This window comes from Micromonospora sp. NPDC085948 (assembly GCF_040686315.1).
GTDB lineage: Bacteria > Actinomycetota > Actinomycetes > Mycobacteriales > Micromonosporaceae > Micromonospora.
Window position 1 is genome coordinate 57,672 of the sequence record NZ_JBFBJW010000004.1, and the last position, 112,621, is coordinate 170,292.

The window sequence follows — 112,621 nt, forward strand, 5'->3', positions numbered from 1 at the left end:
CGGGCATCGCCCTCGCGAGGTGGCTCGAACGGCTCGCCGCGTTCGTCGTGACCAAACGCGGGTTCGCCGCGGCGCTGCATTCCGGCGATCCGGCGTTCGACGGCCTTTCCGGCTACCTGATGGAGAAGCTGGGACCAGCGCTGGGGTCGTTGCTCGACGCCGCGACCGCGGCCGACGAAATCCGGGCCGTGGTCAGCTCGCAGGACCTTCTCTACGCGGTCGCGAAACTGTGCGCACCCCTACCGGACGAGGAGCCGGACTACGGCCGCCGCATGGTCGCGCTCCTCGTCGATGGACTACGGTCCATCGACACCCAGCGCTGACCTAACTCGTCATAAGGCATGGCGGATCCGGAGCCGCGGCCGGACACAGTGCCCAGCCGCCCACCCGACTCCCGATGGTTGAGCCGCTTACGGACCGGCATTGCGTGCAGTGTTGTGCGTTCACTCCCGCAGGCGGTCGCAATCGCCCTCAACTCGGCATGAGCGAACGTTTCGTCGGCGGCTAACCTGCCGCCCCCCAGAACGGGTCGAGGGCGAACAGGTCGCTGCGGTCCGGTCAACCATCGCCAACCGGCCGCCTTTGACCACTCCGTCACGATCAACCAGCGTCAGTGGAGGCGCACGCGCCCATAGGCACGCGCAAAATACCCCTCCGTCGATGGACGGAGGGGTATTTCCCTGCTCAACTACTGTGCGCCCGAAGGGACTCGAACCCCTAACCTTCTGATCCGTAGTCAGATGCTCTATCCATTGAGCTACGGGCGCTCGTGCTCAGCCAGTCTACACAACCAACTTTCGCGCGGAGACTCCGGGATTCGAACCCGGGAGGGGCTTTAAGACCCCAACCGCATTAGCAGTGCGGCGCCATAGACCAGACTAGGCGAAGTCTCCCCGGTGATCCGCAGACCACCGCGCCCGAGGATACAGGTCGCCACCCGCCGGGAGCAAAACGACTTCCGGGGTACGCCGACCAGGGCTACCCCGCCTCCGTGTTTCAGCGGTGTGCGGCGGCGTGATCGGGACTACGCTCCATCGATATGCAGGAGCAGCCGCCCAGCGAGTCGACCCGTCGAGAGCCTGCTGAAAGAGCGCGCCGGCGCCCCCCGCGGCCGACCTTCACACCGCCGACCGCCTCCGAGCAGCCCGGGGAGACGGTGCCACCGCCGGCAGCCGCGCCGGTGAGTCCGCGTCCTCGACGGGCCAAGGCCGCTCCGGCGGTGCTCTTCCAGCCTCCGGAGCCGGACCGCCCCCTGCCTCGGCAGGCACTCCGCTCGTCCCCCGCACCGAGCGCCCCGCCCGAGGACGCCGCACCCGCCAGCGACCTGACCGCCCCACCCGCGAAGGCCCGGCCCACCCCGGACCAGGCCAGCCCGCCCGACAAAGCGGCACCAGCCGCCGGCCAGGCCGGCCCACCCGAGCCCGCAGCGGCCGCTGACCAGGCCAACCCACCTGCGCGCGGCCGGCAATCATCCGCCGGAGCGTCGGCACGCACGCCGACGGCTCGCGCCACCCCCCGTAAGACCACCGCCCTAAAGGCCACGAAGCCGACCCCCGCAGCCCCGGCCGTACCCGCTGAGGCCGGCACGACGGACAGCCCAACCAGCCAGGCGCCAACCCCGGCCACGACGACCGCGCCGCCGCAGAAAGCCACCCCGGCCGGCCCAACCAGGAAAGCCCCGGCCAGCAAGACGGCCGCGTCACCCAGGAAAGCCACGCCCAGTAAGGCGGCCAGCCCGACCACCCAACCCGCCACCCCGACCACCCCCGCCAGACGAGCCGCCTCGCCGACCAAGCGAGCGGCGACCCCACCCCAGAGCGCCCCACCCACCGAGGCCACCCCAGCACCGCAGCCCACGGCGAGCCCACCCCAGAGCGCCCCACCCACCGAGGCCACCCCGGCACCGCAGCCCACGGCGACCCCGGCGCTGGTCGGTGACCTGGTGCCGGCCCTGGGGCGTACCCCCGAATCAGAGCTGCGGGCGGTCGCCGCGCGTGTGCTCGATCACCCGGGCTTCGCGCCGGAGCTGTTGGCGCTGGCCGCGGTGCGGTCGCTCGGACCCGGCGCGGGCGAGTGGGCCGCGCGGCTGCGGGACAGGTATCCGGACGCTCCGACGGACGGCCTGGCCCGGCTGGTGACCCGGCGATACGTGCGGGCGGCGGGCGCGGGTGGGGCGACCGCGGCGCTGGCTGGCTTCTTCGCGCCGCTCGCCGAGTTGGCCTCGGTGCTGTGGACGCAGGCCAACCTGGTGTTGCACCTGGCGGCGGTGTACGGCAGGGATCCGGCGCATCCCGACCGGGCCGTCGAGCTGCTGGTGCTGACTCAGGTACACCCGGACGAGGCGAGCGCGCGGCAGGCCCTGACTGCCGCGCAGACGGCGGGCGACCCGGTCGAGGGGGCCTGGCCACGGGCGGCGGAGGCGGCCTGGCGGCTGGCCGCGCCGCTCACCGCGCAGGCCGGCGGTTGGGTGGCGTTGCGGCTGGTGGCCCGGCTGCTGCCCGGGGCGGCGGTGCTGGCGGCGGCGCTGGGGGACGCGGCGGCGGCCGACCGGCTCGCCGCGCGAACGGTGGCCGTCTACCGGCGCTGATCAGAGCCAGTCGAACCACTCGCGGGGCAGCGACGCGTAGCCGACGAAGGCGACCACGTCGAGCAGGGTGTGGGCGATGATCAGCGGCAGTACCCGCCGGGTCCGCAGGTAGAAGAGGCTGAAGATCACGCCCATCACCGCGTTGCCGACGAACGCGCCGAAGCCCTGGTAGAGGTGGTACGAGCCGCGGAGCAGCGCACTGGCCGCGATGATCGCGGCGAGCCGCCACTGGAGCTGCCGCAGCCGGGTGACCAGGTAGCCGACCACGATCACCTCTTCCAGCACGGCGTTCTGCACGGCGGCGAGGATCAGCACGGGGATCGCCCACCAGACCGGCGGCAGCGCGGCCGGCACCAGCGTGGCGTTGAGGCCGAGTTGGGCCGCGACGAAGAACAGGGCCAGTCCGGGCAGGCCGATCAGCGCGGCCAGACCGGCACCGCGGGCCAGGTCCTGGCCGGGCCGCCGGGCGTCCACGCCGAGGGTCCGCGCCGGGTCGCCGGGGTCACGGCTGAGCAGGTGTACGGCGAGCAGCACCGGCAGCAGCGCGAAGACGATGCCGAGCAACTGGTAGGTGAGGTCCAGCCACGGCCGGGTCGACGCCGAGGTGTTCAGCGAGGCGGTCTGTTTCGAGAGCGGACCCTCGGCGGTCAGCTTGGCGATGATCGAGACCACCGCGTAGACCGCCGACTGGCCGAGGGACAGGCCGAGGACCAGCAACGTTTCGGTGCCCAGCAGGCGGCGGGACACCGGGCGGGTCAGCTCAACGGTCACCGCACCACTCTGCCCGACGGGCGGCACCGGCGGCACGGCCGACCGGTCAGCGTGAGCCGATCGCACATTCTGTGCGACCAGTAGACACTCTCCGTGGAGATTCTATGGGCGCCCGATCCGCTGCCGACTGGAGGAGGAGCGCCCCGTGGACAACCTCGCACGGTTGCTGAAGGAGAGCTGGACCTTGGTCGAGGACGATCGGGCCCGCCTGACCGAGCACTTCTACGCCCGGGTGTTCCTGCTCGACCCCGCCCTGCGGCACCTCTTCCCGGTGCAGATGACCGGCCAGGGCGACCGGCTGCTGGAAGCGATCATCAGGGCGATCCACACGGTCGACGATCCGGAGAGTTTCGCCGAGTTCCTCCGGGGTTTGGGTCGCGACCATCGGAAGTACCACGTCGACGAGAGGCACTACGCGACGATGGGCACCGCACTGCTGGACTCGCTGCGCCGGATCGCCGGCGACGGCTGGAACCTGGAGTACGACCAGGCGTGGCGGGAGGCGTACGAGGCGGTCGCCGCCCTGATGGTCGCCGGGGCGGCGGATGACGACGGGCCGCCGTTCTGGCACGCCGAGGTGCTGACCCACAAGCGCTACGGTCCGGACACCGCGGTGTTGACCTGCCAGGCGTTGCAGCATCCACTGCGTTGGCAGGCTGGGCAGTACGTCAGCCTGGAGGTGCCGCGCCACCACCCCCGGGAGTGGCGGAACTACTCGGTGGCGAACGCGCCCAACGACGACAGCGTGCTGGAATTCCACGTGCGGTCGCCGGGAGCCGGTTGGGTGTCCGGCGCGTTGGTGCGTCGGGTGCGGCCGGGCGACCTGCTCCGCCTGGCGGCGCCGATGGGGTCGATGACCCTGGACCGCACCTCGGAACGGGACATCCTCTGTGTGGCCGGCGGGGTCGGCCTGGCGCCGATCAAGGCGCTCGTGGAGGATCTCGCCACCTTCAACCGCACCCGGTGGGTGCACGTCTTCTACGGCGCCCAGCAGGCAGCGGACCTGTACGGCCTGGCCGGGTTGCAGGAGTTGGTCGCCGTACACCCGTGGTTGTCGGTGACCGCGGCGTGCAGCGACGACCCGGACTTCGACGGTGAGCTGGGTGACATCCCGGAGGTGGTGGCCCGGTACGGCCCGTGGACCGCGCACGACTGTTATGTCTCCGGCTCGGCCCGGATGGTCCGGTCCACGCTGCGGGTGCTCGCCGCGGACGAGGTGCCGCCGCCGCGCATCCGCTACGACACCTTCGGTGACCTCTAGACGTTCCTCCCCCCACACCGGGGCGCGTGCCCCTGCCCCCTGGGGCACGCGCCCCGGTCCCCTCGTTCGTCAGTAACGCCAGGGGTGCCCGGTCTCGCGGTATTCCTCGACCGGCACCAGCGGCACGCCGGGTGCCATCCGGTCGACGTAGAGCCGGCCCTCCAGGTGGTCGATCTCGTGGGCCACCAGCCGGGCCATGCCGAACTCGAACGAGGTGATGATCCGGCTGCCGTCCCACTGGGCGTGTTCCACGTCCAGGCGCAGCGGCCGGGGCACCAGACCTCGGTGATCGAAGAAGGACAGGCAGCCCTCGTACTGCTCGTCGGTCTCCGGGTCGGCGTCGACCACCCGGGGGTTGAGCAACACGACCGGCTCCGCCGACCGGTCGGGGGGCCGCACCACGGCAGCCGCGCGGCCGATGCCGAACTGCGGCGCGGCGACGCCCACTCCCTTGCTGAACGGGTGCAGTTCGTCGAGCCGGGCCAGGGCCGTGGTGAGCCGGTCGACCACATCCCGGGCGACGTGTTCCTCGCCGGGCAGGTCGAACGGGCGGGCGCGCTGCCGGAGCAGGTCGTCTCCGCGCTGCACGATGCCGAGGCCGCGCATCCGGTCGCTGGGTCGGATCCGGGTGCCACCGGGGCCGATGTCCGGTTCGGTGTCCGGGCGGGCGCGGAACCGCCACTGCATCCGGTAGCGCGCGTTCAGCGGAGGGTCGTCGGTCTGCCAGTCGTAGATCGCCCGGTCGCCCTCGTCGTGGCGTTGCGGCGCCGTCCGCAGCGGGCCCTCCTCCGCGCTGAGCGAGGTCTCCACCCCCCAGACCTGCGGGTCGAGCGCCGCGGGCAGATCCAGGCGTACGGCGAGCTGCCGGGTGGGCAGTCGGACGGCTCGTTGGAACCAGGGACCCCACTTCTCGTGCCCGACGCTGTAGGCGTACTCGATGGTGGCCCGGTCGCCCGGGTAGAGGGGGAAGCGTCGCTCCCCGTTCTCGAAGAGCAGCCAGATCTCCTTGAACGCGTCCCGATCGTGCTTGGCTCGCCAGTGCATCGGCTCCGGGTCGCCGCCGCCGTCGTCTCGGCGGGCCTGTAGCTGAAGCTCGGCGAAGGTGAGCGGGTGTTCCCGGTGGTGCCGGTTGGAGCGGCCGGGGTCGTTCGGGAAGCGGTCGACGGCGACCCGGACCAGGTAGCGGGTGACCGGCTCGGTGCCGGCGTTGTACAACTCACGGTGGATGACGCACCGGTAGTCGTCGTCGGTGTGGGTGAGGGTGGCCAGCTCCCGTTCCACGACCAGGCCGGTGCCGGGTGGCAGCCACTGGCCGGGCGGGTGCGACTCGCGGTATGGCTGACCCGACCGGGCGTGCCGCAGGTCGTCGTACTCCCGGAAGCGCTGCCAGATCGCGCCGCTGGCCTCCAGGACGGCCTCCGCGCGGCGGGCGAAGTCCTCGGTCGGGCGGTGTCGGCGCCCCTCGACGTGGCTCACGTAGGACGGGTCGAACCCCATCAGGACGGCCAGTTGCTTCTTGGACAGCCCGCGCCCGGTCCGTTGCCTGGCGAGTTCGGCCGCGAAGGAGTCGGCAGCCCGTTCGAGGGGTGAGGTCGTCATCGGCTTCCTCGTGGCCGGGGCTATAAGTTTCACGTTCCGTGCCCGAGTACACACGCAACTGGCATCTTTTCGACACACTGCTTGACAATCCACCGATGACCATCGATTGTGCGGCGGCGTTTCCCAGCACTGACTCCGGGTAGTACGCGAAGCGCTACTCCCGTCGGATACGGAGTGACCTGGGCGTCTGGGATGTGACCAAGGTGAGCCTTCCCTTACGGTCCGGGGCTTGGTTAGGCTAGCCTTAGCTCAGGACGGCACTGGTCCGTCCGCCGGGGCGCACTCCTCGGTCACACAGACAGGGGACGACTCAGGTGACAGCGGTGATGCCACGGCGCGAGGTCTCCACCACGCCGCTCGCCCCCGTCACCGCAGCGCTCCGGGCCATGTTCGGCACCGACGACGTTCCCGGGCTCGCCCGGGGCCTTGTCGTCGACGACGAGTTCGGCTGGGCGCCCGCCACCACCCTGATCGACGGCAGTCGGCTGCCGGAGTTGCTGCGCGGCGCCGCCGTCCGCTGGGGTGGCACCCCGCACGCGTGCGCGGCGCTGGCCTGGAAGTCGTACAGCTACTGGACGGCGCTGCCGGTCGTGCTCGGTTGGGCCTCCGCCCGCCGGGTGCCGCTCGTCGATCCGGCCGACGTGCTGATCCACTTCGAGGACCACCGGCAGCTGCTCACCATGGGTCTGCGTCGGGGGACCACCGTCGCGGTGCTGCCGAACGACCCGTTGGCTCTCGCCGGCCTGCCGGAGGTGCGGGTCGTCGCCGACGAGACGGAGCTGCTGGCCGCGCTGCGCGCGTCACTGCTCGACGCGCACCTCGCACCGCTCATCACGGCGATCCAGTCGGAGGTTCGGGTGGGCACCCGGACGCTGCTCGGCTCGGTCGCCTCCGGCATCGCCCACGGCATCCTGCGGGCCGCCGACGGGCTGCCCGGCTCGACGGTGCAGAGCATCGACACGCTGCTCGGCGCGCTCGACCTGGCCGACCTGATCGAGCTGGTGCCGGGGCCGACCGGCGAGCCGACCGTGCAACGCCGCACCTGCTGCCTCGCCTTCACCCTGCCCCGGCCGAAGGTCTGCCAGGGCTGCTGCGTCCGCTAGGCCGGGCTGGGCGGCACTGCTCAGTCGGTCAGCGACCGGACGTCCCACACCCACACATCCCCGGTGCGGGCCGGCTGGATCCCGGTCAGCTCGGTCATCCCCCGACGCAGCGCGGTCTCGTGCTCGTGCGGCCCGAGGATGACCACCCCGGCCCGCCAGAAGCGCAGATCGTCGACCGCTCGGACCCGTGCCTGCGGGGTGATCGGCGGCACCGCCCCGGTACGCCTGATGGTGGCGAAGAAGCTGCTGGTGGGGCGGGGCGGGGCACCGAACAACGCGACGCGCGGGGGATCGGCGCTCGGGCGGGTGTCCGGACCGAGGAAGTAACCACGGGCCAAGGGCAGGTCCAGCCGGGTCTCCGCAGCCCATCGCAGCGGCTCCGCGTAGGTGCTGTCCGGCAACGGCAGGGTCACCACGCTGCGCCCACCTGTCACGTACGGACGCCAGGCCCCACTTGTCACGAACGTGGGAACCGGGTCGAGGTGGGTCACGGGCAGCGGAGTGGGGACGATCGGCAACAGGGCCATCGTGAGCACTGTTGCGGTGACGAAACGGACCTGCCCCCTGGCGGCCGGGTGCGAGCCGGCCAGCTCGCGGGCACGCTCGGCGCCGTAGGCGAGGAGCAGCCCGATGATCGGGGTGATCGCCAACGCCCACCGGGTCGGCACCACCGAGTGCAGGATCGGCAGGTTCTCCAGCGCCGCCCAGGGTCCCGGCACCCCCGTACCCCGGTTGTCGAAGCGGACCTCCCGGCCCAGCGAGAGCACCGCGAAGAGCAGCCCGAGCGCGGCGAGCGCGAGCACCACGACCGAGCGCCGCAACCACCAGACCAGGGCGATCACCAGCACCAGCAACGCCCAGCCGAAGAAGCTGTTCTCCTCGGTCGGGTTCTTGGCCAGACCGGCGGCGGTGCGCGGGCTGCCGGCGAGCGCCTCCCGGGAGTACGCGACGAACGACGCCAGGTCGCTGGAGTAGCCGCGGATCAGCCGGGACAGCCCGGAGTACGCGTCCGGTCCGAAGAACTGCACGTACAGGGGGTACGCCAGCAGCAGCGCGGCGAGCCCGGCCGCGACGGCGAGGCCGGCGAGGAAGGACCGGATACGCGAGCGTAGTTCGGCGCGACCGAGGGCGAGTACGCCGATGACCAGGCCCAGCCCGATCGCGGTCATCAGCAGGATCTCCAGGTTGAGGAAGGCCTGCCAGACGATCACGAGCGCGAGGAGGAGCCCGTTGCGGAGCCAGCGGCCCGGTTCGCCGAGTCGCAGGGTCCGCCAGATGATCAACGGGACGACGAACTGGGACACGATGTTCGGGTGCCCGTTGGCGTGCGACACCATGGCCGGCGCGAACGCACAGAAGCCACCGCCCAGCCACGCCGGCCCGCGGCTGCCGATCAGGACCCGGGAGAGCAGGAAATACCAGGCGGTGGCGGTGGCAATCATGCCGACGGTGAGAAAGACCAGGAATGCCACTCTCGGCCCCAGCAGCAGGGTGACCGGCGTCAGTGGGAGCGAAACGGATAAGACGGACGTATTGGCCATCAGATTCACGCCGTCCGGGACGTTCATCTGATTGGAATGGAACGGATACGCAAAGTGCGTGACGACTCGCGCACCGTGGGCCATCATCCATTCGAACTGTGACTGATCGGACTGGTTGTCCCGTACACCACTACCTGGGTCCAACCAGAGCCGGGCGGTCACCCACAGGCCGAGCACCACGAAGCTCAGCACGGCGACCAGATCGGACCACTTACCCCTGCGGGGAGGCCGGACGCGACCCGACTCCCCCTGCACCGACGGCACCACGGCCGGACCGTCGCTGTCGCTGGGCGAGTCCGGCTCAGGAGTAGTCATGACAATTCCCAGAGTAGTCAGGGCATGGCGCTGCCGTGACATGTTTCGGGGTACTGCCGTACTATGTGCCGGGTTCGCCGACCGCCGATCACGAACCCACCCCCGACCATAATTCGGCCACCCCCGATGCCCCGATTCTTCTGCCGTCCCAGCGGATGATTCACTCTGTCGGTCCAGGCACGGGTCGAGTTCATATCGTGAGGAATCGACGCATGGCAGAAATCACTGGGGATCAGCGCGTTCAGTCCGAGGTGTTGGAAGGCCTGGCGACCGCTGTCAACCACCGTCGCTGGTTCATCGAACTGGCCCTGCCGTACCTCGGCGACGACCCGATCGAGATCGGCAGCGGCCTCGGTGACTACGCGCTGGAGTGGTCCGAGTTGCTGCCCCGGTTCACCGCGACCGAGGCCGACCCGGATCGGCTGGTGCAGCTCAAGGAGCGTCTCGCCGACCGGCCCAACATCGACGTCCGGCAGATGCTGCTGCCCCACAACGACCGGGGCGACTACAGTGCCGCGGTCTCGTACAACGTCCTGGAGCACATCGAGGACCACGTGGGCGCGCTGAGCAGCATGCGCGACCTGGTCCGACCCGGCGGTGCCGTGATCATCATCGTGCCGGCGTTCCAGTTCGCGATGGGTCCGGCCGACATCGCCACCGGACACGTCCGCCGCTACACGAAGAAGACGCTCGGCGCGGCGATGACCGAGGCCGGGCTGACCATCGAGAAGATGCACTACGCCAACGCGCTGGGGCTGATCGGCTACTTCATGGCCACCAAGGTCTTCCGGCTGATGCCGAAGGAGGGCCCGATGGTCAAGGTGTACGACACCCTCGTCCTGCCCGCCACCAAGGCCGCCGAGCAGCTCGTCCGCCCCCCGTTCGGCCAGTCGGTCTTCGCCGTGGCCCGCGTCCCAGCCTAACCCCGGCCCCGTAGCAGGCCCGCCCGGTCGATCATGGAGTTGTGGTGCCTGATTTGGCGCTTGCCAGGCTTTTTGTCGCCCACCACAACTCCATGATCGACGAGACTGGGCGGCGTTGCCCACCCTCCCGGGTTAGTCCTTGATCTGGTACGTGGGGCGGATTACCGCCCTCGCCAGGGTGTGGAACGTCAGGTTGAAGCCTACGTAGGCGGGGCTGGCTTCTGGGGTCAGGTCCAAGCGGTCGACGTCTACCGCGTGCACCGCGAAGACGTACCGGTGCGGGCGGTCGCCGGCCGGCGGGGCCGCACCGCCGTAACCCTGCTCGCCGTAGTCGTTGCGGACCGCGAACGCCCCACCGAGGTCGGTGCCGGCCGCGCCACCGGCGCCGCTGGGCAACTGCGTGACCTCGACCGGCACGTTCACGAGCACCCAGTGCCAGAAACCGCTGCCGGTCGGCGCGTCGGGGTCGTAGCAGGTCACCGCGAAGCTCTTCGTCTCGGCCGGGAAATCCGACCAGGCGAGCTGCGGCGAGACGTTGTCACCCCCGGTGCTGCCATGCGCGTGCCGGGCATCCATCGGCTCACCGTTCTGCACGTCGTCACTTGTCAGCGTGAACGAGGGCAGCGTCGGCAGCAGCTCGTACGGGTCCGGGGCGATCGGTCGTTCCAGGGTCATCAGAACGCGTCCTTCCGGTGTGCGGAGATATCAGCCCCTTCTTACCCCGTTCCAGGGCCGCCAACGACCGGTTGGGGCACTGTCGGGACCACCCGCGCGGATACGATCATCGCCGCAACGTCCACGGGGGAACTTCTTGAGCATCTGGCGTGACTTCCTGGTCGCCGTCGTGACCGCGCTCCGCAAGCCGGACGAGCAGTCGCTCGCCCGGGAACGCCGGCGCGCGATCGAACGACTGGCCGACGAGACCATCCGCGCGGATCGACGGCCTGCCGACCCGCCGGAGTGACGGACCTGTCTGCGCTCGGTATCCAGGAAACCGCGCATCCGTACGGCCCGAACACCCCGGCATCCCGAAAGCCCTGTTACAGGTTGCGCTCGGCGTAAACGTGCATCGCATCGCGGATCAGCGTCACGGTGCCGGCGGTGTTCTCGGCGTTGTCGAACGCCGCCGTGTAGCGCGGGTCGGACACGTACAGCTCGCCGAGCCCGGTGAAGTACTCCTTGGTCGGGGTCGTCGAACTCCCCGACAGCCAGTCGTACAGCCGCTGGGTGATCGCCTGCACCTGGTCGCTGTCGGCCGCCGCCCCGGCGCGGTGCGCCGCGCCGAAGTCCCGCCCGATCTCGATCTGGCGCTGCTGGAACGCCAGCTTCTCAGCCGGGCTGAGTGAGCGCCACCACCGGTCACCCTTCGCGTAGGCCTCTCGGCCCCACCGTTCGGTGACCTCCCGCTCGTATTGCGTGTGGTCGAAACCGTCGAACATCTCCTCAGGCATGAGTGGTTCACCTCCTTCCGTCTTGCGCAGGGTCGTCTTCACCGACTCGATCTGCCTCCCGATCCGCTCACGCTCCTGCTCGAGCAGTTTCAGGTGGGTGCGCAGCGCTTCGACTGGGTGCTGGCTCCCGTCGAGCACCTCGGCGATCGCGGGCAGCCCGAGGCCGAGCTCCCGCAACAGCAGAATCCTCTGCAACCGGAGCAGCTTCTCCTGGTCGTAGTACCGGTACCCGTTGCGGCCGAGCCGGCTCGGCCGAAGCAGACCGACGTCGCCATAGTGGCGCAGGGTGCGACTGGTCGTTCCGACCATGCGCGCGAGGTCTTGGATCGACCAATCCACCTCACTCACCCCTTCAACTCGTCGGTGTGAAATGAAGGTTAGAGGTTGACGTAACGTCAAAGTCAACCATGCCGAACATCCGCAAGAGCGGCGCCAGCGAGGGCACTTGCCGCTGTCGGCACAGGTTTCCCTGGGCAGGGTCTACGCCTCATGCGTCGACGGACAGGACGAGGCCGCGCGGAAGTGGATCGAGGGCCGGACTCACCGCACACAGACACGCCCCTCGACCAGCTTTGCGCTGGTCAAAGGGCGTTTTTGCTGTCCAGATGGGCGGAGGGTGTGGGATTCGAACCCACGAAGACATCGCTGCCTTACCGGTTTTCAAGACCAGCGCCATCGGCCACTAGGCGAACCCTCCTGGGCCGCCACCCGCGGGCGTACGGCCACGCACAGTCTGCCACGGCTTCCGCCGGGCGGCCCGACGTCCCTCCCCGAACGCGGTGACCAGCCCGTCCGGGCCGTCCACTGTGGCCTTGCGGTTGCGCCTGCGGCACCCGGGAAGATCGGGAAGACTGGGCGCATGCGAGCCATCACCATTCCGCAGCCCGGTGGACCCGACGCGCTGATCTGGGCCGAGGTGCCCGACCCGGAGCCGGGCCCCGACGAGGTGATCGTGGATGTGCGAGCCAGCGGGGTCAACCGCGCTGACCTGCTGCAACGGCAGGGGCACTACCCGCCGCCGGCGGGCGCGTCCGCGTACCCCGGGTTGGAATGCTCCGGGGTGATCACGGAGGTCGGGTCGGAGGTCGCCGGGTGGGCGGTCGGGCAGCAGGTGTGCGCGCTGCTGGCCGGCGGCGGGTACGCCGAGCGGGTCGCGGTTCCCGCCGGGCAGTTGCTGCCGGTGCCGGCCTGCGACCCGGTGGACGCCGGGGCGCTGCCGGAGGTGGCCTGCACGGTCTGGTCGAACCTGATCCAGGTGGGTCGGCTCGGCGCGGGTGACACGCTGCTGGTGCACGGCGGGGGCAGCGGGATCGGCACCTTCGCGGTCCAGTTCGGGGCGGCCCTCGGCGCGACGGTCCTGACCACCGCCCGGGAGGCCAAGCACTCCCGGCTGCGGGAGCTGGGCGCGTCCCACACGATCGACTACCGGGAGCAGGACTTCGTCGAGGAGGTCCGGCAGGCGACTGCCGGTCGGGGCGCGGACGTCATCCTGGACATCATGGGCGCGTCCTACCTGGGCCGAAACGTCTCCGCGCTGGCCACCGGCGGCCGGCTGGTGGTGATCGGGATGCAGGGTGGGCGCAAGGGCGAGTTGGATCTCGGCGCGCTGGTGGCGAAGCGGGCCAGTGTCACCGCGACGTCGCTGCGCTCCCGACCGCCTGCCGAGAAGGCGGAGATCGTCCAGGGCGTACGGGACGAGGTGTGGCCGTTGATCGAGGCCGGCACGGTCCGACCGATCGTGGACCGGCGGGTGCCGATGAGCGAGGCGGCGACGGCGCACCGGCTCGTCGAGTCGAACGACCACTTCGGCAAGGTGCTCCTCACGCGCGGGTGAGGGGCGTCAGACGAGCGTGTCGTCAGTCGGTCGGGGCAGCATCAGGCGGGCGCCGGGCCCCTCGCCGGCCAGCGCGTCACCCGGGTTGTTGAGCGTGCAGCGTTGCAGGGACAGGCAGCCACAGCCGATGCAGCCGTCCAGGTCGTCGCGGAGGTTGGTGAGCAGGCGGATCTTCTCGTCCAACCGGCCCCGCCAGCTCGCGGAGAGCCGCGCCCAGTCCTGCGGGCTGGGCGTGCGGGCCTCGGGGAGCGACTCCAACGCCGCCCGGATCTCGTCGAGCGAGACGCCGACCTGTTGGGAGATCCGGATGAAGGCGACCCGGCGCAGCTCGGCGCGGGCGTACCGGCGCTGGTTGCCGCCGGTACGGTCGGCGCGGATCAGCCCGAGCCGCTCGTAGTAGCGCAGCGCCGAGGGCGCTACGCCGGAGCGGGCGGACAACTCGCCGATCGTCAGCAGATCCTGCATCACCAGGTCCTTGAGTTGAAGTGCACTTCAAGTCACACAGTAGTGGCATGACCACCACACTGCCCACCGACACCGGGTCCCGGCTCCCCGGGCTCATCCGACGACTGACCGGCGACGAGAAGCACGCACCCAGTGCGCACTCCACCATCGACGTGCTCCAGGTGCTCTACGACCAGGTGCTGCGGGTCACCCCGGACACCGTCGACGACCCGGAGCGGGACCGGTTCCTGCTCTCCAAGGGACACGGGCCGGCCGCCTACTACGCGGTGCTCGCCGCGCACGGCTTTCTCCCGGAGGCCTGGCTCGACGACCTCGCCGGGCCACACAGTCGGCTCGGCCACCACCCGGACCGGCTGCTGGTGCCCGGGGTCGAGATCGGCTCCGGCTCGCTCGGCCACGGCCTCGGGCTGGCCGTCGGCACCGCCCTCGGCCTGCGGGCCCAGGGGCTGCACACCCCCCGGGTGTACGTGCTGCTCGGCGACGCCGAACTGGACGAGGGATCCAACCACGAGGCGATCGCGTACGCCGGGGCGACCGGCCTGGAGAGCCTCACCGCGATCGTGGTCGACAACTCGTCGTCCACCCACGGCTGGTCGGGTGGCATCGCCAGCCGTTTCACGGTCAACGGCTGGACCGCCGACACCGTCGACGGCCGGGACCACACCGCCCTGTACCGGGCGCTGACCGGGCACCGCCCACAACGGCCACACCTGGTGGTCGCCCGCATCGAGAGCAAGGGGTGACCGCCATGCGTGCGGCCTTCATCGACAGCACCGCCACGCTCCTCGACGAGGATCCGCGTACCGCGCTCGTCGTGGCCGACATCTCGGCCAGTCAGTTCGCTCCGGCCGCTCGACGGCACCCGGATCGGGTGCTCAACGTCGGCATCCGGGAGCAACTCATGATCGGTGTGGCCGGCGGGCTCGCCCTGACCGGGCTCCGCCCGATCGTGCACTCGTACGCGACGTTCCTGGTGGACCGGGCGTACGAGCAGATCAAGTTGGATCTGGACCACCAGGGGGTGGGCGCGGTCCTGGTCAGCATCGGCGCGTCGTACGACGGGTCGGCCGAAGGCCGGACCCACCAGTCACCGGGGGACGTGGCCCTCTTCGACTCTCTCGGCGACAGCTGGACGGTGCGGGTGCCCGGCCACCCGGACGAGGTCGCGCCGCTGCTCCGGCACGCCGCGGCCAGCGACGACCCGGTCTACCTGCGGCTCAGTGAGCAGCGCAACGCCGAGGCGCACCCGAACGCGGACCGGCTACGGATGCTGCGGCAGGGCGGGACGAACGCGCCGCTGGTGGTGGCCGTCGGGCCGATGCTCGATGCCACGTTGGCGGCGACCGAGGGAATGGACGTGACAGTCGCGTACACCCACACGCCCCGACCGTTCGACACCGCGGGGCTGCGGGCGCTCGCCGGGACCGACGTGGTGCTTGTCGAGCCGTACCTGGCGGGCACGTCGAGCGCGATCGTCAGCCGGGCGATGGCGGACGTGCCGCACCGGCTGCTCACGCTCGGGGTGGGTCAGACCGACCTACGGCGCTACGGAAGCCCGGCCGACCACATCCGGTGGCACGGCCTGGACGCCGCCGGTCTCCGGCGCTCGATCAGCGCGTTCCTGGGCTCAACGCGCGGCTGAGGTGGCGGGACGGCGGCGTGCGCGCTCGCGACCGAGGATCCAGATCGCCTCGACGCCGTCCTTCCAGGTGATCTTCTTGCCCTCTTCCCGGCCACGTGCCCGGTAGCTGATCGGCACCTCGTACGGCCGGATCCGCTGGCGCAGCAGCTTGCCGGTCACCTCGGCCTCCATGCCGAAGCCGCGCGAGCGCACCTGCAGCGACCGGTAGAGCGCCACCGGCATCAGCTTGAAGCAGGTCTCCAGGTCACCGATGTACGAGTTGAACAGCACGTTGGCCGCCATCGTGACGCCCTTGTTGCCCATCACGTACCAGAAGCTGTAGGCGCTGTGGCTGCCGAAGGTGCGGTTGCCGTAGACCACCTCGGCCCGCCCGTCGAGCACCGGGGCGAGCAGCTTGGGGATGTCCTGCGGGTCGTACTCCAGGTCGGCGTCGAGGATGACCATGTAGTCGCCCTCCGCGCTGTCGACGGCCGTCTTGATGGCGGCACCCTTGCCGGCGTTGCGCTGGTGGGTGATGACCCGCAGGCGTGCGTCGTCGGCGCGACCGAGGACCTCACCGGTGCCGTCCCGGCTCCCGTCGTCGACGACGACCAGCTCGATCTCGCACGGATAGTCAACTGCCAATGCCTGCTTGAGGGCGTCCGCGATGCGCTCTTCCTCGTTGAAGACCGGCATGAGGATTGAAAGCTTCACGGGAATCTCCACGGTGGCGACGACACGTCGGGGATAGCCTAGCCTGACTGGTCAGCGCGACGTGTGCCCCCACCGGCGGGCAGTCGACGTGGCGGTCCCAGGCCGATGGTGTTTACTTCCGGCCATGTCGGCTGCCGGCTCCCTGCTCGCGGTGGTGCCCGCCGCCGCGATGCTCCTGCTCACCGTCGCGACGAGGCCGCGCCGGGCCGCCGCGGTGGCGCCGCTACGGCTCGCGGTGATGCGCGCCGCCCTGGTCAGCGGGGCGTACGCGGTGCTCGTTGTCGAGCTGTTCGGCGCGGCGCACGTGCTGAACCGGCCGGCGTTCGCCGCCGCCTGGCTACTTTTTCTGCTCGTCTGCGCGGCGGCGGCGGGGCTGCGTTGGCGCCGCCGGGAGGCCATTCCCGCGCACCAGCCCGCCGCGGCGCTCCGGCCGGTACCGGTCGGGGCGGCGGTGTCCGCCGGCGCCGGCCCGGAGCTGCCCGCGCCGATCGCCGACGGCGGCCGGCCCGGACCCGACCACCGGCCGGTCCAGGTCGATCGGGTACGCGGCGGCCTGCTCGCCAGGGCTGTCGACACCTGGCGGACGGCGGGTCGGGGGGAACGCCTGCTCGCCGGCACGGTCGGCGGCCTGGTCCTGGTGGAGTTGCTCGTCGCGCTGCTGGCCGAGCCGAACAACTTCGACTCGCAGACGTACCACCTGCCGAAGGTGGAGCACTGGGTGGCCCAGGGCGATCTGGACTTCTGGCCGACAGCGATCCACCGGCAGGTGACCATCCCGCCCGGAGCCGAGTACCTGCTCCTGCACCTGCGCCTGCTGACCGGCGGGGACCACCTGTACAACCTGGTGCAGTGGGTCGCCGGAGTGCTCTGCCTGCTGGTGGCCGCACGGATCACGGCGCAACTCGGCGGTGGCCGCCGGGCTCAGTTGATCACCGCGTTCGTACTGGCGACCACGCCGATGGTGGTGCTCCAGGCGACGAGCACCCAGACCGATCTGGTCTGTGCGGCATGGGTGGCGTGCGCGGCGACGCTGGTGCTGGACGGGCTGCGTCGGCGTACCGGCTGGGGCACCCTGCTCGGGTTGGGTGCGGCCGCCGGGCTGACCGCGGTGACGAAGACCAGCGGCCTGATCGCGGTGGGTCCGTTGCTGGTGCTCTGGGGGTTGGCGCAGCTCCGACTGGCCCTGGCCACCCGGGCACCGGCCGCCGGGGCGTCGACTGCTGGCGCGGTGCCGGCCTCCCGCCCGGTCGCTGGCGCGGCGCGTGTCGTGTGTGGTTCGGTGCTGATCGTGCTGGTGGCGGCCGTGGTCGTCGGCCCGTTCCTGGCTCGGGTGACTGCCGAGTTCGGGCATCCGCTGGGTCCGCCCCGGTTGCGGGAGTCGATCCCGATGGAGCGCCACGATCCACCGTCGATCCTGATCAACGCGTTGCGGATCGGGCACACGGCGTTCGACACGCCACTGGCACCGCTGCGTCAGCTCGGCGGGAAGGCGATCATCGGCGGGGCGGACGCGATCGGCGTCGACCCCCAGGACCGGGCGATCACCTTCGGCCGGGAGAGCTTCCCGGAGCCCGCCTGGTACCCGGACGAGGACCGGGTGGCGTTCCCGGTCGCCGGGGCGTTGGCGTTGATCGGCGCGGTGGTCGCGCTGGCCCGGCCGCGCCGGATCGACAGTGGGCAGGTCGGGCCGCTGCGCGCGTACGCGGTGGTGGTGCTGGCCACCGTCCTGCTGCACACCTCGATGATCAAGTGGCAGCCGTGGGGCAACCGGCTGCTGCTCTACGCGCTGGTGCTCGCCGTGCCGCTGGCCGGGCTGTGGTTGGACGCGTTGCTGCGCCGCCGGGCCAGCCGCGCAACCGGCACGGCCAGCGGTCGGCAGCGTTCGGTGGCCACTCTTGCGGTGGCCGTCGTGTTGGCCACCTCCGCGCTGGCCGGGGTGCTCGCCCTGTCGTACGGCTTCCCGCGCCGACTCGTCGGCTCCGGCTCGGTCTTCACCACCTCGGACTGGGACACCCGGTTCCTGCGCCGCCCGCAGTGGGCCGACGAGTTCCGTTGGGCCGCGGCGGCGGTTCGCGACAGCGGTGCCCGGCGGATCGGGCTGGTGGAGCAGAACGACAACTGGGAGTACCCGTGGTGGTTGGTGCTGCGCCAACCCGACGGCCGCTCGCCGGAGCTGGTGTCGTTGCAGTCGGTCCTGCCCGAACGGCCGCCGGCCGAGCCCACCTCGGTGGACGCGATCGTCTGCACCGGCAGTCGGCCGGCCTGCGCCAAGCTGGTTCCGGCCGGTTGGCGGTTGGAGTTTCGCGACTACGTCGGCTACGCGCTGCCACCCGGCCGGTGACCGAGCGCCCGGATCGTCCGATCCGGGCGGTTCGGCAGCCCGCGCGCAAGGATCCGAGGCGCATTCACATCCGTTGATCCGCACGTTACCGTCTGGTAACTCAGTCGACGTCCCGCGGCTGAGCCGAAAGGAGTGCGTCGATGCCTGCAATCCCCGCCAGGCCCGAACGCGCGACCCGACGACGGGCCAGCACCATCGCCGTCGCCGTCGCCGCTCTCGTCCTACCGATGCTCGCCGGACCGGCCACCCCCGCCACCGCCGCCGACCGGCCCGCCGTCCAGCCGCTCCCCGCCAACCTCGAAGCCGTCCGGGCCGCCGAAGCCACAGCCCTCTACGGCAGCCCCGCGATCCGTCCGATCGAGCAACGTCGCACCGCGCTGATCACCATGGGCGACAGTGAGATCTCCGGTGAGGGCGTCGGCAACTACGTCCCCGGCACCCACCAGGACGGCAACTGGTGCGACCGCTCGTACGACCAGGCGGTCTTCCGCACCGGCATCCCGTCGGACACGCAGTACAACATCGCCTGTTCCGGTGCCACCCCGTGGAACCTCATCGCCGGCGGACCGACCCAGCACAACGAGCTGAACCAGGGCGACCACCTGGGCATCAAGGCGCGCAACACGCACGTGAAGCTGATCTGGGTGGTGGTCGGCGCGAACGGTGACGGCACCATCCAGTTCGGCCCGGTCGCCACCGACTGCGCCGTCCGTCGGGTCCTCTTCCAGGGGCCCTGCTATCCCACCTACACCGACCAGTGGACGATCCGCACCGACGGCAGTCGGCAGGCCGTGACCGACGCGCTCACCGACATCCGGCAGACCATGACCGACGCCGGCTACCTGCGCTCGGACTACGAGCTGGTGCTCATGTCGTACCCGAGCCCGGGTAGCCCGGACGTGGAGGACAACCCGAACTTCCCCGGCTGGTACTCCGGTGGCTGCCTGCTCTACCTGGCCGACGCGGCGTTCGCCCGGAACAAGGCCGTGCCGCTGTTCGAGTCGGCGCTGCGGGCAGCCGCCGCGAACACCGGCACCCGCTACCTGGACGCCAGCCGACTCTTCCACGGCCACGAGGTGTGCACCGACAACACCTCGGTCCGCGGCCTCTTCATCGAGGTCGGGATCTGGAACGAGAACGCCGCCCGGCAGTCGTTCCACCCCAACGCCCGGGGGCACGGCATGTTCGCCCAGTGCATCACCCAGTTCTGGAACTCCGGCCAGGATCGGGCGAGCTGCGTCGACCCGGCCAGCACCGGCGGCGGCGTGCTCTACCCCGGGCTGCTGGAGTTCGGGCAACTGCGCAACCTGGCCACCGGCACCTGCGTCGACGGCAGGGGGTACGACTCCCGCAACGGCACCGTGCAGCAGCCGCACGCCTGTCACGGTGGCCGTAACCAGGGCTTCTGGTACGACTCGGCCCGACGGTCACTGCACTCGGAGCTGTCTCACGACCGTTGCCTGGACGTCTCGAACAGCTCGATGACCTCGGGCACGGCGGTCAACATCTACGACTGCAACGGCACCGGCGCCCAGCAGTTCGTCTTCGTCGGCAACCAGCTCCGGCCGGCAGCGGCGAGCAACCTCTGCGTGGCGTTCGACAACCCGTTGCTGGGCAGCTCCCGCCTGCGGTTGGCGAGTTGTTCCAGCAGCACCCGACAGCAGTGGTCGCTCGAGGCCCGCACCGCCGCCAACCCGGTCGGCTACGGTCACGACGACTTCATCGGCTCCCGCGTCTACTGAGGGAAGGGGCCTCGGCTGAGGCCCCTTCCGCTCACTTGGCGCCGGGGATGAGGATCAGCCGGGCCACTCCCTTGTCGCCGTCCTTGGCACCGGCGACGCCGACCGTCGCGCCGACCTTCACCTCGCTCGGCTGCACGGTGGCGCGGCGCTCGACGACCCGCAGATCGTCGCCGAAGCTCCAGGTCAGGGTGAAGCCGTCGGTGGACTTGACGGTCATCGAGTCGCCGTTGATCGCGGTCACCTCGCCGCGCTGCACGGTGACGGTCTGCGTACCGCCGTCCTTCGCCTTCACCACCGCCTCACCGTGCAGGGTGTTCCTGCGCAACAGCACGCGGGCCTGGTGGCGCTTGCGCCACTCCTCGCCGCGCTTGTCCCGGGCCTTGTCCTTGGCCGTGGGGGAGGCACCCGGCGTCGGGGTGGCCGGCGCGGCGACGGTCCGCACGTCCAACTCGTCGGGGTCGAAGCCCATCGCGGTCAGCGCCTGACCCTCCACCCCCAGGGCGGCGGCGACGTCGACGGCGGCGTCCCGGGCGGGCTGGCTGGCCACCTCGGCCGCACCGCAGCCGGTGACGCCCAGTGCGACCGCCGCGAGCAGTGCCGTGGTGCCGGTGGCGAATCCCCAACGTGGCATGACGTTCCCTCTCGTCCGTGGAGTCCTCAGCATTCCCGCCGAGGACGAGCGGAGCGTCAGGCCGATGTTCGAGTCAGGTAAGGATCACCGGGTAGCCGGACCGTGAAGGCCGCGCCGCCCTCCGGCGCGTGACCCGCGGCGATCTCCCCGCCCAGCCGACGGACCAGGCCGGCGGCCAGCGCCAACCCCAGCCCGCTGCCCACCTTGCGCACCCCCCGGTACCGCTCGTGCAGCGCACCGCGTTCGAACGCCACCGCCAGGTCGTCGTCGGTGAAGCCGGGTCCGCCGTCCCGGACCTCCAGCTCACCGCCGGAGGCCGGGTCCGCGGCCGGCCGGACCGCGAGCACCACCGGCGACCCCGGGGGTACGACCCGCAGCGCGTTCTCCAACAACCCGTCCAGCACCTGCCGGATCCGCCCCGGATCGGTGTACGCGGGCACCGGCCGACCGGGCGTCTCCAACCGGAACGGCACCCCCACCGCCGCGCACCGACCGGCCCAGGTCGGCTCCGCGTGCACGGCCAGCTTGGTCAGGTCCACCGGCACCGGTTCCAGCGGGAAGTCGGCGGCCTCCAGTCGGGCCAGCGCCAGCAGGTCCCCGATCAGCCGGTCCAGGTGTTGGGCCTCGGTCAGCATCGTCTGACCGGTGTCCACCGTGTCGTCCGCGCCGAGCACCCCGTCGGCGAGCGCCTCGGCGTACCCCCGGATCGCGGTCAGCGGGGTACGCAGCTCGTGCGAGACGGACAGCAGGAACTCCCGCTGCCGGCCCTCGCTGGTGGCCAGCGCGCCGGCCAGACCGTTCAAGGCCTCGGCCAGGTCGGCGACCTCGTCCGGTGACTCGACAGGTATCCGCACGGCGCGGTCGCCGGCGCGTAGCCGGGCGGCGGCGGTGGCCGCCACCCGGATCGGTCGAGCCAACCGGCGGGCCAGCAGCAGCCCGGCGACCACACCGGCGGCCAACCCGGCCAGCAGCGGCAACCAGAGGCTCAGCAGCACCTGTGCCCACAACCCGGGTGACGCCGCACGGGAGAGCACCACCCCGTTGCCGTTGGGTAGCGCCCGGCCCTCGACCAGGGCACGCTCCCCGTTGACGACGCGCCGCACCGACACGTTGCGGCCCTGTTCGATCCGCTGCACCACCCTGGGTGGCAGGCCCGGCCGGTCGACCGCCCCGCGCCGGATCAGGTACGCGTCGATGCCCTGGTTGCGGAGCTGCTGGATGAGCCGCTCCTCGTCGGCGCTGCGACCCCGGTCCAGGCGGGTCCGCAGCACCTCGGCGGCCAGCCGGGCCTGGGCGGCGAGCGCTTCCTGATCGCGTCGCTCCGCGCCACGGATCGCCAACGGCACCGCGACGATGGCGGTGACCAGCACCGACACCAGCGCCACCGCGCAGGTGACGAGCACCGCGCGGGCGGTCAGCGTACGGCCGAGTCGGCCTCGTCGAGGTGCGGCGGGCGGGCCGGCGCCGACCACCGGCAGGGTCATGGTCGGCGACCCGACGCGCCCGGAGTGGTCAGGCATCGACCGCGTACCCGACGCCACGGTGGGTCTTGATGACGCTGGCCGGGCCGAGTTTCGCCCGCACCTGGGCGACGTGCACGTCGACCGTGCGGGTGCCGGCGTGCGCCGCGTAACCCCAGACCCCGGCCAGCAGCTCCTCCCGGGTGAAGACCCGACCGGGCCGGGCCATCAGGTGCGCCAGCAGGTCGAACTCGGTGGAGGTGAGCTGCACCGGCGCGCCCGCGGCGGTGACCGTGCGCCGCGCCGGGTCGAGCGTCACCGGGCCGACGACCCGCGGCCGGTCCGCGCCCTCCGGGCCACCGGCGGAGCGCCGCAGCACCGCGCGCACCCGGGCGACCAACTCCCGGGGGCTGAACGGCTTGGTGACGTAGTCGTCGGCGCCCAACTCCAGGCCGACGATCCGATCCACCTCGTCGTCCCGGGCGGTGAGGAAGATGACCGGGGTCCAGTCGCCCGCCTCGCGCAGCCGGCGGCAGATCTCGGTGCCGGGCAGGCCCGGTAGCGCGATGTCCAGGACGCAGGCCACCGGGCGTAACCGGCGAGCCGCGTGCAGACCGGCCTCACCGTCGCGTTCCAGGTGGACGCCGAATCCGTCCCGGGCGAGGTAGAGCCGGACCAGGTCGGCGATGGCCGGCTCGTCCTCGACCACGAGGACGAGCCCGCGGTGCGGCGGTTCGACGGTCACCGGCCCATGATTGCCGACGGCGGGGCTCGGCGCGATCGGCGCGTGTTCGAGTTCGGTAAAGGCGTCGCGGAGGTCGGGTGTCAGCTCACCAGGACGGAGCGAACATGCCGGGCCGCGAGTCGGCCGGGGCGTCACCGATGCTGGCGACGACCCGGGCGCCGGGCGGCCGCAGGCGGGTCCGGAACGCCTGGTTGAGCAGCGCGTCGAGCTGCCAGACCTGCTTGGGGTGGCTGGTGCGGATCAGGAACCGCTCACGGATCCCGTCGATCGCGGTGGCCGCCATCTCGACCGAGTGCAGTCGGGGGTCCGGGCTCCAGGTCACGTTGCTCAGCTCGCGCAGCTCGGTGTTGAGGTGCAGGCGCAGCCGGTGCAGGAGACGGGTCTGTTGGGTCACCACCAGCCGACGGTGCGTGAGCAGTAGGAGGTAGTCGCCGGTGACCGGGCGGTCGGGGCGGCTGCAACGGGTGACCAGGATGGTGGCGTCACCGGAGCCGACGCAGCGCCGGAAGACCGGCATGTGCCGGCTCACCGTCTGCACGGCCAGGCCAGCCTCGGAGGCGGCCGGGAGGAACGTTCGGGAGAAGACGTCCATGACCTGCCCAACGACGCCACCAGCGGGGTGACGTGGGTCACGCCGTTTTTTTGGAAGTTCCACGCCGCGTGTCGCACTGCCTGTCCGACTTCCGACTCGGACGGATCATGGTCAGGAGTTGGGCCGAATCGGGCTGGCGGCGAACAGCTCCGACAACCAACCGGGGACCGCGGCGGCGTACTCGGACCGCGACTCCTCGGTGGTGTCCAGGGCTCGACGCCAGGAGAGCGACCGGCTCACCGGCCCCAGGGTGATCGCCAGGTCGGCGGCCTCCAGGAGGGTCCGCCGGTCGTACCGGTCGGTCCACGCCTCCAGGTAGGCGTCCCGCAACCGGGCCAGCCCGGCGTCGTCGACCGCCAGCTCGTCGGCGTACCGGATGGAACGCAGGGTCACCAGCAGCGTGCCGAACGGGTGCGCCACCGAGGCGTCCCCCCAGTCGAAGTAGCGGTACCCGTCCGGACCGGCGAAGACATTGTCGTCGTGCAGGTCGTCGTGCTGCACCGTGGCCGGGATGCCGAACTCGGCGAGCCGACGGCACCGCTCGGCGTACGACGGCACCTCCGCCCGCAGCCGGTCGTACATCTCGGGGTCGAGCCCCTCCTCCGCACCGAGCAACAGCGACGCGCGGTCGTCGAGCAGCTCGACGAAGAGGTCGGCGAGCACCTCGGGCCGATGGTCCGGTACGCCGGAGGCGACCAGCTCGTCGGCCTGCGCCGCGGTGGCCAGTTGGAGGGCGGCGTACCCGGGCAGCGCCCGCTCCCAGTGCGTCAGGTCCGGGTCGCGGCCCAGCAGGCCGCGCAGTGACTCGCCGCCGTCGGGCAGCAACGACCAGCCCCGCTCCGGGTCCACCGCGATCGGGGTGAGCACCCGTTCCGGCGTGAGCCGGGCCAGTCTCGCGATCAGGGCGGCCTCGTGCGCCGTGCCCCGATTGTTGGCCTTGAACCAGACCGGACCACCGTCGGTGGGCACCCGCCACACCAGCGACCACGGACGGACCCGCGGCTCCACCGGCCCGGTCACCCGCCGACCCGCGCGGGTCAACTGCTCGTCGACCCAGGACCGGGCCTGCGTCCGCCACTGCTCTCCGGACCAGTCCGGGGCACGCTCGATCGTCGTCACGCTGGGCACCCTAGGCCGTCGTCCGGGAGTTGGGGACCCCTTTTCCGCACCGCCCGGACGTGTGGGCGGAGGTGTCCTCAGATCAGCTCGACGATCGTGGCGTTGGCCATGCCGCCACCCTCGCACATGGTCTGTAGGCCGTAGCGGATCCCGTTGTCCCGCATGTGCTGGAGCATGGTGGTCATGATCCGGGCGCCGGAACCACCGAGCGGGTGACCGAGGGCGATCGCCCCGCCGCGCGGGTTGAGCCGCTCCGGGTCGGCCTCGGTCTCCGCCAGCCACGCCAGCGGGACCGGGGCGAACGCCTCGTTCACCTCGTACACCCCGATCTCCTCGATGCCCAGCCCCGCGCGGCGCAGCGCCTTCGCGGTGGCCGGGATGGGTGCGGTGAGCATGGTGACCGGGTCGTCGGCGGCGACCACGGCGGTGTGGATCCGAGCAAGCGGACGCAGGCCGTGCCGGCTGGCCCAGTCGGAGGTGGTCACGGCGAGCGCCGCCGCGCCGTCGGAGATCTGGGACGCGGAACCGGCGGTCACCACACCGTCGGCGCGGAACGGCGTGGCCAGTTCGCCCAGCTTCTCCAGGGAGGTCTCCCGGCGGATGCCCTCGTCGGCGGCGAACTTGCCCCCATCGCCCAGCGGCACCGGGGTCAGCTCCGGATCGAACGCCCCGGCGTCCTGTGCGGCGGCTGCCTTCTCGTGGCTGGCCAACGCGAACTCGTCCAACTGGGTGCGCGAGAGGCGCCACCGCTGGGCGATCAGTTCGGCCCCGACCCCCTGGTTGAACGGCAGCGGCGCGTCGTCGGCGAAGCCCTCGACGCCTCGGTAGCGGGCGCGCAACTGGTCGCTGAACGGCATCCCACCGGCCACGCTGGAGCCCATCGGTACCCGGGTCATCGACTCGACACCGCCGGCCACAACCAGGTCGGCCTGGCCGGAGAGCACGGTCGCGGCGGCGAAGTGCAGGGCCTGCTGGCTGGAGCCGCACTGCCGGTCCAGGGTCGTGCCGGGCACCGTCTCGGGCCAGCCGGCGGCGAGCACGCCGTTGCGGGCGATGTTCCACGATTGCTCGCCGACCTGGGACACGCAGCCCCAGAGGACGTCGTCGACCTGCTCCGGGTCGATCCCGGTGCGCTCGGCGAGGGCGCGCAGCACGTGCGCCGAGAGATCTACCGGGTGGACGTCGGCGAGGCTGCCCCGCCGCCGTCCGACCGGGGTGCGCACCGCGCCGACGATGACCGCGTCACTCATGTTTACTCCCCGGTAACCTGGGCTGCCCCGATCCTACGTCCTCCCTGGAGCGGCTGGCTGCCCCCGGGCTGCTCTCCCTCCACCGGCACGCCGGTGCGCCCGAGCCGGTCGGGCACGAGCGCGGGCCGGGCGGGCATTCGCGGGCCGGGCGGGCATTCGCGGGCCGGGCGGGCATTCGCGGGCCGGGCGGGCATTCGCGGGCCGGGCGGGCATTCGCGGGCCGGGCGGGCACTGCCGGGAGCCGGCAGCCGCTGGCATGCTGAGCGGGTGGATGAAATCTCCCCGGTCCGGCAGTGGCGAGTGCCGGCGAGCCTACCGGCGGCGAAGCTGGCCGGTGGGGTCCTGCTGGTCGCGCTCGGGCTGCTCTTCGCCGACGGCGACCCGGTGCGGTTGGTGCTGGCCGTCCTGGCCGCCGCCGCGCTGGCCGTCTGGGCGGTACGCGACCTGATCGCACCGGTCCGATTGGCGGCGGATCCGGCCGGACTGACCGTCATTCGCGGGTTCGCTGGTCGCCGACTGCTGCCCTGGCCGGCGATCGAGGCGATCACCGTGGACCGGCGACCGCGACTGGGGCTCACGTCCGAGGTCCTGGAGATCGACGCGGGCGAGTCACTGCACCTCTTCGGCCGATACGACCTGGGCGCCACCCCGGAAGAGGTCGCCGCCGCGCTACGCGCCGCCCGCCGCTCCTGACACCCGGAGATCTTGGAAGGAAACCGCCCCTCCGGGGGCACCTTCCTTCCAAGATCTCGATCGAGAGGTCAACCGAGCAGGGCGGCGGTGCGGAAGAGGACCAGGCCCAGCAGGATCAGCAGGATGATCGCCCCGCCGGCGACCTGCACCAACGTGCGTCGACCACGCGGCGCGTACGCGAGCACCAGCGCCATCAGCGCGCCGACCACCAGGCCACCCAGGTGCCCGGGGATCGAGATGCCCGGAACGGCGAGCGTGAACACCAGGTTGATCACCAGGATCGGGATGATCTGGGAGATGTCCCGACCCATCTTGCGCTCGATGATGAGCAGTGCGGCGAAGAGCCCGAAGATCGAGGTCGACGCCCCGGCGGTGGCCGAGTTCTGGGCGCTGAACAGGTACGCGGCCACGTTGCCGCCGAGGCCCGCGATCAGGTAGAGCGCGGCGAACCGCACCCGGCCGAGGCTGGCCTCCAGGGATCGGCCGAGCACCCACAGAGCCCACATGTTGAGCAGCAGATGGACCACGCCGTAGTGCAGGAACATCGCGGTGACCAGCCGGTACCACTGGCCCTCGGCGATCCCGCCGAGCGTGCCGTCGGGCAGGACCGCCAGCCCGAGCACCGACCCCCAGTTGGTCAGCGGCGTGCCGCCGCCCATCAGACCGCCGAAGCCGGAACCGCCCACCGCCGCGTCCCCACCTCGGTCGGAGGCGATGGACAGCAGCATGAGCAGCACGTTCAGCGCGATGAGCGCCTTGGTGACATAGCCGTGCCGGCCGGCGGCACCGCCACCGAAGGCGGTACGCGCCGGCCGGACACTGCGACGTCCCTCGTTGACGCACTCCGGGCACTGGTGCCCGACGGACGCCTCCCGCATGCAGTCCGGGCAGATCGGCCGGTCGCAGCGGGTGCACCGGACGTAGGTCTCCCGGCCGGGGTGCCGGTAGCAGACCGGGGTGGTCGGCGGAGACTCGCTCACCGGGCCGACCCTCCGTCCACCGCCGCGCGATCCACCGACTCCGGCCGGTGCGGTGCTCCGGAGCGCTCAATCATGCGAGCAAAGGTACCTCGCGAATCGGTCAGGAAGCAGACCGCTCGATCTCGACCCGCTCGATGACGACGTCCTGGAGGGGACGGTCGCTCGGGCCGGTCGGGGTGCTGGCGATCGAGTCGACGACCTTCACCGACTGCTCGTCGGCAACCTGGCCGAAGATCGTGTGCCGGTTGTTGAGGTGCGGCGTCGGGGACACGGTGATGAAGAACTGCGAACCGTTGGTGCCCGGTCCGGCGTTCGCCATCGCCAGCAGGTAGGGACGGTCGAACCGCAGCTCCGGGTGGAACTCGTCGGCGAACTTGTAGCCCGGTCCGCCCCGACCGGTGCCGGTCGGGTCGCCCATCTGGACCATGAAACCGCTGATCACCCGGTGCGAGATGGTGCCGTCGTAGTACGGCCCACTGCCCGGCTGACCGGTGCGCGGGTCGGTGTACTCACGGTTGCCCTCGGCCAGGTCGACGAAGTTGCGGACGGTCTTCGGCGCGTGGTTGGGGAAGAGCTCCAGCCGGATCGGGCCAGCGTTGGTGTGCAGGGTGGCGTAGACAGCCTCGGCCACGGGTACTCCTCACTCGTTGGTCAGTTCCATGCGGATCCTCCCATGTGCCCGATCTGGCATCGCGGAGGCATCCGTTGGTGGAGGATGACGAAGGAACAACTCCCAGGAGGTAGGACCGTGTTTGGATTCGGGCGGCGTAAGTCCCAGGGGCAGTTGGCCAAGGCCGAGCTGAACCAGAGCATCAGCCACCTGATGCAGGCAGCCAACCACGCGGCGAAGGGTGCTGGCGCGACCGTCGGTCCGCGGGTCCAGGTAGCCCGGGGCTACGTCGGGCCGGCCGCGGCGAGGGTTCGCGACCAGGCGTCGACCGGCTGGGGGACGACACTCACCACGCTGGCACCGCTGGCCGCGGCGGCCCGTGACGGCGCCGCGCAGGCAGGGCCGCTGACCAGGAAGGCCAAGTCGAAGACCATGCGGATCACCGGTAAGAAGAAGCAGCCGCGCCGTCGCGGCTCGATGATGACCGGCCTGCTGGCCGCGGGTGTCGTCGCCGGCCTGGCCGGCGCAGTGGCGATGCGCCGCCGCCGGGAGCAGCAGGAGTGGGCCGAGTACGACCCGACCCGCAACCTCGAACCGATGCGCGACGAGGTCGACTCGATCGAGGTGCGCACGCCGTCCGCCCCCAAGGGGACCGACGGGGCGGCCATGGCCGGCGCGGCGGGGATGACCGGCGCGGCGGGGATGACCGGCGCGGGCAGCTCGGCGGTGGCCGGCGGCAGCAGCGCCAGCACCACCGCCCCGGCGAAGCAGACCGGGATCCGCCCGACCGACAAGGTCCCCTCGGTCGCCGAGGGCGCCACGGACGTCACCGGTCGGCCGACCGACGACCTCACCAAGGCACTGGGCAAGGACACGGCCCGCACCAACGGCCGCCGCTGACCCAGCGACAACGCGTTCAGGTGCCGGCGAGCGGGCTGCCCCCGCTCGCCGGCACCTGAACGTGTCGCGGTCAGAGCCAGCCGTTGCGGCGGAACCAGCGGTAGAGGGCCAGTGAGACGCCGAGCATGAGGGCCAGGGCCACCGGATAGCCGTACGTCATCTTCAGCTCGGGCATGTTGTCGAAGTTCATGCCCTCGACGCCGGCGATGGAGGTCCAGACCGCGGCGATCGCCGCCCAGGCGGCGATCTTGCGCATGTCGTTGTTCTGGTCGACGGTGACCTGGGCCAGCCGTGCCTGGAGGATCGAGTTCAGCAGGTCGTCGTAGGAGTTCACCTGCTCCACGGTGCGGCTCAGGTGGTCCTGCACGTCCCGGAAGTACTTGCGGATCTCCTTGGGCACGTCCCGGTTGACCTGGGAGGTCAGCGTCATCAGCGGCCGTTGCAACGGCACCACCGCCCGCTTGAACTCCACCAGCTCCCGCTTCATCTGGTAGATCCGCTGGATCCGCCCGTGGCCCTGCCGGTCGAAGACCTCCGCCTCCAGCACGTCGAGGTCGTCCTCGATCTGCTCGGCCACCTCCAGATAGAGGTCGACCACCCGATCGGTCACCCCGTACGCCACCGCCCACGGGCCGTGCAGCAGCAGATCGTGCTTGGTCTCCAGGTCGGCGCGGATCGGGGCGAGCCGGCAGGCATCACCGTGCCGGACGCTGATCACGAAGTTCGGGCCGATGAAGAGCATCACCTGCCCGGTCTCCACGACCTCGGAGTTCTCGGTCAGCTCGGCGTGCTCGCAGTACCGCGCCGTACGCAGCACCAGGAAGACGACGTCGCCGAACCGCTCCAGCTTCGGGCGCTGCTCGGCCTTCACGGCGTCCTCGACGGCCAGCTCGTGCAGACCGTAGGTCTCCGCGATGGCGGTCATCTCGGCCAACTCGGGCTGGTGCAGACCGAGCCACACGAAGCCGTGTTCCTCGCGGCGGGCCGCGGTCAGCGCGTCGGCGTACGTCCAGTCACCGGGTTGCCGCTTGCCGTCGACGTAGAGCGCGCAGTCGACCACGGCGCTGCGGTCGGTGCCAGTGGGCGCTGGCACGGGCGGCGAGCCGTCGGCGTTGAGGATCCGGGTCATCGCCCGGACCGGGGAGGGCCACGCGCGAGGCCGTAGCACCCGACCCGTGGTCGGCGGTGCCGTCCGGTCCCGCTCTGTGCGATCCGTCATCGCGTCACCTCCCACGCTCGGCTGCGGCTTGCAGGCTACGCCGACCGCGGTCCGGGTCACGTGTGACGGCGGTCGCGTGGGGCGGCGCCGGGCGGGCCGGGCCGCATCGGGGGGTGTGCGGGGACGACACGGCCCACCCGGCACCTGTGGGGGCGGGAGGTTGTGCTGCCGCGGCACCCAGGTCGTCGCCGGTCCGAAGGCCGCGAGTGACCTCCGTAACAGCTGATGGGTGACGCTCGCAGCATTGTGGGCCGCCGACCGCCCCGGGCGGGAGCCCCGAGGCGGTTGGCGTCGTCGTTCTGTCGGGAACCCGACAGACGGCTCAGGTACGGACCGCCTCGACGGCCTCGGCGAGCCGACGTACACCCTCGTCGATCTTGTCGGCGGTCACCGCCGAGAAGGCCAGTCGAAGGGCGTGCCGCCCACCTTCCAGCACGAAGTCACTGCCCTTGACCACGGCGACCCCACGCTCGGCCGCCGCCGGGGCGAGCCGCTCGACGAGCACGTCCTGCGGGAACTCGACCCAGAGGAAGTAGCCGCCGTCGGGCTCCACGAACCGCGCCTGCGGCAGGCGCCGGCGCAGCGACTCGGCGAGCACCCGGGCCCGCTCGCCCAGCGCCGCCCGGACCGTCTCGATCGAGCGGTCGATGTCACCGGAGACGCAGAACTGGTGCACGATCGCCTGCGACACCATGCCCGGGGAGATGTAGAGGCTCGTCGCGTTCTTGGCGATGTCGGCGATCAGGTCCGCCGGGCCGACCAGGTATCCGACCCGCACACCCGGGCAGACCGTCTTGGTGAAGCTCGACGCGTGCACCACCACGTTGCGGGTGTCCAGCGAGAGCATCGACGGCAGCGCCTCGCCACGGAACCGGACGTCCGCGTACGGGTCGTCCTCGAAGATCGTGAACTCGTACTCGGCGGCCAGGTCGAGCAACTCCCGACGCTTCTCCAGCGAGAGCGTCATGCCGGCCGGGTTCTGGTAGTTCGGAATGACGTGCGCGAGCCGGGGCCGCACCCCGGACTCCAGCAACTTGCGCAGCTCGGCGGTGTCGAGCCCATCCGGCTGGACCGAGATGCCGTGCAGCTCACTGCCCATGCGCTGGAGGTTGAGCAGCGTCCGGTCGTACGTCGGGCGTTCCACCACCACCGCGTCGCCGGGGCGGACCAGGTGGTCGAAGAGGAACGCGTCGGCCTGAAGCGACCCGTTGGTGACCAGCACCTGGTCGGCCTGGACGCCGTGCTTGTCGGCGATCCACTTCCGCAGCGGAAGGTAACCGACGGAGGTGCCGTACGCCGTGACCCCCGCGGGGTCGGCGTCGAAGGCGCGGACGGCGGCGGCCTTGAGCCCCTCGACATCGACGATGTCCAGCGAGGGAGCCCCACGGGCAAAGGAGATCAACTGCTCGGCGGTCATGGATGTTGAGCGTACGGGCGGCGACGGGGGACGCGCGGACGGCACGGCGATGTCCGCATCCTGAGCCACCGGGACGGGTGACCCGACTCCACCGGTCGGCGACAGATCAGACCGGAAGTGCGAGCGCGTCGTGGTGCGCCACCCGGGAAAGTCCCTCAAACTGCACGCCGAGCGCGTCGAGGAGCTGGCTCCAGTCGAAGTAGGAACGCCAGGCGGTGATCCGACCATGACGAGCCCGGACCACGTCGGCCACCTCCCAGCTCACCAACCGGCCGGTGGGCGCGACGGTGCCGTACGGCGAGTGCAGCGTGCCGGTGTGGGTGCCGGTCAGGCGCAGCTCGACGGCCGCCCCGCCGCCCGTACGGACCGCGCCGATCGGGTCCACCCGCAGGTCCGGGAAGGCACCGGTCCAGGTACGCAGCAGCGCGGGCAACTCGATCGGGCGGACCGTCACACCCGGCATGGCGTAGAACGCCTCCGGGGCGTAGAGGTCAGGTAGACGGGCCACGTCCCGCGACAGGAGCATGGCGTACTGCTGCTCGACAAGGCGCTCCGCGTCACGCATCGGGCCCTCCCTCGCGGGCCACGGCACCTCCGCGCCCGCAGGGGATCCTTACCCGTCGATCCGGCCCGCCACACCTGCGCGGCTCAGGTCGTGACCGCCACCTGACCCTCCGACCAGACCCGCATGATGTCCCGCACGGAGATCACCCCGGCGACCTCGCGGCCGTCCAGCACCACCAGGTGCCGGAATCCACCACGGGCCATGGCCGCGGCCGCCTCGGCCACCGTCCATTCCGGCCCCGCGTAGACCACGTCCCAGGTCAGATGGGCACCGGTGCGTTCCACGTCGCAGTCCAGGCCGGCGCCGATGGCCTTCAACACGTCTCGTTCGGTCATGATCCCGACCCCCTCGGAGTCCGGGTCGATCACGACGGCCGACCCGACACCGCGGGCCGACATCATCCGGGCCGCCTGGCGAAGCGTGTGCTCCGGACCGACGACGAGAACCTGGCTGGACATGGCATCCCGTACCTGCATCACACATCACTCCTTTGGGACGGTGGCCTCCGGTACGGACATGGTCGTCCGTGGATGTTTCCGGGACAAGACCGAACATCGCCGTACCGGCGGCCGCTCGCTACTGTCGGACCGTGTCCACCGAGCCCCTGCGCTGCGCCGGCGCGCTGATCGTCGACCATGACGGCCGCATCTTCTTCCAGCGCCGCTCACCGCACCGACGCCTCTTCCCCGACTGCTGGGACATCGTCGGTGGCCACCTCGAACCAGGCGAGGACATCGACGAGGCGCTGCGCCGGGAGATCACCGAGGAGACCGGCTGGGTCCTCTCGCACGTCCTGGGCCAGGTGGGCGAGTACAGCTACGTCGGTGACGACGGTCTGGCCCGGACCGAGTACGACTTCCTGGTCCGGGTCGACGGTGACCTGGACCGCCCGACGCTGGAGGCCGGCAAGCACACCGAGTTCCGCTGGCTGGCCGAGCACGAGGTGGCCGTGCTGGACGAGCACCGCGACGTCAACGACGGACTGATCCGACGGATCGCGGAGGAGGGCTTCGCCGTCCTGCGGTCGATCGGTCTGTGAACACCGTCGAGTTGGCGCCGCACCGCGTCGCCGGGCTGCTCGCCCCGGCCGTGGACCGGGTCTTCCGCGCCGGCATGCTGGCCGGCCGCGACTGCGGAGGCGCCGAGCTGAGCCAGCGCTACGGCGGAGTGACGGCGACCGGTTTCCTGGTCGACCTGCGTACCCGGCTGGCCGCACCCGGCGGCACGGTCGACGGAGCCGGGTTCGCGGCGATCACCCGGTACCACGACCCGGTCGTCTGCCGGCGGACCGTCGACAAGCAGGTCGCGCACGGGATGCTCCACCGCCGCCCGGACGGCTCGCTCTCCGCCACCGAGCGGGGCGCGGCCTTCCTCACCGAGCTGTACCAGGTGCACGCGGAGGTCACCGAGGAGCTGTGGGTCGGGCACGACGAGCGGGTGTCCCGGCTGGTCGCGCTGCTCGGCCGGCTGCTGTCGTACGCCCTGGTGCTGGCCGACACCGACGGCGACCGGGGCGGCTCGGCCTTCGCCGCGATGGCACCCCCCTACGAACCGGACGGCACCCCTCCGGGTGTGCTGCTGCTCAACCGGCTCGGCACGCTGCGCTACCACCGCGCCGACGCGCACGCCGACGCCTGGGCCGCCGCCGGGCACACCGCATCCAGCATCACCGCCCTGCCGGCCGGCCCCGAACGGCTCGCCATCGAGCTGGAAACCGACCGACGGGCCGCCGGCCCGTACTCCGTGCTCAGCGCGGACGAGCGGCTGACCATACTCGCCGACCTGGCCGCGCTGCCCGGCTGACCCGGTTGGCCGGAGCGGCGAGGCCAGCCGGCGCTATCCTCCAGCGGTGACCGGGAGCAGGACGAGGGAGGATGTCGCGATGATCGGAATGGTGCTCGCGGCCGGAGCGGGACGCCGGCTGCGCCCGTACACCGACACCCTGCCCAAGGCGTTGGTGCCGGTGGACGGCGAGACGACGATCCTGGACATCGCGCTGGGCAACCTGGCCGAGGTCGGGCTCACCGACATCGTGATCGTGGTCGGCTACGCGGCGGACGCGGTCCGCGAGCGGCAGGCCGACCTGGAGAAGAAGTACGGGGTGACGCTCACCCTGGTGCACAACGACAAGGCCGAGGAGTGGAACAACGCGTACTCGCTCTGGCTGGCCCGGGAGTACTTCGCGCGCGGGGTGCTGCTGGTCAACGGGGACACCGTGCACCCGGTGAGCATCGAGAAGACCCTGCTGGCCGAGCGCGGGCCGGGCATCCTGCTCGCGGTGGACACCCTCAAGCCGCTGGCCGAGGAGGAGATGAAGACCACCTTCGACGCCGCCGGCCAGCTCACCCGCATCACCAAGCTGATGGACCCGGGCGAGGCGTACGGGGAGTACATCGGCGCCACGCTCATCGAGCCGCAGGTCGCCGACGCGCTCGCCGACGCGCTGGAGGCGACCTGGCGGCGGGACCCGAACCTCTACTACGAGGACGGCTACCAGGAGTTCTCCGACCGCGGCGGGGAGGTGCGGGCGGCGCCGATCGGTGACGTCCCGTGGGTCGAGGTCGACAACCACGCCGACCTGGCCCGCGCACGGGAGATCGCGTGCCGCTACTAGCTCGGAGCGTCCTCACCCCACTGCACATCGACGTGCGACGGGGGGCGGTGGCCGACCTGGGCGCGATCCTGGCCGACGGGCGGATCTCCGCCGGCGGTGACGTCGCGGTCGTGGTCGGCCCCGGTCAGGGCACCCAGATCGCGGAGCTGATCCGACCGTCCCTGCGGACGGCGGACGTCTTCACCGTCTCCGGGGGGACGCTGGACGCTGCCGACGACCTCGGTGGCAAACTGCGCGCCCGGTCGTACGACGCGGTCGTCGGGATCGGTGGCGGCAAGACCATCGACGTGGCCAAGTACGCGGCCACCCGCCGGGGCCTCCCGATGGTGTCGGTGGCGACGAGCCTCGCCAACGACGGGATCGCCTCCCCGGTGGCCAGCCTCATCACCGACGGGCTCAAGGGCTCCTACGGCGTGCACATCCCGATCGCGGTGATCGTCGACCTGGACTTCGTGGAGAGCGGTCCGGACCGGCACAACCGCGCCGGCATCGGCGACGTGATCAGCAACATCAGCGCGCTGGCCGACTGGGAACTGGCCCGCCGGGTACGCGTCGAACCGTTCGACGGGCTCGCCGCCTCGCTGTCCCGGGCGGGTGCCGAAGCGGTGCTCAACCACCCGGGCGACATGGCCGACGACGCCTTCGTCACCGTGCTGGCCGAGGCGTTGATCTCCAGCGGCCTGGCCATGGCCATCGAGGGCACCAGCCGTCCGTGCAGTGGCGGCTGCCACGAGATCATGCACGCCATCGACGCGCTCTTCCCCGGCACCGCCTCACACGGCGAGTTGGCCGGGCTGGGCGCGCTGTTCTGCACCTGGCTGCGCGGGGACCTGCGCCGCTTCGGGGAGATGTCGGCCTGTCTGGCCCGGCACGGTCTGCCCCGGCTCCCCGCCGAGGTGGGGCTCAGCGACGACCAGTTCGTGGAGGCGGTGCAGTTCGCGCCGCGTACCCGACCGGACCGCTACACCATCCTCGAACACCTGGCGCTGTCGCCTACCGAGACCCGGGAGCGGCTGGCAGACTACGCCGGTGCAATCCGCGACCAGCTTGGCTGACCCCCGTCCCACCGTCGCCGACTTCCACCGGGTGAACCGGGGCGGCGGCCTGTTCAGCGAGTCGATCAGTCAGTGGCTGGGTGCCGTCTTCGCACTTGTCGCCCAGCGGCTCGGGCTGCGCCCCACGGCGCTCACCATCACCAACCTGGTGCTCGGGCTGGCCACCTCGGTCACCGTGGTGGCGCTCGCCGGCCCGGTCGCCGCCGGTGACACACCGGCCTGGGTGGTCGGCCTGCTCGCGCTGGTCGGCTGGCAGGTGGCGTACTCCCTGGACTGCGCCGACGGGCAGCTCGCCCGGGTGACCGGGCAGGGCAGCGCGGCCGGCGCCCGGATCGACGTGCTCTGCGACGTGGCCGCGCAGATCGCCCTGGTCGCCGCGCTGGCCGCCACCGCCGTGGCGCAGGAGCCGTCCACCCCGACCTGGCTGGTGGCGACGTTCGCGGGGACCTGGATGGTCAACCTGGTCACGTCGGTGATGCAGGCCGGCCCGAACGCCGCCAGCATGGTCACCTCGACCTCACTGCCGGTACGTCTCGTGAAGCTGGTCCGCGACTACGGCGCGGTGGTCTTCGTGGCCGCCCTGGTGCTCGCCGTGGCCCCCGCGCTGGTCCTCTGGGTGCTCGTCGCGTTCACGATCGTCAACGGTGGCTTCCTGCTGGCCAGCATCGCCTTCTCCGCCCGCGCCTCCCTCCGCTGACCCACCCCGATCCGCACCGGACCGCCAAGATCGCGCTCGATCCAGGATCTAGTGGCCTCGGAGCAGCCGGATGGGACTACATCCTGGTTCGAGCGCGATCATGCCCAGGCAGGGGCGGTCACGGCGAGGGGGCGCCTGCGCGTCGACGGCGCGGGCGGGACCGGGGTTCAGACGTGGTTGGGGGTGCGGGCAAGGCCCGCGTAGATGTCGATCAGCTGCTTGGTGACCACGTCGGGGTGGAAGATCCGCTCGTAGCGGGCGCGGGCGGCCACGGCCAGTCCGGCCGCACCGGCGCGGGCGACCGGTAGGGCGGCGGCCAGCGCGGCCGGCTCCGGTGCGACGACCCAGCCGGCCTCGCCCACCTCGATGCCGACCGGCATGGGCGACCCGCCGCCGACGACCGCGGAGGCCACCTCGGCCGGGCCGGTGCCGGCGGGCTCGTGCGGGGCGTCGGCCCCCACCAGGTACGGAATGCCGCCCAACGCCGTACCGAGCACCGGCCGGCCGTTCGCCAACGCCTCGATGATCACGGTGGGCAGCACGTCGTGCCACATCGCGGCGGCGATCACCACCGCGCTCGCCTCGACGGCGGCCTGCACGCCGGCCCGGTCGAGCTGACCGAGGTAGACCACGTCGGGTCGCTCGGCGGCGGCGGCCTCCACCAGCGGGCGCAGCTCCCCGTCGCCCGCCACGCGGAGCGTGCCCAGCGAGCCCACCGGGTGCCGCCGCCAGGCGTCCAGCAGCAGGTCGACGCCTTTCTCCGGAGAGAGCCGGGCCATATAGAGGAACCCGTCCCCCAGTGGCGCCGGCCGACCCGGGTCGGGTACGGAGTTCGGCTTCACCACGATGCGTTCGTCCGGAATGCCGTAGTCGCGGAGGTGATCGGCGATCGCCGAGGTGAGCGCGACGTACCGGTCCACCGAGCGCCAGGTGCCCCGGTGCACGGCCAGGGTGGTCGCCATCAACGCGCTCTGCGCCGCCGAGTCGCGGTAGCAGCGGTGCTTGATCGCCGGCACCCCCAACACGCGACCCTTGCAGTCCTGACAGATCACGCCGTCGCGGAAGTAGATCCCCGACGAGCAGACCTGCCGGTAGTTGTGCACCGTCTGCACCACCGGCACGCCGTGGCGGTGCGCGGTCCGCACCACCCAGGGCGAGATCAGGGGGTACGGGTTGTGCAGGTGCAGGACGTCCGGTCGGCGCTCGGTGAGCAGCCGGCTCAGGTCGTGCTGGGCACGCGGCGCCCAGATCGGCGAGATCGGCAGCAGCGCCTTCGCCGCCTTCGACATCGACGGGATCTCGTCCGAACTGCGGATGAAGGGCAGCACCTCGACGCCGGCGGCGGTGAGCTGGGCGATCTCCGAGTCGACGATGGTGTTCTCGCCGGAGGGTTGGGCTTCCCGATACCGGTTGTGCGCCACCACGATTCTCACGGGAAGAAAGGCTACCGTTGACTGGTGCCCGAACTACCGGAGGTTGAGGCGCTCGCGGGTTATCTGCGACAGCGCGCGGTGGGCCGGCGCGTCGATCGGCTGGAGATCGCCGCGATCAGCGCCCTGAAGACGTACGAACCGGCACCGACCGAGGTCGCCGGCCGGGCGGTGGTCGACGCCGGCCGGCACGGCAAGTTCCTCGACGTGCTCTTCGAAGGTGACCTGCACCTCGTGGTGCACCTGGCCCGGGCGGGCTGGCTGCACTACCGGGAGGCGTTCCCGGCCACCACGCCGCTGCGCCCCGGCAAGGGTCCGATCGCGCTGCGCGTACGCCTGGACGACGGCTCCGGTTTCGATCTCACCGAGGCCGGCACCCAGAAGAAGCTGGCCGCGTACCTGGTCACCGACCTGGCGGCGGTGCCCGGGGTGGTCAAGCTGGGTCCGGACGCGCTCGCCGCCGACCTGCCCACCTTCGCCGAGCGACTGCGCAGCCGGCGGGGGCAGGTCAAGGGGGTGCTGACCGACCAGTCGGTGCTGTCCGGGGTGGGCAACGCGTACTCCGACGAGATCCTGCACACCGCGAAGCTGTCCCCGTTCGCGATCACCGATCGGCTCACCGACGCCCAGATCGCCACCCTGCACGCGGCCACCCGGCAGGTCCTCGGCGACGCGGTCGATCGGTCCCTCGGTCAGCGGGCCGCGGAGCTGAAGGGCGAGAAGCGCTCCGGGTTGAAGGTGCACGCCCGCACCGGGCTGCCCTGCCCGGTGTGCGGGGACACCGTGCGTGAGGTGTCCTTCGCCGACTCCAGCCTCCAGTACTGCGCGACGTGTCAGACCGGCGGCAAACCGCTCGCTGACCGACGGTTGTCCAAACTTGTACGGTGAGTAATTCCACTCGGCGACTACGCAGCGGAATCGCCCACGGTGAGCGGAAGCTCCGGTCCGCCGTTCTGGCCACGCGCGCATCCATCGGTATAGTGGCCCGGTCCCCGGCTTCTGAAATGGTGCGGAGCCGGCCAGATCGCACCGGCACCATCGCTCGCCAATCTCCTTCGGGGCGGCGACCGGTCGGAGCCCGCGTGGGAGACTGGGACGGTGGGCGACCCGGGTCCTCACTCCGAGTGAGCGGCCCGTGTCATGCGGGAGGACATGGGTGAGGTGACGGCAAGCCTCCAGCGCCCGGTAACCAACGAAGGCCGGAGCAGACTCGTGCGGCACGTCGACAGCTTCGAGATCCAGCCGCCGACGCCGCCGTCTCACAACGGCGTCCCCCGGTCGGCGTGGACGAGGTCGCGTCGCCGGGTCTCCCGCTGGCACCGCCCCTACATCGCCGTCCTGCTGCTGCTCGACTTCGGCGCGGCGGCGTTCGCGAGTTGGATCGCGATCCAACTGTTCGACCAGGCCGCCTCCGGGTTCAACGACCTCAAGCAGGACCCGACCTGGTTCCACACCGTCTCCTACCTGCTGCTCCCGCTCGGCTGGGTGGTCATCCTCTGGAGCAACCGGGCCTACGACCGGCGCTATCTGGGGCTCGGCCCGGACGAGTTCAAGCGGGTCATCCGCGCTGCGGTGACCGTCGCCGCGAGCGTCTCGTTCCTCGCGTTCGCCACCAAGACCGCGCTGTCCCGCTGGACGGTCGGCACGGCGCTGCTCGGCGCGTTGCTGTTGATCTTGTGGGGCCGTTTCGTGGCCCGCTGGGCGCTGCACTACATCAGGCGACGCGCCGGCCAGGCCGCCCACCGGATGGTGCTGGTCGGCACCCTGCCGGAGTGCCTGGAGGTCTACGCGGCGGTCACCCGCAGCCCGGCCGCCGGACTGATGCCCGTCGCCATCCACATCACCGACGGGTACGCGGCGGCCCGAGGCATGCCGACGCCGGTCCCGGTGTACGCCGGACGTGACGTCCTCGCTCTCGTCCGTGAGGTCGGCGGGGACACCATCGCCGTCTGCGGGTCGGCCAGCGCGGAGCCGGGTGAGCTGCGCCGACTGGCCTGGCAGTTGGAGGGCTCCGGCGTCGATCTGGTGGTGGCCCCGCAGTTGACCGACATCGCCGGCCCCCGGGTGCACATCCGCCCGATCGAGGGTCTGCCGCTGCTGCACGTCGAGGAACCGACCCTCTCCGGGCCGGCGCTCCTGGCCAAGAACCTGATGGACCGGGTCGCCGCCGGCCTCGGCCTGCTGGTGCTGGCCCCGCTCTTCCTGGGCATCGCCCTGGCGATCCGGATCTCCGACCCCGGGCCGGTCTTCTTCCGCCAGCCGCGGGTGGGGCACGAGGGGCGCACGTTCCGGGTGTGGAAGTTCCGGACCATGTACGTCGATGCCGAGGACCGGCTGGCCAGCCTGGTCGACCGGAACGAGACCGACGGCATGCTGTTCAAGATGAAGCAGGATCCCCGGGTCTTCCCCGTGGGCCGCTTCCTGCGGGCCTCCTCGCTGGACGAGCTGCCGCAGCTGATCAACGTGCTCTGGGGGGAGATGTCGCTGGTCGGGCCACGCCCGTTGCCGGCCGACGACGGCGACTTCCTCGGTGACGTACGCCGGCGGCTGCTGGTCCGCCCCGGCATGACCGGCCTGTGGCAGGTCTCGGGCCGCTCCGACCTGTCCTGGGACGAGTCGGTCCGGCTGGACCTCTACTACGTCGACAACTGGTCCTTGGCGTACGACCTGAGCATCCTGTGGCGCACGGTCGGCGTGGTGCTCGCCCGCAAGGGCGCGTACTAGGGGTCTTGGCGCACCGGCTCCCAGGGGCAAGGATCACTGCGTGGGCGCCAACCTCTCCGCCGTGGTCGGCGTCGTGTCACTCGTCACCGCGTTGACCGCCGCCCTGCTGGCGGTGCTGCGGCTGCGGGCCCGCCGGGGCATCGCCACCGCCACCCAACGAGCCACCTACGAGGTCCTGCACACCGCCGGTCTCGCCGCCGAGCCGCTGCGGGCGGGGCTGAGCGCGGCGGGCGCGGCGAAGGCCGTACGCCATCTGCGTGCCCTGGTGGGCGCGGTCGGGCTGGCCCTCACCGACGTCGACCGGCTGCTGGCCCTCGACGGGCGGGGCACACACCACGGCGACCAACTGCTCGCGGCGGCCCGGCGGACGGTGGACACCGGGCGGTCGGCGGTGCTCGGCGAGCAGGAGCTGCACTGCGACCGGGTCGACTGCCCGATCCGGGGGGCGGTGGTCGCGCCGTTGCAGGGGGCGGACGGCCGGGTGGTCGGCGCGTTGGTGGCCATCGCCGACAGCCCGCCCGCCCCCGGGTTGGTGCAGGCCACCCTGGAGACGGCGCACTGGGCCGGCAACCAGCTCGCCCTGGCCGAGCTGGACTCGTCGCGGGAGCGGCTGGCCCGCGCCGAGATCCGCGCGTTGCGGGCGCAGATCAGCCCGCACTTCATCTACAACGCGCTGACGGCCATCGGTTCGTTCGTCCGCACCGACCCGGAGCGGGCCCGGGAGCTGATCCTGGAGTTCGCGGAGTTCACCAGGTACTCGTTCCGGGCGCACGGGGAGTTCACCACCCTCGCCGAGGAGCTGCGGTCGATCGACCGGTACCTGACCATCGAGCGGGCTCGATTCGGTGACCGGTTGCAGGTGCGGTTGCAGATCGCCCCGGAGGTGCTGCCGGTGACGCTGCCGTTCCTCTGCCTCCAGCCGCTGGTGGAGAACGCGGTTCGCCACGGGTTGTCCCGCAAGCCGGGCACGGGCATGGTGAGCATCGAGGCCCGGGACGCGGGCGCCGAATGCCACATCACGGTGGAGGACGACGGGGTGGGAATGGACCCGTCCACGCTGACCGCCGGCATCGCCGAGCTGGCCCGGGGCACCGGCGACCCGGGCGACGACCCGGGTCAGCACGTCGGCCTCTCGAACGTCGACGAGCGGCTGCGCTCGGTCTTCGGGGACCGGTTCGGCCTGGTGGTGGAGACCGGGCTGGGCTCGGGCACGAAGGTGAGCATGCGGATCCCGAAGTTCCACCCCGGCGTACGGGCAGGCTCGTGACTACTGGCTTCCTCCGGGTCCTGGCGGTGGACGACGAGCCGCCCGCGCTCGACGAGTTGGCGTACCACCTGCGGGCCGATCCCCGGGTGGCCCGGCTGCACACGGCCGGGGATGCCACCGAGGCACTGCGGCTGCTGCGCGACGGCGACGTGGACGTGGTCTTCCTGGACATCCGGATGCCCGGCCTGGACGGGATGGAGTTGGCCCGGGTGCTGCGCCGCTTCGCCCGGCCACCGGCGATCGTGTTCGTCACCGCGTACGACGACGGCGCGGTGGACGCCTTCGACCTTGGTGCCACGGACTACGTGCGCAAACCGGTGCGCGCCGATCGGCTGGCCGAGTCGCTGCGGCGGGTGATCGGGTCGCGGGTGGTGCCGTCGCATCCGGCGGCGCTGGCCCGGACCGAGGAGGACCCGACAATTCCCATCGAGTTGGCCGGCACCACCCGGATGCTGCCCCGCTCGGCGGTGCGGTGGGTGGAGGCGCAGGGCGACTACGCCCGGCTGCACACGGCGGACGGGTCGCACCTGGTGCGGGTGTCGCTGGCCACGTTGGCGGAGCGGTGGGCCGATGCCGGCTTCGTCCGGGTGCACCGGTCGTACCTGGTGCAGCTGAAGCTGATCGCGGAGCTGCGGCTGGTCAACTCCGGTTATGTCGTGGTGATCGACGCCACCGAGCTGCCGGTGAGCCGGCGGCACACCCGGGAGTTGAAGGACAAGCTGGTCCGGGCGGCGAAGCAGGACTGGGGCCGCTGACCCCGGCTCTCCTCGTTGCGGCGGGAATAAGCGCGCCTCTCCGTACGTCGTACGGTACGTTGCTTACGACGAACGGAGATGCCCGTGTTCGACGCTGCCACCGAATTCGACCGCCAGGTCGACCACCTGGTGCACCTTGGCTACCCCGATCTGGCGGGGCAGTCCGAGAACGCCTTCCGCGACCTGGTCGCACCGCTACGGGCCAGGGCGATCGACGGCACCGCCGACCTGTCCGCCCCCACCGACGCCCGGGTGCCGTTCCTGCTGGTCATCACCCGGGACCTGATCGGGGTGCCGGAACGAGTCAGCCGCACCACCCTGGCCGGCAAGCGCAAGCCCGGCGTCGTCGACCGCAACTACGCCGACGACGACCTGCCGCGCTTCGATCCGATCAAGGAACTGGAGACGCCGGCCGGGCCGGCCTACCTGCTCTTCGACGTCGACCGGGGCGAGGAGTTCCGCAACCTGCCCCCGATCACCGCCATGGAGGGGATCACCGCCCAGGGCCGGCTGCCGCTCACCATCGACGAGGGTCTCGCCTTCGTCACACTGCACCCGGCCGCGCTGGCGAGCAACAGGTGCTTCTCGCTGATCGGATCCCGCTGCGGCGACAAGCGGGTGCCGGCGATCTGGATCAGCCAGGGGGCACCGAAGCTGGGTTGGTGCTGGTACGGCAACCCGCACACCTGGCTCGGCTCCGCCTCGGCCCGCCCGGAGCGCGTCGGCCTGGAGTGACAGTCCGCTGAGGAGGGATGACCGGTCGCGCGGATCCGCCCGACCGGCCCTGCCGGCGGATATCGCCGTTGGCCTATTCTTCTGCTACCGATTCCGGTACGGGGCGCAGGGTCGGGGTGGGCGAAGCCTGCGCGGGCGCCCCACCACCCTTACCTGGGGACGCCGATGCAACTATTCTCACCCCGCCGCGCCCTACTGGCCACCGCCGTCGTGGCCGCACTCGTACTGCCCGGGGCCACCCCGGCTCAGGCCGCGGCCACCGGCGCGGTCAGCGGACGACTGACCACCAGCACCGGCACCGCCGCCGCCGAGGTCCAGGTGCTGGTCTACGACCCCGACAGTTACTCCTACGTCGACCACACCAGCACCGACGCCGACGGCAACTTCACCCTCGCCGGGCTGCCCGCGGGCCCGTACCTGGTGGGCTACTTCCCGCTCGAGCAGCCTGGGCAGTACTACCGTCAGCACGCGACGATCTGGAACGCCGACCCGGTGACCGTCACCGCCGGTGGCACCGCCAGGGCCGACGACCAACTCTTCGCCATCGGCACCTTCACCGGTCAGATCGTCAACACCGCGGGCGACCCGATGCCGAACCTGTCCGTCAACGCCCGCGAGGTCGACACGGGTGCCGTGACCGGGGGCCAGACCGACGACCAGGGTCGATACACCTTCGCCACCCAGCCGGGCCGCTACGTCCTGAGCCTCCAGCCGATCGCGGGCGTCGACCAGGTGCAGTACGTGCCCGGGAAGCTCGATCGGGAGAGCGCCACCATCTTCGAGGTGAAGGCCGACGAGGCGACAGTGGTCAACGAGACCGCGCTGCCGGCGGGCACCCTCAGCGGCCGGTTCACCACCGCCGCCGGTGCCCCGCTCGCCGACGCGCAGGTCTCCATCGACACCGGCACCGGATCCAGCGGGGCGTACACGCAGACCGACGCGAACGGTGAGTTCTCCGTACAACTACTGCCGGCCTCCTACATCGTCAGCCTGTACGCCGGTGATCGCCAGCAGTACTACCGCGGCAAGTTGACCTCCGAGGACGCCGACCGCGTCGAGGTACGCGGCGGGCAGCAGACGAGGATCACGGACAGCCTGCTCGGCACCGGTTCGGTCACCGTGAGCGCGGTCGACTCGGTCAGCGGAGCGCCCATCGCCGACTTCTGCGCCCAGTCGGTCTGCAGCAACGGCACCGGCACGGTGACCGTCACCGGCCTGCCGCAGGGCAGCCACACCCTCTACCTGGACGTGGCAGACCGGCTCCACTTCAACCGCGAGGTGACCGGGGTACGGGTGAAGGCCAACCGCGACACCAAGCTGACCGTGAAGATGCGCCCCGGCGCGCTCATCAGCACCACCGTCCTCGACCGGCAGACCGGCCGGCCCGTGCCGGACGTCTGCCTGGACACCTTCCTACCGAAGCAGGCGAAGCTCGGGGACAGTTACGGCTACTGCAGCGACCAGACCGGCAAGATCACGGTGGGACCGTTCGCCGCCGGCAGCTACAAGCTCTTCGCGGTGCCGCGGGACAGCAACTACGGCCGCCAGTGGGTCGGCGTCAACGGCGGCAGCGGCGACGAGCGGGAGGCAGCCGTCGTCACCGCGACCGTCGGCCAGATCGCCACCGGGCCGCAGATCAGGCTGGACCGGGCCGGCACGGTCACCGGCACGGTCACCGATTCGGCCGGCAAGCCGGTGCGGGATGCCAACGTGTCGGTGCTGACCGCCCACCCCGGGGTCGGCGCGCAGGACGCCATCACCGACGAGCACGGCGTCTACACCCTCGAACGGCTCGGCCCGTACGCCTGGCCGGTGGTGGTCGGCGCCAACCCGTACGCGAGCGTGTGGTCCGGCGACAAGCCGAGCCGGTTCACCGCCACTCCGGTGCCGGTGACCGCCGGGGCGGCCGCCACCCACAACGTCCAACTCGACCAGGGCGTCCAACTGACCGGCACCTTCCGTACGCCCGACGGCACCCCCTTCACCAGTGGGTTCGTCATCGCCCGCAACGTCGACACCGGTGACATCGCGGGCAACACCTGGATGACCGACGGTCAGTTCACCATTCGCGTCAAGGGGCCCCAGCGGGTCTTCTTCACCTACAACGTGACGCTCGGTGAGAAGCAGTTCGAGGGTCGCTACCTGGCGACCCAGCCGGACGGCACCCGCAAGCTGGCACGGTTCACCGTCCCGGCCAGCGGCAGCATGTCCGTGGATCTGGTCGTCCCGACCAGCTGACGGTTCGACGAAGCGGGGCCGGTGGCACCACGCCACCGGCCCCGTTTCGCGTCGGTCAGAAGATGTCGGCCAGCGGCAGGGCGAGGGGGAACGGCTGCTCGGTGCGGTAGACCTCGTCGACCGGGAGAACGGCCTGCTCGCGGTAACCACCCGCGCCGTTCGCCAGCACGGTCAGAGTCTGCTTACGGGGCTCGACCAGCCAGTAGAGGGGAATGCCGACGGCCGCGTACTCGTGACGTTTGAGCACCAGGTCTCGGCCCGCGTTGCTCGGTGAGATCACCTCGACGACGAGGAGCACGTCGGCCGGGTCGAGCGCGGCACCGCCGCTGTCCAGTGCGCTCTCACCGGCGACGAAGAGATCCGGCACGAAGTACGACGAGCGCTTGGCACTGACACCGATGTCCTGACCGACGAGCACACCGGCCGGGGCCTGCCGGTCGAGGATCCGGCGGAGGCGGTTGGCGACGGCGCCGTGGAAGACGTCCGCATGGGGGGACACGAGCAGACTCCCGTCGAAGATCTCATAGACCTGGTCGTCCTCGGGGAGGCTCTGGAGGTCGTCCACCGTCCAGGCGTCGCCCCAGCCGGGCCGGGCAGGGTTCGTCACCGTCACACCTCCTCTCTACCGGACCACCCTGACAGCTCATCCGGTTGTCCACAACGAGCCTCGGGAGTTCACCCACGCCAGCCGGCCCGAGGGCGGAGTTATCCACAGGCGTGAACGGTTCTCCACAGGTTGTTCACAACGCACCCCACTGATCTCCACGGCGGCTCCCTACAGTCGTCACCCATGAGGGAACGCCGGATACTGGTCGTCGAGGACGAACGAACCATCGCCGACTCCATCGCCGCCCGTCTGCGGGCCGAGGGTTTCGCGGTGCAGGTCGCGGGGGACGGACCCAGCGCCGTCGAGCGGTTCCGCACCGGCCAACCGGATCTCGTCGTCCTCGACGTGATGCTGCCCGGCTTCGACGGCCTGGAGGTGTGCCGCCGGATCCAGGCCGACCGGCCGGTGCCGGTGCTGATGCTCACGGCCCGGGACGACGAGACCGACCTGCTGGTCGGGCTCGCGGTCGGGGCGGACGACTACCTCACCAAGCCCTTCTCGATGCGTGAGCTGGCCGCCCGGGTGCACGTCCTGCTGCGGCGGGTGGAGCGGGCCGCGGCACCGACGCCGCCCGCGATCCACCTCGGCGACATCGAGATCAACGAGGCCGAGCGGCGGGTCCGCCGGAACGGCGCCGACGTGCACCTCACCCCCACGGAGTTCGACCTCCTCCTCCACCTCGCCGGGCGACCACGCACGGTGCTCCCCCGGGAACGGCTGCTCGCCGACGTGTGGGGATGGGCCGACGGGAGTGGCACCCGCACGGTGGACAGCCACATCAAGGCGCTGCGCCGCAAGCTCGGCGCCGACCTGATCCGGACCGTGCACGGCGTCGGGTACGCCCTGGAGGTGCCCGCGTGACCGGTCGGCTGCTGGACTGGCTGGAACGGGTGTTACCGCGTCCACTGGACCCGGTCCGCTCGATCAAGATGAAGCTCGGCGTGCTGCTGGTCGCCGCCTGGGCGGTGGCCATCGGTTACTTCTGGTACGGCATCGGTTGGCTCCCGCCCGGCACGGCGGTCACCAGCATCTGCATCGCCCTTGTCACCTCGCAGGTGCTCGCCCACGGGATGACCTCGCCGCTGCGCGAGATGACTGCGGCCGCCGGCGCGATGGCCCGTGGCGACTACACCCGGCGGGTACGCGCCACCTCCCGCGACGAGGTCGGCGAGCTGGCTCAGGCGTTCAACAAGATGGCCGAGGATCTGCACGCCGCGGACCAGCGCCGACGTGAGTTGATCGCCAACGTCTCGCACGAGCTGCGGACGCCGATCACGGCGTTGCAGGGCGTGCTGGAGAACATGGTGGACGGGGTGGCCGACCCCGAACCGGCGGCGCTGCGCTCGGCGCTGTCCCAGACCGAACGGCTCGGGCACCTCGTCGCCGACCTGCTCGACCTTTCCCGCCTCGACGCCGGTGTCGTGCCGCTGCGCCGGGTCCGCATCGACGTGGGAGATTTCCTCGACGAGGCGGTCGAGCACGCCACCGCCAGCGCGTCCGGAGCGGCGCTCGACGTGCGCTTCCAGCTCCGCGAGCTGCCGGCGCCGCTGACCGTCCACGCCGACCCGTGGCGGCTGCACCAGGTCTTCGCGAACCTGCTCGACAACGCGGCCCGGCACAGCCCACCCGGGGGCACGGTGCGGCTGAGCGCCGAGGAACACGCCGACCAGCTCCGCTTCGAGGTCAGCGACGAAGGCCAGGGCATCTCACCCGGCGAACGGTCCCGGGTCTTCGAACGGTTCACCCGCGGCGATCGGTCCGCCGGCGGCGGGACCGGGCTCGGCCTGGCCATCGCCCGCTGGGTCGTCGAACTGCACGGTGGTCGGATCGCCGTCCTCGACCCCGTCAAACCGCACCGGGTCGATCGGCCCGGCTGCCGCATCCAGGTCACCATCCCGAGCGACGGGCCACATCGGAAAGAGGTCGCATGACCAGCCCTGGCACCACCCCGGTTCCGGCCACCGGACCGCAGGTCCTCCCGCCACCGGTCCGACCGGGTCCGGCCGCCGCACCGGCCGCCGGTCAGCCCCAACCGTGGCCGGGTGCGCCGCCCGTACCCAGGCCACCGTCGGCGATCGTGCGGCGCTGGCCGGGGCCGTCCGGCTCCGTCCGTCCGCTGGTCCTGGCGGCGTTGACGGCGGCGGCGGTCGTCGGCGCGGCCACGCTCACGATGGTTCGTCCCGGCCTCGGCTGGCTGGTGGCCACGCTGGCCGGCACCGCCGCCCTGGTCACCGCCGCGGTCGTGCGCCCCAGGCCGTCGCCCCCGGCGGTGGGCGGCACCGCGCCGGCCGCGCCCAGCGCCGCAGCGGCCGGACCGACGACGCCTACCGCCGCCACGCCGGCACCGACCACCACCGGGCCGGCACGGCCAACTGGGAGCACGCCACCGCCGACCACCATGCCGGCGACCGCCACCACGCCGGCCGGACGCACGCCGCCGAGCACCACGCCAACGGCCACCGCGACCACGCCGACCAGGAGCACGCCGCCGAGCACCACGCCGGCCGCGACCGCGACCACGCCGGCACGGCCGACTGCGGGGACGGCCACCCGTCCCGGTGCCACGGGGGCACCGGGGCGGGCGGCACAGATCGCCTGGGCCGTCGCGACGATCGCGTTGGTCGCCGTCGGCACGGTCCGCGCGGCCGGCTGGCTCTTCGCGCTCTGCCTGGTCGCGGCCGCGGCAACCGGGACGTTCGCGGTGACCGGCGGGCGAAGCCCGCTCGGGATGCTGGTCGCCGCGACGCTGCCGCCGGCCGCGACCGTACGTGCCCTCCCCTGGGCGGTACGCGGACTGCACGACACCCGCCCGGCCGGGGCGGGGATCGGGCTCGGGCGCGTCCTGAAGAGCGTGGCGATCTCCGCCGGTCTGTTGCTGCTGTTCGGCCTGCTCTTCTCCTCCGCCGACGCGGTCTTCGCCGACCTGGTCACGGGTCTCCTGCCCGACATCTCGCTGGACGGTGTCGTCGGCTGGCTGCTGCGTCTGGCGCTGATCGGCGGTGGCCTGCTCGGTGCCGCGTACCTGGTCAGTCGCCCACCCGACCTGGAAGGTCTGCGGCCGGGGCCGGCCCGACCGGCCCACCGGCTGGAGTGGACCCTGCCGTTGGTGTTGCTCGACACGCTGTTCGCCGCGTTCGTGCTGGTCCAGCTCACGGTGTTCTTCGGCGGCGCGGGGCACGTGCTGCGGACGGCTGGGCTCACCTACGCCCAGTACGCCCGGGGCGGCTTCTGGCAGTTGCTCACCGTCACCGCACTCACCCTGCTGGTCATCGCGATCGCCGCCCGCCGGGCACCGAAGGCCACCCGGGCCGATCGACTGCTGGTCCGCGTACTGCTCGGCACGCTCGCCGCACTCAGCCTGGTGGTGGTCGCCTCGGCGCTCTACCGGATGCAGGTCTACACCGACGCGTACGGCGCCACCCGCCTGCGGCTCTTCGTGACGACAGTCGAACTCTGGCTCGGGGTGCTCTTCGTCCTGGTCGGGGTGGCGGTGGTGCGGCTGCGGGCGGCCTGGCTGCCCCGGTTGGTGGTCGGCACGGCGGTGCTGGCGCTGCTCGGGTTGGCCATGGTCAACCCGGACCGGTTGATCGCCGAACGGAACGTCGACAGGTACCTGGAGACCGGCCGGTTGGACGTCAGCTACCTGTCCGGGCTGTCGGCGGACGCCGTACCGGCCCTTACCCGGTTGCCCGAGCCGATGCGCGCGTGTGCGCTGGGGCAGATCGCCGCCGAGCTGCCTCGGGACGGGCTCTGGGCGACGAACCTCGGCCGGGAGAGGGCGCGCCGGGACCTTGCCACGATCCCGACGACCACCGGGGTGACGGACTGCCTCGTCGCGCGAGGCTGGTGAGCGCCACCGCTTGACAATCGCGCGCGGCGGGCAAGACTGCCGGGGTGGCCAAGCAACTCCCTGACGTGGGGTCGGGCAGTGCGGTACCGCCGCCCCGGCGGGCCCGGATCGTGCTGGCCGAGATCAGCCGGCAGGACACCCGTGCCGAGCGGACCCGCGCCGAACTGGCCCAGCAGACCCAGGTCGGCGAGGCGCTGGTCCGCGGGCTGGTCCGGGCGCAACTGGCGCTGGCGCTGCGGCTCTCGCTGGTGGTGGCCATCGGGTTGGGTGGGCTGCCCCTGCTGTTCGCCATCGCGCCCTCGCTGGGCCGGACCACCGTGGCCGACGTCAACCTGCCGTGGCTGCTGCTCGGGGTGGCCTCGTTCCCGTTCCTGATCGGGGTGGGCTGGGCGTACGTGCGGTTGGCCGAGCGCAACGAGCAGGACTTCACCGATCTGGTGCAGCGGCCGGAGCGCTGAGTGGGCAACGACTTCGTGGTCCCGGCCATCGTCGCGGTCACCCTGGTCACCGTCGGGATCGGCTTCTACGGGCTGCGGTTGGCCCGGACCACGTCGGACTTCCTGGTGGCGTCCCGGGCGATCAGCCCGACGTGGAACGCCGCCGCCATCGGCGGGGAGTACCTGTCGGCGGCGAGCTTCCTCGGCATCGCGGGTCTGGTCCTCAAGTACGGCGTGGACGTGCTCTGGTATCCGGTCGGTTTCGCCGCCGGCTACCTGGCCCTGCTGCTCTTCGTGGCGGCGCCGCTGCGCCGCTCCGGCGCGTTCACCCTGCCCGACTTCTGCGAGCTGCGGCTGGGGTCCCGTCGGCTGCGCATCCTGGCCACCGCGTTCGTGATCTTCATTGGTTGGCTGTACCTGGTGCCGCAACTCCAGGGCGCGGGGCTGACCCTGGCCACCGTCGCCGGCTCCCCGTACCCGGTCGGTGCCCTGCTGGTGGCCGCTGTGGTCACCGCCAACGTGGCGCTGGGCGGGATGCGGGCCATCACCTTCGTGCAGGCGTTCCAGTACTGGCTCAAGTTGACCGCGCTCGCCGTACCGGTGATCTTCCTGGCGTTGCAGTGGCAGGCCGACGGCCGTCCGGCGGTGACGCCGCCGGACGGGCCGACGTTCCGGACCGCGACCACCGTCGTGGTCGAGCACCGCGCGACCCTCACCCTGCCCGACGGTGACATCCGCGAGGTACGCCCCGGCGACGAGCTGACCTTCGCGGCCGGCGACCCGGTGCCGGACGTGTCCGGGGTGGCCACCGCCGCCAGCGACTGGCTGCTGCCCAGCGCCGCGGGCAACGACGACCGGGGACTGTTCGCCACGTACTCGCTGATCCTGGCCACGTTCCTGGGCACCATGGGCCTGCCGCACGTACTGGTCCGCTTCTACACCAACCCGGACGGCGCGGCGGCCCGCCGGACCACGCTTGTCGTGCTGGCCCTGGTCGGCGTCTTCTACCTGCTGCCCACCCTGTACGGGGTGCTCGGCCGGATCTACACGCCGCAGTTGCTGGTCAGCGGCCAGACCGACGCGGTGGTGGTGTTGCTGCCCGGTGCGGCCCTCGGCGACGGGGCAACCGGGCGAATGCTCGCCGCGCTGGTCTCGGCGGGCGCGTTCGCGGCCTTCCTCTCCACCTCGTCCGGGCTGCTGACGAGCGTCGCCGGGGTGATCTCGACGGACGTGCTCGGCCGGGGTTCGGTGCGCGGCTTCCGGTTGGCGACGGTGATCGCCGGAGCGGTGCCGACGCTGCTGGCGCTGCACGTGTCCGGACTGGACGTGTCACAGGTGGTCGGGCTGGCCTTCGCGGTCGCCGCGTCGAGCTTCTGCCCGCTGCTGGTGCTCGGCATCTGGTGGCGTGGGCTCACCGACGTGGGCGCCGCCGCCGGCGTGGTGGCGGGCGGTGGTGCGGCGATCGGGGCGGTGCTGGTCACCGTGCTCGGGCCGCCGCTGTCCGGCTGGCCGGGCACGCTCACCACCCAGCCGGCCGCCTGGACGGTGCCGCTGGCCTTCACCGTGATGGTCGTGGTGTCGATGGCCACCCGGCGGCGGGCACCGGCCGACGTCGCGGCCACCATGCTCCGCCTGCACACCCCCGAAACCGTCCGCCTCTAGGTGCCTGCGGCTGAGCCAATCCTGGTCAGTCGGTCGCCCTCGGGTGGCCCGTGCCGGCGTGCTTCACCCAGCAGGTGCGGGTGTCGTGGTCGGGGAGGTACCAGATGCGACCGCCTGCGGTGACTTCGTACTGCCACTGCGGCAGCGTCTTGCCGTTGTGGGCGGCGGTGGCGAGAGTGCCCTTGAGGGGGTGCTGCCGGCTCGTCGGTGGGGAGGGGCAGGGGTCGGATTCGATGGCGTCGAACGCAGCCCGAGTGTTGGCTGCGGCCTGGCGGCACAGGTCCTCCCAACCCTTGGCCGCATCGTTCGTGGCGAATCGCAGGAGGTAGCCGCCAGGACGGGGTGGCGGCGCAGCCCGGTCGCCACGCTTGGCGCTCACTCGCCGGTCGGGCGCGCTACCGGCCCGAAGTCGTCAGAGCTCGGCGCGGCCAGGATCCGGTGCAGGTCGGGATCGGCGTGGATCTCGGCGGTGTGCCGCCACTCGGTGAGCAGCTGCGACACCGCCGCGGTGTTGCCCACCGCGGCAGCCGCCTCCGCCGTAGCGACGAACTCGCTGGCCATCTGCTCGACGTCTTCCGGCGGCAGAAACCGCACCCACGGCAGCACGGTCGGCAGCGCCTCACGCACCAGGGTCGGGTCCCGGTGTACGACACTGGCCAGCAGCCGGGCCGTCAGGTCCACCACCTCGCCCTCGGCCGCCGCCCGGTCGGCAGACATCAGCACCAGATCAGGCGCATCGCGGCGGCGCAGCCGCACGGCGCGAGCACGAGAGAGCCGCTCCGCCGTCTCGACCGGCTGGCGTAGCAACTCCGAGAACGGTACGGACTCCGATGGCATGGACACGACATCAACACTACTTCAGAAGTTGGCGATTTACGGTGACATCCACCTGCAGGATGGTCGCTTATCCGCCTGCCGCTGGACGGCGAGACTGGCGATCGACGGATAACGTCAGCGCATGACTGTTGCGCACCCCGCGCTCGCACTGCGTGGCCTGGCCAAACGCTTCGACGGCACGATCGCGGTGGCCGGCGTCGACCTGGACGTCCCCGCCGGCTCCTTCTACGGCCTGCTCGGCCCGAACGGCGCCGGCAAGACCACCACCCTGTCGATGGCGGTCGGGCTGTTACGACCGGACGCCGGCTCGGCCTGGGTGCTCGGACACGACGTCTGGCAGGACCCGGTGACCGCCAAGCGGCTGCTCGGCGTGATGCCCGACGGGGTTCGCCTGTTCGACCGGCTGACCGGGGCGGAGCTGCTGGCGTACAACGGGTTGTTGCGGGGGATGGACCCGGCGGTGGTCGACCAGCGGGCCGCGGAGTTGCTTGACGTGTTGGCGCTCGGCGATGCCGGCCGCACCCTCGTGGTGGACTACTCGGCGGGCATGAAGAAGAAGATCGGCCTGGCCTGCGCGCTGCTGCACGGCCCTCGGGTGTTGGTGCTGGACGAGCCGTTCGAGGCGGTCGACCCGGTCTCCGCCGCGCTGATCCGGGACATCCTCACCCGTTACGCGAGCGGTGGCGGCACGGTGATCTTCTCCAGTCACGTGATGGAGGTCGTCGAGCGGCTCTGCTCGCACGTGGCCATCCTGGCCGGCGGCACCATCAAGCGGGTCGGCACACTGTCCGAGGTGCGCGGGGACCGCTCGTTGGAGCAGGTCTTCGTCGAGGTGGTCGGCGGCCGCACCGCGACCGGTGAGGAGCTGTCGTGGCTCTCCCAGTGAGCGCCACCGCCGAGCCGTCCGCGCCGGTGCGGCAGGTCTCGGCCCGGCACTTCGCGCGGCTCAAGCTGCGGGTGATGGGCAACAGTTTCCGGGGCCAGGGCTGGCGGATCGCCCTGTTCATCGGTGGTGCGGTGGTCGGGCTCTGGTTCGCCGTCAGCGGCTTCTTCCTCTTCGCCGCGCCCGGCCTGGCCGGTGACGGCACGTACGCGGTGCTCATCGCGGCGGCGGGCGGCGGGCTGCTGGTGCTCGGTTGGCTCCTCCTACCGCTTGTCTTCTTCGGGGTGGACGAAACCCTGGACCCGGCCCGGTTCGCGCTGCTGCCACTGCCCCGCCGGACGTTGGTGACCGGCCTGTTCGTCGCGGCCCTGATCAGCGTGCCGGTGCTGGCGGTGCTTATCGCGTCGTTCGGGCTGGTGCTCACCGCCCTGTCCCTGGGCGGTTGGTCGGCCGGGTTGGTCGCCGTCGTCGGCGCACTCGCCGGGCTACTGCTCTGCGTGGCCGCCAGTCGGGCGGTGACCAGCGCATTCGCCAGCATGTTGCGGTCCCGTCGGGTCCGCGACCTGGCGGCCGTGCTGCTGGCGGTGACCGCCGCGCTGCTCGGGCCGTTGCAGGTGTTCGGTCTCGCGGCGCTGCGCGAGGCGGACTGGGACCGGCTGAACGGGGTGGCGACGGTCATCGGCTGGACGCCGCTCGGGGCGCCGTGGACCGCAGGCATCGACGTGGCCCAGGGTCGGGTCTGGGCCGCACCGGTCAAGTTGCTGATCACGGGGGTGGCGATCGCTGCCCTGCTGCTCTGGTGGTCCCGGTCGCTGGAGTCGGCGATGGTGGGTGCGGTGAGCGCCGGCAAGGCGCCGGCGCGTCGCGCTGTCACCGGCGGCGCGGTCGAGCAACTGTTCCCCACGTTCGCCGGCTGGGCGCGGCGCGACCGGTTCGGTGCGCTGGTCGCCAGGGAGGCCCGCTACTGGTGGCGGGACGCCCGCCGCCGGGCCAACCTGATCACGATCGCGGTGGTCGGCATCTTCGTACCCGTGTTGATCAACGTGACGGGCGGGGACTTCGCGGGCGAGAGCGACGCGGGGTTGACCTCGGCTGCCGCCGACAGTTCACCGGTCGTGGTCACCATCTCCATGCTCCTCGTGGGCGTACTCGCCTCGGTCACCCTGGCCAACCAGTTCGGCTTCGACGGCAGCGCGTACGCGGCGAACGTGGTGGCCGGCGTGCCCGGCCGGGTGGAGCTGCGCGCCCGCATGGTGGCCTTCTCGCTGTACGTGCTGCCGATGCTGGGGTTCGTCGCGGTGGTGCTGTCGGCACTGCTCCGCCGACCGGAGTGGATCGGGCTCACCATCGGCGGCCTGGTCGCCACCTACGGTGCCGGGCTGGCGGTGAACAGCCTGATCTCGGTGCTCGGGGCGTACTCGCTGCCGGAGACGAGCAACCCGTTCGCGATGAACAGCGGTGCCGGCGTGGCAAAGGGGCTGCTCACCCTGGTGGCCATGCTCGCCTCGGTGGTCGCGGCGGTGCCGATGGTGGCCGCTGCGGCACTGCTCGGCGACGCCTGGCTCTGGCTGGCACTGCCGGTGGGGGCGGCGTACGGGTTGGGGGCGGCGCTGCTGGGCGCGTACCTGGCCGGCGACGTGCTGGACCGGCGTCAGCCGGAGTTGCTGGCCACGGTCACGCCGCGCCGTTAGCCGACGCGCCGTCAGTCCACCCGGATCCGGTAGACCAACTCGTACCGACCGCGCGGGAGCACGATGTCCGCCGTCTCGACCGGCACGCCAGCGGCGTAGTACGTCCGATTGATCTCGTACACGTCCGCTGGCCTGCCGGGCAGCCCCAGCGCTTCCGCCTCGGCGTCCGACGCGGGCCGGGAGTTGATTCGCTCCTCGAACTCGTCGACGTGCACTCCGATCGCGTCCATCCGGGCGACCACGCCGACCGCGGCTCCCGCCTCCGGCCATTCCACAGGTGTGTCACCGGTGACGCCCAGTGGCTCATACGACGTCGACAGCTGGATCGGTTCACCGTCGCTGAGGAACCGGTATGCCGTGCGCATCACCGGCGCTCCCGGCTCCACGCCTAGCCGCACCGCGATCAGGTCGTCAGCCAGGTCGTGGCGGCTGTCGTGCTCCCAGGTGGCCTGCTGACCCGCTCGGGCCGCGTCCCGGGCGAACGGCGATGTAGAGCCCGGGCCGCCGCGCATATCGCGGCCGTGAGCGTGTCGGGTCAGTCGCCGGGCGGCCCGGACGTAGACGCCCGACCCGGCTCGCCCCTCGACCAGTCCCTCACCCTTGAGCACGGCAATCGCCCACTTCGCGACGGTGCGGCTCACGGCGAAGCGATTCATGAGCGTGGTTTCGCTGGGAAGCTTCGCGCCGGCCGCCAGAGTGCCGGACTGGATCTCCGCGCGCAGCCCCGCTGCGATCGCCAAATAGGCGGGCGTCTTAGCCATGGGTAAACCTCCGGTCAGCCCACCCAGTCGATCACAGACAACCTGGTGTGCCAAGTTGCGCGAAACCCTTGCTCGACCAAACCTAGTGCACTAGCTTTCGGGTAGCTCCCCGCTGTCGATCAGCTCCGGTCAGCAACCACTGCTGGCGGTAGCGGGGAGTCCCAAACGCCGTGCAGTCGGCCAGCAGCTCGCCCCGCCGCGGCTTATCCACCCGGAAGGGATGTCGATGTGGCGCAACCTGATCATTTTTATCTCCCGCATGATCCGCCGACGGCGCGGGCTCTCCGCCAGCCAGGCATCGGACGCCGCCGACCGCTTGGCCGCTCACCAGCGACTGCTCGACCAGGCGCAGCGCCGATCGGCCGCGCACCGCTACGACGACAGGCCGGTCTGATCGTGGTCGAGGAACCCACCACCGTTCAGGCGGCCATGAAGAGCCGGTACGAGCAGGCCCTACGGGAAATCGCCGCGGTCGAAGCCCGTCTCGCGGACGAGCACGTGCCGCGCCGTCCCGAGTGGACATGCCAGTCGTGCGAGCCCGACACCTCCTGGCCGTGCGCCCCGGCCCAGGTACGCCTGGCCGAGCAGTACCGCAACGACCGAATCGGCCTGTCGATGCATGTGGGCAGCCTCTACTACGTTGCCGTCAACGAGCGCCCGGACGAGGACGCCGCCGAGCTGTACGAGCGGGTCGTCGGATGGATCCGTGAGCCGTAGCCCAGCACCCCGTTCGAGATGGAGCTGCTGGCCGGGCCACCCCGGTGATCCCCCGATCAGGGCGGCCCTCGTCCACCGGGAGGAGATCAGCCGTGTTCGGGCACATCCGGGGCAGGAACGGGACGCGGTGGTCGTACCAAAAGGCAAGCCGGCGGGACCGGCGGCGGTGCCGGGCACGGAAAACTCGGCGGGCGCGCCCGCTCGGCCGCCTGTGCCGGACGCTCGTCGCCAAGATCCGCGCAACATCAGGGTTGTTGGTGTCTCCCGCCGGTCGGAGGCAGCAACATCGGGGAAGTTGCTCGGATCTTGGCGTGGGCTCGACGCCGGCGGACCGCGCCGCAGCCGGTGGGCACGACCGCCGCGCCGGGGCGGAGCGCTGAGGTGACCCGGCGGCACCTGCCGATGCGCCCGCTCTGGCGGTGTCGCGGCTGCGGCGCGCCCTGGCCGTGCCAGCCGGCGCGGCTGACGCTGCTCGCCGAGTACCGGCACGACCGCGTGGCGCTGCTGATCTACCTCGGCTCCCTGATGACGGAGGCGGGTGATCAACTCGCCCAGCTCGGTGGCCGACCCAGCGACCTGCACGAGCGCTTCGTGGGCTGGGCGCGCGGTCGGGGCGGCACAATGTTTCACGTGAATCAAGAACCGGGCGCCGAGATCCATTCCACCGACCCGTTCGCGGTGCCGAGCGGGCAGCGGTCGCCGGTCCGCCGACTGCGCGGGCGCCTCGCCGCGCCGGTGACGCTCTGGACGGCGCCCGGCCCGGCCGGACTGACGGTGTCGTCCACGCTTGTCGCCGAGGGGGAACCGGACCGACTGCTCGGGCTGATCGACCCGGAGTCTGACCTCTGGGCGGCGGTGGACGAGGCGGGTCGGTTCGCGGTCACGCCGCTCGGCCCGCCGCACCGGCAGCTCGCGGACCGGTTCGCCGGCCTCTTCCCCGCTCCGGGCGGGCTGTTCGCCAGCGGTGCGTGGATCGACACGCCGTACGGGCCGGTGCCGGGGGACGCCGGCGGCTGGGCCGGATGCCGGCTGGACAACGCCCGGGAGTACGGCTGGGGCCTGCTGGTGGAGGCCACCATCGAGACGGTCGAGCTGACCGGGGAGGCGTCTCCGCTGCTGCACTACCGCGGTCGGTATCACGAGCTGCCGGCCTGAACGGACGCTCAACCCGACCGACCGGTCACCGTGGTGATCTGAGTCACTTGGCGCACGCAATCAACCGCTCGGCGCACTCGTCTACCGGCGTCGATCTCAGCCTTCCCTGTCGGGGAGCGCGCTCTTTACGGTGCGCGAAACTCCTCTGACGCCTGTGAAGGTGGTGATCCACAGATGTCCACGGACACACCCGCTCCGGCCGCTTCCCAGTCGGACAAGTACCTGGCCGTACAACGGTCGGACGAGTTCGCCGGGCTGCGGCGTGCGCTGCGCGGCTTCGTCTTCCCGATGACCGTCGCTTTCTTCCTGTGGTATGCGCTCTACGTCATTCTCTCCGCGTACGCCCGGGACTTCATGGGCACGAAGCTGTTCGGCAGCAACATCAACGTCGCGCTGGTCTTCGGCCTGCTCCAGTTCGTCTCCACGTTCCTGATCGCCTGGCTCTACTCCCGGTACGCGGACCGGAAGATCGACCCCATCGCGGACCGGATCCGCGCCGAGATCGGGGAGGTGACCCGTGAAGACGGTTCACGCGGTTGAGACGTTCCTCGCGGCCGAGGCGGGCAACCACACCGCCCGCAACCTGACCATCACGCTCTTCCTGGTCTTCGTCGCGGTGACCCTGGGCATCACCATCTGGGCCAGCCGGCAGACCAAGACGGCGACCGACTTCTACGCCGGCGGCCGGTCCTTCTCCGGCTTCCAGAACGGCATGGCGATCGGCGGCGACTACATGTCGGCCGCCTCGTTCCTCGGCATCGCCGGCATCATCGCGCTCTACGGCTACGACGGCTTCCTCTACTCGATCGGCTTCCTGGTCGCCTGGCTGGTGGCCCTGCTGCTGGTCGCGGAGCTGCTGCGGAACTCGGGCCGGTACACGATGGCGGACGTGCTGGCCTTCCGGATGCGTCAGCGTCCGGTGCGGACGGCGGCGGCGGTCTCCACCATCACGGTGTCGATCTTCTACCTGCTCGCGCAGATGGTGGGCGCCGGCGCGCTTGTCGCGTTGCTGCTCGGCATCAAGCCGGGGACGACCTTCCTCGGCATGGACGCGTCCACTGCGAAGATCGCCACCATCATCATGGTCGGTGCGCTGATGATCATCTACGTCACCGTGGGCGGCATGAAGGGCACCACCTACGTGCAGATCGTCAAGGCGTTCCTGCTCATGGGCGGCGCGCTGTTGATGACCATCCTGGTGCTGGCGAAGTTCAACTTCAACCTGTCGGCACTGCTGGGCCAGGCGGCCGAGGCATCCGGCAAGGGCGGCGCGTTCCTCGAACCCGGGTTGCGGTACGGCGTCGAGGTCGCCGGCAACTCGACACAGACCTTCTACAACAAGGTGGATCTGCTGTCCCTGGGTATCGCCCTGGTGCTCGGCACCGCCGGTCTGCCGCACATCCTGATCCGCTTCTACACGGTGCCGACCGCGAAGGCGGCCCGCAAGAGCGTGCTCTGGGCGATCGGCATCATCGGCACCTTCTACCTGCTCACCCTCGCCCTCGGCTTCGGTGCGGCGGCGCTGGTGGGCAGCCAGGCGATCACGGCGCAGGACAAGGCGGGCAACACCGCCGCGCCGCAGTTGGCCGAAGCGCTCGGCATCGACTTCTTCGGCGGCGAACTGGGAGGTGCGGCCCTGCTGGCGATCATCGCGGCGGTCGCCTTCGCCACCATTCTCGCGGTGGTCGCCGGGTTGACGCTGGCCTCGTCGTCCAGCCTGGCGCACGACTTCTACGCGAACGTGCTGAAGAAGGGTGAGACGTCGGAGCGGCAGGAGGTGCGGGTCGCCCGGATCTCCGCCCTGGTGATCGGCGCGATCTCCATCCTCCTGTCGATCTACGCGCAGAACCTCAACGTGGCGTTCCTGGTGGCGTTGGCCTTCGCGGTCGCCGCCTCGGGCAACCTGCCGGCGATCCTCTACAGCCTCTTCTGGCGGCGGTTCAACACCTCCGGCGCGGTGTGGGCGATCTACGGCGGTCTGCTCTCGGCCGTCCTGCTGGTGTTCTTCTCACCGGTGGTCTCCGGCGCGGCGACCTCGATGTTCCCGGATCACGACTGGCAGTGGTTCCCACTGTCCAACCCGGGCATCCTCTCCATCCCGTTCGGTTTCCTGTGCGGGTGGATCGGCACGGTCATCTCCAAGGAGCACGACGAGGACAAGTACGCGGAGCTGGAGGTGCGCGCCCTCACCGGCGCAGGCGCCCACTGATCCACGCACCGAGAGGTCCCCTGTTGACGCCACGCGTCGGCAGGGGGCCTCTCGCCGTAATCGGGGGTCGGTAGGCTGACCAGCATGAAGGTTGCTGAGCGCTTCGGTTCCGGTCATCGCGTTCTCGTCACCGGCGGTGCCGGTTTCGTCCCATCGCACCTGGTGGATGCGCTCATCGCCCGTGGGTGCACGGTGGTGGCGCTGGACAACTTCGTGACCGGCTCCAAGGAGAACGTCGCTCACCTGCTGGACCGGCCGACCTTCACGCTCGTCGAGGCGGACATCTCCGAGGGTCTGCCGACCCACCACCCGGCGCTGGCCGAGCGGTTCGACGCGATCCTGCACATGGCCTCGCCGGCCAGCCCCACCGACTTCGCCCTACTGCCGGTGGAGATCCTCCGCGTCGGCTCGGTGGGCACCCTGCACCTGCTGGAGCGCGCGGTCGCCGACGGCGCCCGGTTCCTGATGGCCTCCACCTCCGAGGCGTACGGGGACCCGAAGGAGCACCCGCAGCGCGAGACCTACTGGGGCAACGTCAACCCGATCGGCGTCCGCAGCGTCTACGACGAGGCGAAGCGCTTCTCCGAGGCCGCGACGATGGCGTACCACCGCTACCGCGGGCTCGACGGGGCCATCGTCCGGATCTTCAACACGTACGGCCCCCGGATGCGCCCGGACGACGGCCGCGCCATCCCCACCTTCATCTCGCAGGCGCTGCGCGGCGAGCCGATCACCGTGCACGGCACCGGCAACCAGACCCGGTCCATCTGCTTCGTCGAGGACCTGGTGCGGGGCATCCTGCTGCTGCTCGACTCGACCGAGACCGGACCGGTCAACTGCGGCACCGAGCACGAGATGTCCATGCGGCAACTCGCCGAGTTGATCGTGTCACTCTCCGACAGCACCTCGTCGGTGACCTACGTCACGCGCAGCTCGGACGACCCGGAGATGCGTCGGCCCGATCTCACGCTCGCCCGCGAGCTGCTCGGCTACGAGCCGACGGTGGCGCCCGAAGATGGCCTGCGACGCACGATCGCGTACTTCCGGGAGCGGCTGGGATAACCAGATCGTCGACGCCACCGGTCTCTGAGTGTCGGCTGAAGGCGGCGGTGGCTTGCGCTACGTACCCTGAGTGACATGTCTGCGACCTCGTCAGCCGGCGTCCCGCACCCGCACCTGCACCGCAGCGCCGGGCGCGCGTCGGTCCCCGGCCCCGACCGGGGCGCCTCCGGGCGCGCCCGTCCGACCGAGGCGCGCTTCTACCCGCCGTACGACGAGGAGCAGCCCAAGCCCGGCGGCCCGGTGGGGCCACGGGGACCCGGCGGGCCGGGCGGCCCCGGCGGTTCGGGGCGGCGTGGGCCGCGCCCCCGGTGGGGTCGGATCGCCCTCGTGTCCGGGGTCGCGGTGCTGGTGCTGGCGCTGCTCGGCAGCGTGGGCGCCTGGTTGTACGCCCGCAACCTCGACAACGACCTGGCCCGCACCGACCCGTTCGCGGAGATCACCGGCGGCCGTCCGGCCAAGACGGTGGATGGCGCGCTGAACATCCTGCTGGTCGGCAGCGACTCACGGGACCCGGACGCGCCGGTCGACAGCAAGAGCCAGTGGCGCGCCGACACGGTCATCGTGATGCACATCCCGGCCGACCACCAGGAGGCGTACCTGGTCTCCATCCCGCGTGACCTCTACGTGCCGATTCCGGAGAGCGCCGGTGCGGCCTGCGACTCCGGGCAGCGCGCGAAGATCAACGCCGCGTTCGCGTTCGGCGGGCTGCCGCTGGCGGTTCGCACCGTGGAGTGCTTCACCGACGTCCGGATCGACCACGTGATGGCGATCGACTTCGGCGGGTTCAAGGAGGTCACCGACGCCCTGGGCGGGGTGGACCTGAAGGTGGAGCGGACCATCACCTCGATCCACAAGCCGTACCGGACGTTCACCAAGGGCACCAACCACATGGACGGCGCGGAGGCGCTGGACTGGATCCGCCAGCGCAAGCAGTTCCCGGACGGGGACTTCGCCCGGATGCGGCACCAGCAGGAGTTCCTCCGCGCGCTGATGGACAAGGCGGCGAGCACCGGCACGCTGGCGAACCCGGGGAAGCTCAACAACTTCCTCAAGTCGGTGACCGCGGCCGTAACCGTCGACCAGGATTTCTCGGTTACTGATATGGCGTTGCAGTTCCGCAACCTGCGCGGCCAGAACCTCACCTTCGTGACCAGCCCGAACTCTGGCAGCGACACGATCAACGGCGAGTCGGTGGTGGTCTCGGACCGGGAGAAGGCGCTCGCGATGTACCGGGCCATGACCGCGGACACCATGGCGGACTGGGTCAAGGCCAACCCGCCGAAGGGCAGGGACGGCGGCTGACCGCACCCGGTCGGCCGGTGGTACGCCGGGCCGACCGTCACCCGCCGATCGGGTCATCGAGGCGCGCCGATCGACCTGATTCGTGTGAATCGGCGTCGGGATTGACCCAGGATGAACTCGCCAAGACGATTTGATGTACGTACAGTGGTGCCGCCCCCTCCTGATCACGAGCTGGAGCACGCATGCCGGTTCAGGCCAGTCGCCGCCCTCCTACCCCCGGGTCCGCCGCCCCCAGCGGCCGTGTCTCTGCGGCCATACCGGCGCAGACACTCCCCTCACGTGGTGGGCCGGGCGGTCGCCCGCCCGGCGGCGGCGACGGTGGCCGGGTGGGTGGCGGAGGGTCGGCGAGGAAGCGGACCAAGCGCAAGGACCCGCTGTGGGCCCGGTTGACCGTGGTGTTCGGGGCGGTGCTGATGCTCAGCAGCGGCGTGGGCATCGTCGGCGGCAAGGTGCTGATCGGCCAGGCCACCGGCGACATCGCGCAACGCAACCTGCTCGGTGACGCGAGCAAGTCCGACGCCGAGGGCGGGGCCAGCCTGGACGGCCCGATCGACATGCTGCTGCTCGGTGTGGACGCCCGGGAGCGCTGGGCCGCCGACAACGTCCGCTCGGACAGCATCATCATCCTGCACATCCCGGCCACGCACGACCAGGCGTACCTGATCTCCATCCCGCGGGACACCGAGGCGCAGATTCCGGCGTTCCCGAAGAGTCGTTACGCCGGCGGCACCGAGAAGATCAATGCCGCGTTCGAGGCCGGCGCCCGCAACGGCGGCGGCTGGGAGGGCGGTGCCCAGTTGATGGCCCAGACGATCAAGGGTCTCACCGGCATCAGCTTCGACGGTGCGGCGATCATCAACTTCGGCGGCTTCAAGAACGTCATCGACACCCTCGGCACCGTGCGGATCTGCGTGAGTCACGAGGTCAAGTCGAAGCACATGTCGATCGTCGACGGCAAGCCGATGTGGAACGCCGACGCCAAGAAGACCGGTAAGCCCCGCACCGCCGTGGTGCACAAGAAGGGCTGCCAGCAGATGGAGGGCTGGGCGGCGCTGGACTACTCCCGGCAGCGCTACGGGTTGCCCGGTGGCGACTACGACCGGCAGCAGAACCAGCAGCAACTGATCAAGGCGATGGCGAAGAAGGCCACCGATGGCGGGATGTTGACCAACCCGACCAAGCTCCAGCAGCTGATCAAGGCGGCCGGCAAGGCGTTCGTGCTGGACACCGGTGGCGCGTCGATCGAGAACTTCATCTTCACCATGCGTGGGGTGACCGCCAACGAGCTGACCATGCTCAAGACCAACAACGGCACCTACAACGGCTCGGGCAACGGCACCGAGGCGTTGAACGACGTGACGAAGGAGATGTTCCGGGCGGTCAAGCAGGACAAGCTCGCCGAGTTCGTCTTCAACCACCCCGAGGTGATCTCCACCCGCAAGTGAGGGGCGCTGGCCCGAAGTCCCGGAAAGCCGGCGACCACCCGGTCACCGCCCGTAGCCTGACGTGAGCAGGTTTCACGTATCGGCTGCGGGGAGGCGGTCACGTCCAGGTGGGGACGGAACGTGGCGGGCCGGGCCGGAGCGGCCCCGCCCAGCCGAGCACGCCGCGCCCGCGGGTCGCGGATCATGCTGGGCATCGGCCTGGCCCTCGTCCTGCTGGCCGGGCTCGCCGTGGTCGGGCTCAAGACACTCACCGACCGGTACGACCGCACGGTGACCAAGGAACAGTTGCTCGACCCCGACGCCCGCACCGACCGCACCGACCTGGACGGGCCGCTCAACTATCTCCTGGTCGGCTCCGACCGCCGCCCCGGCGGCAGCGGACCGGACCAACGCTCCGACACCATCCTCATCGTGCACGTGCCGGCCGGCCAGCGGGAGGCGTACCTGGTCTCCGTCCCGCGTGACCTGCTGGTCGCCATCCCGCCCGCGAACGGCTTCGGTGGTGGTCAAGACAAGATCAATGCGGCGTACGAGCACGGCGGTGGCGGGCAGGCCGGCGCCCAACTGCTCTCCGCCACCCTCAACCGGCTCACCGGAATCCGGTTCGACGGTGCCGCGCTCATCGACTTCTCCGGCTTCCGGAAGGTCATCGACCTCCTCGGCGGGGTGCAGATGTGCGTGGACACCGAGGTCCGGTCCATCCACACCAACCGTGTCTTCCCCGTGGGCTGCCAACAGATGGACGGAGCGCAGGCCCTGGACTACGTCCGGCAGCGCTACGACCTGCCCGGGGGCGACTACGACCGGCAGCACCACCAGCAGCAGCTGCTCCGCGCGATGCTGGACAGCGCCGGCAGGGCCGATCTGCGGAGCAACCCGGTCAAGTTGGACCAGGTGCTCCGGGCGGTGGGCGGCTCGTTGACCGTCGACACGAACGGCGTACCCCTGGCGGACCTGCTCCTCGCGCTCCGCGCGCTGCCGCCCGACGGGATGCGCGGCGTCCAGGTGCCGTCGTCCCCACAAACCATCGACGAGGTCTCGTACGTGGTGCTGGACAACGGGGGCAACGGGCTGTTCGAGGCGGTTCGAGGCCGCCAGATGCCGTCCTGGGCACAGGCCAACCCGCGCTGGGTGACCCGGTTGTGACGGTGCCGACGGCCAGGTCGGTGCGGAACCGGTCGACGAGGATCTAGTGTTGCTTCCTGTGTTCGGACCCCAGGTTCCCACCGTGCCCGTGACCGAGATCGCCGACGACACCTACCTGCTGGACGTGCGGGAGGCCGACGAATGGGCGGCCGGCCATGCGCCCACCGCCCACCACCTGCCGATGATGGAACTGCCGGCCCGACTGGCCGAGGTGCCCACCGACCGGGAGGTGGCAGTCATCTGCCGCTCCGGGGGGCGTTCCGCCCAGGTCGTCGCCTACCTGGCCAACAACGGCTGGGAGCAGGTGCGCAACGCCGACGGCGGAATGCGCCAGTGGGCTGCCGTCGGCCGCCCGGTGGTCGACGCGAACGGGCAGCCCGGCCAGGTCATCTGAGGCGGCCGCGATGGGTGGTCCACTTGTCTTCGCGCACCGCGGCGCCTCGTACGACCTGCCCGAGCACACCCTCGCCGCGTACCTGCGGGCTCTCGACGAGGGTGCCGACGGCCTGGAGTGCGACGTCCGGCTGACCCGGGACGGGCACCTGGTCTGCGTGCACGACCGACGGCTCGACCGCACCAGCAACGGTCGCGGTCTGGTCAGCGCGCGTACCCTCGCCGAACTGGAGGCGCTGGACTTCGGCTCGTGGCATCCGGGCAGCGCGCCGGACGGGGACGTACCGTCGGACGACTCGCACACCCGGCTGCTGACCCTGACCCGGCTGCTGGACGCGGTGCTCGCCGCCGGGCGGCCGGTCCGGTTGCTGGTGGAGACGAAGCACCCGTCCCGCTACGGCTCGAACGTGGAACGGCGACTGATCACCCTGCTGCGCCGGTACGGACTGGCCGACCCGGCACCGGACGACCCGGTGCAGGTCACCGTCATGTCGTTCTCCCCGCTGGCGGTCCGCCGGGTGCACGAACTCGCTCCGAAGCTGCCCACCGTGCTGCTGCTCGAGGTGTTGCCCCGCTGGCCGCGGTTGGGTCGGCTGCCGTTCGGCACCCGGATCGCGGGGCCGGGCATCGGCCTGGTCCGGGCCCGCCCGCAGCTGCTGCCGGCACTGCGCACGGCCGGCAACCAGGTGTACGTCTGGACGGTCAACGAGCCGACCGACCTCGAGTTGGTGCTGGCGGCCGGCGCGGACGGGATCATCACCGATCGGCCGGCGTACGCCCTCGCCCGGCTGAACCGCTGACCTGGCAGAGGTGCCAAATCCCGGTCGGCGGGGCAGACTCGGCACATGCCGGAGCGTATCGATTTCCCCGCTCTCCTCACCGGTCACACAGTCATCATCGAGATGATCAACTCCGGGGAGGCGGGCCTTCCGGTCCTCACCCAACTGCTCCGGGTGGCCCAGCCGGCCCTCGGTGCGACCGGGATGGCCTTCGTCGAGTTCGGTCCGACAGGTGGTCGGGTGATCGCCGCGACCGGCGCGGCGGCCTGGGCGCTCGGCCGTCCGCTGGCGGTCGACGACCCGGACACGGTCTGCCTGCTCAACGGGCCACGGATACGCAACGTGCTGGTGGACCACCTCAACGGCAAGTTGGCCGGGGAACTGGCCGGCAGTGACCTGCGCTGGATGGTGGTCTCGCGGGCCGAGATCGGCGGCCACACCGTCGGCAGCCTGCACGCGCTCTACCTCGGCGACGACGAGCCGGACGCCGAGCGGCAGGGGGTGGTCGCCTACCTCGCGTCCTGCGTCGCCCACATGTACGGCGACCAGAGCGGCCTGCCGGTGCACGGTGACGGGCCGGTGGTGGCGGCCCTCGCCGACGGGCTGGCCGTGGTCGACCGAGACGGGCACGTCCGACTCTGGAACCCGGCCGCCGCCCAGGTCACCGGGCGTCCGGTCGAGCAGGCGCTGAGCCGTCCACTGCCGTTTCCGCTGCCGCCCTCCGGTCAGGTCCGGGACCACCGGATGCCGGACGGCCGCTGGCTGCGGATCACCTCCGGCGAGTTGCCCGGTCCCGGCGCGCTGCGGGTGGTCACCTTCCGCGACATCACCGACCAGCAGCGCCGCGACCATGACCGGGAGCTGTTCGTCGCGGTGACCAGCCACGAACTCCGTACGCCGGTCACCGTGATCAAGGGGTACGCGGACACCCTCACCGACCACTGGGACTCGCTGACCGAGGTCGACCGGCGGCAGGCGGCCCGGGTGATCGGGCAACGCGCCAACGAGCTGGCCCGGTTGGTCGACCGTCTCCTCAGCTCGGCGGCCGAGGCCGGGCCGGGTGACGATCCGCCCACCCCGTTCGACCTCGGCGAAGCACTGCGCTCCGCCGTCCTCGACCTGCCGACGGACCTGCGTCGCCGGTTGGTGCTCCGCCTCCCGGCCGACCTGCCCAAGGCGCTCGGCCACCGACCCAGCCTGGCCACCGTGCTGACCGAGCTGACGACCAACGCCGGCAAGTACTCCCCACCGGAGTCGCCGATCGAGATCGCCGCCGCGGTGGACGGTCAACTGGTGGCGTTCCGGGTCAGTGACCGGGGCATCGGCATCCGACCGGAGCATGTGGAACGGGCGTTCGACAGGTTCTGGCAGGGCGAGTCCGGCGACCGGCGCGGCTACCCGGGGGCCGGGCTCGGCCTCTATCTCGTCCGCCGGATCGTTGAACAACAGAATGGATGGGTATCCCTACGTCCGAGGACCGACGGCGGTACGGTCGCAGAGGTGCGGCTACCGCGCGGTTGACCCAGGTGGCGCGACGTGGAGGCGACGGTGGCAGCGGCAGCGGCGAGGGATCAGGCGTGGTGCGTGGTGGTTCCCCACCACCCGGCCGGGGCACGGCTGGCCCGGCACCGGCTGGCCGGTGAGCTGGCGGGCGTCGTACCCCCGATGCTCCTCGCGGACCTGATCGCGGTGCTCGCGGAACTGGTGGGCAACGCGGTGCGGCACGCCAGGCCACTGCCCGGCGGAGTGGTCCGCGTGGCCTGGCGGATGCGGCCCTCGACCCAGGGTCCACTGATCCAGCTCGGAGTCACCGACGGCGGCGCGAGCACCGCGCCACGGATCCGGACGGCCAGCGCGGACGCGGCGGACGGCCGGGGGCTGCACATCGTGGCCGGTCTGGCCACCCGCTGGGGTGTCGAGCAGGACGGCATGGGCCAGCGCGTCTGGGCGGAGTTCGCGCCGGCGCCGGCACCCCGATCCGACCTGGTGCCGGCGGGCTGAGCCGGGCTCGGGCGGGTCCGGCCCACGGTGGGCCGGCCGGGGCTCTAGGCTGTGACGCCGTGAGCAAGCGTCGAAAGAGCCAGCGCACCACCACCGACACCGCCCCCCGCCGCGACAAGGTACGCGACGTCTTCGTGCCGCGTCCGTTCGACGGTCTGGTCGACGAGGCCGAATGGATCGCGCTGCGCGAGTTGGTGCCCGCCGCCTCCGCGCCGCTGCGGCTGGCACCCGCCCTGGTCGAGGAGTTCGGCGACCGGTCGGCGACGCTCGCCACGGTGCTGCCGATGGCCGCTCCGGCGATCACCAAGCCGGACGGTCGGGTGCTCATCGGCCTCCAACGCCACCAGCAGTCTGGTGACGTCTCCCGGGACCTGGCCGAGGCACTGCTCTGCGCGCTGCGGACCGAACCGGGCGGCCAGGTGGCCGTGCCGCCGCTGCCCGGCCCCGGACCCCGTCTGCAGGACATCCTCGTGGACGGGCCACTGGACATCACCATGCACGAGGGCTTCGAGTTCTGGCTCGACCCCGGCGCCGCCGACGACCCGACCGTCCAGGCGTCACTGGAACGGGCGAACGCGGCCATCTACCCGACGGTGCGGCTGACCGCGGCGAAGGCCGCGTACTGGTGTCAGGTCCCGGAGAAGGCACACGTGCGTTGGGTGCTGCCGGACGACGAGGATGCCGCCCTGGACGCTCTGGCCCGCCTCGGTGCGGCCGGCTCGTTGACGCTCGGCGAGCAGACCAAGTTCGCCGGCATGTTCCGCGCGCACGGTCGGCTGGTGCCGGTCTGGGACCTGCCGGAGGCCACTCCGGCGGCCGACTGGGAGGAGCCGGTGGCGCAGTTCGCCAAGCGGTACGCCGAGGCGCTGACCGCCACCGACCCGCTCGACGCCGCCGGCCGGCGCTCCCGCCAGGGTCTGCTCGGCCGGCAGCTCACCCTGCGCTGAGCCGCGTTGGGGCGCCTTCTCCCGGAGACGGCGCCCGAACTCACAACGGGTCGCGGGTGATCGGGCAGGACATGCAGCGCGGCCCGCCCCGGCCGGAGCCCAACTCGGAGCCGGCGATCGGGATCACCTCGATGCCGGCGCGCTCCAACTGGGCGTTGGTCTCGGTGTTGCGCTCGTAACCGACGCAGAGCCGGGGCGCCAACGCGAGGGTGTTGTTGCCGTCGTCCCACTGTTCGCGTTCCGCGGTCACCGGGTCCAGCCCGGTGTCGATGACCCGCAGCAGGTCGAGGTCCATCGCGTCGGCGGCCGCCCGCAGGAAGGGCGCGGGACCGTCCACCCGCGGGTCCTCGCCGTCCGCGCCGGCGATCACGGTGTACGCGGACAGTGTGCTCGCGATGTTGGGATACATCAGTACGGCGTCCACGTCGACCATCGTGCAGACCGTGTCGAGGTGCATGGTGGCGCGCTTCTGGGCGATCGGCACCACCAGCATGGTGTGCGCCAGGCCGGCGGCGAAGACCTGCCGGCCGAGTCGTTCGGCACCGGCCGGTGTGGTCCGCTCACCCACCCCGACCGCCAGGACCCCGGGCGCGAGCAGCAGCACGTCCCCGCCCTCCAGGTGCTCCAGGTTCGGGCGGTAGACGAACTCGGTGCCGGCGAAACGTGGGTGGTGGCGGTAGATGGCGTCGGTCAGGGTGGTCTCGCGGCTGCGGGCCGGCATGGCCAGGCTGGTGACACCGACCCGGTCGCCGATCCACAGCGACGAGTCGCGGGTGAACAACAGGTTGGGCAACGGGTCGATGACGAAGTCGTGCCGGTCCATCAGTGTGTAGACCAGCCCGCCCGGCCGCTCCGAGCTGATCCGCAGTTCCTCGTGGGCCAGCCCGGCGGTGAGCACGTCGGCCAGGGCGGCCGGGTCGAGGTAGGCGAGGTGGTCGGCGACGCGGGCCCGCAGGGTGTCGCCGAGCCGCCGGGAGCGCAGCACCTGCTCGGTGAGCTCGGCCCGGGCGTCCGCGACGGCAAGCGTCTCGGTCAGCAGGGTGGCCAGGTAGAGCACCTCGACTCCACGGTCGCGCAGGGCGGCGGCGAACGCGTCGTGCTCCTCCTGGGCTCGTCCGACCCAGGGGATCGCGTCGAACAGGAGCGAGTCGTTGTTGCGTGGGGTGAGCCGGGCCAGTTCGGGGCCGGGCCGGTGCAGCAGTACAGTGCCGAGCCGGCCGACTTCACTGTCGACGTAGTGGGTCACTCCCGCAGCGTAGGGCAGGGTTTGGCGGCATCCGAGAAAAGAACTGTGGATGAATATGGCATTCATCCGTAGTCACTCCGGCGCTCCGGCTTGCCGAACACCGGTAGTGGCAACGTAGGGTAGTGAGGACATAACTTCGAGGGACCTTTTGCCGGAGGTCGCGATGACTGTCTTTCCCGCACGACGAGCCGTACCGTCCGCTCGGGCACTGCCGCCCGTCGCGGTGCCACACCCCCGCGTCGAGTCGCCCGGGGTTCTCGAACCGGTCCGTCCGACACCGCTCGAATGGGCGCGCCGCCGTCGTGCCGAGCGGGGTGCGCGCCGCCTGGAGGCGGCCGGAGCGCGGGCACTGGGTCAACTCGACCACCTCGGGCCTGCCTGGCACGTCATCGAGTGGCCGCGCACCGACGTCAACGACGTCCTCGACCGCGGTCAGGACGAGCGCGCCGGCTTCCTCGCCATCGGGCCGAGCGGGCTGTTCGCCGTGACCATCGCCGACCACGGCCGGGCCAGGGTGCTCGTCGCCGGGGACGTCGTGCAGATCAACGGCAAGCGTCCGCCGTACGTGGCGGAGTCCCGGCGGGACGCCAAGCGGGCCAGTAAGGCCCTCTCCGACGCGGTGGGGCTACCCGTCCCGGTCACGCCGGTGCTGACCTTCGTCGGCTCCGGCGTGATCAGTGTCTACGGCCTTCCGAAGGACTGTCTGATGGCCACCCACCGAGAGCTGGACCGGCTCCTCGTGGCCGGTGGCAGCCGGATCAGCCCGGCCACCGCCGAAAAGCTTTCCCGGGTCGCACAGCACCCCGGCACCTGGCTGAACGGCACGTACCGTCCACCAGCCGACTACCGGTGGTACGACGAGGGCCGAACGGCCGCTGACAAGCCGGCCCGCCGCCGGTAACGTCACCGACGACGCCACGCGGCTCCGGCCCCCCTTCGACCTCACCGGTTTCCGCGCCGTCACCGACCGCCCCGGTTCACGCTGCGCGGCTCGGTGACCCGGTGCGCTCGGTGATTCCGTCGGCGACCCGCTAGCGTGGACAGTCGATCGGTGCACATAGGAGGCGCGGTGGCCCACGTCGAACTTTCGCTCTCAGAAGCGTTCGTGCCGGCGGCGCGGGCCTTGACAGAGCCGGAGTCCGGCAACGTCGGCCAGTGGTCCTCGACGGTCTCCCGGGCCGACGAGCCGTGCCTGCTGATCGACGCCAACACCCTGGTGGTGGCGATCTCCACCGCCGGCTGCGAGCTGCTCTGCCTGGGCGAGCCGGGGGGCCTGATCGGGCGACCGCTGCTCGACGGCGGGCTACGCCTTCTCGACTTCACCGCCAACCGGGGCGAGCTGACCGAGGCCGAGATCGACAAGATCCCACCCCTGCTGGCGCTCTCCTCCGGTCGACTCGCCCGCGGATTGCTCCGGGTGCAGGCCGCCTCGGCGAACAGCTCCGACGCGACGGTCGACGCGATCTCCACCCCGGTGCTCACCGACGGTGCCGTGGCCGGCTCGCTCACCTTCTTCTCCGAGGTCTGACCAGCGACAAAGCCGCACACGGCGTTGCTGGCTCAGCCGCGCGCGAGGAGGCCGTAAGGTGCCCTCATGCTCGATATCGCCGTGCTGCCAGGGGAATACGCTGTGTGCCGGCTGACCGCCGGCACCGCCCTGCCGTACGCGTTGTCGAGCGGGCTGAGCGGCACCGACGTGGTGACGGTGAGCTGGACCTCCGACGGGATCTCGGTGATCTGCCCAGCAGATCGGGTGCCGGCGCAAGCCGTGGTGGAAACCGTCTGGCGCTGCCTGCGGGTCACCGCCCCGGTGCAGTTGGCAAGCACCGGCAGCCTGGCCGCGCTCGTCGACCCGCTCGCCGAGGCACGGGTCAGCGTGCTCACCTTCTCCACCTTCGACACCGACTATCTGCTGGTGCCGACCGTCCGGCTGACCGAGGGCACGGCCGCCCTCCAGCGCGCCGGGCACCGCGTCACCGGCTGACCTTCACCCGATCAGTCGCTGACCCTACGATGAGGCTCGGCCACCCCGGCCGCGACGAATTCTCCGATGTCCCGAGGATCGGCCCGTGCCGTTCGCCCCGCCCCGCCCCTCGTCTCCCCCACCACGGGCGACGCCCCACCTCCCACCGGCGCCTCGCGACCGGGCGTCCGTTCACGCCCCCGCGCGGCCCACGGTCCAGGTCCGACCGGTCGCGCTCGCGGTGCTCGCCGTCGCGGTGCTCGCCGGCTGTGGCGCCCCACCCGAGTTGTCCGAACCGACGGCCGCGCCCACCCGCACCGCAGCCCCGACGGCATCCGGCCCGAGCACCCCACCCACCACCCCGCCGGCCAGCGCGCCGCCACCCGGCACGGTCACGCCCACTCCGGACGCCGGTCTGGTCGCGACGGCCTGCCGGAACGGCCCGACCGGTCAGCGGGTGGTGCAACTGCTGCGGGGCCGGGCCGGAGTGCTCCCGGCCAACGTCCGGGTCCAGGTCCGTACCGGGCCGCTCTGCGCCGGCGAGTGGCAGTACACCGTCCTGGAGGTGACCGGGCACGAGGAACTCCAGGTGGTCACCCGCGGCCAGGCCACCGCGCCGACCCTCGTCACCGCCGGCACCGACGTCTGCACCATCGAGGTACGCGCCACCGGCCCGGCCGGAATCCGAGCGCTCGCCTGCGACGCCGGTCCAGCCGTGCGGCCGAGTGCGTAGGCTGACCGACATGCCGGGAACACCGCCGACACGCTTCGTCTACCTCGGGCCGGAGGGCACCTTCGCCGAGCAGGCCCTGCGCACACTTCCCGCCGCCGAGCGCGGCACCCGTACTCCTGCCCGCAGCGTCGGGGAGGCGCTGGACAGCGTCCGGACCGGCGACGCCGACGCGGCGCTGGTGCCGCTGGAAAACTCGATCGGCGGCGCGGTGGGCGTCACCCTGGACGAGATGGCCGAGGGCGAGCCGTTGGTGATCACCCGAGAGGTGATCCTGCCGGTGGAGTTCGTGCTCGGTGCGCGGCCCGACACTCCGCTGACCTCGATCCGCACCGTGGCGGCCCATCCGCAGGCCTCCACCCAGTGCCGGGGCTGGCTGCGCGATCATCTGCCGGACGCCGTGGTGGTCGACGTGCTCTCCAACGGTGCCGCCGCGGCGGGCGCCGGTGCCGGCGAGTACGACGCGGCCATCTGCGCGCCGATCGGGGCGGCCCGGCACCGGCTCGCGACACTCGCCGACAAGATCGCCGATCACCCGGACGCGGTGACCCGGTTCGCGCTGGTGTCCCGTCCCGGGCCACCCCCCCCGTCGACCGGCGACGACCTCACCTCGCTCGCGGTCTACATCGCCCACGACCGGGTCGGCGCGCTGCTGTCCGTGCTGATGGAGTTGGCCGTCCGGGGCATCAACCTGACCCGGATCGAGTCCCGCCCCACCGGGGAGGCGCTGGGCCGGTACGTCTTCTTCCTGGACTGCACCGGGCACGTGGCCGACGTACGACTGGGCGAGGCGTTGCAGGGGCTGCGCCGGGTCTGCGCGGACGTGCGCTTCCTGGGCTCGTACCCCCGGCACCGGTGGGCCGAGGCAGCGGGCGATCGGCCGGTGCCCGCGCCGGCGGGCCTCACCGACTTCGACTACGTCGACGCGGCGGCCTGGCTGGCCCGACTGCGCACGGGCGAGCTGACCTGACCGGCGCGGGCGTCCTCCACCTGGGGGGCCGCCCGCACCGAAGTGGTCAGCTCAGCAGGTGGTCAGCTCAGCAGACCGCCGAGCAGACCGCCCTCCTGCTGCTGCTGGCCGCTGCCCATGATCGGCGGCTCCTCGGACGGCTGCACCACCACGAAGCCCTGGCCGGCGAAGCTCATCGTGAACGACTCGCCGGTGCGTCGGCCCAGCAGCGTGCCGAGGCCCAACTGCTCGGCACGGTGGTAGCCGGTCTGGAGGTTCGCCGACCAGCAGACCGCTGCCTGCGGGTCGACGTACGTGGGGGCGTCCACGTTGAGCACGACCGGGGTGCCCTTGGTGGTGATGGCGATCCGTCCGTGGCCGCTGAACACACAGTTGAACAGCCCGGACGACGAGGCCATCCCGGCGCCGCCGACCATCCTGATGTCGTACTGGAGGGTCGAGTCGAAGGCGAGCACGCTGGAGCCGTTGATGGAGAGGGCGTCGCCCGGCTCCAGGTCGATGATGTGCACGTCCTTGGCGAGTTCGGCGAGGAAGACGTCACCGTGGCCGGAGACCTTCATCAGAGGGACGCCCTCGCCGGTGAGCTTCTGCTTGAGGAACTTGCCGAGCCCGCCCGAGCCCAGCGCCTGGAACTGCACATTGCCCTGGTAGGCGACCATCGACCCGACCCGGGCCATCGCCTCGCCGTTGAGTTCGATCTTCAACATCTTGGAGTTCTGCAGCCGCATGCCGGGCTGCGCGGACTCCTTCTCCAGGTTCTCGGCGGAGAACAGCTCACTGCGCATGAAAGGGTGCCTCCTGACAGGGTTGCGTTCGCTGCACCGAAGGTAGGCGACCAGGGCAACCACGGGCCATCGGCCAAGCGGCGACCGCGCCGCCGCCGGTGGGCTCAGCCCCAGCCGAGCGCGTGCAGCCGTTCGTCATCGATGCCGAAGTGGTGGGCGATCTCGTGCACGACGGTCACCGCGACCTCGTCGACGACGTCGTCGTCGTTGTCGCAGATCCGCAGGATCGGGCGCCGGTAGATGAAGATCCGGTCCGGCAACACCCCCGAGTAGTCCCAGCCGCGGCTGGTGAGGGCGTGGCCCTCGTAGAGGCCGAGCAGGTCCGCCTCGCCCTGCGGCGGGTCGTCCTCGACGAGGATGACCACGTTGCTCATCAGGCCGAGCAGTTCCTCGGGCACCTCGTCGAGGGCGTCGCCAACCAGCTCCTCGAAGCGCTCACGGGTCATCTCCACCGGCACGCCACCCATTCTGCCCGATGCCGGACCCGGCGGGTCCCTCGTGACGTGCCGTTGGCCGGCTCCGCAGGCTCACGGAGAGAGCAGACCGCCCAGGGATGGGCGGATGCTCTGTCCGTGAACGAGCGGTCGTGGGTCGACCGGGCTGTTTGTGGGTCGACCGCTCAGGAGGCCAGGCGCGCGCTGAGGGTGATCTCGGCACCCGGCGAGAGCAGGCGGGAGATCGGGCAGTTGGCCTTGGCGGCCTCGGCGAGCTTCTGGAACTCCGCGTCGTCGATGCCCGGGACCTGGCCGACGGTCTCCAGGTCGATCCGGGTAACGGTCATGCCGGCGTCGGTCTTGTCCAGGTGGACCTTGGCGGTGGTCTCGACCGACGTGGCCGTCGAGCCGGCGTCGGCGAGCGCCTTCGAGAACGCCATCGAGAAGCAGCCGGCGTGCGCGGCGGCGATCAGCTCCTCGGGGTTGGTGCCCTCGCCCTCCTCGAAGCGCGACTTGAAGGAGTAGTTGCCGGACAGGCCGCCCTTACCGGTGCGGACGGTGCCGGCACCCTCGGTGAGATTGCCCTGCCATTGTGCTGAAGCGGTACGGATAGGCATGAGGAGAACGCTAGCGGAAAGGTGACCGCCGAGCGACCGACCGGCACGGACGCCTACCGTGCGATCCCGGTCACCACGGGCTGGCTGTGTCATGATGCGACCAGGTCCGTGACCGGCGGAAGGATGGCCGATGCCCGACGAGCTTCCGATCCCGCGGCAGGGCGACCGGTCCGACGGGCCGGCCGTGATCGAGTGGGGTGCCGTCGACCCGGCTCCACGACGCCGCTTCGGCCTGTCCCTGGGCGGCCTCGCGCAGGACCCTCGCCTGCCTCTGCTGCTCGCCGGTCTGGGCGCGGTGGCCGGGGTCGCCTCGCTTGTGGGCGAATGGCTGGTGATGAGCCTCCCGAACAGCGGACCGGACGGTGAGAGCACGATCGAGGTGCCGGTCGGCGTTTCCGAGGTCGGCGGCTTCGGCGTCGGCTACCTGGTCGGGCTCCTCGGTCTCCTCTGCACCGTGGCGCTGGCCCTGCGGGGCACGGCGGCCGTGCGGCCGAACGCCCGGCTCGCCGGCCTCACCCTCGCCGGTGCCCTGCTGGCGCTGCTGGTCGCCGCCGCGACCACCCTCGACAACCCCGCTCAGCGCAGTTTCTTCTACTCGCCGCAGGATGGATTCCGAGCCGAGTACGGCCGCGGTGTGGTGATGGCGATCGCCGCGTGCGTGCTGTTCGCGGTTGCCCTGCGGCTGTCGCCCGCCGCATCCCCTGGCGCGTTCGCCGGGCCACCGGACGAGGACCGGCCCGCCGACGCGCCAGCATCGCGACCCTGGCGCCGCCGCCGCAACCCCGACCCGGTCGAGTACGGCCCACCCGCCCCAGCCGACCTGACCGTCACCCCCGCCGCCCCCTTCGCCCATCCCGACGCCCAGCCCTGACCCCAGCCCTCAACGGGGGGCGGGGGGCGGTTGTTCGCGTTCGATTCGCCTGGAAGCCAGAGATGCGGCCCGTTCCGCGAGGTACGGTTGCTGCCCGCCACGACGCCAGGGTCTCCTCACCAGAAGGGGACGGCAGGCGCGACGGCGGTGGGCGAAGGAGGAACGATGACCCGCCCGGGACTGCCCAAGCTGATCGCGACCGACCTCGACGGGACACTGGTCCGCAGCGATGACACCGTCTCCGCGTACACCCATGGGGTGCTCGACCGGGTGCGGGCCGCCGGAATTCCGGTGGTCGGCGCGACCGGCCGCGGCCCTCGGCTGACCGAGCTGACCCGCAACGACATCCGGGCCGCCGACTTCCTGGTGATGGCCGGCGGCGGCCGGGTGGTCGACCAGAGCGACCCGGCCGGCCCCGTGGTGCTCCGCGACGAGCGGCTGCCCGCCGAGGTGCTGGCCCGGCTGCTCGCCGACCTGGAGGCCGAGGTCGGCCCGCTGACGGTGATGGTCGAGGCGTCCGACGAGCACGACGCCCCGCTGTGGGGCGACTATCACGAGAGCTGGCCCTACCAGGACCGGTTCGAGGCCCGCACTCGCGACGAGTGCCTCGCCTGCGACGTGATCAAGGCGTTCGCCCGCACCGCCGACCACCACGTGGACGAACTGCTGGCGGTGGCCCGGCGGATCATCCCGCCGCAGGTGGCCACGCTCACCCAGGCCGGGCTCGGCTTCATCGAGATCTGCCCGCCGGGCGTGGACAAGGCGACCGGGCTGACGGTGGTGGCACAGAGTCTCGGGGTGGACCCGGCCGACGTCCTGGTCTTCGGCGACATGCCCAACGACCTGCCGATGTTCGAGTGGGCCGGTTGGTCCCGGGTGGCGGTGGCCAACGCGCACCCCGCCCTGCGCGCCGCCGCCGACGAGGTGACCCTGCGCAATGACGACGACGGGGTGGCGGTGTATCTGGACCGGCTACTGTCCCGGTAATGGGAGACACACCCCGCCTCATCGCCACCGACATCGACGGCACGCTGATCCGCGACGACCACACCGTCAGCCCACGCACCGCCGACCTGCTCGCGCGGATCTCCGCGCGAGGCACGCCTGTCGTCCTGGTCACCGGCCGTCCGGTCCGCTGGCTCAAGATGGTGTACGACCAGCTCGCCCGACCGCTGCCGGCGGTCTGCGCCAACGGCGCGGTCGTCTACGACCCGTTCGAGGACGAGGTGGTGCGGGCTGACCCGCTCGCCCCGCACCACCTGGCGGAGGTGGCCCGCAGGCTACGGGCCGAGGTGCCCGGGATCAGCTTCGCCGTGGAGATCCTGGACAGCCGGGAGATGCGGCACGAGGCGCACTACCCGCTGCGCTGGGACGCCGACGCCAACGGCATCCGGCCGATCGAGACGCCGGAGGAGTTGCTCTCGGTCCCAGCGGTGAAGCTCCTCGCCCGAGCCGGCGAGCAGGACCCGGATGCCTTCGCCGAGCTGATCGCCACGGCGGTGGCGGGGTTGGCCGAGGCCACCCACTCGTCGTCCTCCGGGCTGGTGGAGATCTCGGCGGCCGGGGTGACCAAGGCGGCAGGGCTGGCCTGGTACTGCGACCAGCTCGGGGTGGCCGCGGCGGACGTGCTGGCCTTCGGCGACATGCCCAACGACGTGCCGATGCTGACCTGGGCCGGGCGTGGTGTGGCGGTGGCCAACGCGCACCGCGCCGTCCTGGCGGTCGCCGACGACGTGACGACGGCGAACACCGAGGACGGCGTGGCGGCGTACCTGGAGAAGATCTTCGGGGTGGACTGAGCCGGTCAGAGGTACTGGCCGGTGTTGTGGCCCTCGCCGCCGCCCGGTTGGCCGATGCCCGACATCCCGGGGACGATTCCGCCGGGACCACTGGGCAGCGCCTGCCGGCCGCCGCGCATCTGCTCCAGTTGCACCCGGGCGGCCATCTGCTGGGCCACCAGGGCCGCCTGGATGCCGTGGAACAAGCCCTCCAGCCAACCGACGAGCTGGGCGTGCGCGATCCGCAACTCGCCCTCGCTGGGGGCCTTGTCCTCGGTGAAGGGCAGCGAGATGCGCTCCAACTCGTCGCGCAGCTCGGGGGCGAGGCCCTCCTTGAGCTCGACGATCGACCGCTCGTGGATCTCCCGCATCCGGTTGCGGCTCGCGTCGTCGAGAGGTGCGGCTTTCACCTCCTCCAGCAACTGCTTGATCATGCTGCCGATCCGCATCACCTTGGCCGGCTGTTCGACCAGGCGGGTCGGGTCCTCACCCGGGCCCTCGTCGGTCTGCATCGTCCCGATCGGCCGGCCGTCCGGACCGACCACCACAACAGTGCCGGAGTGGCCGGAGTCGTCGGTGCCCGGCTCGTCGTCGTGTCCCGCTGAGCGCGCTTCGGTCATGGGGTCCATCTTTACCCAGCGGACGGGACCCATGGCATCCGGGACCGACTACCGGGCCCGAACCACCCGCGCGAGCGCGCTACCGTCGCGCCATGCCTGCCGACCCGCGCGCCGTGTTGACCCGGCCCGCACCGGAGCCCGACCGGACGGTGGCGTACGGCGACCACCCGGACCAGGTGGCCGACCTGCGGTTCCCGGCGCGAGCTGTCCCGGCGGGGCCGCTTGTCGTCGTCCTGCACGGCGGTTTCTGGCGGGACGAGTACGACCGGCGGCACACCGACCCGCTGGCTGCCGCACTCGCCGCGGCTGGCTTCCCGGTGGCACAGCTGGAGTACCGGCGGACGGGGCAGCCGGGAGGTGGTTGGCCGGGCACATTCACCGACGTGCTGACCGGGGTGGCCGAGCTGCCCGTACTGGCCGCCGAGGCGTTGCCCCGCCGGGTCAGCGGGGACGCGCCGATTCTGGTCGGGCACTCCGCCGGCGGCCACCTGGCGCTGTACGTCGCGGCCACCGCCCCGGCGATGGTGGGTGGGGTGCTCGCCCTGGCGCCGGTGGCCGACCTGGTCGAGGCGTACCGGCGGGACCTGGACGCGGGCGCGGTGGCCGCGTTGCTCGGCGGCGGCCCGGCCGAGGTTCCGGACCGGTACGCGGTGACGGATCCACGATTGTTGGTACCCACCCGAACACGCACGGTAGTTCTGCACGGCTCCGAGGATCAGCAGGTCCCGGTGGAGATGAGCCGGGGATTTGTGGCGGCAGCAACCGCCGCAGGATCCGATATCTCCCTTCTGGAACTGCTCGGATGCGAGCATTTCGGGCTGATCGACCCGGAGTCCGCCGCGTGGCCTCAGGTCCTTGATTCGTTGCGGTCCCTGCACGTTGATCACTAGCCATTGACGCAGCGTCGCGGACCAGGTAGAACGCCGGAGGGCGGAGTTCAGCCCTGCAACGCTCCTTGGAAGGAACTCGGTGTCACAGATGAATCGCAGGCGCGCGCTCCAACTGTTGGCCGCGCTCGGTACCACCGGGTTCGTCGCGGGGTGTGGCTCCGACACAGACGCCCAGCCGACCGTGAACCGCGGCCCGATCAAGATCGGGCTGATCACGCCCCAGGCCGGCGGCCTCAAGAGCATCGGCGATGACATCACCAACGGCTTCCAGCTCTTCCTCGACCTGCACGACAAGCGGCTGGGCGGCCACCCGGTGGAGCTGCTGACCGCCGACGAGGGCGACACCGCGAAGACCGGCAAGGCCGCCGTCGACGGGCTGCTCAAGCAGGGCGTGCTGGCGCTCACCGGCGTGGTCAACTCGGCGGTGATGGTCGGCATCCGCGACACCGTCGAGCAGGCCAAGGTCCCGCTGATCGGCTCCAACGCCTCGCCGAGCAGCCTGCAGAGCGTCTTCTACATCTGGCGGACGTCGTACGTGCTGGACGAGGCCGGCAAGGCGCTGGGCCGCTACCTGCGTGACCAACTGCCGACCAACGGCCGCGTCGCGATCATCATGCCGGAGAACGTCGGCAGCCCGGACGTGGTGCGTGGCTTCCGGCAGGAGTTCGGCCTCACCGACCCGCGCATCAGCGACCCGGTCACCTACACCAGCGCCAACCCCAACCCCGGCAAGACCACCTACACCGCCGACATCACCAGGGCGCTGACCAAGGAGCCCTCGGCGGTCTTCTGCAACTTCGCCGGCGCGGCCGCCGTGGAGTTCATCAAGCAGTTGCGGGAGAAGTTCCGCGGGCCGGTCTACGCGCCCGGCTTCCTCACCGAGGGCAACGTGCTGGAAAGCCTCAAGGACAACGCGCTGGGCATCCAGACCGCGCTGAACTACTCGGCCGACCTGAACAACACGTCGAACCGGGTCTTCGCCTCGGCGTACCGCAAGAAGTACCAGGTCACCCCCACCACGTACGCGATGGCGTCGTACGACGCGGCGCAGGTGCTCGACCAGGCGATCCAGTTGACCGGCGGCTCACCCAACCCGCAGCAGGTCAACCTGGCGCTCGGCCGGATCGGCCAGATCGACAGCCCGCGCGGCATCTGGCAGTTCAACCAGCCGCGTACCCCCCAGCAGAAGTGGTACCTGCGGGAGGTGCAGCGCGACGGCCAGGTCATGTCGAACGTGCTGATCAACGAGCTGGCGACGCTCGGCTGAACGCCCACCCGCGGCACGACTCGGGGCCGGTCTCCCACTGGGAGACCGGCCCCGGAGCATTCACCGATCAGTGCCGCAGCTCGGCGATGCAGCACTTCACACTGCCGCCGCCCTTCTTCAGCTCGGCCAGCTCGACGGGGACCGGGGTGTAACCGGCCGCCTTCAGCTTGCCGGCCAACCGGGTCGCCTCGCTGTTGAGCACCACGTTCGCGCCGTCGCTGACCAGGTTCAGCCCGAAGGCCAGAGCGTCCTCGTCGTCGGCGATCACCGCCTCCGGGAACAGTTGGGTGAGCACCCGCTGGCTGGCCGCCGAGAACGCGCCGGGGAAGTAGACGACGTTCGAGTCGTCGATGGCCGCCAGCGCCACGTCCAGGTGGTAGAAGCGGGGGTCGACCAGGCGCAGCGACACCACCGGGCGGCCCAGCGCCTCCTGCGCCTCGGCGTGCGCCGGCAGTTCGGTGCGGAAGCCGTGCCCGGCGAGGATCAGGCCGCCGTGCGCCTCCGGCACGTACGCGAAGTCACCCTCGCCCTCGTTGGTCTCGCTCGGCGCGACGAACCGCCAGCCCTGCGACTCGTAGAAGGCGTGGTGGATCGCGGCCTCGGCGGCCCGCTGCTCGTGCTTGAACCGGGCGCCGTAGACGCCGCCGTCCACCACGAAGGCGCCGTTGGCGGCGTAGACCAGGTCCGGGAGTCCCTGCTCGGGCGTCAGCAGGTGCACCTCGTGACCGAGGCTGACAAGCGTCTCGCGCAGCCGGTCCCACTGTTTGACGGCCAGGTCCCGGTCGACCGGGGTGGTCACGTCCATCCACGGGTTGATCGCGTACTCGACCGCGAAGTGCGCGGGCGGGCACATGAGATATGTCCGCTTTCGCGGGACTCGCTGCTGGTTCACGGTCACCAACAGTAGGTACCGTGGAACTTTGGTAACAGCCACAACCGTTGCTTCTCAGAGGCGGAACGTTGCAGATAGACGCGGTAGACCAGCGGATCATTGCGTTACTCGTCGCGGACGCCCGGGCGTCGTACGCCGACATCGGCACCCGCGTTTCACTCTCCGCCCCGGCCGTCAAGCGTCGCGTCGACCGACTGCGGGCCACCGGGGTGATCAGGGGATTCACGGCCGTCGTTGACCCGGCCGCCGTCGGCTGGACCACTGAGGCGTTCGTCGAGCTGTTCTGCGCCGGCCGGACCACCCCGGCGCAGATCGGCGTGGCCGCCCGGCGGCACCCGGAGGTGGTCGGCGCGTACACCGTCTCCGGGGAGGCGGACGCGCTCGTGCACCTGCGCGCCGCCGACATCGCCCACCTGGAGGCGGCGCTGGAACGGTTGCGCGCCGAGTCCTTCGTGACCTCGACCCGCAGCACGATCGTGCTGTCCCGGCTGGCCGAGTCCCCCGGTGTCGGCCCGTCCCCCCGTACCGCTTGACCTCAACCCCGGTTGAGGAGATGGAGTGGTCGGAAGCGTGGGCGTGCCGCCCACCGCAGCCGAGGGGGATGGAATGCGGGCGGTCTGGTTACGTGAGTTCGGTGGACCCGAGGTGCTGGTGCCCGGCCCCGCGACCGACCCGACGCCCGGCCCCGGCCAGGTGCTGATCGACGTCGCGTACGCGAACATCACGTTCGTCGAGACGCAGCAGCGTTCCGGCCGCCCCGGGCCGTTTGCGGTCACCCCACCCCTGATTCCCGGCAACGGCGTGGGCGGGGTGATCGCCGCCGTCGGCCCGGACGTCGACCCGGCACTGATCGGGCGGCCGGTGGTCAGCGCCACCGGCGGCTCCGGCGGATACGCCGAACGCGCGGCGGTGGACGCCGCCGCGCCGATCGAGGTGCCCGACGGGTTGGCCGTGGACGAGGCGGTGGCACTGCTGGCCGACGGGCGTACCGCCAGCATGCTGATCGAGGCCGTCGGTGTCCGCCCCGGCGACCGGGTGCTGGTGGAAGCCGCCGCAGGTGGCGTCGGCAGCCTGTTGGTGCAGCTCGCCGCCCGGGCCGGCGCCCTGGTGATCGGCGTCGCCGGTGGGCCGCGCAAGGTGGGCCTGCTGCCCGGCCTCGGCGCCGACCATGCCGTCGACTACCTCCAACTCGACTGGGCCGACCACATCCGGGCCACGACCGGCGGTGTCGACGTGGTGCTCGACGGGGTCGGCGGGGCGGTGGCCCGAGCGGCCTTCGACCTGCTGGACCCCGGCGGTCGCATGATCAGCTACGGCTTGGCGAGCGGGGAGTGGTCCTCGGTGTCGCCGGACGCCGCCACGGCACGGCAGGTCACCCTGGTCCGGCCGAACACGCCACCCGAGCGGCTGCGGGCGTATACCCGGCAGGCCCTGGCGGACGCCGCGGCCGGCCGCCTACGACCGCTGATCGGCCAGCGGTTCCCACTGGAACGCGCCGCCGACGCGCACGCCGCCATCGAGGCGCGCGCGACGGTCGGCAAGACCCTGCTGGAACTCTAGGGCCTGTTTCATGAGGGCGGCCGGCCAGTTCTTCTGAAACCAGGCCCTACAGATACATGCCGGTGCGGTGCTCCGACTCGTCGCGCCGAACCGGCTTGTCGCCCTCACCGAAGAACCGCTTGCCGCCGAACTCGCCGTGCAGCCGGTCGTCCAACTCGTCGGCCAGACCGGTCATCACCTGCACCGCCAGCATGAGGTGCGTGGCCTGGAAGTTGCGGCCGAAGACCGGGATGGACGCCCAGACCGTGTCGTCGGCGCAGTAGAGGCGGCCGATCGGCATCCGGTTCGTCAACTCGGAAAGCCGGACGTAGAGCCGCTCGGTCGGCTCCACCTCGGTGAGCACCGGCGAGAACACGTCCACCAGCGGGGGATTGTCGCGCACCCGCACGAAGACCATCGCCGAGCCGGCCCGGATGGTGATGTCGCCGTCCGAGTCGACCTGCAACCGGTCCGTGTCCGACTTCAGCATCGTGGAGACGACGGTCCGGACCCGATCGGCCAGGTCGAGCACGTCTTCCCGCTCGACCTGCGCGGAGGCCGCCTCGGCCAGCGCCTCCTCCAGGTCGGCCTCGACGTCGGCGTCCGGGCCGAACTCGCTGCGCGCCGTGCCCAACGGGTCCACGGCCAGCGGCTCACCCTCGCCGTCCTGCACCAGGTAGACGAGGAACGCCGGGTGCGGGGCGCCGTAGACGTCACGCAGCGTCCGGGAGAGCAGCGCGGCGATCCGGGTCGACTCGCTCGTCCGGTCGTCCAACCCGAAGAAGCCGCCGGAGCCGGCGACCACCCCGGGCGGCGACCAGCCGAGCGCGACCATCTCCGCCACCGCACCGCGGTCCAGCCGGTAGCCCGCCGGCAGCGTGGCGTTTCCGACCGCCCGCGCGGACAACCCGCCGCCGTCGCGTACGTCCACGCTGACCGAGTAGACGGCGTCCCCGGTGCCGGAGGCGGTCGGGTCCAGGGTCACCTCCAGGTGCGCGCCGACGGGAAGCTCCCGCAGCCGGAGGGCGAGCGCACGGGCGAACTCCTGCCAGGCCTCGGTCACCTTCGCCCGCAGGTCGGTCGTGCTGGGTTCGTCGAGCAGGATCGATTCCGCCGGCTCAGTCGTAGCGCCGGGTAGGTCATCGAGCGGCGCCGAGGGGTGGTCAGCCGTCATGATCGCCTCCGTCCGTCACGATCACCCTACCCACGCCGCTTGAGTGCCCCGTCAGCCCGGACCGGGATCGGACAACGGGCGGTCAGGGGGCCGTCGGGTTCGCGGGATCCGCGCCCAGGTCGACCGGCCAGGTGCCGGCCAGGGCGCTGAGCCGGGCTGCGGCGTCCGCCGGGTCGGCACCCCGGCCGACCGCAAGCCCCAGCAGGTACGCGGTGACCGGCGCGCCCGGCCGCAGCACCTGGTGGGCGACGTCGCGAGCCAGGTCCAGCACCGCCGGCACGGGCACCCCGGCGGGGTCCAGCTCCAGCTCGGTGCACGCCGCCGTCACCCAGTCGTCCATCACCGTCATCGCGTCCACTCCTCCGCCCGGCGTACGTCCTCGTCAGTGTCGCAGTCGAACCACGGCGGTGGGCCGTCGCCGGACCAGGGGACCTCCCGCACGACGAGCCCGGCCAGCAGCGCCCGGACCGGGGCTCCGGACAGGCTGCCGCCCCGCTCGGCGGTTAGTCGGTCCAACCCGGCTCGCAGCGCCGCGACCCGCCAGACACCGCAGAGCGACTGCCGCCGCCCGTTCCCGTCGACGAAGCACGCGCCGTCCGGCCGTCCGCTCCCGACCGGGCCGCCGTCGGCCGTCTCCCCGGCGAGGTGGGTCAGCAGGTCGCCGATCGCGGCGCGAGTGAGCAGCGGCAGGTCGGCGGCGAGCAGCGCGACAACCGCGGTGTCCGGATCGAGCAGCGCCAGCCCGGCAGCCGCCGCGGCGACCGGACCCCCGCCCGGCGGGTCCTCCCGGGTGACCCGCACGCCCTCCGGGAAGACGTCGACCGGACCGACGAGCACCCGTGGGCTGGCGTCGCTGACGGCGGCCAGCACCCGGGCACGCATCGGCCGGCCACCGACCGGGAGCGCGGGCTTGTCCACCCCGCCCATCCGTCGGGCGGACCCACCTGCGAGCACCACTGCGGCATACGTGACCACCCCGTCACGGTAGCCGTGTCGACCCCCGTTGGCGCCGCGCCCGGGTGCCGGCTACCCGGTGGCCGTGCGGGCGTGCCGGCGGGAGGTGGAGGATGACGGGATGGGACGGGCAACAGATCGGCGGGGCGTACTTCGGATCGACCTGGACGCGGCGACCGTCGGGCGCGGGTCCATTCGTCGACAGGACACACTCGCGGTGGAGGAACCGCTGGAGATCCGGGTCGGCGCGGCCGGCCCCGGCCGGCGAAAGCCCCTCGCCGTGACCATGCGTACCCCCGGTGACGACCTCGATCTGGCCATCGGGTTCCTGCTGACCGAGGGGTTGATCCGGTCGACCGACGACGTGTTGACCGCGCAGCTCTGTGCTGGCGCGGAGACACCGAACACGTACAACGTGGTGGACGTGACCCTCGCCCCGGGCGTGCCGGAACCGACCGCCGACCCGTCCCGGAACTTCTACACGACAAGTTCCTGCGGCGTCTGCGGCAAGGCCAGCATCGACGCCATCCGCACCCGGTCCCTGTTCCCGGTCGCCGCCGATCCGCTCAGCGTGCCGGCCGCGCTCCTCGCCGAACTGCCCGACCGACTGCGTGCCGCCCAGCGTGGTTTCGACCGGACCGGCGGGCTGCACGCGGCCGGTCTGTTCACCCCCGACGGAGAGCTGGTGGTGCTGCGGGAGGACGTGGGCCGGCACAACGCGGTGGACAAGGTGATCGGCTGGGCGGTGCGCGAACGTCGGCTGCCACTGGCCGGGCACCTGCTGCTGGTCTCCGGCCGGGCCAGCTTCGAGCTGACCCAGAAGGCGTGGATGGCCGGGTTGCCGCTGCTGGCCGCGGTGTCCGCACCGAGCACGCTCGCCGCCGAACTGGCCGACGAGGCGGGGATGACGCTCGTCGGTTTCCTGCGCGGCCGGACCATGAACGTCTACACCGGGCCGCACCGGATCACACTGGAACAGCCGGCCTGACGCTCAGCGACCGATCAGGTCGATCAGCTCCAGCCGCGCGGCGGCGTCGCGGGCGATCAGGAAGCCGGCGATGCCGAGGATCCAGCCCAACGCGCCGCCAGCCTTCGCGACGATCCAGGCGTTCAGGCGGGCCAGCACCGGCTCGACCAGAGCCGGACGGGCCACCCTGGCAGCCAGCAACACCACCGCCGGCAACACCATGACCAGGCAGTATCCGGCGAGCAGCGCCACCACGGCCACCGCGCCGACCCCCGAGGTGGCCAACAGACCCACGGCACCGAGGTACGGAAGCATGGTCGCCACCTCGGCGAGCGCGGCGAGCAACGCGAGCCCGGCCAGCCAGCGGGCCGAGGAGTCGCCGGCGGTGGCCCGGTCCCGCCACCGCAGCACACCACCGCCACGGGGACGCCGTTTGCCGTCGTAGCGAAAGCTGAGCGCCAGCATCGCCACGCCCAGGACGAGTTGCGCCCAGAGCACAGCCCGGTTGTCCAGGGCACCGCCCAGCGCGTCCGCCAACCTGCTGCCGCCCCACACCAGCAGCAGCCCCACCGCGAGGTAGAACGCCGCGATGGTGGCGAGGTAGCCCAGGATCCGCCGGGCGTTGACCGGCCCGGGGGCGAGCAGCAGCCAGATCGGGATGAAGAGGGTGCCGATGCTGGTGCTGTCGATCAACGCCAGCCCGGCCAGCGAGAGCAGCAGTTCGGGGGTCACTCGATCATTGTCGACCGGCGCCCGCCCCGCCGAGTCGGCCGCGATCAGGAGAAACGCGTACATCGTTCGACGGAGGTCATGCGCGCGGACCGTTGATCGACTCGGTTTTGTTGATACCGGGGTGTCCGGGTAGCGGTGATACCCCGACTTTCAGGAAGCCGAGAGGAAAGCGGCGGCGACCGGAGGCTGGCTCGTCAGCGGCGGCCACGTCGCCCCCGCTTGCGCGGACGGACGACCCCTGGCATTCCGACCGACGGCCAGCCGTCCAGCTCGGACGGGGGCACGCCACGCCGGAGCATGTCGTCCAGCAGCACGGCGAGCGTGTAGTCCGGGTGCTGGCTCAGCGTGCGCTCCAGCGCCACCGCCGCCAACGCCCCCTGGCCGGCGCGCCAGGCCGCGAACGCCAGCAGCGTGCCGGGCGCGGCGGCCAGCTTCGGCTCGGCCCGGCGCAGCACGTCGGTCCAGAGGGCGATGTCCCGGTCCCGACCGTCGGTGCGTTCCCAGGCGTGATCGCGGATCGGCAGGTGGACCATCAGCAGGCTCAACCAGGCCACCTCGTCGTCGTCGAGCCGCTCACCGCGGCGCTGCCGACGCTGGGCCTCGCGGACCGCCGCGACCCCGGCGGCGCACGTCGTCCGGCTGCCGAGCAGGTCGCTCGACGGCGCCTGCTCCAGCAGCTCGGCCAGGCGCAGCTCGGCGCGGGCGGTGGCGGCCCGTAGCGCGTCCCGGGCCGGGCCGTCCACCGGTGCCACCTGCGCCACGAGGGCGGCCCGGTCGGGGAGCGCGACCTGGCCGGCGAAGACCGCCGAGGCGGTCACCGGGTTGGCGGACGGGTCGTAACGCCGGCCCTCGGGCGGGCAGCAGTCGGGCTCGGTGCAGAGGTAGGACCACCACCGGCCCTCGGTCACCCGCAGCGCGTCGAGCACCTCCAACCCGGCGGCGGTCAGTGCGGCGCGCACCGCGTCCACGGTCGGCGTCACCCGATCGGGTGGTCCGTAACCGACCACGGTGGCGGCCTCCGCGCCCTGCCGACTGATCACGCCGACCAGGTGCCGGGCCCGCTCGACCAGATCAGCCGACGGGTCGGGGAGGTCCGCGCGAGCGGCGAAGATGATCTGCCGCCCGCGCAACGCCACCGCGACCACGCTGTCGGTGGGATGGAAGCCGAGCAGGTACGGCACTGCGGCGATCAGGTCGGCGGGCGAGCGGACGGCGAGCTGGGGGCGGTCGGTCGAGGTCATGTCGGAAGCCTGCGGCGGCTCTGCCCGGCCTCAACAGCCCCTGTGGATGACACGCGGTTTATCCACAGTTACTGAACGTGTTTATGCTGCTCACCGCTTATCCACGAGTGCCGAAAGAGGCCCGATCTCCTCGGGCGGCACCGTGGCGTCACAGGGAGCGGTTACCGTGCGCTGATGGACCTGGCGTACCTGCGCGCGCACCCGGCACACCTGCCGACCTTCCGGACCCACCAGCGGATCCGGGAGACGCCGGTCGCCGGTGGGCACATCTGCGCCGCCGCCCGCCTCACCCTCGACGACGGCCACTCCGTCTTCGCCAAGTCCTGGCCCGAGGGGGCCGGCCGGCAGGCGCCGGAGGGCTTCTTCGCCGCCGAGGCGGCCGGGCTGCGCTGGCTGCGGGAGGCCGGGGCGATCGGCGTACCCGAGGTGATCGTGGCATTGCCGGGCCTGCTCGCGCTCGACTGGGTGGAGCCCGGCGAGCCGACGCCGGAGGCCGCGGACCGCTTCGGCCGGGAGTTGGCCGACCTGCACCGGGCGGGCGCAACCACCTTCGGTGCGGCCTGGCCGGGTTTCATCGGGTCGCTCCCCCAGGACAACACCCCCACCGACGGGCCGTGGTCGACGTGGTTCGCCGAGCGACGCCTCGTCCCCTACCTGCGACGCTCGGTCGACGGTGGCGCGCTGACCAACGCCGACGCCACCCTGGTCGAGCAGGTGATCGATCGGCTCGACGGGCTCGGCGGCGACGAGCCACCGGCGCGCGTCCACGGCGACCTGTGGCCGGGCAACGTGCTCTGGGGCGCCGCCGACCGGGCCTGGCTGATCGACCCGGCGGCGCACGGCGGGCATCGGGAGACGGATCTGGCCCAGCTCGCTCTCTTCGGCGGCATCCCCTACCTGGACCGGATGCTGGCCGCCTATCAAGAGAGTTGGCCGCTGCCGGACGGGTGGCGCGAGCGGGTGCCGCTGCATCAACTGCATCTGCTGCTCGTGCACACCGCGCTCTTCGGCGGCGGCTACCGAGACGCGGTCCTTCAGGCCGCCCGCGCCGTCCCCGTTCGGGTCGAACGCGCTACGGTCGACAGGTGAGCGCCGCCCCGGGGACCGATGGCGTCCTCGTCGACCGGTACGGCCGCGTCGCCCGTGACCTGCGCGTGTCCCTCACCGACAAGTGCAACCTGCGCTGCACCTACTGCATGCCTGCGGAAGGGCTGCCCTGGCTGGCCGGCCCGGATCTGCTGACCGACGAGGAGATCGTCCGGCTGGTCCGGGTGGCCGTCGAGCGGCTCGGTGTGACCGAGGTGCGGTTCACCGGCGGCGAGCCGCTGATCCGGCCCGGCCTGGTCGGCATCGTGGCCGCGGTGGCCGCCTTGCGCCCCCGCCCCCGGGTCTCGCTGACCACCAACGGCATCGGGCTCGACCGGCTGGCCCCGGCGCTGGGCACGGCCGGCCTGGATCGGGTGAACGTCTCACTGGACACCCTGGACCCGGACCGGTTCACCCGCCTCACCCGCCGTCCCCGCCTCGACGCGGTGCTGGCCGGGCTCGCCGGGGCGGCCGCCGCCGGGCTCAAACCCGTGAAGATCAATTCTGTGCTGATGCGCGGTGTCAACGAGGACGAGGCGCCCGCCCTGCTCCGCTTCGCCGTCGATCACGACTACCAGTTGCGGATCATCGAGCAGATGCCGTTGGACGCTCAGCACGGCTGGGACCGCGACACCATGGTCACCGCCGAGGAGATCCTGGCCTCTCTGCGTACCGTCTTCGATCTCAGCCCCGACCCGACCGAGCGCGGCGCGGCACCGGCCGAGACCTGGCTCGTCGACGGGGGTCCCGCCCGGGTTGGCGTGATCGCCAGCGTCACCCGACCCTTCTGCGGCGACTGCGACCGCACCCGGCTGACGGCGGACGGCCAGGTCCGCGCCTGCCTCTTCGCCACCGAGGAGTCCGACCTGCGCGCGGCGCTGCGCACCGGCGCGGACGACGACGAGTTGGCCCGACGCTGGCGCGTCGCGATGCGGGGCAAGCGCGCCGGGCACGGCATCGACGACCCGACCTTCCTTCAACCGACCCGGCCGATGTCCGCGATCGGGGGCTGAGGCGTGACCCCACTGACCGTCCGCTACTTCGCGGGTGCCCGTGCCGCTGTCGGGCACGCCGAGGAGGTCCTGCCCGCCGGCCGGTCGCTCGACGACCTCACCGCCGAGCTGGTGCGGCGACACGGCGATCGCCTCGCCGCCGTGCTGCGAGCGGCGAGTTTCCTGGTCGATGGCGTCACCTGTCATGATCGTGAAGCACCCCTGCCGGCCGGGGCCACGATCGACGTTCTGCCCCCGTTCGCGGGCGGCTGAGGAGGCGCACATGTTGGCGGTTCTGGGATTCGTGGGCGTCCTGGCGCTGACCACCGGGCTCATCCACCTCTACCTGTGGAAGCGGCTCGTTCGGGACACCACCAACCCGGGCCGTTGGCGGCGGGTCGGTGGGATCGCCGCCCTGGTGCTGGCGCTGCTCGTGCCGGCCACCCTCATCGGGACGCAGGCCGGGCTCTACTGGCTCGCCTGGCCGGGCTACCTCTGGCTCGCCCTGATGTTCTACCTGCTCGTGGTACTCGCCGTCCTCGAAGTGCCGATGTTCGTCACCCGTCTCGTGCTGCGCCGCCGGCTCGCCACCGCCGAGCCGACCACCGCCGCGCCCGAGCCGGTGCTCGTCGGCGCCGCCGGGCCGCCCGAGCCGCCTGCGGCCGACGCCGTCACGGCCCCGGACCACGACCCGGCCCGCCGGCTGCTGCTGGCCCGTGGGGCGGCCATCTTCGCCGGCCTCACCGCAACGGGCATCACCGGGTACGGCGTGCGAACCGCCCTCGGCCCGCCCCGCCTCGACCGGGTGCAGATCCCCCTCGCCAAGCTCCCCCGCAGCATGGACGGCCTGCGCATCGCTACCGTCTCCGACATCCACCTCGGTCCACTGCGCGGCCGGGCACACACCGAGCGGATCGTCGCCGCGATCAACCGGCTCGACGCCGACCTGGTCGCGGTGGTCGGCGACCTGGTCGACGGCTCGGTCGCCGAACTCGGCCCGGCCGCCGCGCCGCTGCGTGACCTGCGCTCCCGGTACGGCAGCTTCTTCGTCACCGGCAACCACGAGTACTACTCCGGCGTGGAGGAGTGGGTCCAGGAGGTCGACCGGCTCGGCCTGCGGGTGCTGCAGAACCAGCGGCAGGAGATCCGGGCCCGGGGCGGCGTGCTCGACCTGGCCGGCGTGAACGACCTGGACGCCACCGGGGGCAGCGGCCTCGCCGCCGGGCCCGACTTCGCCGCCGCTCTCGGCGACCGCGACCCGAGCCGTCCGGTGGTGCTGCTCGCCCACCAGCCGCTGGCAGCGGTCGAGGCCGCCCGGTACGACGTCGACCTGCAACTGTCCGGTCACACCCACGGTGGGCAGGTGGTGCCGTTCAACCTGGTCGTCCGGCTGGCGCAGCCGGTGGTCAGTGGCCTCGGCGAGGTCGACGGCACCAAGGTCTACGTGACGAACGGCGCCGGCTTCTGGGGGCCGCCGGTCCGGGTCGGGGCGGAGCCGCAGATCAGTCTCGTGGAGTTGCGCTCGGCATAGCGGACGTCACGTCCGCGCGTGGCGGCCGGCGACCGGCGCGGCGGGCGTGACAGGATGCGGCGTGCCCCCGTTCAGTGCCGTACCCTCCGGTGGCCTCTCGCCATTCGTCGCGGACCTGCACATCCACTCGAAATACTCGCGCGCGTGCAGCCGCGACCTCACGCTGCCGAACCTCGGGTGGTGGGCGCGTCGTAAGGGCATCGGTCTGCTCGGCACCGGCGACTTCACCCACCCCGCCTGGTACGACCACCTGCGGGAGACCCTGCGCCCGGCGGAGCCGGGGCTGTACCGGCTCGACGCCGAGGCGGAGCGGGACATCGCCCGGCGGCTGCCGCCCCGTCTCGCCGGCGCGGCGGAGGCGGACCCGGTCCGGTTCATGCTCAGCGTGGAGATCTCCACGATCTACAAGCGGGACGACCGGACCCGCAAGGTGCACCACCTGATCTACCTGCCGGATCTGGACGCGGTGGCCCGGTTCAACACCGCCCTCGGCCGGATCGGCAACCTCGGCTCGGACGGCCGGCCGATCCTCGGTCTGGACTCCCGCGACCTGCTGGAGATCACCCTGGAGGCCAGCCCGGACGGCTTCCTGGTGCCGGCGCACATCTGGACGCCGTGGTTCTCCGCGCTGGGCTCGAAGTCCGGCTTCGACGCGATCGCGGACTGTTATGCCGATCTGGCCGACCACATCTTCGCCGTGGAGACCGGCCTCTCCTCCGACCCGGCGATGAACTGGCGGGTCGGCAGCCTGGACGGCTACCAACTGGTGTCCAACTCGGACGCGCACTCGCCACCGGCACTGGGCCGGGAGGCGACAGTGCTGACCGCCGAGCGGGACTATTTCGCCGTCCGGGAGGCGCTGCGGACCGGTGACGGCCTGGCCGGCACCATCGAGTTCTTCCCGGAGGAGGGCAAGTACCACGCGGACGGGCACCGGCTGTGTGGGGTCAACTGGTCCCCGGAGCGCACCCGGGCCGCCGACGGGCGCTGCCCCGAGTGCGGCAAGCCGCTCACGGTGGGCGTCCTCAGCCGGATCGAGGAGCTGGCCGACCGGCCGACGGGGCACCGGCCGGCACACGCCCGGGACGTCACGCACCTGGTTCCGCTGGCCGAGATCCTCGGTGAGATCAACAAGGTGGGCGCACGCTCGAAGAAGGTCGAGGGGCGACTCAACGAGTTGCTCGCCGCGCTCGGGCCGGAGCTGGAGATCCTGACCACGACGCCGCTCGCCGACATCGCGCGGGCCGGTGGTGAGCTGCTCGCCGAGGGCATCGGGCGGCTGCGACGAGGCGACGTGCGCCGGGTGCCGGGCTACGACGGCGAGTACGGGGTGATCACGCTCTTCGACCCGGCGGAGCTGGGCGGCGAGGGCCCGGCACAGGAGACGCTGTTCGACGTACCGGTGCCGGCGCAGCGCCGACCCCCGGAGCCGGCGGCCCGGTCGACGGCCAAGCGCCCGGCGGCGAAGGCGGAGCCGAAGCGTAAGCCCGTCCCGGCGCCCGCACCGCCGATCGCGTCGCCGCCGTCCCCCCACGAGCCGTTCGAGCCGATGCTCTCCGGCATGGAGGAGGTCGGCACCGGCCTGCTGGACCGGCTGGACGCGATGCAGCGGGTGGCTGCCTCCGCGCCGGGAGGGCCGCTGCTGATCGTGGCCGGGCCGGGCACCGGCAAGACCAGGACGCTCACGCACCGGATCGCGTACCTCTGCGCGGAACTGAACGTCTTTCCCGAGCACTGCCTCGCGATCACGTTCACCCGCCGGGCCGCCGAGGAGCTGCGGCACCGCCTCGACGGCCTGCTCGGTCCGGTCGCCGAGGACGTCACCGTGGGCACGTTCCACGCGCTGGGGATGGCCATCCTGCGGGAGAACGCGGACGCGGCGGGTCTGCCGGCCGACTTCCGCATCGCCGACGACGCCGAGCGGGCAGCGGCTCGCGCCGCGGCGGGCAACGACAGCGCCAGCTACACGGCACTGTTGCGCAAGCAGGACCTGGTCGACCTGGACGAGCTGGTGAGCCTGCCGGTGGAGGTGCTGCGAGCCGACCGGAAGCTGGTCGAACGCTACCGGGACCGCTGGCGGTGGATCTTCGTCGACGAGTACCAGGACGTGGACGAGACGCAGTACGAGCTGCTGCGGCTACTCAGCCCGGCGGACGGCAACCTCTGCGCGATCGGTGACCCGGACCAGGCGATCTACTCGTTCCGGGGTGCCGACGTCGGCTACTTCCTGCGTTTCTCCGAGGACTTCACCGACGCCCGGTTGGTGCGGCTCAACCGCAACTACCGCTCGTCCGCGCCAATCCTGGCCGCCGCCGTGCAGGCCATCGCGCCGTCCTCGCTGGTTCGGGGCCGGCGACTGGACCCGGCCCGACTCGACCCGGAGGCCCCACTGGTGGGGCGTTTTCCGGCGTCGTCGATCGTCGAGGAAGCCGACTTCGTGGTGCGGACGGTCGACGACCTGGTCGGCGGGCTGTCCCACCGGTCGCTGGACTCGGGCCGGATCGACGGCCGGTCCACCTCGCTGTCCTTCTCCGACATCGCCGTGCTGTACCGCACCGACGCGCAGGCCGCGCCGATCGTCGACGCCCTGACCCGGGCCAACATCCCGGTGCAGAAGCGGTCCCACGACCGGCTGCGGGACCGGCCCGGGGTGGCGGCCATCGCCCGTGAGCTGCGGCACGCCGACGGGTTGGCCGGCTCACTGGCCGCTCGGGTGCGGTTGGCGGGCCAGGTGGTCGCCGAGCGGTTCGCGGTGCCCACCCTGGATGGCACCGGTACGGTCCGCCCGGAGGACGTCCGCTCGGCAGTGGATCTGCTGACCCCACTGGCCCGGCGCTGCGGCGACGACCTGGAGGCGTTCCTGTCGCAGTTGGCCACCGGAGCGGAGGTGGATGCGCTCGACCCGCGCGCGGAGGCGGTCACGCTACTCACCCTGCACGCCGCGAAGGGCCTGGAGTTCCCGGTGGTCTTCCTGGTCGGCGTCGAGGACGGGCTGCTGCCGCTGCGCTGGCCGGGCTCGACGCCCGACGAGGACGCGGTCGCCGAGGAGCGCCGGCTCTTCTTCGTCGGCCTGACCCGGGCCCAGGACCGGCTGTACGTCAGTCACGCCGCCCGTCGCACCCGCCACGGCGCCGAACGCGACAGCGCCCCCTCACCCTTCCTCGGCAGCATCGACCCCGGCCTGTTCGAACGTTTCGGCGAAGCCGAGCCCCGCCGCCCCAAGGACCGCCAACTCCGCCTGATCTGACCCTCAGTCCCGCACACCCCACACCCCGTCGATCTTGCACTTTCGGTCGCCGTTGTGCGTGGGATGCACCTTTTGTCGCGGCAGAAACTGCAAGATCGACAAAGCCGGGGGCGGTCAGGCTTGCAGCACAGCTAGCCAGGCGCCCACCAGCAGGGCCGGGCCGAGCGGCAGGAGGGTGTGCCGACGGACCCGCCGCGCGGCAAGGAGACCGAGCACCAGAGCGCCGTGCAGCACGTGCGGCAGGAGCAGCCCGGTGAGCAGGGCATCCCGACCCAACCAGCCGAGCGGCAGGCCGAGGACGGCGGCGAGTTTCACGTCTCCGAAGCCCAGTCGTGAGCCGGGCAGCAGGGCCAGCAGCACGTACGCCGCGCCCGCGACCGCCGCACCTCCCAGCGCGCCGAGCAGCCGGCCAGGAGTGCCGGACAGCAGCGCCGCCGCGGTCAGCCCGCCGAGGGCCAGCAACCCGGCGACCAGGACCAGCGGGTCGGGCAACCGCAGGCAGGCCAGGTCTACCCGCGCCAGCACCAGACCGACCGCCGCGACCCCGAGGAAGACCAGCAGCGCCGGGTCGTCACCCACAGCGACGGCAAGGCCGACGAAGGCGCTGGCCGCCACCATCGGATCGACCCAGGACCGTCGGACCGGGTGCGGTCCTGGAAACGCCCACGGCCGGGCGTCCGCCGTGGCGAAGCGCCGCGACACCAGCGGTACGACGAGGCCGACCAGCGCGCCGAGCAGCGCGATCGACACCAGCGCGGCGGCCGACATGGGCCGGACGTTACTGGCGGTCGCGCACCAGCGTGTCCCCCGATCGTGATCCCGTGCCCACCCGGCGCGGCCGTTCGGTGCTCACCACCAGAGCGACGCCGGCGACGATCACCGCACCGCCGAGCAGCACCTGCGCGGTGATCGGCTCGGCCACCAGCAGCGCGCCGAGCGCGACCGCGACCGCCGGGTTGACGTAGGCGTACGTCGACACCAGCGAGATGGGCGCGTTGTGCAGCAGCCAGACGTACGCGGTGAAGGCCACCAGCGAGCCGGCCACCATGAGGTAGCCCAGCGCCAGCCAGGACCGGGTGCTCACCGCCGCAGGATGGAAGTCGGCCAGCTCGCCCCGACCGGCGGCGACGACGGCCAGCACCAGCGCGCCGGCCAACATCTCGTACACCGTGGCCACGAACGGGTCGGCGGGCATCCGGATCCGGCCGGACAGGAACGACCCGACCGACCAGGCGACGGCCCCCACGACCACTGTCAACGCCCCGAGCAGCGGCACCGCGTCCGCGCTGCCGGCGGGCAGCACCAGCAGGACCAAGCCGACGAAGCCCAGGGTGACCCCGGCGAACGTCCAGATCGGCGGCCGGTCCCCGGTGCCGGTGCGCAACAGCACCACGAGCAGTGGCACGGTCGCCACCAGCAGCGCGGCGATCCCGGACGGCACCGCCACTCCGGGCGGCCCGGATTCGGCGAGCACCACCAGGCCGTTGCCGCCGGCGAGCAGGAGCACCCCGACCAACGCCGCCGAGCCGAGTTGCCGCAGGTCCACACGCAGTGCGCCGGGGCCTCGGCGCACCCGCAGCACCACCGCCAGGATCAGGCCGGCGACGGCGAACCGCAGTGCGGCCGACAGCAGCGCCGGCAGCGTCTCCACGGCGATCCGAATGGCCAGGTAGGTGGAACCCCAGAGCAGGTAGACCACGATCAACGCGGTCCAGATCAGGGTCGGCGTGACGTTTGCGCGGCGGCCGGCGACGCCTGCCGCGCTCGGTGGAGGTGAGCTCATCAGTGGACCACGCTACGGTGACGTCGGAGTCGGCGTCGCGTACCGGTGGCGGGACTCACCACTTGTGCAGGAGGGCGGCATGACCAACTACGGACCACCCGGGGGCGGCAACCCGGGACCGTGGCGCGGGCAGCGACCGGACGAGACGCCGGGCCGGCCGGTGCAGCAGCCCTACCCGCCGGCGGTCCCGTCGTACCCGCCGCCGGGTCCGCCGTACCCGCAGGCGCCCCTGGGACGACCCGGGCCGTACGGCCCACCGACCGCGCCCCACGAAGGCGGTCCGGGTACGCCCTACGGCGGTGCCCCCGGGGCACCCTACGGCGGCGCGTACCAGCCCACCGGGGCTCATCCGGGGTACGACCGGCAGCCGTACCGGCCCGACGAGACCCCGTACGGCCCGGACCCCACACCGGCACCGGGCCGGCGCGGCCGGGGGCCGCTGATCGCCGTGCTGGCGGTGGTACTGCTGCTGGTGGTGGCTGCCGGGGGTGCGTTCTGGTTCGTTCGCGGGCAGGACGACCCGGCCCCGGTGACCGCACCGGCCAACTCGACCACCGCCGCGGAGCCCAGCGCGGACGCTGACGGGGCCGAGCCGCCACCGAGCGCCCCGGCCCCGGAGTCGTCGGCCGATCCCCGGTTCGCCAAGGTGGGTCAGTGCGTCCGCAACGACGCCGCGGCGGGCGGCAAGCCCAAGCTGCTGATCACCGAGTGCGCCGCGAAGTCGTACGAGGTGTTGAGCCGGATCGACGGGGCGACCAGCGGCGAACGCGACGCCGAGGCCAAGTGCGACAAGGTCCCGGGTTACACCAACTGGTACTTCTTCGACAGTGAGCTGGACACTCTCGACTTCGTCCTCTGCCTGAAGCAACGCTGAGACCACCCACCCCGGGAATTCCTGCGGAAGCGGCAGCTCCGATTGCCAAAACTAGGGCTGTCTAGCGTGGACGCTAGACAGCCTTAGTTTCTTGTCGACGGCTCCGACACGCCGGTAGCCCCATCTATCCATGTCTAGCCTCGCAGCTAGACGGCCCGATACTCTGCAATGCGTGGATCCGGTCCGCAACCCGTACGCGCCGGGCGCCGGCCAGCGTCCGCCCGAACTCGCCGGGCGGGGGCGGGAGCTGGACGTCTTCGACATCGTGCTCGAACGCATCGCACGGGGACGACCCGAACGCAGCCTGATGCTCACCGGGCTGCGTGGCGTCGGCAAGACGGTTCTGCTCAACACCCTCCGGTCGCAGGCGATCAACCATCTCTGGGGCAGCGGCAAGATCGAGGCACGACCGGATCAGTCGTTGCGCCGTCCGGTCGCCGCCGCGCTGCACATGGCGGTCCGGGAGCTGGCCCCCCGCCACCGTGCACCCGACCGGATCGACGCGTTCCTCGGCGTTCTCAAGGCGTTCGCCCAACGGTCCGCCCCGACCGGCCGGGCCGGTGCCGCCCCGAAGCTGCGCGACAGGTGGCAACCCGGCATCGACGTGCCAGCCGCGAGCGGCCGGGCCGACTCCGGCGACATCGAGATCGACCTGGTCGAGTTGCTCAGTGACGCCGCCGCGGTGGCCAGTGACGTCGGGACCGGCATCGCCATCTTCATCGACGAGATGCAGGATCTCGGCCCGGAGGACGTGTCGGCGCTCTGCGCGGCCTGCCACGAGCTGTCCCAACTCGGCGCGCCGCTGATCGTCGTCGGCGCCGGCCTCCCGCACCTGCCGGCGGTGCTCAGCGCGGCCAAGTCGTACTCCGAACGGCTGTTCCGCTACCAGCGCATCGACCGCCTCGACCGGATCGCCGCCGACCAGGCGCTCTGCGCGCCGGCCGAGCGCGAGGACGTCGAGTACGAGCAGAAGGCCCTCGACCTGCTCTACGAGAAGTCCGGTGGCTATCCCTACTTCGTCCAGGCGTACGGCAAGGCGACCTGGGACCACGCGCCGCGCTCGCCGATCACCGCCGCGGACGTGCGCGTCGCCGCACCCGAGGCGGAGGCCGAGCTGGCGGTCGGTTTCTTCGGTTCCCGGTTCGAGCGAGCCACCCCCGCCGAACGCGAGTACATGCGGGCGATGGCCATGATGTCCGCGGTCGGGGACGAGTCCGGGGCGGTGACCCGCGACGACATGGACGCCGCGGTGCCCACGGCCGAGATCGCCCGGGCACTCGGCCGCAAGCCCGCCAGCCTCTCCCCGGCGCGGGACGCGCTGATCAAGAAGGGGCTGATCTACTCCGGCGAGCGGGGCACCGTCGCCTTCACGGTGCCGCACTTCGGCAGGTACCTGCGCACCCAGCCGGCCTGACCGCCGATCGAGGTGACGACGCCCGTCAGACCTTCGACCAGGGCGGCGGAAAGAGCACCTCACCGCGCGGCGGGGGGCCTTCCTCGCTCGTCGACGGCGGCAGCACCAACGCCTGCCAGGGCTCACCGAGACCGGCCCACGGGCTGGTCAGGCCCAGCTCCGTCGCGGGGCTGAAGCCGAACCGGTGATAGAAGGCCGGGTCGCCGAGGACCACGACCAGCCGCTCACCCAGCTCGGTGGACGCGTCCAGGGCCGCCTGCACGACCGCCGTGCCGTGCCCGACGCGCTGTCGGTGTGGCGCGACCGCCACCGGACCGAGCGCCAGGGCGGGCACGTCCGAGCCCTGATCCGGCCGCACCCGCACCCGGGTGAGCAGCGCGTACCCGACCACCTCGCCGCCGTACTCGGCGATCATTGCCAGCCGCGGCAGCCAGGCGGCCGTGCCGCGCAACTCGTCGACCAGACTCACCTCCGGCGGCGTCGCCACGTCGGGGCGGGCGAAGGCGGTGGCCAGCACGCGGCGTACCGGACCGGCGTCGGCCGGGTCCTCGGGGCGTAGCCGCAGCGTGGTCACCCGCGCGACGTTACCCGCCGAGGCCGGTCCATCCGTGACGGTCGCTCGAATCGGCGTGGCGCAGGTGTATGAACACCGATCCGATCCGACGGTTGCCGGGGTAGCAAACGTCGCGAGGGGGTATGACTGATCCATGACGCCCGTACGCTCCCTCGCCCGCGCCATGTTGAGCGGCATCTTCGTGGTCAGCGGGTATCGCAACATCCGCAACCCGGCACGGCTGGCGCAGGCCGCCGCGCCGGTCACCGACAAGATCGCGCCGCTGTTGAAGAAGGCGCACCCGAGCTTCCCCACCGAGACCGAGACGTTGATCCGACTCAACGCGGCGGTGCAGGTCAGCGCCGGACTGATGCTCGCCACCGGGCGGTTCAGTCGACCCGCCGCCCTGGTCCTCGCCGGCACGCTGGTGCCGGTGACCATCGCCGGTCATCCCTTCTGGAACAACGACGATCCGATCGCCAAGAACAACAACCAGATCCACGCCCTCAAGAACCTCGGTCTCCTCGGCGGTCTGCTGCTGGCCGCGGCCGACACCGGCGGCAAGCCGGGTCTGCGCTGGCGGACCGGCCATCGCATCGGCCACTCTCGACGTTCCATGCAGCGCGCCGTCCGTACCGCCCGACGGGAAGCCCGGATCGCCGTCCGATCCGCGTCCACCGCACGTCGACTGCCCGGCTGAACTGCATCGATGCCTCTCCACGCCACCCCCACCCCCCGCTAAGGCCGCGAATTACCTGAACCACCCGGTAGGCGTTAACGCGGTGGAAATGTCAAAAACATGTGTGGGATCGGACACGGTCGCATAACGCGGGAGGCACTGACGTGAGGCGCCGTTCTAGGCTCCGTGCAGGACCTGGACGGGTAGGACGACCTTGGTATGGGGGTGGCCACGCCATGCCGACGGCTGTCGGTAGTCGGGCGGACCGCCTCGCCCCAATCCAACGCGTGACACGCGGCATCGACCGCGTGTCACGTCGGATCGATCGCAAGAACGTCGTACGGGGCGCCATCGTGGCCGCCGTCGTCTACGCCGCATGGCTCGCCATCGGTGCTTTCGGGCGGCCGTACAACTTCTTCGACATGAAGATCTACCACGGTGCCGTGGTGTGGTGGGCGAGCGGGCATGAGCTCTACGAGTTCATCGCGCCCGGCACCACCCTCGGTTTCACCTACCCGCCGTTCGCCGGGCTGGTCATGCTGCCGATGGCGCAGCTTCCGATCGACACCGCCGGCATGGTCAACGCCGCCGCCAGCATCGCCGCGCTGGCGCTGGTGCTGGCCGGGCTGCTCCGCCCCATCGTGGACCGGCTGGGGTGGCCACTGTGGTTCACCGTGGCCGTGGCGGTGCCGCTCGCGGTCGCCATCGAGCCAGGTCGGGAGACTCTCGGCTACGGCCAGGTCAACATCCTGCTGTTCGCGTTGATCATGGCTGACCTGATCGGCCTGCGCTGGCGCTCCCGCCGGGGCACCCACTACGCCGCGACCGACGGCCCCCTGCTGCGCTTCCTCTACGGCGGAGCGTGGGCCGGCGCCGGCATCGGCCTGGCCACCGCGGTCAAGCTCACCCCGGCCCTCTTCATCGCCTACCTGCTGATCACCCGTCAGTGGCGGGTGGCGGCCACCGCGATCGGCACCGCGATCGGCGTGACGGTGGCGACCTTCGGGATCGTCGGTGACGAGTCGCGGACGTACTTCGGCAGCGTGCTCTGGCAGACCGAGCGGGTCGGTGCGGCGGACATGACGCCGAACCAGTCACTCGCCGGCCTGCTCGCCCGCCTGTACGACTCGATCGAGACCCCCGGACTGCTCTGGCTGGCCTTCTCGGTGCTGATCCTGGCGCTGGGCCTGTCCCGGGCGGCCAGCTCCCGCGCCGACGGTGACGAGTTGACCGCGTTCACACTTGTCGGCCTCACCGCGAACGTGATCAGCCCGATCTCCTGGACGCACCACCTGGTCTGGGTGATCCCGGCGATCATCGTGCTGGCCGACGCCGCCGTACGTCGCCGGGAGGCGAGCCGGACGATGCCCTCGCGCGCCGGCCAGGGAGCCGTGTTCGGCGGGTTGCCCGGGGTCAACGGGCTACGCCCGCCGATCTGGTATCCAACGCTGACCGGGCTCCGGCACGGCGGTGCCGCGATCGGGCTCTACCTGCTCTTCCTGATCTCCCCGATCTGGCCGTACGAGCACCAACTGCCGGAGATGTCGCACTACCAGGACGGTCTCTTCGGAGCCCTGATGGAAAACTCGCTCGCGCTCGCGCTCATCGTGCTGGTCGCCGCACTGCCCTGGCGTCCCGGTGCCGAGCCGGCGTTCTACGGCGACCGGCTCGCCCGCACAGCGGCGGTCAACAGTCGCCGCTGAGCGGTCAGGGGCAGTTGACCCATTCCTCGGTGCCATCGGCGAAGACCTGCCGCTTCCAGATCGGCAGGCGCGCCTTCGCCTCGTCGACGAGCCGGGCGCAGGCCGCGAAGGCCGCCGCCCGGTGCGCGGTGCTCACCGCGGCGACGAGCGCCACGTCACCGATCGCCAGAGGGCCGACCCGGTGGGAGACCGCCACCGCGTACACGTCGGGCTCCGCGGCGATCTCGGCGGCCACCTCGCGCAGCACCTCCGCGGCACTCGGGTGCCCCTCGTACTCCAGGCTGGTGACCTGCCGGCCGTGATCGTGGTCGCGGACCACGCCCTGGAAGGAGACCACGGCGCCGGCCCTGCGGTCGGCGACCGCCGCCTCGTGGGTGGCGAGGTCGAGTGGCTGGTCGGTGATCTCACCGAAGGTGATCGTCGGCGCGGTCATGACGAACGCTCCCCAGGAAGTAGTGGCAACGGCACGATCGGCACCCGGTCTCCCGGCTCGCCCCTGGTGCCGGGCCGGATGACGGCGAACCCGTCCGCGCCGGCCAGGCCACGCAGCATCGCCGAACCGACGTGTCGCACCGGGTACGCCGTCCCGGCCTCCCGGTCCAGCCGGACCAGGGCCAGGTGGGTGTGGTCACCGCGACCGGGCACCGCCTCGGCCAACGTGGCGTGCGGCAACACCGGCATCGAGCGGCCCTGCAGGCCGGCGAGCAGCGGCGCGACAAGCGAAACCAGGGCGACGATGGCGGACTGGGGGTTGCCCGGCAGCCCCGCCACGAACCGGATCCGCCCGTCGTGGCCGGCCAGCCGGGCCAGCAGCATCGGGAAACCCGGGCGAACCGCCACCGTGTTGACCACGTAGTCGGCACCGAGCGCTTCCAGGGTCGGGTGCAGGTGGTCGACCGGGCCGTTCATCGTGCCACCGGTGGTGCAGACCAGGTCGGCACTTGTCAGCGCCGAACGCAGGGCCGCCACGTGCGCGGGCAGGGTGTCGGCCACCGGGCCGACCACGTCCGACGGGCGGACCTGGCAGCCGTAGCGCCGCAGCCACGCCGGCACCGCAGGACCCAGCGCGTCGCGGACCCGACCGGCCGCGGGTGGTCCTGCGGTCAGCAACTCGTCGCCGAAGACCAGCAGCGCGGCACGCGGCGCCCGCCGGACCCGCAGCGTGTCGTGCCCGCAGGAGGCGGCCAGGCCGATCACCGCCGGATCGACAGGCGTGCCGACCGGCAACAGCTCCTCATCGGCGTACGCCTCCTCGCCCGGCTCGCGCCACTCCGGCGTCTGCCGGGGGGTGCCGTGGACCAGACCGTCGACGGTCGTGGACTCCTCCACGCGCAGCACGGCGGTGGCACCCTCGGGCACCATGGCCCCGGTCGCGATCTCAACGGTCGTGCCGTCACCGGTGAGCGGCGCGGGGGTGCTGCCGGCCAACACCCGGCCGACGACGCGCCACGGACCGGTGCCGCGCACCGCCCAGCCGTCCACGCTGGACGTGGGGAAGGCCGGCAGGTCGGTGCGGGTGGTCAACGGCTCGGCCAGGGTCGACCCGTCGATGTCGGCAAGTGGCCGGGCGACGGCGGGCAGCGCGGCGGCCAGACCGACCGCGTAGACCCGCGACCGCGCCTCCTCCCAGCCGGCGGGCGGAGGTGCGGTGACCCGATCCGCGGTGGGTGCGGTTTCCGTGCTCACCAGCCGAGCCTATCGGCCCGGACCAACACCCGTCGGTGCGTGGCGTGGACCGACCGGTGTTCGCGGCAGCCTCGGTGGTCGCCGCGGCAGCCTCAGTGGTCGCCGCCGCGCAACTGGTCGACGGTGTGCCCGAGGATCGGCCCGAGCACGGCCAGGCCGTCCCGGGCACCGCCGGTCGAGCCGGGCAGGTTGACCACCAGCATCCGGCCGGCCACCCCGGCCAGACCCCGGGACAGCACCGACGTGGGCACCCGTTCGCGACTGTGCGCACGGATCGCCTCGGCGATGCCAGGAATCTCGTAATCCAACAACTCCCGGGTGACGTCCGGTGTCCGATCCGTCGGGGTCACTCCGGTGCCACCGCTGGTCAGCACCACGTCGACACCGTCGGCGTGGGCGGCCCGCACGGCGGCGCCGACCGGCTCACCATCGGGCACCACGACCGGCTCGTCGACCTGGCACCCCAGCTCGCGCAGGCCTCCCACGAGCAGCGGCCCGCTGGTGTCGGCGTAGACACCGGCCGCGGCCCGGTTGGACGCGACGATCACCCGGGCCCGGATCACGGTCGGTCCTCCGGCCGGACCCACTCGCCGGTCTTGCCGCCCTCCTTGCGCAACACCCGGACCGCCTCCACCGAGGCCGCCGGATCGACCGCCTTGACCATGTCGACCAGAGCGAGACCGGCGACGGCAACCGCGGTCAGCGCCTCCATCTCCACGCCCGTCCGGTCAGCCGTGCGGGCGGTGACCGTGATCTCCACGGTGTCGGCGGTCAGGTGCAGGTCGACCGTGACGCCGTGCAGGGCGATCGGGTGGCACAGCGGGATCAGGTCGGGGGTGCGCTTCGCCCCCATGATCCCGGCCAGCCGACCGACCGCCAGCGCGTCCCCCTTGGGTAGACCGTCACGATGCAGCAGGTCGATGACCTCGGGCGTGGTCCGCAGACGGCCGGCCGCGACGGCCAGCCGGCCCGTCACCGCCTTGGCGGAGACGTCGACCATGCGGGCCGCGCCAGCACGGTCGACGTGGCTGAGCTGTGCGGGTTCGGTCACGGCCGTGAGCTTATCGGTGCCGTACGACGGCGCTTGGAAGGAGCGGCGTCGCGCTGACCGCCGCGCCGGTGCCAAAGGCGTAACGGTCGACGCCACTCCTTCCTCACCGACCCGCCGCCGAGGTCGCTGGGGGGACCTGACGGCGGGTACGTCTCGGCGACCTGGTTCTGCCCGCGGGCAGGACCTCCCCCGTTCGCCGATACGGCGGAAAAGCTACCGGGCCTGCCGATAAGAAATCGATAAGCGACGTTCGGGCTGGTCAGTGCTCCGCGACCGGGGTCACGGTCAACTCGGAGAGGCGGCGTTCGGCCTCGAAGCGTTCCGGCACGCCCATCCGTCGGAAGATCGCCAACGCCCGCTCCCAGTGCCGGCGGGCCTCGGCCGGGTCGGTGCGGGCGAAGTGTTCGGCGAGCCCGGCGAGGGCTCGACCCTGCTCGTGCGGGTGTGCGATCCGGGTGGCCAACCGCAACGCCTCCTGGTGCGCCTCGAACGCCTCGTCACCCCGCGCCTGTGCCAGCAGGGTGCGCCCGAGCTCGTTCAGCGCAGCCGCCTCGACGTGGCGTTCCCCCGAACCGATCGACAGGTTCCGGGCCAGCTCGTGTTCCCGCTGTGCCTCCATCAGACGACCCAGACTGCGGTAGGCGATCCCGAGGTCGTTGCGCACCTCGGCCTCGGCGTACCGGTGGCCGGTGCGATCCCGTAGCGCGAGTGAAGCCATCAGGATCCGGATCCCCTGTGGAAGATCACCCATGCGAACCCGCACTCCGCCGATGTGGCTTAGTGCGTTCAGCGTGTGGAACTCGTCGGAGTTCGTCCGGGCCCAGGCCAGGTGCAGGCGGTGTATCCGCAACGCTTCCTCGTAACGCCCGAGGGCCGTCAGCGCCAACCCGAGGTTCGGCAGCAGGAAGGGGCCGCCGACATTCGCGTAGACATTGTCCCGCAGACACTCGAGGCCGAGCTCCACCGACTCGGACAGGTGGCCGCTCCACCAGTAGACGGCGGCGAGGTTCGCGCGGTACCGGGCGGAGTTCAGTACGTCCCGCGAGTTGCGGGAAAGGTCGACCGAACGTGTCAGGTGATCGAGCGCCCCTTGCTTGTTGCCGGTACGGACGTAGGCGGAGGCCAGGTAGTTGTTCATGAGAGCCAGCGCGTCAGCGTCTCCGACAGTCTCCGCAGCCTGGAGCCCGTGGCGGTGGATCAGAATGATGTCCTCGAAGTACCCGCGGATGTAGCAGAATCGCCAGAGGCCACGGGCCAATTGCCAGCAGTGCCGGTAGAACCCTGACTCGAGCGCCGACACCACCATCGTCACCAGGTCCGTGCGCTCGGCCTCCAGCCAGTCAGCCGTCGGCTCTCCGACGGCCTCGACGAGCTCACGCTGCGCGGACGGGCTGTTCGGGATCTGGGATCTGATCACTTCGGGCTCAAGCAGCTCGGCGACGTTCAGAACCGCCTCCAGCGTGAAGTCGAACAGTCGAGCCAGACCGCGTTGGCGGTCGTCGGAGGAATCGGCGTGCGAGCAGAGTTCGATGGAGTACTGGCGCATGAGGTCGTGCAGCCGATACCGCGTCGAGTCCAGGTCCTCCACCAGGTTGCGGTCGACGAGGTCGTCGAGCGCGGCGTGCGCGTCCGCCAGGGTCAGACCGGTCAGTGCGGCGACCACCGGGGGGCTGAAGCGGTTACCGGGATACAGGCCCAGGAATCGGAAGACCCGCTTGGTCGAACCCGGGAGAGGCTCGTAGGAGGCGGCGAAGGCCCCGGTGACGCTGCTCTCCTCCTGAGCCAGGTGGTGCAGCACCAGAGGATCGCCGGCCAACTGTTCGACCAGTTCCGCCAACCGCCAGCCGCGCCGATGCGCCAGTCTGGCACCGGCCAGCCGAATCGCCAGGGGAAGGTGACCACACCGCCGGACCACCTCGGCGGCCGCCTCCGGCTCTGCCTCGACCCGGTCCCGGCCAACGCTCAGGCTCAGGAGATCCATGCTCTCCTGTGGGCTCAGGAGCGGTAGCGTCCGCGACGTTCCGACATCCGGGTGGAACAGACGTCGTCGCGAGGTCACCAGCACGACGGTGGTCGGCTCGGCCGGCAGCAGGGGCATTATCTGCTCGCTGCTCGCGGCGTTGTCGAGAACTATCACCGACCGCCGACGGGCCAGCTCTTGTCGCCACAGTTCCACCCTTGCCTCAAGCTCGACCGGAACGCGCACAGCTGGCACTTCAAGCTGTCGAAGCAGCGTGACCAGAGCGTTCGCCGCCTCTACCCGGTTCTTTTCGTCGTGCCCGCGTAAGTCGATGAACAACGCGGCGTCCGGGTATCGATCGGACAGCCGGCGGGCCAGGTGTACGGCCATGGTCGTCTTTCCACTGCCCGGCATGCCGTCGATGACGTGCACCGCCGGAACCCGCTCCTCGACCCGACGGGTCTCGGCGAGCAGCCGCGACATGACGTCCTCGCGACCAACGAAATCGGTTACCGCTCGAGGAAGATGATCTACCGGGTGGAGCCGACGCGGTTTCTCGAGGGCAAGGACACCCGCCGCATGCGGTGTGTTCGGGGCGGGGAGCGCACCCCGACCAGCCGGACGGGTTGCGCCGCCGATCGGCGAACGCCGGGGCAGACCCGCCCTCACGATCATGCGGTGGAGAGTATGGAGGTCAGAACTAGGAACGACTCCGAGCTCAGCCGCCAGCCTCGTCCGGACCTCGTCGTACGTGACGAGCGCGCCGGCGTGATCGCCGCGCTCGTAGAGTGCACGCACGAGCAGGGCGTATGCCGGTTCCCGGAGGGGGTGACGGACGATGACCTCCCGCAGCAGCGGAATCGCCAGGTCATCCCGCCCCGATCTCAGCTGTACGTCGGCGAGCAACTCCACGGCCAGCAGCCGCTCCTCTTCGGCCGCCGCCACGCGTGCGCTGAGCACGGGTCCGAGCGGAATACCGGCGAGCATTGCCCCCTGCCAGCGCGCCACGGCACGCCCCAGTAGTTCCGAGGCGCGGTCCAGGTGGCCGATCATCAGGGCTTGCCGGCCGGCGGAGCGCTCCAATTCGAACTGAAACACGTCGATACATTCCGGCCTCAGGACGAGCCGGTAACCGGTTTGCTGCCTAACGATGACACCCCGACCGCCTTCGAACGCTTCGAAGGTCCGCCGCAGATTGGCGGCATAGGTACGAACATTCGCCACCGCCGAACGCGGCGGACCATCGGGCCACAACTCATCAACCAGGTCGTGAACGGTCACCAACTGCCCAGGTTGGACTGCGAGCATCGAAAGGACGGCCTGCTGCTTAGGCGTTCCGAGGTGCAGTGTGCGAGCGGCCAGTTGCACCGAGAGGCCGCCCAGAAGTTGAATCTCCATCCGTCCCCCTGCTTCAGCGGGGTATTCAGCCGATCACGGACGAAGCTTACGGGCACCGAACGTGACGGGCCGATGTCAACGGGTCGGGCGGTCATCGACGGAAGCGGCGAGTGGCGCCGACCGCCGGCACGGCATGCCTGTTGCAGGTTGCAGCTTTCTTGTCCGAGCACGAGCTGCAGGATGCGCAACCCCTGCGGTCGACCATTGCCTGCGCCGACCGGCATTCCTGGCGTACGCGATGCCCAACCGGTGGTTACCGCTGGCCGAACTGCAGATGATGCAACGGGCCAGAAGCCGGCAGACTTGAGAGAATACGCAGGCTCAGCCCATCGCATTCGGCCCACAACAGCCAGCAACAACTCTTGGGAAGAAGCCGCGAACGTCAACGGTGCGCTCCCAAGTGGGGACAGAACGTTACAAACCATCGTTCAGTTGGCTAATGTTGCGCATAGCGACATATGGCGGGCGCTAACCACTCATATCTCCGCTACGCTATCCCTGTCAGCAAGTCGGTGCATTAATGGCTAATCCACGAGTTGCCACTAATGCCTGATCTACAGGGAGGCAGTCATGCGCGGCAACGAGTGGACCTGAGCACCCGAGGGCCTGCCGCTGGCCTCTCGTCGTGCGCTACGGTGCCAGGAGCGAACCGGGCACCCTCGGGAGCGGCATGCAAACCCAAGCGCAGAACGACCAAGAAGATCATCGACGACTAACTCTGATCATCGGCGTCATCGTCGTTGTAGCTTCGGTGGTTTGTGCGTTCTCCCTGGTGGCGGCGCTTACCGCGCTCCCGGCAACCGGGACCGAGGTTGCGACTGTAATAGCACTCATCCCCATGATCGCCGTTGCCACGATGGTCAATGCAAGGGTGAGAATCCGATCGACCACGCACCAGATCACCTGGAGTGAGACTGCGATCGTCGTCGGAGTGGCGATCGCTCCAGCGCCCTGGGTCGTGCTGTGCACGGCCGTTGGGGTGGCGGCGGCCTTCGCCGTCCAGCGCCTGGCGCCGATCAAGATGGCGTTCAGCATCGGAAAGAACACCATCGTTGCTGCCGGCGCGGGGCTGACCCTCGTAGCGCTGGACTGGACCTGGCCCCCCGCAAAGCTCACCGACTTCATTCGTCTCGTCGGCCCAATAGCCCTCGCCTATCTCGTCGCCACGGTGCTCGACGAGCTCATCGCGATCCCGGTCATCGCGATAGCCTCCGGCAGCAGCATTCGTCAGCAATTCCGCACAAACTGGGACCTACGAGGCGTCGGTGTGGCGCTGCGGTTCCTCGTCACCATCTGCACCCTGCTCCTCCTCCAAGCCGACCTGCGACTCCTGGTCGCCGTTCCACCGCTCGTGCTCAGCCTGCACCTGGCCTACTCCACGAGAATCCGTTCCAGGACGGAGCAGCAGGCGTGGCAGCGGCTCGCTCGCACCACCGACGCGCTCAACGTGGTCGACCTGGACAATGTCCTGACCACCGCCGTCACCCAGGCCGCCGAACTGTTCTCCGCCGACGAGGTCGAGATCGAGCTGCGCGACGGTGACCGCGCCGTGCGCGGCGGCACCGGCGGCATCACCTTCGACGGTCCCATCGGCACACCCAGCGACGTGCACCGCACCGTCATCCCCACCCCGCTCGAAGGGCACGACCGCACCGTCGACATCGGCATGCTCCGACTACGCTTCCGCGGCCCGGTGCAGCTCTCCGAACGGGAGCAGTACACCCTGCGCACCTTCGCCTCCGCGCTCTGCACCGCCGTCCGCAACGCCCAGGCGTACGCCGAACTGGCCCGGGTCGCCAACGAACACGCCTACGCCGCCACCCACGACGCACTGACCGGACTGGCCAACCGCCGGCACCTCCTCGACGAGGGCACCACACAGTTGAGCGCCCGACACGCCGACGGGGTCACCGCACTGGTGCTGATCGACCTCAACCACTTCAAGGAAGTCAACGACACCCTCGGTCACGCCGCCGGCGACCAGGTGCTGGTGCAGGTCGCCGACCGGTTACGAGGCGCCGCACGGGCGAGCGACCTGGTGGCCCGCCTCGGCGGCGACGAGTTCGCCGTACTCCTGCGCGGGCTGCCGGCCCCGGCGGTGGCCGCGCATCGCGCCGAGACGCTCCTCGCCGCCCTGCACGAGCCGTTCGAACTGGACGGCATGCGGATCAGCGTCGAAGCCAGCGGCGGCATCTCCGTCGCCCCGTCCAACGGTGGCATGACCGAGCTGCTGCGCCGCGCCGACGTGGCCATGTACCAGGCGAAGCGTGCCGGGCAGCGAATCTCCACCTACGCCACCACCCGCGACACCGCCGACCTGGGCCGCCTCACCCTCGGTGGTGACCTGCCCCGGGCGGTCGCCGACCACGAGTTCATCGTCAACTTCCAACCGATCGTCGACCTGGGCACCGGCGAGGTGACGAGTGCCGAGGCGTTGGCCCGCTGGCGCCACCCCACCCACGGCATGATCGACCCGCTGCGCTTCCTGGAGGCGGTGGAGCGCTCCGGTCTGCTGCCGGCCTTCGCCGAGGCGATCCTCGACCAGGCACTGATCGCGGCCACCACCTGGCGTGACGCCGGCTTCGACGTACCGGTCGCGGTGAACGTGTCCCCCCGCAGCCTGCTCGACGCGCGGTTCCCCGGCTCCGTGCTGGCCCGTCTGCGCGCTCACGACCTCCCCGCGGACCGGCTGGTGCTGGAGTTGACCGAGACGCTCACGCTCAGCCAACTCGACGTGGTCGACCGGGTACTCAGCCGGCTGCGCGACGAGGGCGTCCGGTTGGCGTTGGACGACTTCGGCACCGGCTACTCCTCGCTCTCGCTCCTCTCCCGCATCCCGGTGCACGAGCTGAAGATCGACCGAAGCTTCGTGACGACGATGGACAGCTCAGCGGAGGCCGCCGCTGTCATCCGCTCCACCCTCGACCTGGGTCGCAGTCTCGACCTGACGGTGGTGGCCGAGGGGGTGGAGAGCGAACCGCAACGGCGGGCCCTCTGGGAGTTGGGCTGCGTCGCCGGCCAGGGCCACCTGTTCTCGCGGCCGGTGCCCGCCGGCACCCTGCTCGCGGCAATGCAGCGCGGCTCCGGCGGACGTCCCGGCGCCCTCGTCGCACCACTGCACGACGCCGGCGCGGTGATCCGGCTGA

111 protein-coding genes, 3 tRNA genes and 1 pseudogene (2 of these 115 only partly in view) are annotated in these 112,621 nt (G+C 71.5%); 68 read left to right on the top strand and 47 right to left on the bottom strand.

Annotation, left to right across the window (positions count from 1 at the left end; translation table 11 throughout):
- Positions 1-323: the 3' portion of a TetR/AcrR family transcriptional regulator gene (locus AB0O48_RS12690; RefSeq protein ID WP_357242605.1), read on the top strand. Its footprint begins 283 nt before the window's first position; the window shows 323 of its 606 coding nt (coding positions 284-606); its start codon lies off the left edge, out of view; the stop codon is at positions 321-323.
- A 371-nt stretch (positions 324-694) separates the two neighbouring features.
- Here the strand turns inward: AB0O48_RS12690 and AB0O48_RS12695 are convergent.
- Both AB0O48_RS12695 and AB0O48_RS12700 read right to left on the bottom strand, forming a co-directional pair.
- Positions 695-767: transfer RNA gene (locus AB0O48_RS12695), tRNA-Arg, on the bottom strand.
- A 35-nt stretch (positions 768-802) separates the two neighbouring features.
- Positions 803-893, bottom strand: a tRNA-Ser gene (locus tag AB0O48_RS12700).
- 287 nt (positions 894-1,180) lie between these two features.
- Here AB0O48_RS12700 and AB0O48_RS12705 point away from each other — a divergent pair.
- On the top strand, positions 1,181-2,587 hold the full coding sequence (locus AB0O48_RS12705; RefSeq protein ID WP_365065275.1) for a hypothetical protein: 1,407 nt from the start codon (positions 1,181-1,183) through the stop codon (positions 2,585-2,587).
- Here AB0O48_RS12705 and AB0O48_RS12710 read toward each other — a convergent pair whose 3' ends face one another.
- Entirely contained in the window at positions 2,588-3,358 is a 771-nt protein-coding gene (locus AB0O48_RS12710; protein ID WP_357242611.1) for a CPBP family intramembrane glutamic endopeptidase, read from the bottom strand.
- 145 nt (positions 3,359-3,503) lie between these two features.
- Here AB0O48_RS12710 and AB0O48_RS12715 point away from each other — a divergent pair, with 145 nt between their 5' ends.
- Positions 3,504-4,619: a globin domain-containing protein gene (locus AB0O48_RS12715; protein WP_357242614.1), complete on the top strand. Its 1,116-nt coding sequence runs from the start codon at positions 3,504-3,506 to the stop codon at positions 4,617-4,619.
- 69 nt (positions 4,620-4,688) lie between these two features.
- Here the strand turns inward: AB0O48_RS12715 and AB0O48_RS12720 are convergent, their stop codons facing one another.
- Complete coding sequence (locus tag AB0O48_RS12720) at positions 4,689-6,218, bottom strand: peptide deformylase (protein ID WP_357242617.1); 1,530 nt, start codon at positions 6,216-6,218, stop codon at positions 4,689-4,691.
- A 326-nt stretch (positions 6,219-6,544) separates the two neighbouring features.
- On the opposite strand from AB0O48_RS12720, the gene AB0O48_RS12725 reads away from it, so the two are divergent.
- Positions 6,545-7,321 (top strand): hypothetical protein, encoded by a 777-nt coding sequence (locus AB0O48_RS12725; protein WP_357242620.1) that lies wholly within the window; start codon positions 6,545-6,547, stop codon positions 7,319-7,321.
- Positions 7,322-7,341: 20 nt separating this feature from the next.
- Here AB0O48_RS12725 and AB0O48_RS12730 read toward each other — a convergent pair whose 3' ends face one another.
- Positions 7,342-9,177: a hypothetical protein gene (locus tag AB0O48_RS12730; protein WP_365065282.1), complete on the bottom strand. Its 1,836-nt coding sequence runs from the start codon at positions 9,175-9,177 to the stop codon at positions 7,342-7,344.
- Positions 9,178-9,389: 212 nt separating this feature from the next.
- Between AB0O48_RS12730 and AB0O48_RS12735 the strand changes: the two genes are divergently transcribed.
- Positions 9,390-10,100 (top strand): class I SAM-dependent methyltransferase, encoded by a 711-nt coding sequence (locus AB0O48_RS12735; protein WP_357242626.1) that lies wholly within the window; start codon positions 9,390-9,392, stop codon positions 10,098-10,100.
- 132 nt (positions 10,101-10,232) lie between these two features.
- Here the strand turns inward: AB0O48_RS12735 and AB0O48_RS12740 are convergent, their stop codons facing one another.
- A complete protein-coding gene (locus AB0O48_RS12740) occupies positions 10,233-10,775 on the bottom strand; it encodes a YbhB/YbcL family Raf kinase inhibitor-like protein (RefSeq protein ID WP_357242629.1) in 543 nt (180 codons plus the stop codon).
- A 136-nt stretch (positions 10,776-10,911) separates the two neighbouring features.
- Between AB0O48_RS12740 and AB0O48_RS12745 the strand changes: the two genes are divergently transcribed.
- Complete coding sequence (locus AB0O48_RS12745) at positions 10,912-11,064, top strand: hypothetical protein (RefSeq protein ID WP_357242631.1); 153 nt, start codon at positions 10,912-10,914, stop codon at positions 11,062-11,064.
- Between the two features lie 76 nt (positions 11,065-11,140).
- Here the strand turns inward: AB0O48_RS12745 and AB0O48_RS12750 are convergent, their stop codons facing one another.
- A complete protein-coding gene (locus AB0O48_RS12750) occupies positions 11,141-11,899 on the bottom strand; it encodes a TipAS antibiotic-recognition domain-containing protein (protein ID WP_357242635.1) in 759 nt (252 codons plus the stop codon).
- Positions 11,900-12,161: 262 nt separating this feature from the next.
- Positions 12,162-12,248: transfer RNA gene (locus AB0O48_RS12755), tRNA-Ser, on the bottom strand.
- Between the two features lie 162 nt (positions 12,249-12,410).
- Between AB0O48_RS12755 and AB0O48_RS12760 the strand changes: the two genes are divergently transcribed.
- On the top strand, positions 12,411-13,385 hold the full coding sequence (locus AB0O48_RS12760; protein WP_365065288.1) for an NAD(P)H-quinone oxidoreductase: 975 nt from the start codon (positions 12,411-12,413) through the stop codon (positions 13,383-13,385).
- A gap of 6 nt (positions 13,386-13,391) precedes the next feature.
- Here AB0O48_RS12760 and soxR read toward each other — a convergent pair whose 3' ends face one another.
- Positions 13,392-13,850 (bottom strand): redox-sensitive transcriptional activator SoxR, encoded by a 459-nt coding sequence (gene soxR / locus AB0O48_RS12765; RefSeq protein WP_357242641.1) that lies wholly within the window; start codon positions 13,848-13,850, stop codon positions 13,392-13,394.
- Positions 13,851-13,897: 47 nt separating this feature from the next.
- Here soxR and AB0O48_RS12770 point away from each other — a divergent pair, with 47 nt between their 5' ends.
- Together AB0O48_RS12770 and AB0O48_RS12775 are read left to right on the top strand one after the other, a co-directional pair.
- Positions 13,898-14,593 carry a transketolase gene (locus AB0O48_RS12770; protein WP_357242644.1) on the top strand — a complete coding sequence of 232 codons (696 nt, stop codon included), beginning with the start codon at positions 13,898-13,900 and terminating at the stop codon, positions 14,591-14,593.
- A 5-nt stretch (positions 14,594-14,598) separates the two neighbouring features.
- Positions 14,599-15,492, top strand: a complete 894-nt coding sequence (locus AB0O48_RS12775) for a transketolase (RefSeq protein ID WP_357572936.1) — start codon at positions 14,599-14,601, stop codon at positions 15,490-15,492.
- Here AB0O48_RS12775 and AB0O48_RS12780 read toward each other — a convergent pair.
- Positions 15,478-16,185: a glycosyltransferase family 2 protein gene (locus AB0O48_RS12780; protein WP_357242650.1), complete on the bottom strand. Its 708-nt coding sequence runs from the start codon at positions 16,183-16,185 to the stop codon at positions 15,478-15,480. The genes AB0O48_RS12775 and AB0O48_RS12780 overlap by 15 nt on opposite strands.
- Before the next feature lie 124 nt (positions 16,186-16,309).
- Here AB0O48_RS12780 and AB0O48_RS12785 point away from each other — a divergent pair, with 124 nt between their 5' ends.
- Together AB0O48_RS12785 and AB0O48_RS12790 are read left to right on the top strand one after the other, a co-directional pair.
- Positions 16,310-18,526: a glycosyltransferase family 39 protein gene (locus AB0O48_RS12785; RefSeq protein WP_357242653.1), complete on the top strand. Its 2,217-nt coding sequence runs from the start codon at positions 16,310-16,312 to the stop codon at positions 18,524-18,526.
- Positions 18,527-18,666: 140 nt separating this feature from the next.
- Entirely contained in the window at positions 18,667-20,268 is a 1,602-nt protein-coding gene (locus AB0O48_RS12790; protein WP_365065294.1) for a ricin-type beta-trefoil lectin domain protein, read from the top strand.
- 31 nt (positions 20,269-20,299) lie between these two features.
- Here the strand turns inward: AB0O48_RS12790 and AB0O48_RS12795 are convergent, their stop codons facing one another.
- From AB0O48_RS12795 to AB0O48_RS12820, 6 genes are all read right to left on the bottom strand, one after another.
- Positions 20,300-20,899 (bottom strand): hypothetical protein, encoded by a 600-nt coding sequence (locus AB0O48_RS12795; RefSeq protein WP_357242659.1) that lies wholly within the window; start codon positions 20,897-20,899, stop codon positions 20,300-20,302.
- A 56-nt stretch (positions 20,900-20,955) separates the two neighbouring features.
- Positions 20,956-22,419: a HAMP domain-containing sensor histidine kinase gene (locus tag AB0O48_RS12800; protein ID WP_365065298.1), complete on the bottom strand. Its 1,464-nt coding sequence runs from the start codon at positions 22,417-22,419 to the stop codon at positions 20,956-20,958.
- Positions 22,412-23,104, bottom strand: a complete 693-nt coding sequence (locus AB0O48_RS12805; protein ID WP_357242664.1) for a response regulator transcription factor — start codon at positions 23,102-23,104, stop codon at positions 22,412-22,414. The genes AB0O48_RS12800 and AB0O48_RS12805 overlap by 8 nt, the downstream gene beginning before the upstream one ends.
- A gap of 85 nt (positions 23,105-23,189) precedes the next feature.
- Positions 23,190-23,696 (bottom strand): hypothetical protein, encoded by a 507-nt coding sequence (locus AB0O48_RS12810; RefSeq protein ID WP_357242667.1) that lies wholly within the window; start codon positions 23,694-23,696, stop codon positions 23,190-23,192.
- Between the two features lie 111 nt (positions 23,697-23,807).
- Complete coding sequence (locus AB0O48_RS12815; protein WP_365065302.1) at positions 23,808-24,815, bottom strand: aminoglycoside phosphotransferase family protein; 1,008 nt, start codon at positions 24,813-24,815, stop codon at positions 23,808-23,810.
- 77 nt (positions 24,816-24,892) lie between these two features.
- Positions 24,893-26,065, bottom strand: a complete 1,173-nt coding sequence (locus tag AB0O48_RS12820) for an acetyl-CoA C-acyltransferase (RefSeq protein WP_357572933.1) — start codon at positions 26,063-26,065, stop codon at positions 24,893-24,895.
- A gap of 267 nt (positions 26,066-26,332) precedes the next feature.
- Between AB0O48_RS12820 and AB0O48_RS12825 the strand changes: the two genes are divergently transcribed.
- The gene (locus AB0O48_RS12825) at positions 26,333-26,758 is read left to right on the top strand and encodes a PH domain-containing protein (RefSeq protein WP_357242677.1); all 426 of its coding nucleotides are present in this window, start codon (positions 26,333-26,335) and stop codon (positions 26,756-26,758) included.
- 68 nt (positions 26,759-26,826) lie between these two features.
- Here the strand turns inward: AB0O48_RS12825 and AB0O48_RS12830 are convergent, their stop codons facing one another.
- Positions 26,827-27,738: a rhomboid family intramembrane serine protease gene (locus AB0O48_RS12830; RefSeq protein WP_357242680.1), complete on the bottom strand. Its 912-nt coding sequence runs from the start codon at positions 27,736-27,738 to the stop codon at positions 26,827-26,829.
- Between the two features lie 100 nt (positions 27,739-27,838).
- Entirely contained in the window at positions 27,839-28,369 is a 531-nt protein-coding gene (locus tag AB0O48_RS12835) for a peptidylprolyl isomerase (protein ID WP_203119037.1), read from the bottom strand.
- 84 nt (positions 28,370-28,453) lie between these two features.
- Here AB0O48_RS12835 and AB0O48_RS12840 point away from each other — a divergent pair, with 84 nt between their 5' ends.
- Complete coding sequence (locus AB0O48_RS12840; RefSeq protein WP_357242684.1) at positions 28,454-29,248, top strand: hypothetical protein; 795 nt, start codon at positions 28,454-28,456, stop codon at positions 29,246-29,248.
- 70 nt (positions 29,249-29,318) lie between these two features.
- Here the strand turns inward: AB0O48_RS12840 and corA are convergent, their stop codons facing one another.
- The 4 genes from corA to AB0O48_RS12860 all read right to left on the bottom strand — a co-directional run bounded on the left by corA (position 29,319) and on the right by AB0O48_RS12860 (position 32,925).
- Positions 29,319-30,467 (bottom strand): magnesium/cobalt transporter CorA, encoded by a 1,149-nt coding sequence (gene corA, locus AB0O48_RS12845; RefSeq protein WP_357242687.1) that lies wholly within the window; start codon positions 30,465-30,467, stop codon positions 29,319-29,321.
- Between the two features lie 322 nt (positions 30,468-30,789).
- Positions 30,790-31,884: a PLP-dependent aminotransferase family protein gene (locus AB0O48_RS12850; RefSeq protein ID WP_365065309.1), complete on the bottom strand. Its 1,095-nt coding sequence runs from the start codon at positions 31,882-31,884 to the stop codon at positions 30,790-30,792.
- Positions 31,885-31,990: 106 nt separating this feature from the next.
- A complete protein-coding gene (locus AB0O48_RS12855) occupies positions 31,991-32,449 on the bottom strand; it encodes an ester cyclase (protein ID WP_357242694.1) in 459 nt (152 codons plus the stop codon).
- A gap of 83 nt (positions 32,450-32,532) precedes the next feature.
- Positions 32,533-32,925, bottom strand: coding sequence for a CBS domain-containing protein (locus AB0O48_RS12860; protein ID WP_357242697.1), 393 nt, complete (start codon positions 32,923-32,925; stop codon positions 32,533-32,535).
- A 113-nt stretch (positions 32,926-33,038) separates the two neighbouring features.
- Here AB0O48_RS12860 and AB0O48_RS12865 point away from each other — a divergent pair, with 113 nt between their 5' ends.
- The 5 genes from AB0O48_RS12865 to AB0O48_RS12885 all read left to right on the top strand — a co-directional run bounded on the left by AB0O48_RS12865 (position 33,039) and on the right by AB0O48_RS12885 (position 36,815).
- Positions 33,039-33,488: an NUDIX domain-containing protein gene (locus AB0O48_RS12865; protein ID WP_357242700.1), complete on the top strand. Its 450-nt coding sequence runs from the start codon at positions 33,039-33,041 to the stop codon at positions 33,486-33,488.
- Positions 33,485-34,252, top strand: coding sequence for a hypothetical protein (locus AB0O48_RS12870; RefSeq protein ID WP_365065315.1), 768 nt, complete (start codon positions 33,485-33,487; stop codon positions 34,250-34,252). The genes AB0O48_RS12865 and AB0O48_RS12870 overlap by 4 nt, the downstream gene beginning before the upstream one ends.
- Positions 34,253-34,331: 79 nt before the next feature.
- A complete protein-coding gene (locus tag AB0O48_RS12875; RefSeq protein WP_357242706.1) occupies positions 34,332-35,063 on the top strand; it encodes a phosphocholine cytidylyltransferase family protein in 732 nt (243 codons plus the stop codon).
- Complete coding sequence (locus tag AB0O48_RS12880) at positions 35,051-36,118, top strand: iron-containing alcohol dehydrogenase family protein (protein WP_357242710.1); 1,068 nt, start codon at positions 35,051-35,053, stop codon at positions 36,116-36,118. The genes AB0O48_RS12875 and AB0O48_RS12880 overlap by 13 nt, the downstream gene beginning before the upstream one ends.
- On the top strand, positions 36,093-36,815 hold the full coding sequence (locus AB0O48_RS12885) for a CDP-alcohol phosphatidyltransferase family protein (protein ID WP_357242713.1): 723 nt from the start codon (positions 36,093-36,095) through the stop codon (positions 36,813-36,815). The genes AB0O48_RS12880 and AB0O48_RS12885 overlap by 26 nt, the downstream gene beginning before the upstream one ends.
- 167 nt (positions 36,816-36,982) lie before the next feature.
- Here the strand turns inward: AB0O48_RS12885 and AB0O48_RS12890 are convergent, their stop codons facing one another.
- Positions 36,983-38,248: a glycosyltransferase gene (locus AB0O48_RS12890; protein WP_365065321.1), complete on the bottom strand. Its 1,266-nt coding sequence runs from the start codon at positions 38,246-38,248 to the stop codon at positions 36,983-36,985.
- A 24-nt stretch (positions 38,249-38,272) separates the two neighbouring features.
- Between AB0O48_RS12890 and AB0O48_RS12895 the strand changes: the two genes are divergently transcribed.
- The 6 genes from AB0O48_RS12895 (at position 38,273) to AB0O48_RS12920 (ending at position 45,964) form a co-directional block, all read left to right on the top strand.
- The gene (locus AB0O48_RS12895; protein ID WP_365065323.1) at positions 38,273-39,133 is read left to right on the top strand and encodes a DNA-formamidopyrimidine glycosylase family protein; all 861 of its coding nucleotides are present in this window, start codon (positions 38,273-38,275) and stop codon (positions 39,131-39,133) included.
- A gap of 264 nt (positions 39,134-39,397) precedes the next feature.
- The gene (locus AB0O48_RS12900; RefSeq protein WP_357244027.1) at positions 39,398-40,969 is read left to right on the top strand and encodes a sugar transferase; all 1,572 of its coding nucleotides are present in this window, start codon (positions 39,398-39,400) and stop codon (positions 40,967-40,969) included.
- Positions 40,970-41,009: 40 nt separating this feature from the next.
- Positions 41,010-42,236 carry a histidine kinase gene (locus AB0O48_RS12905; protein WP_357242722.1) on the top strand — a complete coding sequence of 409 codons (1,227 nt, stop codon included), beginning with the start codon at positions 41,010-41,012 and terminating at the stop codon, positions 42,234-42,236.
- Positions 42,233-42,991, top strand: coding sequence for a LytTR family DNA-binding domain-containing protein (locus AB0O48_RS12910; protein WP_357242725.1), 759 nt, complete (start codon positions 42,233-42,235; stop codon positions 42,989-42,991). The genes AB0O48_RS12905 and AB0O48_RS12910 overlap by 4 nt, the downstream gene beginning before the upstream one ends.
- A 78-nt stretch (positions 42,992-43,069) precedes the next feature.
- Entirely contained in the window at positions 43,070-43,726 is a 657-nt protein-coding gene (locus AB0O48_RS12915) for a DUF5701 family protein (protein ID WP_357242728.1), read from the top strand.
- Between the two features lie 165 nt (positions 43,727-43,891).
- Positions 43,892-45,964, top strand: coding sequence for a carboxypeptidase-like regulatory domain-containing protein (locus AB0O48_RS12920; RefSeq protein WP_357242730.1), 2,073 nt, complete (start codon positions 43,892-43,894; stop codon positions 45,962-45,964).
- 55 nt (positions 45,965-46,019) lie between these two features.
- Here the strand turns inward: AB0O48_RS12920 and AB0O48_RS12925 are convergent, their stop codons facing one another.
- Positions 46,020-46,571 (bottom strand): Uma2 family endonuclease, encoded by a 552-nt coding sequence (locus tag AB0O48_RS12925; RefSeq protein WP_357242733.1) that lies wholly within the window; start codon positions 46,569-46,571, stop codon positions 46,020-46,022.
- 183 nt (positions 46,572-46,754) lie between these two features.
- On the opposite strand from AB0O48_RS12925, the gene AB0O48_RS12930 reads away from it, so the two are divergent.
- A complete protein-coding gene (locus AB0O48_RS12930) occupies positions 46,755-47,432 on the top strand; it encodes a response regulator transcription factor (protein WP_357242736.1) in 678 nt (225 codons plus the stop codon).
- A gap of 68 nt (positions 47,433-47,500) precedes the next feature.
- Complete coding sequence (locus AB0O48_RS12935; RefSeq protein ID WP_357244030.1) at positions 47,501-48,502, top strand: HAMP domain-containing sensor histidine kinase; 1,002 nt, start codon at positions 47,501-47,503, stop codon at positions 48,500-48,502.
- 91 nt (positions 48,503-48,593) lie between these two features.
- On the opposite strand, the gene AB0O48_RS12940 is transcribed toward AB0O48_RS12935, so the two are convergent.
- On the bottom strand, positions 48,594-49,136 hold the full coding sequence (locus AB0O48_RS12940; protein ID WP_357242740.1) for a hypothetical protein: 543 nt from the start codon (positions 49,134-49,136) through the stop codon (positions 48,594-48,596).
- Positions 49,137-49,188: 52 nt separating this feature from the next.
- On the opposite strand from AB0O48_RS12940, the gene AB0O48_RS12945 reads away from it, so the two are divergent.
- From AB0O48_RS12945 to AB0O48_RS12955, 3 genes are read left to right on the top strand one after another with little or no spacing between them, the layout of a single operon-like run.
- Complete coding sequence (locus AB0O48_RS12945) at positions 49,189-50,421, top strand: DUF4173 domain-containing protein (RefSeq protein WP_357571564.1); 1,233 nt, start codon at positions 49,189-49,191, stop codon at positions 50,419-50,421.
- A 44-nt stretch (positions 50,422-50,465) separates the two neighbouring features.
- Positions 50,466-50,879, top strand: coding sequence for a hypothetical protein (locus tag AB0O48_RS12950; protein WP_357242746.1), 414 nt, complete (start codon positions 50,466-50,468; stop codon positions 50,877-50,879).
- Positions 50,880-52,520, top strand: coding sequence for a cation acetate symporter (locus tag AB0O48_RS12955; protein WP_357571565.1), 1,641 nt, complete (start codon positions 50,880-50,882; stop codon positions 52,518-52,520). It begins immediately after the preceding gene.
- A gap of 25 nt (positions 52,521-52,545) precedes the next feature.
- Here AB0O48_RS12955 and AB0O48_RS12960 read toward each other — a convergent pair whose 3' ends face one another.
- Together AB0O48_RS12960 and AB0O48_RS12965 are read right to left on the bottom strand one after the other, a co-directional pair.
- Positions 52,546-52,899, bottom strand: coding sequence for a hypothetical protein (locus AB0O48_RS12960; protein ID WP_357242752.1), 354 nt, complete (start codon positions 52,897-52,899; stop codon positions 52,546-52,548).
- On the bottom strand, positions 52,896-53,357 hold the full coding sequence (locus AB0O48_RS12965) for a hypothetical protein (RefSeq protein WP_357244033.1): 462 nt from the start codon (positions 53,355-53,357) through the stop codon (positions 52,896-52,898). The genes AB0O48_RS12960 and AB0O48_RS12965 overlap by 4 nt, the downstream gene beginning before the upstream one ends.
- A gap of 121 nt (positions 53,358-53,478) precedes the next feature.
- Between AB0O48_RS12965 and AB0O48_RS12970 the strand changes: the two genes are divergently transcribed.
- Together AB0O48_RS12970 and AB0O48_RS12975 are read left to right on the top strand one after the other, a co-directional pair.
- Complete coding sequence (locus tag AB0O48_RS12970; protein WP_357242754.1) at positions 53,479-54,243, top strand: ABC transporter ATP-binding protein; 765 nt, start codon at positions 53,479-53,481, stop codon at positions 54,241-54,243.
- Complete coding sequence (locus AB0O48_RS12975) at positions 54,228-55,931, top strand: ABC transporter permease (RefSeq protein ID WP_365065334.1); 1,704 nt, start codon at positions 54,228-54,230, stop codon at positions 55,929-55,931. The genes AB0O48_RS12970 and AB0O48_RS12975 overlap by 16 nt, the downstream gene beginning before the upstream one ends.
- An 11-nt stretch (positions 55,932-55,942) precedes the next feature.
- Here AB0O48_RS12975 and AB0O48_RS12980 read toward each other — a convergent pair whose 3' ends face one another.
- The gene (locus tag AB0O48_RS12980; RefSeq protein WP_365065337.1) at positions 55,943-56,692 is read right to left on the bottom strand and encodes a GntR family transcriptional regulator; all 750 of its coding nucleotides are present in this window, start codon (positions 56,690-56,692) and stop codon (positions 55,943-55,945) included.
- Positions 56,693-56,918: 226 nt separating this feature from the next.
- On the opposite strand from AB0O48_RS12980, the gene AB0O48_RS12985 reads away from it, so the two are divergent.
- From AB0O48_RS12985 to AB0O48_RS13050, 14 genes are all read left to right on the top strand, one after another.
- Positions 56,919-57,086 carry a hypothetical protein gene (locus AB0O48_RS12985; protein WP_365065340.1) on the top strand — a complete coding sequence of 56 codons (168 nt, stop codon included), beginning with the start codon at positions 56,919-56,921 and terminating at the stop codon, positions 57,084-57,086.
- A 2-nt stretch (positions 57,087-57,088) separates the two neighbouring features.
- Positions 57,089-57,409 (top strand): hypothetical protein, encoded by a 321-nt coding sequence (locus tag AB0O48_RS12990; RefSeq protein ID WP_365065343.1) that lies wholly within the window; start codon positions 57,089-57,091, stop codon positions 57,407-57,409.
- Positions 57,410-57,811: 402 nt separating this feature from the next.
- Positions 57,812-58,564: a flavin reductase family protein gene (locus AB0O48_RS12995; RefSeq protein WP_365065880.1), complete on the top strand. Its 753-nt coding sequence runs from the start codon at positions 57,812-57,814 to the stop codon at positions 58,562-58,564.
- A 174-nt stretch (positions 58,565-58,738) separates the two neighbouring features.
- The gene (locus AB0O48_RS13000; RefSeq protein ID WP_088950720.1) at positions 58,739-59,104 is read left to right on the top strand and encodes a DUF485 domain-containing protein; all 366 of its coding nucleotides are present in this window, start codon (positions 58,739-58,741) and stop codon (positions 59,102-59,104) included.
- Entirely contained in the window at positions 59,082-60,773 is a 1,692-nt protein-coding gene (locus tag AB0O48_RS13005; RefSeq protein ID WP_357242765.1) for a cation acetate symporter, read from the top strand. The genes AB0O48_RS13000 and AB0O48_RS13005 overlap by 23 nt, the downstream gene beginning before the upstream one ends.
- An 84-nt stretch (positions 60,774-60,857) precedes the next feature.
- Positions 60,858-61,835 (top strand): NAD-dependent epimerase/dehydratase family protein, encoded by a 978-nt coding sequence (locus tag AB0O48_RS13010; protein ID WP_365065347.1) that lies wholly within the window; start codon positions 60,858-60,860, stop codon positions 61,833-61,835.
- A 75-nt stretch (positions 61,836-61,910) separates the two neighbouring features.
- The gene (locus AB0O48_RS13015) at positions 61,911-63,137 is read left to right on the top strand and encodes an LCP family protein (RefSeq protein WP_357242771.1); all 1,227 of its coding nucleotides are present in this window, start codon (positions 61,911-61,913) and stop codon (positions 63,135-63,137) included.
- Positions 63,138-63,463: 326 nt separating this feature from the next.
- A complete protein-coding gene (locus AB0O48_RS13020) occupies positions 63,464-64,582 on the top strand; it encodes an LCP family protein (protein ID WP_357242774.1) in 1,119 nt (372 codons plus the stop codon).
- Positions 64,583-64,765: 183 nt separating this feature from the next.
- Entirely contained in the window at positions 64,766-65,728 is a 963-nt protein-coding gene (locus tag AB0O48_RS13025) for an LCP family protein (RefSeq protein WP_357571568.1), read from the top strand.
- 58 nt (positions 65,729-65,786) lie between these two features.
- The gene (locus AB0O48_RS13030) at positions 65,787-66,122 is read left to right on the top strand and encodes a rhodanese-like domain-containing protein (RefSeq protein WP_357242780.1); all 336 of its coding nucleotides are present in this window, start codon (positions 65,787-65,789) and stop codon (positions 66,120-66,122) included.
- 10 nt (positions 66,123-66,132) lie between these two features.
- Positions 66,133-66,921 carry a glycerophosphodiester phosphodiesterase family protein gene (locus AB0O48_RS13035; protein ID WP_365065353.1) on the top strand — a complete coding sequence of 263 codons (789 nt, stop codon included), beginning with the start codon at positions 66,133-66,135 and terminating at the stop codon, positions 66,919-66,921.
- A 45-nt stretch (positions 66,922-66,966) separates the two neighbouring features.
- Complete coding sequence (locus AB0O48_RS13040) at positions 66,967-68,421, top strand: PAS domain-containing sensor histidine kinase (RefSeq protein ID WP_357571569.1); 1,455 nt, start codon at positions 66,967-66,969, stop codon at positions 68,419-68,421.
- Positions 68,422-68,484: 63 nt separating this feature from the next.
- Positions 68,485-68,901, top strand: a complete 417-nt coding sequence (locus AB0O48_RS13045) for an ATP-binding protein (protein WP_357571739.1) — start codon at positions 68,485-68,487, stop codon at positions 68,899-68,901.
- Between the two features lie 59 nt (positions 68,902-68,960).
- Positions 68,961-69,848, top strand: coding sequence for a DUF5926 family protein (locus AB0O48_RS13050; protein ID WP_357242789.1), 888 nt, complete (start codon positions 68,961-68,963; stop codon positions 69,846-69,848).
- Between the two features lie 40 nt (positions 69,849-69,888).
- Here AB0O48_RS13050 and AB0O48_RS13055 read toward each other — a convergent pair whose 3' ends face one another.
- A complete protein-coding gene (locus tag AB0O48_RS13055; protein ID WP_357242792.1) occupies positions 69,889-71,094 on the bottom strand; it encodes an arginine deiminase in 1,206 nt (401 codons plus the stop codon).
- 163 nt (positions 71,095-71,257) lie between these two features.
- Here AB0O48_RS13055 and AB0O48_RS13060 point away from each other — a divergent pair, with 163 nt between their 5' ends.
- The 5 genes from AB0O48_RS13060 to pheA all read left to right on the top strand — a co-directional run bounded on the left by AB0O48_RS13060 (position 71,258) and on the right by pheA (position 74,757).
- On the top strand, positions 71,258-71,995 hold the full coding sequence (locus tag AB0O48_RS13060) for a hypothetical protein (protein WP_365065359.1): 738 nt from the start codon (positions 71,258-71,260) through the stop codon (positions 71,993-71,995).
- A 168-nt stretch (positions 71,996-72,163) separates the two neighbouring features.
- Positions 72,164-72,622: a hypothetical protein gene (locus AB0O48_RS13065; RefSeq protein WP_357242797.1), complete on the top strand. Its 459-nt coding sequence runs from the start codon at positions 72,164-72,166 to the stop codon at positions 72,620-72,622.
- 66 nt (positions 72,623-72,688) lie between these two features.
- Positions 72,689-73,078, top strand: coding sequence for an ACT domain-containing protein (locus AB0O48_RS13070; protein ID WP_357242800.1), 390 nt, complete (start codon positions 72,689-72,691; stop codon positions 73,076-73,078).
- A gap of 220 nt (positions 73,079-73,298) precedes the next feature.
- Positions 73,299-73,790, top strand: a complete 492-nt coding sequence (locus tag AB0O48_RS13075; protein ID WP_357244042.1) for a hypothetical protein — start codon at positions 73,299-73,301, stop codon at positions 73,788-73,790.
- Positions 73,791-73,800: 10 nt separating this feature from the next.
- Positions 73,801-74,757: a prephenate dehydratase gene (gene pheA / locus AB0O48_RS13080; protein WP_357242803.1), complete on the top strand. Its 957-nt coding sequence runs from the start codon at positions 73,801-73,803 to the stop codon at positions 74,755-74,757.
- Positions 74,758-74,819: 62 nt separating this feature from the next.
- Here the strand turns inward: pheA and AB0O48_RS13085 are convergent, their stop codons facing one another.
- The 3 genes from AB0O48_RS13085 to AB0O48_RS13095 form a co-directional block, all read right to left on the bottom strand.
- The gene (locus tag AB0O48_RS13085; RefSeq protein WP_357377219.1) at positions 74,820-75,542 is read right to left on the bottom strand and encodes an AIM24 family protein; all 723 of its coding nucleotides are present in this window, start codon (positions 75,540-75,542) and stop codon (positions 74,820-74,822) included.
- 104 nt (positions 75,543-75,646) lie between these two features.
- Positions 75,647-75,994, bottom strand: a complete 348-nt coding sequence (locus AB0O48_RS13090; protein ID WP_357244045.1) for a metallopeptidase family protein — start codon at positions 75,992-75,994, stop codon at positions 75,647-75,649.
- Positions 75,995-76,161: 167 nt separating this feature from the next.
- A complete protein-coding gene (locus tag AB0O48_RS13095; protein WP_110564777.1) occupies positions 76,162-76,593 on the bottom strand; it encodes an OsmC family protein in 432 nt (143 codons plus the stop codon).
- A 130-nt stretch (positions 76,594-76,723) separates the two neighbouring features.
- On the opposite strand from AB0O48_RS13095, the gene AB0O48_RS13100 reads away from it, so the two are divergent.
- The 3 genes from AB0O48_RS13100 to AB0O48_RS13110 all read left to right on the top strand — a co-directional run bounded on the left by AB0O48_RS13100 (position 76,724) and on the right by AB0O48_RS13110 (position 79,263).
- A complete protein-coding gene (locus tag AB0O48_RS13100) occupies positions 76,724-77,464 on the top strand; it encodes a hypothetical protein (RefSeq protein WP_357242810.1) in 741 nt (246 codons plus the stop codon).
- Positions 77,465-77,629: 165 nt separating this feature from the next.
- Positions 77,630-78,451: an HAD family hydrolase gene (locus AB0O48_RS13105; protein WP_357242813.1), complete on the top strand. Its 822-nt coding sequence runs from the start codon at positions 77,630-77,632 to the stop codon at positions 78,449-78,451.
- Positions 78,451-79,263: an HAD family hydrolase gene (locus AB0O48_RS13110; RefSeq protein WP_210787440.1), complete on the top strand. Its 813-nt coding sequence runs from the start codon at positions 78,451-78,453 to the stop codon at positions 79,261-79,263. The genes AB0O48_RS13105 and AB0O48_RS13110 overlap by 1 nt, the downstream gene beginning before the upstream one ends.
- Before the next feature lie 5 nt (positions 79,264-79,268).
- Here AB0O48_RS13110 and AB0O48_RS13115 read toward each other — a convergent pair whose 3' ends face one another.
- Positions 79,269-79,871 carry a bacterial proteasome activator family protein gene (locus AB0O48_RS13115; RefSeq protein WP_357242817.1) on the bottom strand — a complete coding sequence of 201 codons (603 nt, stop codon included), beginning with the start codon at positions 79,869-79,871 and terminating at the stop codon, positions 79,269-79,271.
- An 83-nt stretch (positions 79,872-79,954) separates the two neighbouring features.
- Here AB0O48_RS13115 and AB0O48_RS13120 point away from each other — a divergent pair, with 83 nt between their 5' ends.
- Together AB0O48_RS13120 and AB0O48_RS13125 are read left to right on the top strand one after the other, a co-directional pair.
- Positions 79,955-80,752, top strand: a complete 798-nt coding sequence (locus AB0O48_RS13120; protein ID WP_365065368.1) for an alpha/beta hydrolase — start codon at positions 79,955-79,957, stop codon at positions 80,750-80,752.
- Between the two features lie 79 nt (positions 80,753-80,831).
- Entirely contained in the window at positions 80,832-82,019 is a 1,188-nt protein-coding gene (locus tag AB0O48_RS13125) for an ABC transporter substrate-binding protein (RefSeq protein ID WP_357242823.1), read from the top strand.
- 67 nt (positions 82,020-82,086) lie between these two features.
- Here the strand turns inward: AB0O48_RS13125 and ddaH are convergent, their stop codons facing one another.
- Complete coding sequence (gene ddaH, locus AB0O48_RS13130; protein WP_357242826.1) at positions 82,087-82,920, bottom strand: dimethylargininase; 834 nt, start codon at positions 82,918-82,920, stop codon at positions 82,087-82,089.
- A 59-nt stretch (positions 82,921-82,979) separates the two neighbouring features.
- Between ddaH and AB0O48_RS13135 the strand changes: the two genes are divergently transcribed.
- Positions 82,980-83,444: an Lrp/AsnC family transcriptional regulator gene (locus tag AB0O48_RS13135; RefSeq protein WP_357065971.1), complete on the top strand. Its 465-nt coding sequence runs from the start codon at positions 82,980-82,982 to the stop codon at positions 83,442-83,444.
- 25 nt (positions 83,445-83,469) lie between these two features.
- Complete coding sequence (locus tag AB0O48_RS13140; protein ID WP_365065373.1) at positions 83,470-84,471, top strand: zinc-binding dehydrogenase; 1,002 nt, start codon at positions 83,470-83,472, stop codon at positions 84,469-84,471.
- A 46-nt stretch (positions 84,472-84,517) separates the two neighbouring features.
- Here AB0O48_RS13140 and AB0O48_RS13145 read toward each other — a convergent pair whose 3' ends face one another.
- The 3 genes from AB0O48_RS13145 to AB0O48_RS13155 all read right to left on the bottom strand — a co-directional run bounded on the left by AB0O48_RS13145 (position 84,518) and on the right by AB0O48_RS13155 (position 86,599).
- Positions 84,518-85,624 carry a hypothetical protein gene (locus AB0O48_RS13145; RefSeq protein ID WP_357242832.1) on the bottom strand — a complete coding sequence of 369 codons (1,107 nt, stop codon included), beginning with the start codon at positions 85,622-85,624 and terminating at the stop codon, positions 84,518-84,520.
- Between the two features lie 82 nt (positions 85,625-85,706).
- On the bottom strand, positions 85,707-85,973 hold the full coding sequence (locus AB0O48_RS13150; protein WP_357242835.1) for a DUF6457 domain-containing protein: 267 nt from the start codon (positions 85,971-85,973) through the stop codon (positions 85,707-85,709).
- Entirely contained in the window at positions 85,970-86,599 is a 630-nt protein-coding gene (locus AB0O48_RS13155) for an NTP transferase domain-containing protein (RefSeq protein ID WP_357242838.1), read from the bottom strand. The genes AB0O48_RS13150 and AB0O48_RS13155 overlap by 4 nt, the downstream gene beginning before the upstream one ends.
- A gap of 100 nt (positions 86,600-86,699) precedes the next feature.
- Here AB0O48_RS13155 and fdhD point away from each other — a divergent pair, with 100 nt between their 5' ends.
- Positions 86,700-87,566 carry a formate dehydrogenase accessory sulfurtransferase FdhD gene (gene fdhD, locus AB0O48_RS13160; RefSeq protein ID WP_357242841.1) on the top strand — a complete coding sequence of 289 codons (867 nt, stop codon included), beginning with the start codon at positions 86,700-86,702 and terminating at the stop codon, positions 87,564-87,566.
- A 3-nt stretch (positions 87,567-87,569) separates the two neighbouring features.
- Here fdhD and AB0O48_RS13165 read toward each other — a convergent pair whose 3' ends face one another.
- Together AB0O48_RS13165 and AB0O48_RS13170 are read right to left on the bottom strand one after the other, a co-directional pair.
- Complete coding sequence (locus AB0O48_RS13165; RefSeq protein ID WP_357244048.1) at positions 87,570-88,277, bottom strand: GAP family protein; 708 nt, start codon at positions 88,275-88,277, stop codon at positions 87,570-87,572.
- Between the two features lie 194 nt (positions 88,278-88,471).
- A complete protein-coding gene (locus tag AB0O48_RS13170; protein ID WP_365065380.1) occupies positions 88,472-89,518 on the bottom strand; it encodes a DUF4192 domain-containing protein in 1,047 nt (348 codons plus the stop codon).
- Positions 89,519-89,692: 174 nt separating this feature from the next.
- On the opposite strand from AB0O48_RS13170, the gene AB0O48_RS13175 reads away from it, so the two are divergent.
- The 5 genes from AB0O48_RS13175 (at position 89,693) to AB0O48_RS13195 (ending at position 96,374) form a co-directional block, all read left to right on the top strand.
- Positions 89,693-90,607, top strand: coding sequence for a fructosamine kinase family protein (locus tag AB0O48_RS13175; RefSeq protein ID WP_365065383.1), 915 nt, complete (start codon positions 89,693-89,695; stop codon positions 90,605-90,607).
- Positions 90,604-91,617: a GTP 3',8-cyclase MoaA gene (moaA, locus tag AB0O48_RS13180; RefSeq protein ID WP_365065385.1), complete on the top strand. Its 1,014-nt coding sequence runs from the start codon at positions 90,604-90,606 to the stop codon at positions 91,615-91,617. The genes AB0O48_RS13175 and moaA overlap by 4 nt, the downstream gene beginning before the upstream one ends.
- Positions 91,618-91,620: 3 nt before the next feature.
- Positions 91,621-91,869 (top strand): MoaD/ThiS family protein, encoded by a 249-nt coding sequence (locus tag AB0O48_RS13185; protein ID WP_357571574.1) that lies wholly within the window; start codon positions 91,621-91,623, stop codon positions 91,867-91,869.
- A 10-nt stretch (positions 91,870-91,879) separates the two neighbouring features.
- Positions 91,880-93,127 carry a metallophosphoesterase gene (locus AB0O48_RS13190; protein WP_357242857.1) on the top strand — a complete coding sequence of 416 codons (1,248 nt, stop codon included), beginning with the start codon at positions 91,880-91,882 and terminating at the stop codon, positions 93,125-93,127.
- Between the two features lie 61 nt (positions 93,128-93,188).
- On the top strand, positions 93,189-96,374 hold the full coding sequence (locus AB0O48_RS13195) for a UvrD-helicase domain-containing protein (protein ID WP_365065390.1): 3,186 nt from the start codon (positions 93,189-93,191) through the stop codon (positions 96,372-96,374).
- 114 nt (positions 96,375-96,488) lie between these two features.
- Here AB0O48_RS13195 and AB0O48_RS13200 read toward each other — a convergent pair whose 3' ends face one another.
- Complete coding sequence (locus tag AB0O48_RS13200) at positions 96,489-97,142, bottom strand: prepilin peptidase (RefSeq protein ID WP_357571576.1); 654 nt, start codon at positions 97,140-97,142, stop codon at positions 96,489-96,491.
- Positions 97,143-97,152: 10 nt separating this feature from the next.
- Positions 97,153-98,157: an EamA family transporter gene (locus AB0O48_RS13205; RefSeq protein WP_357242864.1), complete on the bottom strand. Its 1,005-nt coding sequence runs from the start codon at positions 98,155-98,157 to the stop codon at positions 97,153-97,155.
- A 409-nt stretch (positions 98,158-98,566) separates the two neighbouring features.
- On the opposite strand from AB0O48_RS13205, the pseudogene AB0O48_RS13210 reads away from it, so the two are divergent.
- Positions 98,567-99,031 (top strand): annotated as a pseudogene (locus AB0O48_RS13210) (flagellar basal body protein FliL); the annotation flags it as partial.
- A 172-nt stretch (positions 99,032-99,203) separates the two neighbouring features.
- Entirely contained in the window at positions 99,204-100,445 is a 1,242-nt protein-coding gene (locus AB0O48_RS13215) for an ATP-binding protein (RefSeq protein WP_357242868.1), read from the top strand.
- A gap of 25 nt (positions 100,446-100,470) precedes the next feature.
- On the opposite strand, the gene AB0O48_RS13220 is transcribed toward AB0O48_RS13215, so the two are convergent.
- Positions 100,471-101,019 (bottom strand): N-acetyltransferase, encoded by a 549-nt coding sequence (locus AB0O48_RS13220; protein WP_357242871.1) that lies wholly within the window; start codon positions 101,017-101,019, stop codon positions 100,471-100,473.
- A gap of 133 nt (positions 101,020-101,152) precedes the next feature.
- On the opposite strand from AB0O48_RS13220, the gene AB0O48_RS13225 reads away from it, so the two are divergent.
- Together AB0O48_RS13225 and AB0O48_RS13230 are read left to right on the top strand one after the other, a co-directional pair.
- Complete coding sequence (locus AB0O48_RS13225; RefSeq protein WP_357242874.1) at positions 101,153-101,698, top strand: DoxX family protein; 546 nt, start codon at positions 101,153-101,155, stop codon at positions 101,696-101,698.
- A 215-nt stretch (positions 101,699-101,913) separates the two neighbouring features.
- On the top strand, positions 101,914-103,380 hold the full coding sequence (locus tag AB0O48_RS13230; protein ID WP_365065396.1) for a glycosyltransferase 87 family protein: 1,467 nt from the start codon (positions 101,914-101,916) through the stop codon (positions 103,378-103,380).
- 4 nt (positions 103,381-103,384) lie between these two features.
- Here AB0O48_RS13230 and AB0O48_RS13235 read toward each other — a convergent pair whose 3' ends face one another.
- The 5 genes from AB0O48_RS13235 to AB0O48_RS13255 all read right to left on the bottom strand — a co-directional run bounded on the left by AB0O48_RS13235 (position 103,385) and on the right by AB0O48_RS13255 (position 109,475).
- Positions 103,385-103,813 (bottom strand): molybdenum cofactor biosynthesis protein MoaE, encoded by a 429-nt coding sequence (locus AB0O48_RS13235; protein WP_357571580.1) that lies wholly within the window; start codon positions 103,811-103,813, stop codon positions 103,385-103,387.
- Positions 103,810-105,066, bottom strand: a complete 1,257-nt coding sequence (locus tag AB0O48_RS13240; RefSeq protein WP_357242883.1) for a molybdopterin molybdotransferase MoeA — start codon at positions 105,064-105,066, stop codon at positions 103,810-103,812. The genes AB0O48_RS13235 and AB0O48_RS13240 overlap by 4 nt, the downstream gene beginning before the upstream one ends.
- A 92-nt stretch (positions 105,067-105,158) precedes the next feature.
- A complete protein-coding gene (locus tag AB0O48_RS13245; RefSeq protein WP_365065401.1) occupies positions 105,159-105,629 on the bottom strand; it encodes a MogA/MoaB family molybdenum cofactor biosynthesis protein in 471 nt (156 codons plus the stop codon).
- Complete coding sequence (moaC, locus tag AB0O48_RS13250; RefSeq protein WP_357571583.1) at positions 105,626-106,117, bottom strand: cyclic pyranopterin monophosphate synthase MoaC; 492 nt, start codon at positions 106,115-106,117, stop codon at positions 105,626-105,628. Before moaC ends, AB0O48_RS13245 begins: the two co-directional genes overlap by 4 nt.
- Positions 106,118-106,376: 259 nt before the next feature.
- On the bottom strand, positions 106,377-109,475 hold the full coding sequence (locus AB0O48_RS13255; RefSeq protein WP_357571584.1) for a BTAD domain-containing putative transcriptional regulator: 3,099 nt from the start codon (positions 109,473-109,475) through the stop codon (positions 106,377-106,379).
- A gap of 670 nt (positions 109,476-110,145) precedes the next feature.
- Here AB0O48_RS13255 and AB0O48_RS13260 point away from each other — a divergent pair.
- Positions 110,146-112,621, top strand: the 5' portion of a protein-coding gene (locus AB0O48_RS13260; RefSeq protein ID WP_365065405.1) for a bifunctional diguanylate cyclase/phosphodiesterase. 53 nt of this gene lie beyond the right edge of the window; the window shows 2,476 of its 2,529 coding nt (coding positions 1-2,476); its start codon is at positions 110,146-110,148; its stop codon lies beyond the right edge, outside the window.

What these genes read in the sequence shown, in the direction of transcription:
- AB0O48_RS12720 (WP_357242617.1), bottom strand. Translation starts at nt 6,218, where the DNA reads ATGACGACCTCACCCCTCGAACGGGCTGCCGACTCCTTCGCGGCCGAA.
- AB0O48_RS12725 (WP_357242620.1), top strand. Translation starts at nt 6,545, where the DNA reads ATGCCACGGCGCGAGGTCTCCACCACGCCGCTCGCCCCCGTCACCGCA.
- AB0O48_RS12730 (WP_365065282.1), bottom strand. Translation starts at nt 9,177, where the DNA reads ATGACTACTCCTGAGCCGGACTCGCCCAGCGACAGCGACGGTCCGGCC.
- AB0O48_RS12735 (WP_357242626.1), top strand. Translation starts at nt 9,390, where the DNA reads ATGGCAGAAATCACTGGGGATCAGCGCGTTCAGTCCGAGGTGTTGGAA.
- AB0O48_RS12740 (WP_357242629.1), bottom strand. Translation starts at nt 10,775, where the DNA reads ATGACCCTGGAACGACCGATCGCCCCGGACCCGTACGAGCTGCTGCCG.
- AB0O48_RS12760 (WP_365065288.1), top strand. Translation starts at nt 12,411, where the DNA reads ATGCGAGCCATCACCATTCCGCAGCCCGGTGGACCCGACGCGCTGATC.
- soxR (WP_357242641.1), bottom strand. Translation starts at nt 13,850, where the DNA reads ATGCAGGATCTGCTGACGATCGGCGAGTTGTCCGCCCGCTCCGGCGTA.
- AB0O48_RS12770 (WP_357242644.1), top strand. Translation starts at nt 13,898, where the DNA reads ATGACCACCACACTGCCCACCGACACCGGGTCCCGGCTCCCCGGGCTC.
- AB0O48_RS12775 (WP_357572936.1), top strand. Translation starts at nt 14,599, where the DNA reads ATGCGTGCGGCCTTCATCGACAGCACCGCCACGCTCCTCGACGAGGAT.
- AB0O48_RS12785 (WP_357242653.1), top strand. Translation starts at nt 16,310, where the DNA reads ATGTCGGCTGCCGGCTCCCTGCTCGCGGTGGTGCCCGCCGCCGCGATG.
- AB0O48_RS12790 (WP_365065294.1), top strand. Translation starts at nt 18,667, where the DNA reads ATGCCTGCAATCCCCGCCAGGCCCGAACGCGCGACCCGACGACGGGCC.
- AB0O48_RS12795 (WP_357242659.1), bottom strand. Translation starts at nt 20,899, where the DNA reads ATGCCACGTTGGGGATTCGCCACCGGCACCACGGCACTGCTCGCGGCG.
- AB0O48_RS12800 (WP_365065298.1), bottom strand. Translation starts at nt 22,419, where the DNA reads ATGCCTGACCACTCCGGGCGCGTCGGGTCGCCGACCATGACCCTGCCG.
- AB0O48_RS12810 (WP_357242667.1), bottom strand. Translation starts at nt 23,696, where the DNA reads ATGGACGTCTTCTCCCGAACGTTCCTCCCGGCCGCCTCCGAGGCTGGC.
- AB0O48_RS12820 (WP_357572933.1), bottom strand. Translation starts at nt 26,065, where the DNA reads ATGAGTGACGCGGTCATCGTCGGCGCGGTGCGCACCCCGGTCGGACGG.
- AB0O48_RS12840 (WP_357242684.1), top strand. Translation starts at nt 28,454, where the DNA reads ATGACGAAGGAACAACTCCCAGGAGGTAGGACCGTGTTTGGATTCGGG.
- corA (WP_357242687.1), bottom strand. Translation starts at nt 30,467, where the DNA reads ATGACGGATCGCACAGAGCGGGACCGGACGGCACCGCCGACCACGGGT.
- AB0O48_RS12850 (WP_365065309.1), bottom strand. Translation starts at nt 31,884, where the DNA reads ATGACCGCCGAGCAGTTGATCTCCTTTGCCCGTGGGGCTCCCTCGCTG.
- AB0O48_RS12855 (WP_357242694.1), bottom strand. Translation starts at nt 32,449, where the DNA reads ATGCGTGACGCGGAGCGCCTTGTCGAGCAGCAGTACGCCATGCTCCTG.
- AB0O48_RS12860 (WP_357242697.1), bottom strand. Translation starts at nt 32,925, where the DNA reads ATGCAGGTACGGGATGCCATGTCCAGCCAGGTTCTCGTCGTCGGTCCG.
- AB0O48_RS12875 (WP_357242706.1), top strand. Translation starts at nt 34,332, where the DNA reads ATGATCGGAATGGTGCTCGCGGCCGGAGCGGGACGCCGGCTGCGCCCG.
- AB0O48_RS12900 (WP_357244027.1), top strand. Translation starts at nt 39,398, where the DNA reads ATGGGTGAGGTGACGGCAAGCCTCCAGCGCCCGGTAACCAACGAAGGC.
- AB0O48_RS12915 (WP_357242728.1), top strand. Translation starts at nt 43,070, where the DNA reads ATGCCCGTGTTCGACGCTGCCACCGAATTCGACCGCCAGGTCGACCAC.
- AB0O48_RS12920 (WP_357242730.1), top strand. Translation starts at nt 43,892, where the DNA reads ATGCAACTATTCTCACCCCGCCGCGCCCTACTGGCCACCGCCGTCGTG.
- AB0O48_RS12930 (WP_357242736.1), top strand. Translation starts at nt 46,755, where the DNA reads ATGAGGGAACGCCGGATACTGGTCGTCGAGGACGAACGAACCATCGCC.
- AB0O48_RS12935 (WP_357244030.1), top strand. Translation starts at nt 47,501, where the DNA reads ATGAAGCTCGGCGTGCTGCTGGTCGCCGCCTGGGCGGTGGCCATCGGT.
- AB0O48_RS12965 (WP_357244033.1), bottom strand. Translation starts at nt 53,357, where the DNA reads ATGCCATCGGAGTCCGTACCGTTCTCGGAGTTGCTACGCCAGCCGGTC.
- AB0O48_RS12970 (WP_357242754.1), top strand. Translation starts at nt 53,479, where the DNA reads ATGACTGTTGCGCACCCCGCGCTCGCACTGCGTGGCCTGGCCAAACGC.
- AB0O48_RS12980 (WP_365065337.1), bottom strand. Translation starts at nt 56,692, where the DNA reads ATGGCTAAGACGCCCGCCTATTTGGCGATCGCAGCGGGGCTGCGCGCG.
- AB0O48_RS12985 (WP_365065340.1), top strand. Translation starts at nt 56,919, where the DNA reads ATGTGGCGCAACCTGATCATTTTTATCTCCCGCATGATCCGCCGACGG.
- AB0O48_RS12995 (WP_365065880.1), top strand. Translation starts at nt 57,812, where the DNA reads ATGCGCCCGCTCTGGCGGTGTCGCGGCTGCGGCGCGCCCTGGCCGTGC.
- AB0O48_RS13000 (WP_088950720.1), top strand. Translation starts at nt 58,739, where the DNA reads ATGTCCACGGACACACCCGCTCCGGCCGCTTCCCAGTCGGACAAGTAC.
- AB0O48_RS13010 (WP_365065347.1), top strand. Translation starts at nt 60,858, where the DNA reads ATGAAGGTTGCTGAGCGCTTCGGTTCCGGTCATCGCGTTCTCGTCACC.
- AB0O48_RS13015 (WP_357242771.1), top strand. Translation starts at nt 61,911, where the DNA reads ATGTCTGCGACCTCGTCAGCCGGCGTCCCGCACCCGCACCTGCACCGC.
- AB0O48_RS13025 (WP_357571568.1), top strand. Translation starts at nt 64,766, where the DNA reads ATGCTGGGCATCGGCCTGGCCCTCGTCCTGCTGGCCGGGCTCGCCGTG.
- AB0O48_RS13035 (WP_365065353.1), top strand. Translation starts at nt 66,133, where the DNA reads ATGGGTGGTCCACTTGTCTTCGCGCACCGCGGCGCCTCGTACGACCTG.
- AB0O48_RS13040 (WP_357571569.1), top strand. Translation starts at nt 66,967, where the DNA reads ATGCCGGAGCGTATCGATTTCCCCGCTCTCCTCACCGGTCACACAGTC.
- AB0O48_RS13060 (WP_365065359.1), top strand. Translation starts at nt 71,258, where the DNA reads ATGACTGTCTTTCCCGCACGACGAGCCGTACCGTCCGCTCGGGCACTG.
- AB0O48_RS13070 (WP_357242800.1), top strand. Translation starts at nt 72,689, where the DNA reads ATGCTCGATATCGCCGTGCTGCCAGGGGAATACGCTGTGTGCCGGCTG.
- pheA (WP_357242803.1), top strand. Translation starts at nt 73,801, where the DNA reads ATGCCGGGAACACCGCCGACACGCTTCGTCTACCTCGGGCCGGAGGGC.
- AB0O48_RS13085 (WP_357377219.1), bottom strand. Translation starts at nt 75,542, where the DNA reads ATGCGCAGTGAGCTGTTCTCCGCCGAGAACCTGGAGAAGGAGTCCGCG.
- AB0O48_RS13095 (WP_110564777.1), bottom strand. Translation starts at nt 76,593, where the DNA reads ATGCCTATCCGTACCGCTTCAGCACAATGGCAGGGCAATCTCACCGAG.
- AB0O48_RS13100 (WP_357242810.1), top strand. Translation starts at nt 76,724, where the DNA reads ATGCCCGACGAGCTTCCGATCCCGCGGCAGGGCGACCGGTCCGACGGG.
- AB0O48_RS13105 (WP_357242813.1), top strand. Translation starts at nt 77,630, where the DNA reads ATGACCCGCCCGGGACTGCCCAAGCTGATCGCGACCGACCTCGACGGG.
- AB0O48_RS13110 (WP_210787440.1), top strand. Translation starts at nt 78,451, where the DNA reads ATGGGAGACACACCCCGCCTCATCGCCACCGACATCGACGGCACGCTG.
- AB0O48_RS13115 (WP_357242817.1), bottom strand. Translation starts at nt 79,871, where the DNA reads ATGGACCCCATGACCGAAGCGCGCTCAGCGGGACACGACGACGAGCCG.
- AB0O48_RS13120 (WP_365065368.1), top strand. Translation starts at nt 79,955, where the DNA reads ATGCCTGCCGACCCGCGCGCCGTGTTGACCCGGCCCGCACCGGAGCCC.
- AB0O48_RS13145 (WP_357242832.1), bottom strand. Translation starts at nt 85,624, where the DNA reads ATGACGGCTGACCACCCCTCGGCGCCGCTCGATGACCTACCCGGCGCT.
- AB0O48_RS13150 (WP_357242835.1), bottom strand. Translation starts at nt 85,973, where the DNA reads ATGACGGTGATGGACGACTGGGTGACGGCGGCGTGCACCGAGCTGGAG.
- fdhD (WP_357242841.1), top strand. Translation starts at nt 86,700, where the DNA reads ATGGGACGGGCAACAGATCGGCGGGGCGTACTTCGGATCGACCTGGAC.
- AB0O48_RS13170 (WP_365065380.1), bottom strand. Translation starts at nt 89,518, where the DNA reads ATGACCTCGACCGACCGCCCCCAGCTCGCCGTCCGCTCGCCCGCCGAC.
- AB0O48_RS13175 (WP_365065383.1), top strand. Translation starts at nt 89,693, where the DNA reads ATGGACCTGGCGTACCTGCGCGCGCACCCGGCACACCTGCCGACCTTC.
- AB0O48_RS13190 (WP_357242857.1), top strand. Translation starts at nt 91,880, where the DNA reads ATGTTGGCGGTTCTGGGATTCGTGGGCGTCCTGGCGCTGACCACCGGG.
- AB0O48_RS13200 (WP_357571576.1), bottom strand. Translation starts at nt 97,142, where the DNA reads ATGTCGGCCGCCGCGCTGGTGTCGATCGCGCTGCTCGGCGCGCTGGTC.
- AB0O48_RS13205 (WP_357242864.1), bottom strand. Translation starts at nt 98,157, where the DNA reads ATGAGCTCACCTCCACCGAGCGCGGCAGGCGTCGCCGGCCGCCGCGCA.
- AB0O48_RS13225 (WP_357242874.1), top strand. Translation starts at nt 101,153, where the DNA reads ATGACGCCCGTACGCTCCCTCGCCCGCGCCATGTTGAGCGGCATCTTC.
- AB0O48_RS13230 (WP_365065396.1), top strand. Translation starts at nt 101,914, where the DNA reads ATGCCGACGGCTGTCGGTAGTCGGGCGGACCGCCTCGCCCCAATCCAA.
- AB0O48_RS13235 (WP_357571580.1), bottom strand. Translation starts at nt 103,813, where the DNA reads ATGACCGCGCCGACGATCACCTTCGGTGAGATCACCGACCAGCCACTC.
- AB0O48_RS13255 (WP_357571584.1), bottom strand. Translation starts at nt 109,475, where the DNA reads ATGGAGATTCAACTTCTGGGCGGCCTCTCGGTGCAACTGGCCGCTCGC.